This window comes from Burkholderia sp. AU39826 (assembly GCF_020419965.1).
Taxonomy (GTDB): Bacteria; Pseudomonadota; Gammaproteobacteria; order Burkholderiales; family Burkholderiaceae; genus Burkholderia; species Burkholderia semiarida.
In genome coordinates, this window is sequence record NZ_JAIZQG010000012.1 from 1 (window position 1) to 113,626 (window position 113,626).

The 113,626-nt window shown below is 66.9% G+C and carries 101 protein-coding genes, 1 rRNA gene and 1 pseudogene (1 of these 103 cut by a window edge); 37 read left to right on the forward strand and 66 right to left on the reverse strand.

From position 1 onward, the window contains the following. The 8 genes from LGM42_RS20095 to phnS form a co-directional block, all read right to left on the reverse strand. Window positions 1–312 (reverse strand): 16S ribosomal RNA (locus LGM42_RS20095); the annotation flags it as partial. A 509-nt stretch (window positions 313–821) separates the two neighbouring features. Beyond that, window positions 822–1,376 (reverse strand): phosphonate degradation HD-domain oxygenase, encoded by a 555-nt coding sequence (locus tag LGM42_RS20100; RefSeq protein WP_059582157.1) that lies wholly within the window; start codon window positions 1,374–1,376, stop codon window positions 822–824. Between the two features lie 4 nt (window positions 1,377–1,380). Continuing rightward, window positions 1,381–2,835, reverse strand: coding sequence for a phosphonoacetaldehyde dehydrogenase (gene phnY / locus LGM42_RS20105; protein ID WP_226233005.1), 1,455 nt, complete (start codon window positions 2,833–2,835; stop codon window positions 1,381–1,383). Beyond that, complete coding sequence (phnA, locus tag LGM42_RS20110) at window positions 2,832–4,142, reverse strand: phosphonoacetate hydrolase (protein WP_226233006.1); 1,311 nt, start codon at window positions 4,140–4,142, stop codon at window positions 2,832–2,834. The genes phnY and phnA overlap by 4 nt, the downstream gene beginning before the upstream one ends. Next, on the reverse strand, window positions 4,139–4,999 hold the full coding sequence (gene phnV, locus LGM42_RS20115; RefSeq protein WP_226233007.1) for a 2-aminoethylphosphonate ABC transport system, membrane component PhnV: 861 nt from the start codon (window positions 4,997–4,999) through the stop codon (window positions 4,139–4,141). Before phnV ends, phnA begins: the two co-directional genes overlap by 4 nt. Further along, window positions 4,989–5,909 carry a 2-aminoethylphosphonate ABC transporter permease subunit gene (phnU, locus tag LGM42_RS20120; RefSeq protein WP_226233008.1) on the reverse strand — a complete coding sequence of 307 codons (921 nt, stop codon included), beginning with the start codon at window positions 5,907–5,909 and terminating at the stop codon, window positions 4,989–4,991. The genes phnV and phnU overlap by 11 nt, the downstream gene beginning before the upstream one ends. Further along, window positions 5,887–6,990 (reverse strand): 2-aminoethylphosphonate ABC transport system ATP-binding subunit PhnT, encoded by a 1,104-nt coding sequence (gene phnT / locus LGM42_RS20125; protein WP_060968312.1) that lies wholly within the window; start codon window positions 6,988–6,990, stop codon window positions 5,887–5,889. Before phnT ends, phnU begins: the two co-directional genes overlap by 23 nt. A gap of 34 nt (window positions 6,991–7,024) precedes the next feature. Beyond that, window positions 7,025–8,116, reverse strand: a complete 1,092-nt coding sequence (phnS, locus tag LGM42_RS20130) for a 2-aminoethylphosphonate ABC transporter substrate-binding protein (protein WP_226233009.1) — start codon at window positions 8,114–8,116, stop codon at window positions 7,025–7,027. 261 nt (window positions 8,117–8,377) lie between these two features. Here phnS and LGM42_RS20135 point away from each other — a divergent pair, with 261 nt between their 5' ends. Beyond that, on the forward strand, window positions 8,378–9,487 hold the full coding sequence (locus tag LGM42_RS20135) for a 2-aminoethylphosphonate--pyruvate transaminase (RefSeq protein ID WP_226233010.1): 1,110 nt from the start codon (window positions 8,378–8,380) through the stop codon (window positions 9,485–9,487). Between the two features lie 102 nt (window positions 9,488–9,589). Here LGM42_RS20135 and LGM42_RS20140 read toward each other — a convergent pair whose 3' ends face one another. Genes LGM42_RS20140 through aroQ form a run of 3 tightly spaced genes read right to left on the reverse strand, consistent with a single transcriptional unit; the run spans window position 9,590 to window position 12,291 of the window. Then, window positions 9,590–10,933: an MFS transporter gene (locus LGM42_RS20140; protein ID WP_059582138.1), complete on the reverse strand. Its 1,344-nt coding sequence runs from the start codon at window positions 10,931–10,933 to the stop codon at window positions 9,590–9,592. Window positions 10,934–10,969: 36 nt separating this feature from the next. Next, window positions 10,970–11,839, reverse strand: a complete 870-nt coding sequence (locus tag LGM42_RS20145) for a shikimate dehydrogenase (protein WP_226233011.1) — start codon at window positions 11,837–11,839, stop codon at window positions 10,970–10,972. Continuing rightward, entirely contained in the window at window positions 11,836–12,291 is a 456-nt protein-coding gene (gene aroQ, locus LGM42_RS20150; RefSeq protein WP_059641647.1) for a type II 3-dehydroquinate dehydratase, read from the reverse strand. The genes LGM42_RS20145 and aroQ overlap by 4 nt, the downstream gene beginning before the upstream one ends. A gap of 257 nt (window positions 12,292–12,548) precedes the next feature. Between aroQ and LGM42_RS20155 the strand changes: the two genes are divergently transcribed. After that, window positions 12,549–14,441 carry a bifunctional sugar phosphate isomerase/epimerase/4-hydroxyphenylpyruvate dioxygenase family protein gene (locus LGM42_RS20155; protein ID WP_124860296.1) on the forward strand — a complete coding sequence of 631 codons (1,893 nt, stop codon included), beginning with the start codon at window positions 12,549–12,551 and terminating at the stop codon, window positions 14,439–14,441. 190 nt (window positions 14,442–14,631) lie between these two features. Here LGM42_RS20155 and LGM42_RS20160 read toward each other — a convergent pair whose 3' ends face one another. Beyond that, entirely contained in the window at window positions 14,632–15,048 is a 417-nt protein-coding gene (locus tag LGM42_RS20160; protein WP_081083294.1) for a type II toxin-antitoxin system HicB family antitoxin, read from the reverse strand. A gap of 159 nt (window positions 15,049–15,207) precedes the next feature. Then, complete coding sequence (locus LGM42_RS20165) at window positions 15,208–15,366, reverse strand: type II toxin-antitoxin system HicA family toxin (RefSeq protein WP_226233012.1); 159 nt, start codon at window positions 15,364–15,366, stop codon at window positions 15,208–15,210. A 298-nt stretch (window positions 15,367–15,664) separates the two neighbouring features. Here LGM42_RS20165 and LGM42_RS20170 point away from each other — a divergent pair, with 298 nt between their 5' ends. Then, on the forward strand, window positions 15,665–15,928 hold the full coding sequence (locus tag LGM42_RS20170) for a hypothetical protein (protein WP_006489463.1): 264 nt from the start codon (window positions 15,665–15,667) through the stop codon (window positions 15,926–15,928). Window positions 15,929–16,012: 84 nt separating this feature from the next. Here LGM42_RS20170 and LGM42_RS20175 read toward each other — a convergent pair whose 3' ends face one another. After that, on the reverse strand, window positions 16,013–16,807 hold the full coding sequence (locus LGM42_RS20175) for an AraC family transcriptional regulator (RefSeq protein ID WP_059582127.1): 795 nt from the start codon (window positions 16,805–16,807) through the stop codon (window positions 16,013–16,015). A gap of 576 nt (window positions 16,808–17,383) precedes the next feature. Between LGM42_RS20175 and LGM42_RS20180 the strand changes: the two genes are divergently transcribed. Together LGM42_RS20180 and LGM42_RS20185 are read left to right on the forward strand one after the other, a co-directional pair. Beyond that, window positions 17,384–18,562 (forward strand): branched-chain amino acid ABC transporter substrate-binding protein, encoded by a 1,179-nt coding sequence (locus LGM42_RS20180; protein WP_060314605.1) that lies wholly within the window; start codon window positions 17,384–17,386, stop codon window positions 18,560–18,562. 317 nt (window positions 18,563–18,879) lie between these two features. Then, window positions 18,880–20,190, forward strand: coding sequence for an MFS transporter (locus tag LGM42_RS20185; RefSeq protein WP_059582122.1), 1,311 nt, complete (start codon window positions 18,880–18,882; stop codon window positions 20,188–20,190). Between the two features lie 113 nt (window positions 20,191–20,303). Here the strand turns inward: LGM42_RS20185 and LGM42_RS20190 are convergent, their stop codons facing one another. The 4 genes from LGM42_RS20190 to garD all read right to left on the reverse strand — a co-directional run bounded on the left by LGM42_RS20190 (window position 20,304) and on the right by garD (window position 23,586). Next, window positions 20,304–20,741, reverse strand: a complete 438-nt coding sequence (locus tag LGM42_RS20190) for a DoxX family protein (protein ID WP_059582218.1) — start codon at window positions 20,739–20,741, stop codon at window positions 20,304–20,306. Window positions 20,742–20,929: 188 nt separating this feature from the next. Continuing rightward, window positions 20,930–21,385: an RbsD/FucU family protein gene (locus LGM42_RS20195; protein WP_059582119.1), complete on the reverse strand. Its 456-nt coding sequence runs from the start codon at window positions 21,383–21,385 to the stop codon at window positions 20,930–20,932. Window positions 21,386–21,463: 78 nt separating this feature from the next. Beyond that, a complete protein-coding gene (locus LGM42_RS20200; RefSeq protein ID WP_059582116.1) occupies window positions 21,464–21,856 on the reverse strand; it encodes a nuclear transport factor 2 family protein in 393 nt (130 codons plus the stop codon). 176 nt (window positions 21,857–22,032) lie between these two features. Next, window positions 22,033–23,586 (reverse strand): galactarate dehydratase, encoded by a 1,554-nt coding sequence (gene garD / locus LGM42_RS20205; RefSeq protein ID WP_089465815.1) that lies wholly within the window; start codon window positions 23,584–23,586, stop codon window positions 22,033–22,035. Window positions 23,587–23,814: 228 nt separating this feature from the next. Here garD and kdgD point away from each other — a divergent pair, with 228 nt between their 5' ends. Further along, window positions 23,815–24,729 carry a 5-dehydro-4-deoxyglucarate dehydratase gene (gene kdgD, locus LGM42_RS20210; RefSeq protein WP_059582111.1) on the forward strand — a complete coding sequence of 305 codons (915 nt, stop codon included), beginning with the start codon at window positions 23,815–23,817 and terminating at the stop codon, window positions 24,727–24,729. Window positions 24,730–24,845: 116 nt separating this feature from the next. On the opposite strand, the gene LGM42_RS20215 is transcribed toward kdgD, so the two are convergent. Both LGM42_RS20215 and LGM42_RS20220 read right to left on the reverse strand, forming a co-directional pair. Next, complete coding sequence (locus tag LGM42_RS20215; protein WP_226233013.1) at window positions 24,846–25,400, reverse strand: hypothetical protein; 555 nt, start codon at window positions 25,398–25,400, stop codon at window positions 24,846–24,848. Between the two features lie 191 nt (window positions 25,401–25,591). Next, window positions 25,592–27,169 carry an aldehyde dehydrogenase (NADP(+)) gene (locus tag LGM42_RS20220; protein WP_226233014.1) on the reverse strand — a complete coding sequence of 526 codons (1,578 nt, stop codon included), beginning with the start codon at window positions 27,167–27,169 and terminating at the stop codon, window positions 25,592–25,594. A gap of 248 nt (window positions 27,170–27,417) precedes the next feature. Here LGM42_RS20220 and LGM42_RS20225 point away from each other — a divergent pair, with 248 nt between their 5' ends. Continuing rightward, complete coding sequence (locus tag LGM42_RS20225) at window positions 27,418–28,806, forward strand: MFS transporter (RefSeq protein WP_124659162.1); 1,389 nt, start codon at window positions 27,418–27,420, stop codon at window positions 28,804–28,806. 63 nt (window positions 28,807–28,869) lie between these two features. Here the strand turns inward: LGM42_RS20225 and LGM42_RS20230 are convergent, their stop codons facing one another. Together LGM42_RS20230 and LGM42_RS20235 are read right to left on the reverse strand one after the other, a co-directional pair. Further along, window positions 28,870–29,595 carry a site-2 protease family protein gene (locus LGM42_RS20230; RefSeq protein ID WP_226233015.1) on the reverse strand — a complete coding sequence of 242 codons (726 nt, stop codon included), beginning with the start codon at window positions 29,593–29,595 and terminating at the stop codon, window positions 28,870–28,872. Further along, the gene (locus LGM42_RS20235) at window positions 29,592–30,545 is read right to left on the reverse strand and encodes a DUF2167 domain-containing protein (protein WP_226233016.1); all 954 of its coding nucleotides are present in this window, start codon (window positions 30,543–30,545) and stop codon (window positions 29,592–29,594) included. Before LGM42_RS20235 ends, LGM42_RS20230 begins: the two co-directional genes overlap by 4 nt. Before the next feature lie 264 nt (window positions 30,546–30,809). On the opposite strand from LGM42_RS20235, the gene LGM42_RS20240 reads away from it, so the two are divergent. Beyond that, entirely contained in the window at window positions 30,810–31,658 is an 849-nt protein-coding gene (locus LGM42_RS20240) for a helix-turn-helix domain-containing protein (RefSeq protein WP_226233017.1), read from the forward strand. A gap of 531 nt (window positions 31,659–32,189) precedes the next feature. Next, the gene (locus tag LGM42_RS20245; RefSeq protein WP_226233018.1) at window positions 32,190–33,917 is read left to right on the forward strand and encodes a YadA family autotransporter adhesin; all 1,728 of its coding nucleotides are present in this window, start codon (window positions 32,190–32,192) and stop codon (window positions 33,915–33,917) included. 87 nt (window positions 33,918–34,004) lie between these two features. Here the strand turns inward: LGM42_RS20245 and LGM42_RS20250 are convergent, their stop codons facing one another. From LGM42_RS20250 to LGM42_RS20275, 6 genes are read right to left on the reverse strand one after another with little or no spacing between them, the layout of a single operon-like run. Then, complete coding sequence (locus LGM42_RS20250; protein ID WP_226233019.1) at window positions 34,005–35,216, reverse strand: acyl-CoA dehydrogenase family protein; 1,212 nt, start codon at window positions 35,214–35,216, stop codon at window positions 34,005–34,007. Then, window positions 35,213–36,055: a hypothetical protein gene (locus tag LGM42_RS20255; protein WP_060309880.1), complete on the reverse strand. Its 843-nt coding sequence runs from the start codon at window positions 36,053–36,055 to the stop codon at window positions 35,213–35,215. Before LGM42_RS20255 ends, LGM42_RS20250 begins: the two co-directional genes overlap by 4 nt. Before the next feature lie 53 nt (window positions 36,056–36,108). Beyond that, entirely contained in the window at window positions 36,109–36,765 is a 657-nt protein-coding gene (locus tag LGM42_RS20260; RefSeq protein WP_027781522.1) for a methionine ABC transporter permease, read from the reverse strand. After that, window positions 36,758–37,942: a methionine ABC transporter ATP-binding protein gene (locus LGM42_RS20265; protein WP_226233020.1), complete on the reverse strand. Its 1,185-nt coding sequence runs from the start codon at window positions 37,940–37,942 to the stop codon at window positions 36,758–36,760. The genes LGM42_RS20260 and LGM42_RS20265 overlap by 8 nt, the downstream gene beginning before the upstream one ends. A gap of 18 nt (window positions 37,943–37,960) precedes the next feature. Continuing rightward, a complete protein-coding gene (locus LGM42_RS20270) occupies window positions 37,961–39,373 on the reverse strand; it encodes an LLM class flavin-dependent oxidoreductase (protein WP_089465817.1) in 1,413 nt (470 codons plus the stop codon). A 10-nt stretch (window positions 39,374–39,383) separates the two neighbouring features. Beyond that, complete coding sequence (locus tag LGM42_RS20275) at window positions 39,384–40,223, reverse strand: MetQ/NlpA family ABC transporter substrate-binding protein (RefSeq protein ID WP_226233021.1); 840 nt, start codon at window positions 40,221–40,223, stop codon at window positions 39,384–39,386. A gap of 433 nt (window positions 40,224–40,656) precedes the next feature. Here LGM42_RS20275 and LGM42_RS20280 point away from each other — a divergent pair, with 433 nt between their 5' ends. From LGM42_RS20280 to LGM42_RS20300, 5 genes are all read left to right on the forward strand, one after another. Continuing rightward, window positions 40,657–42,021, forward strand: a complete 1,365-nt coding sequence (locus LGM42_RS20280; protein WP_059641609.1) for a 2-hydroxycarboxylate transporter family protein — start codon at window positions 40,657–40,659, stop codon at window positions 42,019–42,021. A 202-nt stretch (window positions 42,022–42,223) separates the two neighbouring features. Then, a complete protein-coding gene (locus LGM42_RS20285; RefSeq protein WP_226233022.1) occupies window positions 42,224–44,119 on the forward strand; it encodes a sensor histidine kinase in 1,896 nt (631 codons plus the stop codon). Continuing rightward, window positions 44,109–45,470 (forward strand): sigma-54-dependent transcriptional regulator, encoded by a 1,362-nt coding sequence (locus LGM42_RS20290; RefSeq protein WP_226233023.1) that lies wholly within the window; start codon window positions 44,109–44,111, stop codon window positions 45,468–45,470. Before LGM42_RS20285 ends, LGM42_RS20290 begins: the two co-directional genes overlap by 11 nt. A 25-nt stretch (window positions 45,471–45,495) precedes the next feature. Beyond that, the gene (locus LGM42_RS20295) at window positions 45,496–45,825 is read left to right on the forward strand and encodes a DUF3579 domain-containing protein (protein ID WP_060309887.1); all 330 of its coding nucleotides are present in this window, start codon (window positions 45,496–45,498) and stop codon (window positions 45,823–45,825) included. A 238-nt stretch (window positions 45,826–46,063) separates the two neighbouring features. Next, on the forward strand, window positions 46,064–46,915 hold the full coding sequence (locus LGM42_RS20300; RefSeq protein ID WP_059582067.1) for an alpha/beta fold hydrolase: 852 nt from the start codon (window positions 46,064–46,066) through the stop codon (window positions 46,913–46,915). 100 nt (window positions 46,916–47,015) lie between these two features. Here LGM42_RS20300 and LGM42_RS20305 read toward each other — a convergent pair whose 3' ends face one another. Then, window positions 47,016–47,456 carry a PACE efflux transporter gene (locus LGM42_RS20305; protein WP_226233024.1) on the reverse strand — a complete coding sequence of 147 codons (441 nt, stop codon included), beginning with the start codon at window positions 47,454–47,456 and terminating at the stop codon, window positions 47,016–47,018. Between the two features lie 101 nt (window positions 47,457–47,557). Between LGM42_RS20305 and LGM42_RS20310 the strand changes: the two genes are divergently transcribed. Further along, window positions 47,558–48,448, forward strand: coding sequence for a LysR family transcriptional regulator (locus LGM42_RS20310; RefSeq protein ID WP_226233025.1), 891 nt, complete (start codon window positions 47,558–47,560; stop codon window positions 48,446–48,448). A 226-nt stretch (window positions 48,449–48,674) separates the two neighbouring features. On the opposite strand, the gene LGM42_RS20315 is transcribed toward LGM42_RS20310, so the two are convergent. From LGM42_RS20315 to LGM42_RS20335, 5 genes are all read right to left on the reverse strand, one after another. Next, entirely contained in the window at window positions 48,675–49,649 is a 975-nt protein-coding gene (locus LGM42_RS20315; RefSeq protein WP_059641588.1) for a LysR family transcriptional regulator, read from the reverse strand. 569 nt (window positions 49,650–50,218) lie between these two features. After that, the gene (gene opcM / locus LGM42_RS20320) at window positions 50,219–51,754 is read right to left on the reverse strand and encodes a multidrug efflux transporter outer membrane subunit OpcM (RefSeq protein WP_226233026.1); all 1,536 of its coding nucleotides are present in this window, start codon (window positions 51,752–51,754) and stop codon (window positions 50,219–50,221) included. Window positions 51,755–51,764: 10 nt separating this feature from the next. After that, window positions 51,765–54,950: a multidrug efflux RND transporter permease subunit CeoB gene (gene ceoB, locus LGM42_RS20325; RefSeq protein ID WP_226233027.1), complete on the reverse strand. Its 3,186-nt coding sequence runs from the start codon at window positions 54,948–54,950 to the stop codon at window positions 51,765–51,767. Window positions 54,951–54,995: 45 nt separating this feature from the next. After that, window positions 54,996–56,213, reverse strand: coding sequence for a multidrug efflux RND transporter periplasmic adaptor subunit CeoA (gene ceoA, locus LGM42_RS20330; protein ID WP_124860272.1), 1,218 nt, complete (start codon window positions 56,211–56,213; stop codon window positions 54,996–54,998). Between the two features lie 31 nt (window positions 56,214–56,244). Then, window positions 56,245–57,105: an alpha/beta hydrolase gene (locus LGM42_RS20335; RefSeq protein WP_060309891.1), complete on the reverse strand. Its 861-nt coding sequence runs from the start codon at window positions 57,103–57,105 to the stop codon at window positions 56,245–56,247. A 173-nt stretch (window positions 57,106–57,278) separates the two neighbouring features. On the opposite strand from LGM42_RS20335, the gene ceoR reads away from it, so the two are divergent. Both ceoR and LGM42_RS20345 read left to right on the forward strand, forming a co-directional pair. Continuing rightward, entirely contained in the window at window positions 57,279–58,283 is a 1,005-nt protein-coding gene (gene ceoR / locus LGM42_RS20340) for a putative multidrug efflux transcriptional regulator CeoR (protein WP_059582046.1), read from the forward strand. A 406-nt stretch (window positions 58,284–58,689) separates the two neighbouring features. Beyond that, a complete protein-coding gene (locus LGM42_RS20345; protein ID WP_060309892.1) occupies window positions 58,690–58,983 on the forward strand; it encodes a DUF4148 domain-containing protein in 294 nt (97 codons plus the stop codon). Between the two features lie 222 nt (window positions 58,984–59,205). On the opposite strand, the gene LGM42_RS20350 is transcribed toward LGM42_RS20345, so the two are convergent. The 4 genes and pseudogenes from LGM42_RS20350 to LGM42_RS20365 form a co-directional block, all read right to left on the reverse strand. Further along, on the reverse strand, window positions 59,206–60,285 hold the full coding sequence (locus LGM42_RS20350; protein ID WP_060968290.1) for a purine-nucleoside phosphorylase: 1,080 nt from the start codon (window positions 60,283–60,285) through the stop codon (window positions 59,206–59,208). A 232-nt stretch (window positions 60,286–60,517) separates the two neighbouring features. Next, window positions 60,518–61,112 (reverse strand): annotated as a pseudogene (locus LGM42_RS20355) (LysE family translocator). A gap of 81 nt (window positions 61,113–61,193) precedes the next feature. After that, window positions 61,194–62,258, reverse strand: coding sequence for a selenide, water dikinase SelD (gene selD / locus LGM42_RS20360; RefSeq protein WP_081059225.1), 1,065 nt, complete (start codon window positions 62,256–62,258; stop codon window positions 61,194–61,196). A gap of 144 nt (window positions 62,259–62,402) precedes the next feature. Continuing rightward, the gene (locus LGM42_RS20365; protein ID WP_226233028.1) at window positions 62,403–63,911 is read right to left on the reverse strand and encodes a PLP-dependent aminotransferase family protein; all 1,509 of its coding nucleotides are present in this window, start codon (window positions 63,909–63,911) and stop codon (window positions 62,403–62,405) included. 126 nt (window positions 63,912–64,037) lie between these two features. Here LGM42_RS20365 and LGM42_RS20370 point away from each other — a divergent pair, with 126 nt between their 5' ends. Beyond that, a complete protein-coding gene (locus LGM42_RS20370; protein WP_059582213.1) occupies window positions 64,038–65,321 on the forward strand; it encodes a 4-aminobutyrate--2-oxoglutarate transaminase in 1,284 nt (427 codons plus the stop codon). Between the two features lie 101 nt (window positions 65,322–65,422). Then, window positions 65,423–66,892 carry an NADP-dependent succinate-semialdehyde dehydrogenase gene (gene gabD, locus LGM42_RS20375; RefSeq protein ID WP_060309896.1) on the forward strand — a complete coding sequence of 490 codons (1,470 nt, stop codon included), beginning with the start codon at window positions 65,423–65,425 and terminating at the stop codon, window positions 66,890–66,892. Window positions 66,893–67,012: 120 nt separating this feature from the next. Here gabD and LGM42_RS20380 read toward each other — a convergent pair whose 3' ends face one another. Together LGM42_RS20380 and LGM42_RS20385 are read right to left on the reverse strand one after the other, a co-directional pair. Then, window positions 67,013–68,557 carry a PAS domain-containing methyl-accepting chemotaxis protein gene (locus LGM42_RS20380; RefSeq protein ID WP_059582210.1) on the reverse strand — a complete coding sequence of 515 codons (1,545 nt, stop codon included), beginning with the start codon at window positions 68,555–68,557 and terminating at the stop codon, window positions 67,013–67,015. A 411-nt stretch (window positions 68,558–68,968) separates the two neighbouring features. Next, a complete protein-coding gene (locus tag LGM42_RS20385; protein ID WP_226233029.1) occupies window positions 68,969–70,513 on the reverse strand; it encodes a PAS domain-containing methyl-accepting chemotaxis protein in 1,545 nt (514 codons plus the stop codon). Window positions 70,514–70,824: 311 nt separating this feature from the next. On the opposite strand from LGM42_RS20385, the gene LGM42_RS20390 reads away from it, so the two are divergent. Both LGM42_RS20390 and LGM42_RS20395 read left to right on the forward strand, forming a co-directional pair. Continuing rightward, the gene (locus LGM42_RS20390) at window positions 70,825–71,043 is read left to right on the forward strand and encodes a hypothetical protein (RefSeq protein ID WP_226233030.1); all 219 of its coding nucleotides are present in this window, start codon (window positions 70,825–70,827) and stop codon (window positions 71,041–71,043) included. Further along, window positions 71,040–71,600, forward strand: coding sequence for a GNAT family N-acetyltransferase (locus LGM42_RS20395; protein WP_226233031.1), 561 nt, complete (start codon window positions 71,040–71,042; stop codon window positions 71,598–71,600). Before LGM42_RS20390 ends, LGM42_RS20395 begins: the two co-directional genes overlap by 4 nt. Window positions 71,601–71,762: 162 nt before the next feature. On the opposite strand, the gene pcaF is transcribed toward LGM42_RS20395, so the two are convergent. Next, window positions 71,763–72,965 carry a 3-oxoadipyl-CoA thiolase gene (gene pcaF / locus LGM42_RS20400; protein WP_060309900.1) on the reverse strand — a complete coding sequence of 401 codons (1,203 nt, stop codon included), beginning with the start codon at window positions 72,963–72,965 and terminating at the stop codon, window positions 71,763–71,765. A gap of 227 nt (window positions 72,966–73,192) precedes the next feature. Here pcaF and LGM42_RS20405 point away from each other — a divergent pair, with 227 nt between their 5' ends. Then, window positions 73,193–73,981, forward strand: coding sequence for an IclR family transcriptional regulator (locus LGM42_RS20405; protein WP_059582012.1), 789 nt, complete (start codon window positions 73,193–73,195; stop codon window positions 73,979–73,981). 140 nt (window positions 73,982–74,121) lie between these two features. Here the strand turns inward: LGM42_RS20405 and LGM42_RS20410 are convergent, their stop codons facing one another. From LGM42_RS20410 to LGM42_RS20455, 10 genes are all read right to left on the reverse strand, one after another. Next, complete coding sequence (locus tag LGM42_RS20410) at window positions 74,122–75,225, reverse strand: PDDEXK nuclease domain-containing protein (protein WP_226233032.1); 1,104 nt, start codon at window positions 75,223–75,225, stop codon at window positions 74,122–74,124. Between the two features lie 342 nt (window positions 75,226–75,567). Beyond that, on the reverse strand, window positions 75,568–76,683 hold the full coding sequence (locus tag LGM42_RS20415; RefSeq protein WP_226233033.1) for a succinylglutamate desuccinylase/aspartoacylase family protein: 1,116 nt from the start codon (window positions 76,681–76,683) through the stop codon (window positions 75,568–75,570). 151 nt (window positions 76,684–76,834) lie between these two features. Continuing rightward, window positions 76,835–78,166, reverse strand: a complete 1,332-nt coding sequence (locus LGM42_RS20420) for an MFS transporter (RefSeq protein ID WP_226233034.1) — start codon at window positions 78,164–78,166, stop codon at window positions 76,835–76,837. 56 nt (window positions 78,167–78,222) lie between these two features. Next, the gene (locus tag LGM42_RS20425) at window positions 78,223–79,413 is read right to left on the reverse strand and encodes a M20 aminoacylase family protein (RefSeq protein ID WP_226233035.1); all 1,191 of its coding nucleotides are present in this window, start codon (window positions 79,411–79,413) and stop codon (window positions 78,223–78,225) included. 277 nt (window positions 79,414–79,690) lie between these two features. Further along, window positions 79,691–80,119: a DUF3331 domain-containing protein gene (locus LGM42_RS20430; RefSeq protein WP_226233036.1), complete on the reverse strand. Its 429-nt coding sequence runs from the start codon at window positions 80,117–80,119 to the stop codon at window positions 79,691–79,693. Further along, the gene (locus LGM42_RS20435; RefSeq protein ID WP_226233037.1) at window positions 80,103–80,357 is read right to left on the reverse strand and encodes a hypothetical protein; all 255 of its coding nucleotides are present in this window, start codon (window positions 80,355–80,357) and stop codon (window positions 80,103–80,105) included. Before LGM42_RS20435 ends, LGM42_RS20430 begins: the two co-directional genes overlap by 17 nt. A gap of 2 nt (window positions 80,358–80,359) precedes the next feature. After that, on the reverse strand, window positions 80,360–80,749 hold the full coding sequence (locus LGM42_RS20440) for a limonene-1,2-epoxide hydrolase family protein (protein WP_226233038.1): 390 nt from the start codon (window positions 80,747–80,749) through the stop codon (window positions 80,360–80,362). A gap of 73 nt (window positions 80,750–80,822) precedes the next feature. After that, entirely contained in the window at window positions 80,823–81,659 is an 837-nt protein-coding gene (locus LGM42_RS20445) for an alpha/beta fold hydrolase (RefSeq protein ID WP_226233039.1), read from the reverse strand. 163 nt (window positions 81,660–81,822) lie between these two features. Next, window positions 81,823–82,905, reverse strand: a complete 1,083-nt coding sequence (locus LGM42_RS20450; RefSeq protein ID WP_226233040.1) for an alkene reductase — start codon at window positions 82,903–82,905, stop codon at window positions 81,823–81,825. A 56-nt stretch (window positions 82,906–82,961) separates the two neighbouring features. Further along, complete coding sequence (locus LGM42_RS20455; RefSeq protein ID WP_226233041.1) at window positions 82,962–83,699, reverse strand: SDR family oxidoreductase; 738 nt, start codon at window positions 83,697–83,699, stop codon at window positions 82,962–82,964. A gap of 109 nt (window positions 83,700–83,808) precedes the next feature. On the opposite strand from LGM42_RS20455, the gene LGM42_RS20460 reads away from it, so the two are divergent. Further along, complete coding sequence (locus LGM42_RS20460) at window positions 83,809–84,729, forward strand: LysR family transcriptional regulator (protein WP_226233042.1); 921 nt, start codon at window positions 83,809–83,811, stop codon at window positions 84,727–84,729. Window positions 84,730–84,994: 265 nt separating this feature from the next. Here LGM42_RS20460 and LGM42_RS20465 read toward each other — a convergent pair whose 3' ends face one another. Next, entirely contained in the window at window positions 84,995–85,903 is a 909-nt protein-coding gene (locus LGM42_RS20465; protein WP_059582208.1) for a LysR family transcriptional regulator, read from the reverse strand. A 121-nt stretch (window positions 85,904–86,024) separates the two neighbouring features. Between LGM42_RS20465 and LGM42_RS20470 the strand changes: the two genes are divergently transcribed. From LGM42_RS20470 to LGM42_RS20480, 3 genes are read left to right on the forward strand one after another with little or no spacing between them, the layout of a single operon-like run. Continuing rightward, window positions 86,025–86,738, forward strand: coding sequence for a type 1 glutamine amidotransferase domain-containing protein (locus tag LGM42_RS20470; protein ID WP_226233089.1), 714 nt, complete (start codon window positions 86,025–86,027; stop codon window positions 86,736–86,738). A gap of 21 nt (window positions 86,739–86,759) precedes the next feature. Further along, window positions 86,760–87,602 carry a type 1 glutamine amidotransferase domain-containing protein gene (locus tag LGM42_RS20475; protein ID WP_226233043.1) on the forward strand — a complete coding sequence of 281 codons (843 nt, stop codon included), beginning with the start codon at window positions 86,760–86,762 and terminating at the stop codon, window positions 87,600–87,602. Window positions 87,603–87,661: 59 nt separating this feature from the next. Continuing rightward, window positions 87,662–88,456: an SDR family NAD(P)-dependent oxidoreductase gene (locus tag LGM42_RS20480; RefSeq protein WP_060317213.1), complete on the forward strand. Its 795-nt coding sequence runs from the start codon at window positions 87,662–87,664 to the stop codon at window positions 88,454–88,456. 277 nt (window positions 88,457–88,733) lie between these two features. Here the strand turns inward: LGM42_RS20480 and LGM42_RS20485 are convergent, their stop codons facing one another. The 10 genes from LGM42_RS20485 to LGM42_RS20530 form a co-directional block, all read right to left on the reverse strand. After that, complete coding sequence (locus tag LGM42_RS20485; protein WP_226233044.1) at window positions 88,734–89,666, reverse strand: amidohydrolase family protein; 933 nt, start codon at window positions 89,664–89,666, stop codon at window positions 88,734–88,736. 2 nt (window positions 89,667–89,668) lie between these two features. After that, a complete protein-coding gene (locus tag LGM42_RS20490; protein WP_226233045.1) occupies window positions 89,669–90,991 on the reverse strand; it encodes an MFS transporter in 1,323 nt (440 codons plus the stop codon). 11 nt (window positions 90,992–91,002) lie between these two features. Continuing rightward, entirely contained in the window at window positions 91,003–92,241 is a 1,239-nt protein-coding gene (locus LGM42_RS20495; protein WP_226233046.1) for an MFS transporter, read from the reverse strand. Then, window positions 92,238–93,518, reverse strand: a complete 1,281-nt coding sequence (locus LGM42_RS20500; protein WP_060317225.1) for an MFS transporter — start codon at window positions 93,516–93,518, stop codon at window positions 92,238–92,240. Before LGM42_RS20500 ends, LGM42_RS20495 begins: the two co-directional genes overlap by 4 nt. Beyond that, entirely contained in the window at window positions 93,518–94,561 is a 1,044-nt protein-coding gene (locus LGM42_RS20505) for an amidohydrolase family protein (protein ID WP_060317228.1), read from the reverse strand. Before LGM42_RS20505 ends, LGM42_RS20500 begins: the two co-directional genes overlap by 1 nt. A gap of 10 nt (window positions 94,562–94,571) precedes the next feature. After that, window positions 94,572–95,723: a porin gene (locus tag LGM42_RS20510; RefSeq protein WP_226233047.1), complete on the reverse strand. Its 1,152-nt coding sequence runs from the start codon at window positions 95,721–95,723 to the stop codon at window positions 94,572–94,574. A gap of 45 nt (window positions 95,724–95,768) precedes the next feature. Then, window positions 95,769–97,148, reverse strand: a complete 1,380-nt coding sequence (locus tag LGM42_RS20515) for an MFS transporter (protein ID WP_226233048.1) — start codon at window positions 97,146–97,148, stop codon at window positions 95,769–95,771. A 91-nt stretch (window positions 97,149–97,239) separates the two neighbouring features. Beyond that, window positions 97,240–98,169, reverse strand: coding sequence for an SMP-30/gluconolactonase/LRE family protein (locus tag LGM42_RS20520; protein WP_060317234.1), 930 nt, complete (start codon window positions 98,167–98,169; stop codon window positions 97,240–97,242). Window positions 98,170–98,190: 21 nt separating this feature from the next. After that, entirely contained in the window at window positions 98,191–99,138 is a 948-nt protein-coding gene (locus LGM42_RS20525; RefSeq protein ID WP_060317237.1) for a hydroxyacid dehydrogenase, read from the reverse strand. Then, window positions 99,138–99,836 (reverse strand): methyltransferase, encoded by a 699-nt coding sequence (locus LGM42_RS20530; protein ID WP_060317240.1) that lies wholly within the window; start codon window positions 99,834–99,836, stop codon window positions 99,138–99,140. The genes LGM42_RS20525 and LGM42_RS20530 overlap by 1 nt, the downstream gene beginning before the upstream one ends. 165 nt (window positions 99,837–100,001) lie before the next feature. Between LGM42_RS20530 and LGM42_RS20535 the strand changes: the two genes are divergently transcribed. Next, entirely contained in the window at window positions 100,002–100,712 is a 711-nt protein-coding gene (locus tag LGM42_RS20535) for an IclR family transcriptional regulator (RefSeq protein ID WP_060317244.1), read from the forward strand. Window positions 100,713–100,947: 235 nt separating this feature from the next. Here LGM42_RS20535 and LGM42_RS20540 read toward each other — a convergent pair whose 3' ends face one another. After that, window positions 100,948–101,823, reverse strand: coding sequence for an SDR family NAD(P)-dependent oxidoreductase (locus tag LGM42_RS20540; RefSeq protein WP_060317247.1), 876 nt, complete (start codon window positions 101,821–101,823; stop codon window positions 100,948–100,950). Between the two features lie 152 nt (window positions 101,824–101,975). Continuing rightward, complete coding sequence (locus LGM42_RS20545) at window positions 101,976–102,554, reverse strand: TetR/AcrR family transcriptional regulator (protein WP_060317249.1); 579 nt, start codon at window positions 102,552–102,554, stop codon at window positions 101,976–101,978. 200 nt (window positions 102,555–102,754) lie between these two features. Here LGM42_RS20545 and zwf point away from each other — a divergent pair, with 200 nt between their 5' ends. After that, the gene (zwf, locus tag LGM42_RS20550; protein WP_226233049.1) at window positions 102,755–104,230 is read left to right on the forward strand and encodes a glucose-6-phosphate dehydrogenase; all 1,476 of its coding nucleotides are present in this window, start codon (window positions 102,755–102,757) and stop codon (window positions 104,228–104,230) included. Between the two features lie 70 nt (window positions 104,231–104,300). Here zwf and LGM42_RS20555 read toward each other — a convergent pair whose 3' ends face one another. Next, a complete protein-coding gene (locus LGM42_RS20555; RefSeq protein ID WP_226233050.1) occupies window positions 104,301–105,242 on the reverse strand; it encodes a LysR family transcriptional regulator in 942 nt (313 codons plus the stop codon). 101 nt (window positions 105,243–105,343) lie between these two features. Between LGM42_RS20555 and LGM42_RS20560 the strand changes: the two genes are divergently transcribed. The 7 genes from LGM42_RS20560 (at window position 105,344) to LGM42_RS20590 (ending at window position 111,646) form a co-directional block, all read left to right on the forward strand. Next, window positions 105,344–106,546, forward strand: a complete 1,203-nt coding sequence (locus LGM42_RS20560; protein WP_226233051.1) for an MFS transporter — start codon at window positions 105,344–105,346, stop codon at window positions 106,544–106,546. A gap of 29 nt (window positions 106,547–106,575) precedes the next feature. Continuing rightward, on the forward strand, window positions 106,576–106,899 hold the full coding sequence (locus LGM42_RS20565; protein ID WP_059641514.1) for a MoaF-related domain-containing protein: 324 nt from the start codon (window positions 106,576–106,578) through the stop codon (window positions 106,897–106,899). Between the two features lie 16 nt (window positions 106,900–106,915). Then, window positions 106,916–107,866: an LLM class oxidoreductase gene (locus tag LGM42_RS20570; RefSeq protein ID WP_226233052.1), complete on the forward strand. Its 951-nt coding sequence runs from the start codon at window positions 106,916–106,918 to the stop codon at window positions 107,864–107,866. Window positions 107,867–108,014: 148 nt separating this feature from the next. Further along, the gene (gene dkgB / locus LGM42_RS20575; RefSeq protein ID WP_059581975.1) at window positions 108,015–108,821 is read left to right on the forward strand and encodes a 2,5-didehydrogluconate reductase DkgB; all 807 of its coding nucleotides are present in this window, start codon (window positions 108,015–108,017) and stop codon (window positions 108,819–108,821) included. Between the two features lie 69 nt (window positions 108,822–108,890). Next, complete coding sequence (locus LGM42_RS20580; RefSeq protein ID WP_059581972.1) at window positions 108,891–110,006, forward strand: alkene reductase; 1,116 nt, start codon at window positions 108,891–108,893, stop codon at window positions 110,004–110,006. A gap of 19 nt (window positions 110,007–110,025) precedes the next feature. Continuing rightward, window positions 110,026–110,988 carry a cyclase family protein gene (locus LGM42_RS20585; RefSeq protein WP_226233053.1) on the forward strand — a complete coding sequence of 321 codons (963 nt, stop codon included), beginning with the start codon at window positions 110,026–110,028 and terminating at the stop codon, window positions 110,986–110,988. Window positions 110,989–111,127: 139 nt separating this feature from the next. After that, window positions 111,128–111,646 (forward strand): DUF3455 domain-containing protein, encoded by a 519-nt coding sequence (locus tag LGM42_RS20590; RefSeq protein ID WP_226233054.1) that lies wholly within the window; start codon window positions 111,128–111,130, stop codon window positions 111,644–111,646. Between the two features lie 122 nt (window positions 111,647–111,768). On the opposite strand, the gene LGM42_RS20595 is transcribed toward LGM42_RS20590, so the two are convergent. Further along, complete coding sequence (locus tag LGM42_RS20595) at window positions 111,769–112,434, reverse strand: O-methyltransferase (protein WP_226233055.1); 666 nt, start codon at window positions 112,432–112,434, stop codon at window positions 111,769–111,771. Between the two features lie 48 nt (window positions 112,435–112,482). On the opposite strand from LGM42_RS20595, the gene LGM42_RS20600 reads away from it, so the two are divergent. Continuing rightward, on the forward strand, window positions 112,483–113,160 hold the full coding sequence (locus tag LGM42_RS20600) for a TetR family transcriptional regulator (protein WP_226233056.1): 678 nt from the start codon (window positions 112,483–112,485) through the stop codon (window positions 113,158–113,160). A 450-nt stretch (window positions 113,161–113,610) separates the two neighbouring features. Beyond that, window positions 113,611–113,626: the beginning of an NCS2 family permease gene (locus tag LGM42_RS20605; protein ID WP_059581961.1), read on the forward strand. The gene runs 1,373 nt beyond the window's last position; only the first 16 of its 1,389 coding nucleotides appear in the window; it begins with the start codon at window positions 113,611–113,613; its stop codon lies off the right edge, out of view.

Below are 113,626 nucleotides of genomic sequence, written 5' to 3' on the forward strand. Positions count from 1 at the left end.
GTGTGGCTGGTCGTCCTCTCAGACCAGCTACTGATCGTCGCCTTGGTAGGCCTTTACCCCACCAACTAGCTAATCAGCCATCGGCCAACCCTATAGCGCGAGGCCCGAAGGTCCCCCGCTTTCATCCATGGATCGTATGCGGTATTAATCCGGCTTTCGCCGGGCTATCCCCCACTACAGGACATGTTCCGATGTATTACTCACCCGTTCGCCACTCGCCACCAGGTGCAAGCACCCGTGCTGCCGTTCGACTTGCATGTGTAAGGCATGCCGCCAGCGTTCAATCTGAGCCAGGATCAAACTCTTCAGTTCAAACCTGTTACTGTTTTCGGTTCCGTAGAACCGGTCGCTCACTCAAAGCTGACAGGAATATGAATCACTTCATAAACCTGACTTACTTTAGTGTGAGACTCTTGATACTTTCGCTATCTGATCCGAGGATCAGCTCGCTTTCATCAAGCGCCCACACTTATCGGCTGTTAATTTTTAAAGAGCGTTTCTGCGAGGAACCTGAGACCCCTCGGCAGCGCTGCGTTTTCAGCAGCAGAGAAGCGAGATTATGAACCGTGTTTCGCAGCTCGTCAACAACTTTCTGAACGACTTCGTTGCGACTGCGGGGCCCATCTTCCTGCGCCGCCGAGGCTCGTTACCACCGAACCCCAACAGCACCGCTTCCCTTCCTCCCGCGCCGCGTTTCCGTTAGCGCGAAAGAGGCGTGATTCTAAGCAGCTCGCGGCATTCGCGCAAGGGATTTCGCAAAAAATTTAAGGGGCCGCACGCTCCCGCGTGCGGCCCCTTAAATATGGAAGCAACCGGCCCCGTCAGAAGGCCGCGCGCATCTGGCGTGCGACGATCTCCATATAGTGATCGAGATCCGGCGTCATCTTGCCTTGCTTCTTCGCCGTATCGTCCCAGCGGCGCAGGCGCAGCGCGTCCTCCGCGTACGGGCGCTGCAGAAACGCCGCCGCCTCGTCGTCGCTGAAAATGCCGCCCTGCAACGCCAGGCTGCGCACCGAGTCCGGCGACAGGCTCTCGAAGTAGCCGGCGTCCGTGCGGCACAGGCAGCGCTTCGCGTCGACGTGCAGCCGGATCGGTTCCAGCACCGCGTCGGAAAACAGCGGCCGCAGGAACGGCAGCACGTAATACTGGTGCAGATCGTCTATCCCGCGCGCGCTCGGCGTCTCGCCCTGGCGATTCAGCAGATGGCCGAGATCGTGCAGGAACGCCGCCGCGACCAGCGCTTCGTCGGCCCCGGACTCCTCCGCGAGCAATCCGCTCTGCAATGCATGTTCGAGCTGCGTGACCGGTTCGCCGCTATAGGCCACATGGCCATGCTCGCGATACAGCGCGTGAATCTCGTCCATCGTCAGCGCCATTCGTTTACTCCCAAGGCAGCGAGAACGTCTTCAGGTTCGTGAAGCTCTTCATCGCCTCCTGGACGCCCTCCTTGTACCCGAGCCCCGAATCCTTGATCCCGCCGAACGGCGACAGTTCGATCCGGTATCCCGGCACTTCCCACACGTTCACCGTGCCGACTTTCAGCTCGTTCACGAACCGCACGACGGCCGCCGTGCTGTCCGTACAGACACCCGACGACAGCCCGAACGCCGTGCCGTTGCTGATCCGGATCGCGTCGTCGATCGTGTCGAACGCGATGACGGGCGACACGGGCCCGAACGTCTCCTCGCGCACGATCGTCATCGACGGATCGACGTTGTCGAGCACGGTCGGCGCGTACAGCGCGCCGCGCCGCACGTTGCCCGTCAGCAGGCGCGCACCCTGCGCCACCGCCTCGTTGACGCGCGCCTCGAACAGCCGCGCCGCCGCTTCGTCGATCACGGTGCCCATTTCGTTCGCGGGATCGAACGGATCGCCGTGTTTCCATGCACGTGTCTTCTCGACGAGCAATTCGGTGAACGCTGGCGCGATCGAGCGCTGCACCAGTATCCGCTTGACGGCCGTACATCGCTGGCCCGAATTCCGGTACGACCCGCACACCGCAAGCGACGCCGCGCGGTCGAGATCGGCATCGGCGAGGACGATCAGCGGATCGTTGCCGCCCAGCTCCAGCACGATGCGCCGGTAGCCGGCCCGCGCGGCAATCGCCTTGCCGATCGCGACGCCGCCCGTGAACGTGATCAGCGACGCACGCGGATGCGTGACGAGCTCGTCCGCGATTTCGGCCGGGTTGCCGGTCAGCACCTGCAGCATCGGCTCCGGCAGCCCGGCTTCGTACAGCAGATCGGCCAGATAGAACGCCGACAGCGGCACCTTCTCCGACGGCTTCACGATCACGCGGTTGTTGGTCGCGATCGCCGGCGCGATCTTGTGCGCGACCTGGTTCATCGGATGATTGAACGGCGTGATCGCGACGATCACGCCGTCGAGCGGCTGGCGCTGCGAGAACACGCGCCGCGCCTTGCCGTGGGGCGTCAGGTCGCACGAAAAACTCTGCGCGTCGTCGCGCAGCGCCTCGACCGCGGCGAACTTCAGCACGTCGGCGACACGGCCGATCTCGTAGCGAGAATCCTGTTTCGACAATCCCGACTCGAGCGTGATCAGGTCGGACGCTTCGTCCGCACGTTCGCGCAGCAGCGCGGCCGCGCGCTCGAGGATCTGCGAACGTTCGTAACGCGTCAGCGCCGGCCGGTACGCCATCGCGTAATCGAACGCGGCGCGCACGTCGTCGACGCTCGCCAGCGGCGCCGTACCGACACGCGTGCCGGTGTACGGATCGGTGACGTCGAACACACGGGCGCGCGGCGCGCGCGTGCCGCACCACCGCAGCGCCTCGGCGAGGAACGCCGGGTGGTCTTGCCGGGGATGAGCCATCATGTCGCGATCCGGTTCAACACGAAATCGAACACGTCGAAGTTGCGCGGGCGGCGGGCAGGGTCGTCCCGCTCGATGCGGCGATTGAACAGCAGCGGTACCTCCTGCTCGGACACGCCGCCATGCGAACGCAACGGCACCGTGAGGCCCGACAGATCGTGTTCGCGCTCGCGCGTGCCGAGCGTCATGTCGCGACGGCCGATCACGACGAGATCGCCGATCCGGTCGGCCGGCAGTTCGAAACGTGCCGCGGCTTCCGCGTTGTCGAGCACGAGCTCGACGCCGTCGAGGCCGCCGACACGCCACATCGCCTCGGCCCGGTCGACGCCCGGCGCCAGGTAGATCGTCGCAAACGAACCGAGCGCGCCGTGATGGACGACGTACGGATCGGTAATCGGCAGGATCACGCGCGCAGCCTGCGTGCCGTACCAGCCGTCGAAAGCGTCCTGCAGATAGATCACGTTCGGCCGCCCCGTCGCCGGATCGTGCTTCGCGTTCATCCCGTGGTCGGCCGTGAGCCCGATCGCCCAGCCGAGCGCGTCGAGCTGCGCGAGATAGCCGTCCATCATCGCGTAGAACGCGTTCGCGCCGGCACTGCCCGGCTCGCATTTGTGCTGCACGTAGTCGGTGGTGGACAGGTACATCAGGTCGACCTGGCGCGTCTGCGCGAGCCGCACGCCGGCCGCGAACACGAATTCGGACAACGCCGCGCTGTATACATCCGGCGACGGCAGGCCGACCCAGTCGAGCACGTCGACGATCCCGTTTTCCGTGAGATTAGCCTGCGCGGCCTTCTCGGCCGAAAAGCAGACGCCGTTCAGTTGCCAGCCGAGCAGCCGGCGCAGCTTGTCCTTCGCGGTCACGACGGCCACCCGCGCGCCGGCGTCGGACGCCGCCGCGAGCAGCGTGCCGGCGCGCAGGTAGGCCGGGTCGTTCATCATGACTTCGGCGCCGCGCCCGCCGTCGGCGGCAGGATCCCAGAAATAGTTGCCGCAGATGCCGTGGACCGACGGCGGCACGCCGCAGACGATCGACAGGTTGTTCGGGTTGGTGAAGGTCGGCACGACGCAATCGGCGCGCCACGCGGTGCCTTCCGCGATCATCCGGGCGATGAACGGCGCGACGCCCGCTTCCACCGCGCGTTCGAGATAGTCGTATTCGCAGCCGTCGACACAGACGACGACGGTCGGCTCGACCGGCAGCCGGTAGCGTCGGCCATTGACGTCGATCGAGCGTCCCGCGAGATTCGCCGACCCATTGCCGGCGGCCAGTTGCTCGCCGAGGCGCCGCAAAGCGAATGCGGCGTTCACGATGCCGCCCGCTTGCCGCGCGGCACGCGCGCGGCGATCAGCAGCAGCGCCGCGAGCGACGCGCCGAGCATCAGCAGCGACAGCGCGGACGCCGGCAGGTAATAGCCGCGCTCCACCTGGCCGATCACGACGATCGGCACGGTCGCGAAGCCGGGCGGATACACGGTCAGCGTCGCACCGAGCTCGCCGAGCGACAGCGCAAAGCCGAGCGCGAGGCTCGCGCGCAGCGCCGGCACGAGTTGCGGCAGCAGCACGCGGCGCAGCACCATCGCGGGCGGCGCACCGAGGCTCGCCGCGGCTTCGCGCAGCACGGTCAGCTCCGGACGCAGCGCGGCGGCCGCGCAGCGATAGCAGAACGGCAGAACCAGCGCGAGCTGCACCAGCACGACGATCGCCGCCGAACTCGACAGGTCGAGCGGCTTCTGGTGATACGCGATCAGCACCGCGAGCCCGAGCACGACGCTCGGCACGCCGTTCGGCACCATCACGAGTGCGTCGACGACCGCGCCGAGGCCGCGCCGGTCGCGCCCTTCGAGCGCGAGCGCCAGCCACAACCCGAGGACCGTGCCAAGCGCCGAGACGCCGAAGCCGATTTCGAGGCTCGTCAGCAGCGCGTCGTATTCCTGCGACCCGAGCCGCTCGAACCAGCGCAGGCTGTAGCCGGCCGGCAGGATCGTGCCCGACCACTGCGTCGACACGCTCGACAGCGCGACGACGATCACCGGCAGCACGAACAGCCAGAAGCACGCGAACGCGGCCAGCGCGAGCGCGGCGCGCGACGCATGCGCGAGCAGCGCGTCGGTCCAGCCGATCCGGTGACGCGGCACGGCCTGCCCGATACGAAATTCAGCGGACATCGTTCCCTCCCGTCGCACGCCGGTTCACCCGGCGATAAACCGCATACAGCGCCAGCGACAGCGACAACATCACGACCGCGCCGGCCGACGCGGTCGGCAGGTCGAGATCGACGGTCGCGCTGCTGTAGATCGAGACCGGCAGCGTGACGAGCCGCGCGCTGCCGAGCACGAGCAGGATGCCGAACTCGTTCAGCGTCAGCAGGAAGCACAGCACGGTGCCGGCGGCGATGCCCGGCCACGCGATCGGCAGCACGACGCGGCGCGCGAGCATCCAGCCGGGCGCGCCGAGGCTGCGCGCGGCTTCGATCAGCCGCAGGTCGAGCGTCGCGAACGACGCGAGCGTCGGCCGCACGACGAACGGCGTGTAGAACACGGTCTGCGCGAGGATCACGCCGCCTATGCCGAACAGGAAGTCCAGCGGCGGATTCTCGAGATGGAACAGACGTTGCAGCGCGATGCCGATCGAGCCTTGCGAGCCGTACAGGAAGATCAGCGTGAACGCGACGAGAAACGACGGAAACGCGACGTACAGCTCAAGGAAGCGCGTGACGAGCGACGCGCCCGGGAACGGCCTGAAGAACAGCAGCGCGGCCAGCAGCACGCCAAGCACCGACGCGGTGCTGGCGCTCGCGAACAGCACGCCCAGCGTCGTCAGCAGCACGTTGCGCGTGTCGGGATTGCCGAAGAAGGTCCGGTACGCGGCAAGACTCAGCCCGTGGTCGCCCGACACGCTCAGCAGCACGAGCCGCACCAGCGGATAGACGACGAGCGGGCCCAGCACGACGATCGCCAGCACAGCCAGGTGCAGGTCGCCGATGCGCCTGCGGCGCCGCGCGGCGGCGGCGTGCGCGGCGGCCGACGCGAGCACGTGCGGCGGCAGGCCGGCTTCAGGGCTCGATAAGGACGACATCGTCTGCCTCGCAATGCAGGGAAACGCGCGCACCGCGCTCGGGAGCCGCACCGCGGCCGCGTTGCATCGTCACGCGCACGGGCTCGTCGGGCGCCGCGTCGATCACGACCGCGATCGACAGGTCCGCGCCCTGCCATTCGACCGACGACACCGTGCCATGCAGGCCACCGGCGGCGGGCGGTATCACGGTCAGGCGCTCGGGGCGCACGCACGCGACCTTGTCGCGCACCTCGTGGCGCGGATCGCCGAGCGGGAAGATCACGTGCGGCGGCAACAGGTTTGCCGGGCCGAGATAGCGCGCGACGTAGCCGTCGCGCGGTGCGTCGTACAACTGCTGCGGCGTGCCGAGCTGCGCGATGCGGCCGTCGCGCATCAGCAGCGCACGGTCGGACAGCACGAGCGCGTCGTCGCGGTCGTGCGTCACGCACACGACGGTCAGGTTCGGCAAGCGCTCGTGCAGCGCCTTCAGCTCGCTGCGCACCGACGCGCGCAGGTTGGCGTCGAGCGCCGACAGCGGCTCGTCGAGCAGCAGCACGTCGGGCTCGATTACGAGCGCGCGCGCCAGCGCGACGCGCTGCTGCATCCCGCCCGACAGTTGCGCGGGCAGGTGGTGGCCCGCATCGCCGAGCTGCACCAGCTTCAGCGCATCGGCGACGCGGCGCGTGACTTCCGACGACGCCATGCCGCGGGCGCGCAGCCCGAATGCGACGTTCTCGAACACCGACAGGTGCGGGAACAGCGCGTAATTCTGGAACAGCAGACCGAGATTGCGCTTGTGCGGCGGCGCATAGGTCAGGTCGCGTCCGGCCACGGTCAGCGTGCCGGTCAGGCCGTCGGCCTTCACGAACCCGGCGATGAAGCGCAGCAGCGTGGTCTTGCCGCAGCCGCTCTTGCCAAGCACGGTCAGAAATTCGCCGGCGCCGATCGACAGCGACAGATCGTCCAGCACCGTGCGTGCGCCGTAGCGCACGCTCAGATGCTCGATCCGCACGCCGCCCGGCGCGCCGGACCGCGGCGTCGCGTGCGGTTCGGCGGCGCCGAATGCGCCGGGATGGGTCAGGGCGGTGTCCACCGGGTTCATCCTCTTGCTCGCTGATACAGGCGGCGTGCGCCGCTCACTTCGGCTTGACGACGTCGAGCGGCTTGCCCGAGCTGCCGATCACGTCCTTCTTCCAGCGCTCGATCCATTCCGGCTTCTTCGCCATCACCTGGGTCCAGTCGACCGGAATCAGCTTCACGCCCGCGATCGCCTTCTTGACCGCTTCGCCGTTCTTGCCGGCCAGCGGCACGTCGATGCGGCCCGGGATGCCGTACATGTCCGGCACCTTCGACTGCACTTCCGTCGACATCAGATAGTCGATCAGCTTCCTGCCGGCATCCTGGTTCGGGCCGCTCTTGATCAGGCCGATGCCGTACGGGAGCTGGAACGTGGTCGGCTGGTCGCCGGCCTTCGCGGCCAGGAAGATCGGCTTGACGGACAGCGCGCCGTGTTCGGCGTCGTCGAGGTCCATCTGCAGATCGCCGTTCGCGACGCTGATCTCGTTACGCGACAGCAGCACGTTCAGGTATCCGGTGCCCTTCGTGTGGAACTTCACGCTCTGCGACAGCTTCGCGAGGTAGTCGAATGCCTTGTCCTCGCCCATCAGCGACGTCGTCAGGATCAGCACGGCCATCCCGTCGCCGGCCGTGGCCGGGTTCGAGTACGCGACCTTGCCGGCGTAGGCCGGCGCGAGCAGGTCGGCGAACGTCTTCGGCTGGTTTTTCACGACGTCCGGATTGATCGCGAACGAGAAGTAGTTGTTCACGAACGTCGCCCACGTGCCGTCCTCGGCCTTCGCGATGGCCGGCACGTTCTTGTAGTTCACGCTCTGGTACGGCTGCAACAGGCCCATCTGGCCGGCCTGCTGGATGAACGGCGGCAACGTGACGATCACGTCGGCCTTCGGGGCGTTCTTCTCGATGTTCGCGCGGTTCACCACCTCGCCGCTGCCCGCCGTCACGATGTTGACCTTCACGCCTTCCTTCTTCTCGAAAGCCGGCAGCACATCGCGATAGAGATTCTCGAGACCGTCCGCCGTGTACAGCACGACCGCGTTTGCCGCATGCGCCGGCAGCGCGGCGCCTTGCAGCAGACCGGCGGCGCAGGCGGCCAGCGCGAGCTTGCGGAACGCGCCGGCGGCGGCGCGCGAGGGTTTCTGCAGTGTCATCTCACTTCTCCGTAGGCGGAACACCAAACGGCCGGGGCACGATCCGGCTCTCCTGTTATCTCCGGGCAGGCCGCCTCGCGGCCCGCCGCGCTACCGCGCTCAGGCTGCGTGTCGCGCGGCAACCGAAGGATCACAGCGTTCGATGACAAAGCCGTGACGAATGCCACAATTTCCAAAAAATGACACATTTTGCCACTATCATGCAAGTCATTCAGAAACGCCATCCGGCGTTTCCTTCGCCCTTTGCTGGAGGTAAAAACCATGCCCGACCCGATCTTGCTGACGCCCGGCCCGCTCACCACGTCCGCCACAACACGCCACGCAATGCAACATGACTGGGGGTCGTGGGACGCCGCTTTCAATCAGATGACAGCCAGCGTCTGCGCCGACCTCGTCGCCATCGCGCGCGGCGGCGACGCGTACGTGTGCGTGCCGATGCAGGGCAGCGGCACGTTCTCGGTCGAAGCGGCACTCGGCACGCTCGTGCCGCGCGACGGTGTCGTGCTGGTGCCCGACAACGGCGCGTATTGCGCGCGCATTCTGAAGATTCTCGGCAGGCTGGGCATCGACGCGATCGCGTTGCCGTTCGGCGAAGACGCGGCCGTCGACGCGGCAGCCGTCGAGGCCGCGTTCGCGCGCGAGCCGCGCATCACGCACGTCGCGCTCGTGCACCTGGAAACGAGCGCCGGGATCCTGAATCCGCTCGATGCGATCGCGGCCGCGTGCCGGCGGCACGGCAAGCGGCTGATCGTCGATGCGATGAGTTCGTTCGGCGCGCTGCCGATCGCGCTGGCTGGCAGCGGCATCGACGCGCTGATCTCGGCCAGCGGCAAATGCCTCGAAGGCGTGCCGGGAATGGGATTCGCGATCGTGCGGCGCGACGCGCTCGACGCGAGCGAAGGCAACTCGCCATCGCTCGCGCTCGATCTCCATGATCAGTACGCGTATCTGCGCAAGACGGGGCAATGGCGCTTCACGCCGCCGACGCACGTGATTGCCGCGCTACGTGCCGCGCTCGACCAGTACCACGCCGAAGGCGGCCAGCCGGCGCGCGGCGCACGCTATGCGGAGAACTGCCGGACGCTGATCGAATCGATGCGCGCGCTCGGCTTCGTGCCGTTCCTCGACGCGAGCGTGCAGGCGCCGGTGATCGTCACGTTTCACGCGCCCGACCATCCGGCCTACGATTTCCGCCGCTTCTACGACGCGGTGCGCGACGCGGGCTTCATCCTGTATCCGGGCAAGCTCACGCGGCTCGAGACGTTCCGCGTGGGCTGCATCGGCGCGATCGACGCGAACGATATCCGGCGCGCGGTCGCCGCCATCGCGGCCGCGGTCGAATCGCTCGGCATCGCGATGCAGCACGCATGAAGTGGGGTGCATGCCGGCCCGCGCGCCGGCGCGCGCACACAAAAAAGCCCGGCGGCCGAATGGCCGCCGGGCGAACGCACCGAGTGTGCGGGGAGTCTGTACTTACAGCTCGATCCGCTTGATGTCGCCGACGACGAAGATGTACGACAGTGCACCGATCAGCGCGATCACGCCGATGAACACGAGCGCGCCGACGAACGAGCCGGTCGACGCGACGATGAAGCCGACGACGAGCGGCGTGATGATGCCGGCAAGGTTCGCCGCGAAGTTGAAGATGCCGCCCGTCACGCCGAGCAGGCCGTCCGGCGCGATGTCCGACACGAGCGTCCAGCCGAGCGCGGCCATCCCTTGCGCGAAGAACGCGACCGACATGATTGCGATCACGGCTTCGTTGCTCTGCACGTAGTTCGCGAGAATGATCGTCGATGCGAGCAGCAGCCCCGCGATGATCGGCAGCTTGCGTGCGAGGTTCGCGGACTTGCCGCGGCGCAGCAGCCAGTCGGAGAAGATGCCGCCGAACATCACGCCGACCGACGCGGCGATGAACGGCATCACCGCGAAGAAGCCGATCTTCAGCCAGCCCATGTGGCGCTCGGTGGCCAGATAGGTCGGGAACCAGGTCAGGAAGAACACGAGCGTCGAATTGCCGGCGAACTGGCCGAGGCAGATGCCCGCGAGCTGGCGCTTCTTCACCAGTTGGCCAACCATCGACCAGCTGAACTTGGCCTGCGCCGGCTTGTCGCCCTTGTCGCCGTTCTTGCGCGCGCCATGAACGAGACCGCCGCCCGCCTCGATATAGGCCAGTTCCGCCGCGTTCGCGCCCGGATGGTTGCGCGGCTCGTGGTAGAACTTCCACCAGACGAAGCCGAACGCAATGCCGACCGCACCCACGACCCAGAACAGCGAGCGCCAGCCGAACGCGCCCATCAGCGCGAACAGCACCGGGCTGAAGAACGCGAGGCCGATGTATTCGCCGACGGTATACGTGCCCGTCGCCATCGCGCGTTCGTTCTGCGGGAACCAAGTCGCGACGACGCGGCTATTGGTCGGGAAGCACGGCGCTTCCGTCACGCCGAGACCGAGGCGGCACGCGAGCAACGTCGCGACGCCCGGCACGAAGCCTTGCAGGAACGTGCACAGCGACCACAGCGTCATCGACCAGTAATAGGTGATCTTGCTGCCGAAGCGGTCGAGGAACAGGCCGCCGGGCACCTGCATCGCCACGTACGTCCACGAAAACGCGGAGAACATGATGCCCATCACGGCCGCATTGATGCCGAGCTCCTTGGTGAGCTGCGGCGCAGCCACGCCCAGCACGGTGCGGTCGAGATAGTTGATCATCGTGCCGATCGCGAGCAGCGCGAGGATCTTGTAGCGCGCCGACGTGCGCCGGACCGTGCCGGCCGCCTGCGCCGACGCGGCGCTCGTGTGGGTGGTGTGCTGCATGGTCGTCTCCTGGTCTCTTTGTGTGTCTGTAAGGGGTCAGCGCGCGACGAGCGACTGAAAGTGACCGAACATCCGCTCGGCGTCGGGCGTGCGCCCGGTGAACAACTCGAACGCGTCGACGGCCTGGTACACGGCCATCCCGCCGCCCGGCAGCGTCGCGCAGCCGGCCGCGCGCGCGGCGTGGATCAGCTCGGTTTCGAGCGGGAAATACACGATGTCGGCCACCCACATGCCCGCGTGCAGCAGGTCGGCCGGCAGCGGCAGGCCCGGATGCTTGGCCATGCCGGTCGGCGTGCAGTGGATCAGGCCGGTCGCGGCGCGCATCGCGGCCGCGAGCGCGCCGCCCGACGGCGCACCGCCCGACACGACCTGCGCGGCGGGGAAGCGCTGCTGCAGCTCGGCCGCCAGCGCGGTGGCGCGCGTGCCGTCGACGTCGAAGATCGTGAGTTCGGTCGCGCCCATCTGCAGCGCCGCGTGGGCGACAGCCGCGCCCGCGCCGCCCGCGCCGAGCTGGACGACGCGTTCGAGCGACGCGCCGGGCAGCCCGCGGCCAAACGATTTCGCGAAGCCCGACCAGTCGGTGTTGTGGCCGATCCGCTTGCCGTCCTTGAACAGCACGGTATTCACCGCGCCGAGCGCGCGCGCGTCGTCCGACAGCGCGTCGAGGTGCTCGATCACGCGCTGCTTGCACGGGTGCGTGATGTTCAGCCCGTTGTAGCCCATCCGCTGCGCGGCATCGAGCAGTTGCGGCAGCGCGTCGACGCTCACGCCGAGCACGTCGAGATCGAGGCGCCGATACACGTAGCCGAAACCCTGGCGGAAGCCTTCTTCCTCGTGCATCGCGGGCGACAGCGAACCGCCGATGCCCTGGCCGATCAGGCCGATCAGAAACGACGGGCGGCTCATCGTGCGGCTTCCTTCGCGAACAGCGTCGCCAGGCGCTGCAGCGCGAACACGTAGCCCTCGGTGCCGCAGCCGCAGATCACGGCTTCGGCGAGCGCCGACACGTACGAATGGTGGCGGAACGCCTCGCGGCGATGGACGTTCGAGATATGCACTTCGATCACCGGCTTCGCGATCGCGGAAAGCGCGTCGGCCAGCGCCACCGACGTATGCGTATAGGCGGCAGGGTTGATCACGATGCCGTGCGTGTCGTGACGCGCGGCATGCAGCCAGTCGATCAGCTGGTGCTCGGCATTCGACTGGCGAAAGTCGATGTCGAGCCCGAGCCCTTCCGCCGCCGTGCGGCAGCGCTGCTCGAGATCCGCGAGCGTTTCCGCGCCGTAGATATGCGGCTCGCGCGTGCCCAGCAGATTCAGGTTCGGGCCGTTCAGTACCAGCACCTTGTGCTTGCTCATCGTGTTTCTGCTCCTGAAACAGGGGCGGACCACGATCGGCGCCGCCCCGAAGACATCGGAATTTGGCGCTAGTGTGCGCCCGGGCGAGCGGGCTGTCTTTTCGGGTTTTCGCTAATTTGTACCATCTAGTTAGTTTGTACAATACACATCACTAGCCTAGTAAATTCGGGATATGGCGCGCGCGCCGAACTCAACGACTGGTCCATTCAGGGTCGGTTCGAGCAGCGCCATACCCCGCTCATCAGCAGGAATCGCCCATGCAGCGCTCGATCGCCACCGTGTCACTGTCCGGCACGCTCGCCGAGAAACTCGCCGCCATCCAGGCCGCGGGCTTCGACGGCGTCGAAATCTTCGAAAACGACCTCGTCTACTTCGACGGATCGCCGGCCGATGTCCGGCGCATGGCCGCCGATCTGGGCCTCGACATCGTGCTGTTCCAGCCGTTTCGCGACTTCGAGGGCGTGAGCGCGGCCCAGCTCGCGCGCAATCTCGACCGCATCAAGCGCAAGTTCGACGTGATGCATGCGCTCGGCACCGACCGCATCCTCGTCTGCAGCAGCGTGGCGGCCGACACGATCGCCGACGACGCGTTGCTCGTCGACCAGCTCGGCGTGCTCGCCGAAGCCGCGCGGCAGGCCGGTGTGGTGGCCGCGTACGAAGCGCTCGCGTGGGGCCGCGTCGTGAAGCGGTACGGCCACGCGTGGAAGCTCGTGAATGCGGTGAACAGCCCGCATCTCGGCCTGGCGCTCGACAGCTTCCACACGCTGTCGCTCGACGATTCGCCGGACGCGATCGCCGACATCCCCGGCGACCGGATCGCCTTCGTGCAGATCGCCGACGCGCCGAAGCTCGTGATGGACGTGATCGAATGGAGCCGCCACTACCGCTCGTTCCCGGGCCAGGGCGACTTCGACCTGGCGCGCTTCACCGCGCGCGTGATCGAGTCGGGCTATACAGGGCCGCTGTCGCTGGAGATCTTCAACGACGGCTTCCGCGCGGCGCCGACCGCGCTCACGGCCGCCGACGGCCATCGCTCGCTGCTCTATCTGGAAGACCTGACGCGCGCGCGGCTCGCCCAGGAGGGCCGCGCGCCGGCCGCCAGCCAGCCGCTGTTCGCACCGCCCGCGCCGCCCGCGCACGTCGGGTTCCAGTTCATCGAATTCGCGGTCGACGCGCAGGCGGCGGCGACCGTCGGCGAATGGCTCGGCCGGATGCGCTTCCGGCTCGCCGGCAGGCATCGCTCGAAGGACGTGACGCTGTTCCAGCACGGCGCCGCATCGATCGTGCTCAATGCCGAGCGCGACTCGTTCGCCGATGCGTTCTTCCAGCAGCACGGGCTGTCGCTGTGCGCGTCGGCGTTTCGCGTCGACGACGCCAAAGTGGCGTTCGAACGCGCGGCCGGCTTCGGCTACGCGCCGTTCTCCGGCCGCGTCGGGCCGAACGAGCGCGTGCTGCCGAGCGTGAAGGCGCCGGACGGCAGCCTCGAATATTTCGTCGACGAAGCGCCGGATGCGCCGACGCTGTATGAATCGGACTTCGTGCTGACCGACATCGACGGCCCGACCGAAGTCGGCCCGCTGACGGGCATCGATCACGTGTGCCTCGCGCTGCCGGCCGACGCGCTCGACACGTGGATCCTGTTCTTCAAGACCGCGTTCGGCTTCGAGGCCGAGCGCAGTTGGCTCGTGCCCGATCCGTACGGGCTGATGCGCAGCCGCGCGGTGCGCAGCGCCGACGGCTCGGTGCGGATCGCGCTGAACGCATCGGTCGACCGTCATACGGCCGTCGCCGAATCGCTCGACCGCTACCACGGCACGGGGCTGAACCACGTCGCGTTCCGCACCGACGACATCGTGAAGACGGTCGCCGCGTTCGCGGCCGACGGCGTCCCGTTCCTGCGCATTCCGGCCAATTACTACGACGACCTCGCCGCGCGCTACGCGCTGCCGGACGAACTGATCGACACGCTGAGCGCGCACCACCTGCTCTACGACCGCGACGAGCACGGCGGCGAATTCCTGCACGCGTATACGGAACTGGTCGACAACCGCTTCTCGCTCGAGATCGTCGAGCGGCGCGGCGGGTACGACGGCTATGGCGCGGCGAATGCGGCCGTGCGGCTCGCCGCGCAGGCGCAGCGCAGGAAATAGGGCGAATCGGGTATCGTGGGCATCGACAGTGGAGGTGGTCCGCGGTTGAAGCAAGGAGGCACGTCCCGCGCGCACCATCGTGGCGAACGAGACGGGCGCGTATCAGCCCGCGCGGCTCACCGCGATCGGCCCGGGGACACTCATAAAAAAGCCCGCATCTCTGCGGGCTTGTAAGATTAACGGCGCATCTTCATGCAGGTTTGGCATGCTCTTCATGTAAGGCCTCCAACGCCGCACGCGCCAGGAAACCACTCCTGGTTTCGTGACGGGATGCCACATACGCGTCAATCTTATGAAGTACAAATCTTGGCAAACTTACGTTAATACGCTCAGGCTTCGAGTCGAGCTGAGATAAGTCAACGCTCACGAAAGCCCACACAGCCCCTGCGTAGTCCGGGTTGCTTGCCAAATTTTCGATGGTCGAGCAATTAAAGGCGACGTCCTCGCCCAGCTCGATTAAGGTCTCGACATGAGAGACGATTGCTTCTTTTGTGTTCCTGATTGCATCATCGATGGTCTCGCCCCAGGAATGAACGCCCGGTATATCCGGAACAATCACTCCGTAGACGGTCCCATCGTCCTTATGGATTGCGATGGGAAATTCCATGTTTGCCATTCCTTTGTTGTCCTGCTTCCGTGGTAGCACTAGCTTCTCTTATGTACCGCTTATTGACATTCGTCTTATGTGAAGCGACCTTGGTTGCATCAATTTTAAAAGTACTGCTTCCTTCCCCTGCATCCTGTTGGGTCGGTAAAAAACCGCCGGTCACTTCAGACCAGCGGTTTTCAGGATGCTCTTTGTTGTCCCCATTGGCAGGTCCTTGTTCGGGTGTGGAACCGTCGCAAGCCCCGGCTTCGTGGGGTGTTTGAAGTGGTGGTGGCTGCCTTTCGTTCTTACCAAAAACCAGCCGTCCTCTTCTAGCATCCGGATAAGCTCTGCTCATGGCTCCTCCGCTGTGCTTGTGTGTAATTATACACACGGACAAGGAGGGCACAAGTATTTTTGTGTAGTTGTGTGTATAGCGACAGGCCGTCGCTTGGGCGGGGTGTTCAAGGCGCGGAAACGCCGGGAGGCGGCCTCTGAGGATGACCGGAGTTACATCCCGTAACCCGTACCGCAGTGCAGCATCGCGCTGGCTGCCCCGATTTTAAGAATCGCTTAAGTCTTCGACGGCACCATCCGCAGCCAGTACCCGATGGTTATCTCGAAAAGGAGGAAAGCGATGAGCGCCGTAGAAGCACCCGCGGGCCGCCCGGCCGCGCCCCCTGCAAAGAAGACGATGCTGCGCCGCCTGCTCAGTCATCATGAAATCGCGACGCTGCTCGTGCTGCTGCACGCACCGATCGGCGCGAACGCCAAACCCGAATTGCCCGCGCTGCAGGAAGCCGGCCTCGTCGAAATGGTCAAGCTCGACCCCGATACGGCCCCGAGCTTCCGCCTGACCGAAGACGGCACGGCCGTCCTGAAAGGGCTCGGCTACCGCTGAGCCGCCGGCTTCAGCCTCTCCCGCTTCCCCGCCTTACCGCCTCACCCGATCCCCGCGACGCGCCGGCCACGCCGGCGATTGGCGTCACCCCGCCCGCTCCTGCAGCATCAACCGGTATTCCGTCGGCGTCACGCCGACCGTCGCCTTGAACTGGCGCGTGAACGCGCTGTGATCCGTGTAGCCGCATAGCGCGGCGACGTCGGTCACCTTGTCGTGCGTGACGAGCAGCGCGGTGGCCGCGTCGAGCCGCGTCTTCAGCAGCACCTGGCGCGGCGTCAGATGGAACACCTTGTGGAAGTAGCGTTCGAGCTGCGCGACCGACATCCCGGCCATCTGCGCGAGTTGCTTCAGGTTCAGTGGCTGCACGTAGTGATCCTGGATGTGCTGGACCACGTCGGCGAGCCGGCTGTACGCCGGGTGCGATCCCTCGTGCGCCTTCAGGTCGCGCGAGATGCCCGCGAGGCCCACCACCCGGCCCGCGGCGTCGCGCAGCGGCTCCTTGCAGGTCAGGCACCAGCCCGGCTGACGGCCCGGATACAGGTGCAGCTCCAGCTGGTCCATCAACTGCTGGCCGGCATTGATCGTCGCCATGTCCTGCTCGAAATAGCTGCGGCCGAAGCGGCGCGGAAACACCTCGTCGGCCGTCTTGCCGAGCAGGTCGCGCTTGTCCTTGTAGCCGCAGCGCATCGCCAGCGTGCGGTTGACGAGCGCGTAGCGGCCGCTCGCATCCTTCACGAAGAACGCGACGTCCGGCAGCGCATCGAACACCGGTTCGAGCAGACGGAAATGCGCGAGCATCGCGCCGAAATCGGCGTTGTCAGGCGGGTCGCGCAACGTGTCGGACAGGCTCATGGGCGGTACGGCAGGCAAGGTCGTCATCCCGGCAACCGCGAAGCGAGTGGCAGATGGCGTCGATTATAGGAGCGCCCCTTCGATCGCGTCGCATCGAACGCGGGGCGGACAAGACGGCGGCCGGCGGCATCGCGCGCCCCGACAGGTTCCATCGGAGGGGCAATGCTGGTTGCGCACGCAACCAACGCGCCCGGCGTGCGGGCCGGCGACCGTTCCGCCTTCGCCGCAGGCGGCGCAGCGCATCGACACGCCGGCGCCACGCACCGGATCCGTCATCCTAAAAATGCCGGCGACCCGCGTCTTGGCGTGTTTGCGCATTCGCCATGACGATTTCGGCATATATCAGGGTAATCGACGATATGCCGATATCGTCGCCGGCCACGCATCGAACGCGCAAGACGCACGTATTTTCGTTACCTAGACTTCGCTTCACGGTCACGAGACGACCTCCCGCCGCTGCCGGAATCGGCATGCACGCCCGCCGCATCCACGGTCGCGCACGCCGATTCCGGCACAGCCTGCGCAGCAGGCGGCACGCCTGCATGGCCTGCGCATCGGCTTGCGGACCGAACCGTCTCGCCCGGTTTACCGGCGCCGGCCCGCATGCCGGCGGCGGCCCAACCACGCCATCAAGGGGAAGTGAAAGTGAAGCTGAAGGTATCGCACGTCGCGCTGGCCGCTGCCTGCGCACTGTCGGGCGCGCACGCCGTCGCCGCCGACGTCGTCAAGATCGGTTTCGCCGCGCCGCTGACCGGCCCGCAGTCGAATTACGGCACGGACATGCAGAAGGGCGTGCAACTCGCGATCGCCGATTTCAACGCGACGCATCCGACGATCGGCGGCAAGCCCGTCACGTTCCAGCTCGACTCGCAGGACGACCAGGCCGACCCGCGCACCGGCACGACCGTCGCGCAGCGGCTGATCGACGGCAACGTCCGCGGGATCATCGGCCACTTCAACTCCGGCACGAGCATTCCCGCGTCCGACCTGTACGATCGCGCGGGGCTGCCGCAGATCTCGATGGCGACGTCGCCGCAATACACGGCGCGCGGCTACAAGACGACCTACCGGCTGCTGACGAGCGACGCGCAGGCCGGCCGCATCGTCGGCACGTACGCGGTGAAGACGCTGCGCTTCAAGCGCATCGCGATCATCGACGACCGCACGGCCTACGGCCAGGGCATCGCCGACGAATTCGCGAAGGCCGTGGAAGCGGCGGGCGGCACGATCGTCAAGCGCGACTTCACGAACGACAAGGCGCTCGATTTCTCGGCGATCCTGACCAACCTGAAGGGCGTGAATCCGGACGCGGTGTTCTACGGCGGCGGCGACGCGCAATCGTCGCCGATGATCCGCAAGATGCGCCAGCTCGGGATGAAGTCGGCGTTCGTGACAGGCGAGATGTCGCGCTCGCCGACGTTCCTGAAGGTCGGCGGCGACGCGGCCGAAGGCGCGATCGTCTACATGGGCGGGCTGCCGAAGGAAAAGATGCCGGGCTTCTCCGGCTACGCGGCACGCTACAAGGCGCGGTTCAACGAAGACGTGATCACGTACTCGCCGTACTCGTACGACGGCACGATCGCGCTGCTCACCGCGATGAAGGACGCGAACTCGACCGATCCGAAGGTGTATACGCCGTATCTCGGCAAGGTGTCGATCAAGGGCGTGTCGGCGCCCAGCATCGCGTACGACGCGAAGGGCGACCTGAAGGATGCGCCGGTGACGATCTACAAGGTCGAGCGCGGCGCGTTCAAGCCGGTCGATACGATCGCCGGCAACTGACCAGCGAGGCCCTGCCCCGCGCGGCGCGCCAGCGGCTCACCGGCCGCCCGCGCCGCGCGCGCTTCGGCTGCATGGTCCGAAGCCGTTCCCGGCGCACGCCCGCGCGCAGGCATTTCGCGCTCCTGTAGAATCCCCCCACCCGCTTTGACGCTTCGTCCGCGCCGCGCCCCATCCTGGTGCGGCGGCACGTGTTTCGCGCCTCACCCGGCACGCGGCACGCGTCGACGACGCAAGCCGCGCCTTGCCAGTCCATGCCGAAAAGCGGGCCCTGGAGACGCAGCACCCACAACTACATTCGAAAACCGATCGTCCTGACCATGCAAGCTTCCGAATTGAGCGGCGTACCTCGCGCCGCCGAACGCGCGCTCACGCGCAGCGACTACAAGACCCTTGGCCTTGCCGCACTCGGCGGCGCCCTCGAGTTCTACGACTTCATCATCTTCGTGTTCTTCGCGCCGGCGATAGGACAACTCTTCTTCCCGCACGACATTCCCGACTGGCTGCGCCAGTTGCAGACGTTCGGCATCTTCGCGGCCGGCTATCTCGCGCGCCCGCTCGGCGGCGTGATCATGGCGCACTTCGGCGACCTGTTCGGCCGCAAGCGGATGTTCACGCTGAGCGTGCTGATGATGTCGGTGCCGACGCTGCTGATGGGCCTGCTGCCGACCTACGACACGATCGGCATCCTCGCGCCGGTGTTGCTGCTGCTGTTCCGCGTGCTGCAGGGCGCGGCGGTGGGCGGCGAAGTGCCGGGCGCGTGGGTGTTCGTGTCCGAGCACGTGCCGTCGCGCCATATCGGCTATGCGTGCGGCACGCTGACCGCGGGCCTCACGGCCGGCATCCTGCTCGGCTCGCTCGTCGCGGCCGGCATCAACAGCCGCTACTCCGCGGCGGAAGTCGGCGCGTTCGCGTGGCGGATCCCGTTCCTGCTCGGCGGCGTGTTCGGGCTGTTCTCCGTGTACCTGCGCCGCTGGCTGCATGAAACGCCGGTGTTCGCCGAGATGAAGGCGAAGAAGGCGCTCGCGGCCGAGATTCCGCTGAAGGCGGTGCTGCGCGACCACGGCCGCGCGGTGATCGTGTCGATGCTGCTCACGTGGATGCTGTCGGCCGCGATCGTCGTCGTGATCCTGATGACGCCCGCGCTGCTGCAAAAGCAGTTCCACCTGTCGCCCGCGACGACGCTGTTCGCGAACAGCGTCGCGACGCTGTGCCTGACGGCCGGCTGCATCACCGCCGGCTCGCTCGCGGGCTGGATCGGCGCGAAGCGCGTGCTCGCCATCGGCGGCATCGGGCTGGCCGCGTGCTATTACCTGCTGTTCGCGCAGGTCGCGGCCGATGCGTCGACGCTGCCGCTCTACTACGGGATCGCGGGCTTCATGGTCGGCACGATCGGCGCGGTGCCGTTCGTGATGGTCAAGAGCTTCCCGGCCGTCGTGCGCTTCTCGGGCATCTCGTTCTCGTACAACGTCGCGTATGCGATCTTCGGCGGCCTCACGCCGGTGATCGTGTCGCTGATGATGAAGTCCAATCCGCTCGCACCGGTCGTGTACGTCGCGGCGATCTGCGTGCTCGGCGCGATCGCGGTGCAATTCTCGAAGGATGCGAAGGACGTGAAGGACGCACGCTGAACGTCGGCGCGCATGCGCCGGCCGGATGAACGAAGGGCCGAATCCCGCGGCGTGCGGGATCCGGCCCTTTTGATTTGCGACGGCGCAGCGGCGACGGCGCAGGCGTGCTCAGTTCAACGCAGCACGCCGTACGACGAACTCGGCCGACGCAGCGCGTCGATGCTCGCGCCGCCGGCGCCGGTGACGAACAGCAGCAGGAAACCGCCCGCGATCGCGACGTTCTTCCAGAAGTGAATCACCATGTCGTGCTGGACGGCGGCGCTCGTCGCGTCCCAGAAATTGTGCCCGACCATCGCGGTCGCGATCGTGTAGACCGCCATCAGCAACGCGAGCGGCCGTACCTTGTAGCCGACGATCAGCAGCAGACCGCCCAGCCCCTCGATCGCGACGACGATCGGCGCGACGACCTGTTGATAAGGCACGTTCATCCCGTGCAGATACGCGACGAAGTCGCTGTAGCCAAGCAGCTTCATGATGCCGCCCCACAAGAACAACGCCGCCAGCGCCAGGCGCGCGAAAAAAATGACGCCGGAATCGACGGTACGCGTCATGCCTTTCTCCTCGTATGCAATTCGGCCGTCCGCGCGGGGCGCGCCCGGGCGGTTCGGCGCCGCGCGGCCCGGCAGGGCGCGCGGCAAATGGGCCAGCATAGAGGGTCTTTTCGCGGTGTCCAAGACCTTGTAGCAAATCTTTACAACGCGGCGACCGCGCCGGCAGCCCGGCGCGCTGAAAAACGCGTTTAGCCCGCGTCGCTCAACAACACGCCTTTCTTGAAGATGAAGCAGCCGTAGCCGCGCGTTTCGCCGGTGACGATCACCGCGTACGCCTGCTGCGCGCGCTCGTAGAACGCGAAACGTTCGACGCCGGCAAGCGGCACCGCGCGCCCTTCCGCGCGGTCGATCTCGGCCTGCACTTCGCGCTGCACGGGCGGCACCGCGGCCGCGTCGCCGACGACTTCCATCCGCCATGCGGGCGTATCGACGAACGTATCGAGCGGCAGCACCGACAGCACGGCGCGCACGACGCGCGCCGAATCGGCGCCGTCGATGCGCAGCGCGCGGCCGACCACCGTGTGCTCCGCGACGGATTCCGCCGGAAAATTCGCATCGCAGATCGCGATTTCGTCACCGTGGCCCATTGCGCGCAGCGTGTGCAGGATGTCGGCGTGCAGCAGCGGGTCGAGATTCTTCAGCATGTCGGTTGTCTCCGGGATCAGGAACGAATCGCATAACGTTACCCGATCCCGGCGGCCGCTGCGCATGTGCCGTTCGCGTCACGCCGCCGCGGCCGGCATTTCGTCGATGAAACCCGTGACCGAAGCGAGGCGGCCCGATGCGTCGACGGTGCCGAAGTCCGAACCCTTCACGATCGCCGCGCCGTCGGGCGACACGAGCGCCCACGAGAACCGCAGGTGCTGGCCGAACGCGTCGACGTCGGTCGTGCGGCGGAAGCGGTACGCGGGGAAGCGTTGCTGCACGGCGGCGATCATCGTGTCGATGCCCGCGTGGCCGTCGCCCGCCATCAGCGGATCGCGATAGGCCGCGTCGCTCGCATACGTCGCGTCGATCAGCGCACGACGGCGTGCGCCGTCGGGTTCGTTCCACGCGGCGAAGTAGCGGTCGATCAGGTCGGCATGCACGGACGATGCGGATTGAGCGGTGTTCATGGCGAGGCTCCTTGTGTCGGTGGACGATATCGCGAACGTTTCGTGTCCGCGTGCCGCCATCGTCGCCGGTCTCGCGCGGGCGGTCGATTACGCAGGAGGTAAGGAAATCGCGCGTGCGCCATCCCGAAAGAAAACGGGCGCCCGAAGGCGCCCGCATCGCGTACCTGCCGCGCGCGTCAGGTCACCGGCGCCGGATTGAACAGCGTCAGCGCATTCGCGAGCTTCCATTGCTCGGCCCACGTGCGGCGCTTGCCGCTCGCGACGTCGAGCATCAGCCGGAACAGTTCCCAGCCCATGTCCTCGATCGTCGCCGTGCCGGTCGCGATCCGCCCCGCATCGAGATCCATCAGGTCGTGCCAGCGGCGCGCGAGATCGCTGCGCGTCGCCACCTTGATCACCGGCACCTGCGCGAGGCCGTACGGCGTGCCGCGGCCGGTCGTGAAGATGTGCAGGTTCATCCCCGCCGCGAGCTGCAGCGTGCCGCAGATGAAGTCGCTCGCGGGCGTCGCCGCATACAGCAGCCCCTTCTGTCGTGCACGATCGCCGGGGCGCACGACGCCGGCGATCGGCGCGCTGCCCGACTTCACGATCGATCCCATCGCCTTCTCGACGATGTTCGACAGGCCGCCCTTCTTGTTGCCCGGCGTCGTGTTCGCGCTGCGGTCGACACGGCCGCGCGCCAGATAGCGGTCGTACCAGTCCATCTCGCGAATGATCTCGCGGGCGACCGTCTCGTTCGCCGCGCGCGACGTGAGCTGCGCGACGCCGTCGCGCACTTCGGTCACTTCCGAGAACATGATCGTCGCGCCCGCGCGCACGAGCAGGTCGGCCGCGAAGCCGACCGCCGGATTCGCGGTGAGCCCCGAGAACGCGTCGCTGCCGCCGCACTGCACGCCGACGACGAGATCCGACGCGGGGCAGGTCTCGCGGCGGCGGCGGTTGAGCCGCTCGAGATGCGATTCGGCCATCTTCATGATCGAGTCGATCATCGAGTTGAAGCCGACGTGCGCGGCGTCCTGCAGGCAGACGACGCCGCCGTTGTCGCTCGCGCCGTCGGCGGCCACCGGAATCGCGCCCGGCGGCAGCAGGCGCTCGGGCTGGAGCTTCTCGCAGCCGAGGCTCACCGTCATCACCTCGCCGCCGAAGTTCGGGTTCAGGCTGATGTTGCGCAGCGTGCGGATCGGGATGTCGGCGTCGGGCGCATCGATCGCGACGCCGCAGCCGTACGTATGCTCGAGCCCAACCACGTCGTCGACGTTCGGGTAGCGCGGCAGCAGTTCGTCCTTGATCCGCTTCACCGCGTGCTCGACGACGCCCGACACGCACTGCACGGTCGTCGTGATCGCGAGGATGTTGCGCGTGCCGACCGAGCCGTCGGCATTGCGGAAACCCTCGAACGTATAGCCGTCGAGCGGCTCGAGCGGCGGCGCGGCGCGCGTGGCGAGCGGCAGGTCGTCGAGCCCCGGCGGCTCGGGCATGCGCATCGTGCGCTCGTTGACCCAGCTGCCGCGCCGCAGGTCGGCCAGTGCATAGCCGATCACCACGTTGTAGCGAATGACCGGGTCGCCGGCTGCGAGGTCGACGAGCGCGACCTTGTGACCCTGCGGCACGCCTTCGCGCAGCGTCAGCCCGTCGGCGAACGTCGCGCCTTCGGGCAAACCGCCGTCGTTGACGACGATCGCGACGTTGTCGTCCGCATGCACGCGGATGTAGAGAGGGGAAGCAGTCATCGGAATTCCTGGAAGCAGTCTGCGATATCGTTAGTCATCATATGACATTCAACCGCATTCCACGATGCTGCGTAAACCCTTATCCGGAAAGACCCTACTCTTTGCCAGTCAGCAAACCGCTTGCGCCGCGCTTTCTTGCGTTGTACGATGACATACAACGACATCGCCACTTCGGCTCGTATGCCGTTCCCGACGAACCAGCACTCGCGCTAGACGGACGACCCAACCATGACTTCACCGCAAGAACTCAAACAGATCATCTCCCACGGCCTGCTGTCGTTTCCGCTGACGGATTTCGACGCCGACGGCAGCTTCCGTCCGTCCACCTATGCCGAGCGCCTGGAATGGCTGGCGCCGTATGGCGCGAGCGCGCTGTTCGCGGCCGGCGGCACCGGCGAATTCTTCTCGCTCACGCAGCGCGAGTACTCGGACGTGATCCGCGTCGCGACGGAAACCTGCAAGGGCAAGGTGCCGATCCTCGCCGGTGCGGGCGGCGCGACGCGCGTCGCGATCGAATATGCGCAGGAAGCCGAGCGCCTCGGCGCGAGCGGCGTGCTGCTGATGCCGCACTACCTGACCGAAGCCAGCCAGGAAGGGATCGCCGAGCACGTCGAGCAGGTCTGCCGCGCGCTGAAGATCGGCGTGGTGGTGTACAACCGCGCGAATTCGAAGCTGAATGCGGACATGCTCGAGCGCCTCGCCGACCGTTGCCCGAACCTGATCGGCTTCAAGGACGGCGTCGGCGAAATCGAGAGCATGGTCACCATCCGCCGCCGCCTCGGCGACCGCTTCGCGTACCTCGGCGGCCTGCCGACGGCCGAAGTCTATGCGGCCGCGTACAAGGCGCTCGGCGTGCCGGTGTACTCGTCGGCGGTGTTCAACTTCATCCCGAAGACGGCGATGGCTTTCTACGAAGCGATCGCGAAGGACGACCACGAAACGGTCGGCCGCCTGATCGACGAGTTCTTCCTGCCGTACCTGAAGATCCGCAATCGCCGCGCAGGCTACGCGGTCAGCATCGTGAAGGCCGGCGCGAAGCTCGTCGGCCACGACGCGGGCCCGGTGCGCGCACCGCTCGTCGACCTGACCGACGAAGAGGCGGCCGAGCTCGACGTGCTGATCAAGAAGATGGGCCCGCAGTAAGCGGGGTTCGCCGGCGGCGCGGGCCCTTCATCGGCACGGCGCGCCGGCTCCCCCGCTGATCCGTATCCGTATCACGCGATGGCCGCGCGGCTCGACGAGCCGGCGCGGCCATTCCATTACATCTGCGCGATCGCGCCGATGATCCGCTGGCGCACGCCGGCGAGCGTGCGCTGCGTCTCGTCGATCCCCTTGCGCGCGGCAACCGGCCGGCCGCGCGCCGGCGACTCGGCGCCCACGATCTGTTCCAGCACGTCGCGGTCGACGACCGCATCGAAGAATCGCCCGACCGTGAACATCGCGTACTGCTTCGCGGTGGCGAGATGCGTGTTGGCCTGCGTGAGCGCGTCGGCGCGCTGCGCGCCGTTCGGCCCCTCGATGCTGCGGCGGTGCTTCAGCGCGAACACCACCGCCTCCATGTCGTACCTGAAACGCTCGACGGCCCTGCCGAAGATCAACGAATGCGGATCGGAGCCCGCGACGGGCCGCCCCTGGTTGATCGTCACGTCGAATTCGCTGCCGCCCAGTTCGCGCTGCAGCGCGAACAGCGCGTCGGCCAGCACGCGCCCTTCGCTGTATTCGCCGATCTGGGTACGGACCGATTTCGCGACGTCGCCGATCGCTTTCCACAACCCGGCCGCGAACAGGTGGTCGCCACGCTTGCTGATATTCATCGGATGGTTCCTCGTTGGTCTTGTGATCTCTCAGGCTCGCCCGCGGGCCGGACGGCCCGGGGCTTCGCTACTGTAGGAGAATTGCCGGCGACAGGAAAGCCACTCCGAAAAAAAGCGGAGACGGCCACCGGCCGCCTCCGCTTTCGTCCATCCGGCAAGCAGCCCGGCGTTCCCGCCGGGCCGCCGCCACGTCACTCGGCCTTGCCGTCCCGCAGCCGCGGAATCGCGAGCGGATTGCCTTCCTGCAGCGCTTCGGGCAGCAGGTCGTCCGGGAAATCCTGATAGCACACGGGCCGCAGGAAACGCTCGATCGCGGTCGCGCCGACCGACGTGACGGCCGGGTTCGACGTCGCGGGGAACGGCCCGCCGTGCACCATCGCGTCGCACACCTCGACGCCGGTCGGGTAGCCGTTGACCAGCAGGCGCCCGGCCTTGCGTTCGAGGATCGGCAGCAGCCGGCGCGCGAGCGGCTTGTCGTCGGCGTCGATTTGCAGCGTGGCCGTCAACTGGCCTTCGAGCGCGTCGAGCACGCGCGCGACTTCGTCGAGATCGCGGCAGCGCACGATCAGCGACGCCGGCCCGAACACTTCGTGGCCGAACGCCGGCTCGCCCAGGAACGCCTGCGCGCCGACTTCGTACAGCGCGCCGCCGGCCTGGCAGTGACTCTGCGCGGCCTCGCCCGCGCCGATTTCGCGCACGCCCGGCAGTTCGGCCAGCTTGCCGCGCCCGTTGCGGTACGCATCGGCGATGCCCGGCGTGAGCATCACGCCGGCCGGCTTCTTCGCGAGCGCCTGCGCGGCGGCCGTCTCGAAGCGGTCGAGATCGGGGCCGTCGATCGCGAGCACGAGGCCCGGATTGGTGCAGAACTGGCCGACGCCGAGCGTCAGCGAATCGACGAAGCCCGTCGCGATCGCGTCGCCGCGCGCGGCCAGCGCGGCCGGGAACAGCACGACGGGGTTGATGCTGCTCATTTCCGCATAGACCGGAATCGGCTGCGGACGCGCGTTCGCGAGCTGCACGAGCGCCATCCCGCCCTGCCGCGAACCGGTGAAACCGACGGCCTGGATCGCCGGATGGCTGACCAGCGCCGCGCCGGTCACGCGGCCGGGGCCGATCAGCAGCGAGAACACGCCGGCCGGCATGCCGGTTTTCTCGACGGCGGCGCGGATCGCGCGGCCGACCAGCTCGGACGTGCCGAGATGCGCTTCATGGGCTTTCACGATCACCGGGCAGCCCGCCGCGAGTGCCGACGCAGTATCGCCACCGGCCACCGAGAACGCGAGCGGGAAGTTGCTCGCGCCGAACACGACGACGGGCCCGAGCGCGACTTTCTGCAGCCGCAGGTCCGACCGCGGCAGCGGCGTACGAGCCGGCTGCGCGGGATCGATCGACGCGGCGAGGAAGCGTCCGTCGCGCACGACGCGCGCGAACAGCCGAAGCTGGCCGACGGTGCGGCCGCGCTCGCCCTGCAGCCGCGCGACGGGCAGCCCCGTTTCGGCGTGCGCGCGCTCGATCAGCGCGTCGCCGAGCGCGACGATTTCATCGGCGATCGCTTCGAGAAACGCCGCGCGGGCCGCGAGCGGCTGCGTGCGGTACGCATCGAACGCGTCGCGTGCGAGCTCGCACGCGCGGTCGACGTCGGCCTGCGTCGCGACGCCGAACGCCGGGGCCTCGATCGGCGCGCCCTTCGTCGGATCGAACGCGTGCAAGGTGCCGGCCGAGCCGACCACCGCTTCGGCGCCGATCAGCATCTCTCCTGTCAGTTGCATGGGGTGTGCTCCGTGGTTCGGGAATAGATAGCGCATTGTAGCGCAACAGATACGATGTCTGCCGACATCATGACATCGTTCGCGCCGCCTGCGAAGGCGCCGACGATACACTCCGCCGGCCTTGTCCGGCCAGCGAATCACGACTTTCCCACATTGTGACGAGGCCTTCAGAGGGAAAACCCGAGGTTTCTGAATTCGGCCATCGTCAATAAACTTTCGGCCATGTCATACGACGACGTACATTTAAAGTGAACAATCAGACCTCCCCTCGCGATCTTCCGCTCGATCTCGCGCGCACCGCGCGCCGGACCGCCGTGCGCTACTGGATCCTCGCGATGCTGTTCGTCGTCACGACGCTCAACTATGCGGACCGCGCGACGCTGTCGATCACCGGCACGCCGATCCGCAAGGCGTTCGGCATCGACCCGGTGACGATGGGCTACATCTTTTCGGCGTTCAGCTGGGCGTACGTGCTCGCGCAACTGCCGAGCGGCTGGCTGCTCGACCGCTTCGGCGCGCGGCGCGTGTATGCGGCGAGCATCTTCCTGTGGTCGGCGTTCACGCTGCTGCAGAGCACGATCGGCCTCGGCGGCAGCGCCGCGTTCGCGGTCGCCGCGCTGTTCGCGATGCGCTTCGCGGTCGGCATCGCGGAGGCCCCCGCGTTTCCGGCGAACGCGAAGGTCGTCGCGAGCTGGTTCCCGACCGCCGAGCGCGGCACCGCGTCGGCGATCTTCAACGCCGCGCAGTACTTCGCGGCCGTGGTGTTCTCGCCGCTGATGGCCTGGCTCACGCATGCGTACGGCTGGCACCAGGTGTACCTGTGGCTCGGCGTGGCCGGCATCGCGCTCGCGTTCCTGTGGCTGCGTGTCGTGAAGGACCCGGCCGACCATCCGGCCGTGAACCGCGCGGAACTCGACCATATCGAGCAGGGCGGCGGGCTCGTGCGGTCGAGCGGCCAGCCCGCCGGCGCGCGCGGCGGCGGCGCTTCCGAAGGCAGCCGCGTGGCGGGCTGGTACTACGTGCGCCAGTTGCTGTCGAACCGGATGCTGATCGGCGTGTACCTCGGCCAGTACTGCGTGAACGTGCTCACGTACTTCTTCCTCACGTGGTTCCCGATCTACCTCGTGCAGGCGCGCGGGATGTCGCTGCTGAAGGCCGGCTTCATGACGTCGCTGCCGGCGATCTGCGGGTTCCTCGGCGGCGTGCTCGGCGGGATGCTGTCGGATGCGCTGATCCGCCGCGGCGTCTCGCTGACGCTGGCGCGCAAGATCCCGATCGTCGGCGGGATGGCGCTGTCGATGGCGATCATCGGCTGCAACTACGTCGACAGCGAAGCGCTGGTGATCACGCTGATGGCCGTGTCGTTCTTCGGGAAGGGGATCGGCTCGCTCGGCTGGGCCGTCGTCGCGGATACCGCGCCGAAGGAAGCGATCGGCCTGTCGGGCAGCCTGTTCAACATGTTCGGCAACACGGCGGGCATCGTCGCGCCGATCGCGATCGGCTATCTCGTCGGCGCGAGCGGCTCGTTCAACGGCGCACTCGTGTTCGTCGGGCTGAACGCGCTCGTCACCGTGTTCAGCTATCTCGTGATCGTGAAGGACATCAAGCGCGTCGAACTGCGTCATCGCGACGCGTGAGGCTCGACCTCGGGAAAGAGGCGGCCGCGTAACAGCGGCCGCCGTTTTTGCATCGGATCGACGTCAGGTCGACGCGTGCACGGCACGCAGCATGTCGTGCACGCCGGACGTCATCAGCGCGAGGAATGCGACCAGGCCGACGTAGCAGAGCGCGTAGGTCGTCTTCGTCTCGATCGACGTCGCGTAGTACGCGCGGTTCTCCGGCGCGTCGGGATCGTAGCGCCACGCACGCTTCAACTGAGGCAGCGCGAGGATCGCCATCACGATCAGCAGCGGGCTCGGCCGATACGCGAACAGCGCGATCAACACCGGTACGCCCGCGAACCAGATGCGCGGCGACAGCACCGCGGTGATCCTCCCGCCGTCGAACGGCGACAGCGGAATCATGTTGAACAGATTGAGGAAGAAACCCGTGTACGACAGCGCGAGCAGCAGGTTGCTGTCGGTGTGGCGCGCGGCCGCGTAGCAGGCCAGCGCGCCGAGCGTGCCGACGAACGGCCCGGCAAGGCCGACGTACGCTTCCGTTTCCGCGTCGTGCGGCATCGCCTTCAACTCGATCCACGCGCCGACGAACGGGATGAAGGTCGGCAGCCCGACGTCGAGCCCGCGCCGCTGCGCGGCGACGTAGTGGCCGGCTTCGTGCACCAGCAGCAACGCGACGAAACCGGCCGCGAAGCGCCAGCCGTAGAACAGCGCATAGACCGCGATCGACGCGAGCATCGTGCCGGCCGATACGAGCACCTTGCCGAGCTTCAGCCCGCCGAAGATCAGCAGCAGCAGCTTCGTCATTCCTTGCGCTCCGTGGCGGCCGCGTCGGATGCGTCGGCGACGGCCGGCACCGCGGCCGCCTTCGGCTTGCGCCCGAAGAAACGCTTGAGCGCCGCGCCGCCGGCCAGCAGCGCGACCGCGCCGATCTTGAAGAACTTCACCGCGAACGCGCCGATCAGCGCGAGCAGCCCGAGCTTCTTCGCGCCGACGCCGACGATCAGCGCCGCGAGCCCGTACTCGGCGACGTGGTCGGTCGACTGGTTGAAGTCGGCGTAACGCTTGCCGTCGTTGAAGCGGATGTTCGACAGCAGCGCGTCGGCCGATGCCTTGTACTTCGGCAGGTCGGCGAGCGTCGACGCCATCGTCAGCGACAGGTAGCCGTCGCGGCCGAGCACGAGCGTCCGGTAGTTCACGCCGTCGGTCCCCGCATTCGGCGCCGCGCCCTTGTCGCGGATGATCGCGGACCACACGAGCCGGTGCGTGGCCGCGTCGTACGCGGGCGCCTTCGCCCAGCCGACCACCTCGGTTTCGGGCAGGCCGCGCGCCTTGCGCGCCGGGTTGTTTTCCTCGGTGCCGGCCTGCAGGCTTTTCAGCAGCTCGTCGGGCTTCCAGTCCTTCGCGTCGTCGTCGCGGATGTAGCCGCTCGGCTCGAACGACACGACCGAGATCCAGTCGGCGTCCGGATCGTCGGGCAGCACGAGGCCGACCAGCTTCGATTCGTCGATCGCGTTGCCCATCGAGCGCAGGTAGCGGCCGGCTTCGGCGGCCGGCACGAACGACTCGCCGGCCTTCAGCTTCAGCACGGCTTCGTGTTTCACGTCGATGTCGGTCGGCCCCTTCACGACCGCTTCGTTGGCGGCCGCGGCGGCGGCCCTCATTTCGACCTGCGCGGCTTCGGTCTGCGCGTGGCCGCTGGTCGCGGCGAGGGCGAGCGTCGCCACGCAGGCGAGCCGGACGGCAAGTTTTTTCATTGTTGGATTCCCCTGGAATGCCTTGTTGTCGATGTGCGCGGCGTCCGGCCCTGGCATCGTGGCCGCGGGTCCGGCGCCGCCTCTCAGGTGGCACGGGGGCTATGGTAACGCAGCGGCGCGACGCGCCAGGGAGCGAAATGCGGGGCGGGAGGGAGGCCACGGTGACAGCCGGCGGAATCGACTCAAGCGGCGAAGCACGCCGGCCTGGAATGCTTACCTGCCGGGTAATGCCCGACGCGCGCAGGATTGCCTATCATCTCCACCATGAACTCGACCGCCGCCCTCCATTCGCTTCCCCCGTCCGCCGGCCGCGTATCCGGCATCGGCCCGCTGCTGCGCACGTGGCGTCAACGCAGGCGCTTGAGCCAGATGGCGCTCGCGCTGGAGGCGGACGTATCCGCGCGACACCTGAGCTTCGTCGAATCGGGCCGCACGCAGCCGAGCCGCGAGATGGTGCTGCACCTCGCGGAGCGCCTCGACGTGCCGCTGCGCGAACGCAATGCGCTGCTCGTCGCGGCCGGCTATGCACCGCTGTTTCGCGAGCGGCCGTTCTCCGATCCGCAGCTCGATGCCGCGCGCCACGCGGTCGAAGCCGTGCTGCGCGGCCACGAGCCCTACCCCGCGCTTGCGGTGGATCGCCACTGGACGCTGCTCGCCGCGAACCGGATGCTCGGCGCGCTGGTCGCGCAGGCCGATCCGGCGCTGTTGCAGCCGCCCGTCAACGTGCTGCGACTGAGCCTGCATCCGGACGGTCTCGCGTCGCAGATCGTCAACTGGCACGAATGGCGCGCGCATATCCTGCATCGGCTGCAGCGGCAGATCGACGCAAGCGGCGACCGCACGCTGCATGCGCTGCGCGACGAGCTCGCCGCGTATCCGGCGCCGGCCGGCCAGCCCGACGATTCGCACGCACGCACCGATTTCGCGGATATCGCCGTGCCGCTGCGGCTACGCACGGCGAACGGCGAGCTGACGTTCTTCAGTACGACGACGGTGTTCGGCACGCCGGTCGACGTGACGCTGTCGGAACTCGCGATCGAGGCGTTCTTTCCGGCGAACCCGGAAACGGTGGACGCGATGCGGGCGCTGGCGGACGCGTTGCCGGCGCAGTGACGCGCCGACAACGCAGCGCGTCGCACGGATCCCGTCTTCATGTGGACCACCGGCAAGCGCAGGCCGGTGCCGCCGCCGGCGCGAGCACATGCATCAGGCAGCGTCGCCGCCTCCTCTTCCTCGCCAGCGAGCACGTGATCGTCGGCAACCCGGCTGCTCGGCGCCGGTTATCGCTCACTGCCTCATCACACCCCCACTCGACGAATGTCTGCCGAAGCATAGCGTTCAGCCGCCGCGGCAAACATGCGCGCGACTCGAATCCATCAAAATGCGTCGTCGCGATTCGGACTTCGGACTCGCGAAGTTTTGACACAGCCGTGACGGAAACAAGCAAGTCGCCGTAATCCGCGCCCGGCTCCCGTCGCGTCGAGACCGACGAAGGTTAAATTTCGTTAGTAGACCTTTCATTTTTACAGATCGAAAAATCGATATCCGTCACGAAAGAGACACGAACGAATCGATGCAACCGGGATGGCGGGCGGGGACCATGCAAGCCACAACACGATTTTTACATCGAGCTCAGGAAAACAAATGAACACGCATCATCAAGGGTTGGGAAATTCCGTACAACGCGCACCGCGCACATCGAAGGTCGCGCTTGCCGTCACGGTCAGCGCAGCCGTGGCCGCATTTGCCGCTTCCGCGCCCGCGCGAGCCGACTATGTGCAAAACGGCACTTCGACCGAAACGTCCGCGGGCTGCGTCGGCAACATCGCCATTTCGGGCAGCAGCACGTATCCGGCCGCGGCAACCGGCTGCGACAACATCGCGATCGGCACGGCGGCCGTCGCGAATTCGGGCTCGTCGACCGGCGCCTATAGCGAGACCGTCGCGATCGGCCGCATGGCGGCCGCGACCGGTACGTTCGCGACGGCCGTCGGCGGAAACGCCGTGGCGACCGGCGACCAGGCGACGGCGATCGGAACGGCTTCGAGCGCAGTCGGCACTCAGGCAACGGCGGTCGGCAACGGCGCCATCGCGAACGGCGCCACGGCGTCCGCCTTCGGTCAGGGCTCATTCGCCGTCGACCAGTCGACAGCGGTCGGGCAAGGCGCGAGCGCCACCGCGACGTTCTCGACGGCCGTGGGCAAGGGCAGCATTGCCGCAGGCGGTACGGCTCTCGGCTTCCAGGCCAATGCCGGCGCGGCCGATGCGGTCGCGCTCGGTGTCGACAGCTCGGCATCCGCGACCGGCAGCGTCGCCATTGCCCGTGCGACGGCCTCCGCCGTGAACGCGGTCGCCATCGGCGAAGGAGCGAACGCCGCCGACGCGAACTCCGTCGCGCTGGGCGCGAACGCGACCACGCGCGCCTATACGACCGTCAACAGCGTGGCGCTCAACGGCGTGACCTACAGCGGCTTCGCGGGCACGCCGGTCGGTGTGGTCAGCGTCGGCAGCGCGGGTGCCGAGCGTCAGATCGTCAACGTCGCGGCTGGCGCCATCAGCGCGACCAGCACCGATGCGGTGAACGGCTCGCAGCTCTTCTCGATCGCCAATCAGGTGTCGACGCTGACGGCGGACCTGGCCAATCTCACGACGACCGTCGGCAAGATCTCGTCGAGCGTCCCGGGCGGCACGGTGACGAACCCGACCGACACCGCGATCGGCACGAATACGTCGGTCACCGCGACGAACGGCACCGCGGTCGGCAACGGCTCGAACGTCTCGGGCGACAACGGTACGGCTGTCGGCGTCAACGCCACGGTCACCGCAACGAACGGAACGGCCATTGGCACGAATTCGAAAGTCACGGCGGCGAACGGAACGGCGATCGGCACGGGCTCGAACGTGTCCGGCACGGATTCGACCGCGATCGGCACGAACAGCCGGGCCACCGCGAACAACGCCGTGGCGCTGGGCGCGAATTCGGTTGCCGATCGGGACAACACGGTGTCGATCGGCTCGCCCGGGGCCGAGCGCCAGTTGACCAACGTGGCGGACGGCACCGCACCGACGGACGGCGTGAACGTGCGCCAGTTGAACGGTGCGATCAACTCCGTGCGCGAGGAAATGTCGAAGTACCGCAAGGACGCGAATGCGGGCACGGCCAGCGCGATCGCGATGGCGAACCTGCCGCAAGCCGTGCTGCCGGGCGAGAAGGTCGTCGCGCTCGGCGGCGGCACGTACGGCGGTCAAAGCGCGATGGCGGTCGGCTTGTCCGTCGCGACGGCGAAATGGCTCGTCAAGGGCTCGGTCACGACGGCGGTGTCGGGGCACGGCTCGTTCGGCGCGGGGGCGGGCGTCGGCTACCGCTGGTAATCGGCTTGCGACAACGACGCGTCAGGGCGCTGCCCCTGACGCCCGACGGCCCGCCATCGGCGCCACGGCGCAGAGGGCGGGCCGCCTTCACGTATAGAGCGACGCCTGCGGCAATTCCGCGGTCAGCGCGAACCGGCCCACATCGCGCAGCCGGTAGTCGAGCGGATCGTGCAGCGTGTGGGTGCGCGCGTTCCGCCAGAAGCGGTCGAGGCCCAGCGACGCGGCCGTCGCGCGCGCGCCGCATGCGTCGAACAGCGCCTCGCCGTTGTCGAGCGCCGCGCGCTGCGCGACGATCTTCGCTTCGGATACCGCGAGCGCGACTTCGGCGCGTTCGTCGGTTGTCAGCGCATCCTGCCGCGCCCATGCGTGCTGCAACGCGACGGCCGCGCGATCGGCCAGCGCCGCCGCGGCGATCGCACGCACACGCATGTCGCCGAAGCGCTGCAGCGTGTACGGATCGTCTTCGGCCCGCTCGACGTCCGAATGAACCCACGGGCGGCCATGCTGCCGCACGTAGTCGCGCGCCTCGGCCAGCGCGCCTTCCGCCAGGCCGACGAACAGGTTCGTCAGCACGAGCTGCGACACGAGCGTGCGCAATGTCGCGCGCGGCGTCGGCGGCGCTTCCGAGCGATGCAGCACTTCGTCCGCCGCGAGCGTCACGCCGTCGAAGCGCACGCTGCCGCTGTCGGTCTGGCGCTGGCCGACCGGATCCCAGTCGTCGTTGACCGTGATTCCGGCCCGATCGGTCGGCACCACGCCGAACACGGTGCGGCCGACGGCCGGATCGTGCGCGGACACCGTCATCCGCTGCGAGCCGCGCGTGCCGGAACAGAAGCCCTTCACGCCGTCGAGCCGGTAGCCGCCGTCGGGCGTCGCCGTGGCCACGAGCCGCGTGTCGAGCGGATTGACCGCGTTGCCCCACCACCAGCGCCCGTCCACCGTGCCGCGCAGGTAGCGCTCGCGCTGCGCGGCGTTGCCCCATACGTCGACGCTCACCACCTGCAGGCACTGAAAGCCGACGAGATGCGCGAGCGCGCTGTCGACCCGCGCGACCTGCCGGATCACGTCGTAGATCGCCGGCCACGCCGCTTCCTGCCCGCCGAACGCGCGCGGCACCGCGAGCGTCAGCAGGCCCGCGTCGGCGAGCCACTGCTTCTCCCGCGCGGCATGACCGCCCGCGCGGTCGCGCTCGGCGGCGCTCACGCGCAGCGCGTCGATCGCGCGGGCCAGCGCAGCGCGGTCGACGGCCGGTGTATCGGTATCCGGCGCCAGCGTCGCCGGGCCGCGTGGATCGTTCATGCGACAGCTTCCTGTTCAACGGTTTCGCCCGACAGCGGTACGAGCGCGCCGAGCCGGCGGCCGGTCAGCCGCGACAGGATCTCGCGCCGCCAGTCGTCGTAGATCGCACGATATTCCGCGATATCCGCGCCGAATACCAGTGCGGTATGCGCGTACTCGTCATGCAGATAGCCGTCGAGCCGCGCCTGGGTTTCCTCGTCGGCCGCGATCACGCGATCGATCAGCGCGTCGCGCTCGGCGGGCGCAAGCGCGTGCAGCGTGTCGAACCACCACTGGACGATCTGCACGCGATGCCATTCCTCGTCCGGCCGGATCCGGTTCTCGCCGTGCTCGCGCATCGCGCTGTCGCCGATACGCCCCGTCTTGCGCTGGATCCACAGCTTCGCGAGGATGTGCAGCTCGTAATGCCATTCGAACGCGAGAAAGCCCGCGACGTCGCGCACCGCGATGTCGCCGATGCGCGCCCAGTGCGCGGCGACGAGCCGGTCGACTTCCGGCAGCGGATCGCGCCCGGTGAGTTCGGTTACGCGCTCGCGGCCGATCACCGCGTGCGCGCCGTCGTCGCCGAGCTGGCGCGACAAAATCAGCTGGAAATGCGGATCGTCGCGGAACAGCGTGTCGATCGCCTTCGCGACGACCTGCACGATGAAGAGATCGTGCGACGCCATCTTCGTGTAGTAATCGGCGACGGCGGCCAGTTCGTCGTCGTTGCGCGGCTCGCGCGGCGGCGTCGCGAGTTTGTCGGGGAAGTCCGGACGATGGCGTCGCGCCACCTCCAGAAACAGCGCTTCCTCGAATTGTCCGTTCCATTCGCGCGGCGCGCCGATGGGCAAGGTCATAGGTTTTTTCTCTCAGGATCAGGAATGAAACGAGCAGACGCTCGTGGCGTCGCTCAGGTACGCCGGGTCACGCGTCGGACCAGGCGGTCGCCCGTGATTTGCACGGCCGAGACGAGCGCGATCAGGATCACGATCACGGTCGCCATGACGGTGGTGTCGAAACGTTGATAGCCATAGCGGATCGCGAGATCGCCGAGGCCGCCCGCGCCGACGGCGCCCGCCATCGCGGTCGAGCCGATCAGCGCGACGACGGTGATCGTGAAGCCGCCGAGCATGCCCGGCAGCGCCTCCGGCAGCAGCACGTGCCATACGATGTGGCGGCGCTTCGCGCCCATCGCGAGCGCGGCCTCGATCAGCCCCCGATCGACTTCGCGCAGGCTCACTTCGGCGATTCGCGCGAAGAACGGGATCGCGGCGATCGACAGCGGCACGACGGCCGCCCACACGCCGATCGTCGTGCCGATCAGCACGCGCGTGAACGGCAGCAGCGCGACCAGCAGGATGATGAACGGGGTCGAGCGGAACACGTTGACGAGCGCGCCGAGCACCGCGTTCACGCCGCGCCGCGCGTAGATGCCGCCGGGCGCGGTGGTCACGAGGATCACCGCGAGCGGGATGCCGATCAGCGCCGCGATCGCGGCCGACGCGGCGACCATCGACAGCGTGTCGCGGATCGCGTCGAGCAGTTCGGGCCACCAGAGCTCAAACATAGCCGAGCACCTCCGCATGATTCGCATGACGGCGCGCGCGCTCGAGCAGCGCGGCGACCGCCGCGCCGTGCGCCACCGACGCGCCGGCGTCATCCGCACGCGGCGTCGCGGCGATCACGAGCCGCCCCTGCGCGTGCCCCTGGATGCTTTCGATGCCGCCGTGCAGGAACCGCACGGAGCCGCCGAGCGCCGCCGCGAGCGCGCCGACGTCCGGCTCGCCGCCGCTCTCGCCCGTATAGCGGACGTCCAGCACGATCCGGGCGCCGTCGGGCAGCGCGGATTGTTCGGGCAGCGGCCGCACGCGCGCGGCCAGTTCGGCCGGCAAGTCGTGCTGCAGCGTGCTCAGCAGCGCGCGCGTCGCGCCGTGGCGAGGATCGCCGAACACGCGCCACACGGGCCCCGTTTCGACGACTTCGCCCTGTTCGATCACCGCGACCGTGTCGCACACCGCGCGGATCACTTCCATCTCGTGCGTGATCAGCACGATCGTCAGACCGAGGCGGCGGTTGATGTCGGCGAGCAGCGCGAGGATCGATTGCGTGGTTTCCGGATCGAGCGCCGACGTCGCTTCGTCGCACAGCAGCACCTCCGGATCGTGCACGAGCGCCCGCGCGATGCCGACGCGCTGCTTCTGCCCTCCCGACAGGCTCGCCGGATACGCGTCGCGCTTCGCGGCGAGCCCGACGAGATCGAGCAGCGCGTCGACCTTGCGCGCGCGCTCGGCCTTCGGCACGCCGGCGATCTTCAGCGGCAGCGCGACGTTCTCGAACACCGTCTTCGCGGACAGCAGGTTGAAATGCTGGAACACCATGCCGGTGCGGCGCCGCAACGCGACGAGGCCGTCCTCGTCGAGCGCGCCGACGTCGACGCCCTGCACGCGCACGCGGCCCGAGCTCGGCCGTTCGAGGCCGTTCAGGAGCCGCAGCAGCGTCGACTTGCCGGCGCCGCTGCGGCCGATGATCCCGAACACCTCGCCGCGCCGCACATCGAGCGTCACGTCGCGCAGCGCGGCCGCCTGGCCGCGCGGCGTCGCGAATACCTTGCCGACCTGCTCCAGCGACACGGCCGCGCCGTCTGCCGGCGTCACGGCTTCGTCATGCGCTGCCGCACCGCCGCCTGCCCCGGCCCGCACGGCCGACGCCTCGATGAAACCCAGCGTATCGAACAATTGCGTCATCGCTTCGCTCCGTCACGTTCAGGCATGCGCGGGATGCGCGGGTTCGGCCACGGCCGCCGGCCGATGCCGCGCGCCGGTGTGCCAGGCGGGCAGGCGCGGGCCCGCGCCGAACAGCTTCTCGCGCAGCGTCGGCGCGGGATCGTAGTCTTCCTTGTAGACGCCGCGGTTCTGCAGCTCGGGCACGACCCAGTCGACGAAATCCTCGAACGACTCGGGCATCACGGTGCGCGTCAGGTTGAAGCCGTCGATGCCGGTCTCGTCGATCCACGACTGCAGCTCGTCCGCGACCTGCGACGGCGAACCGACGATCGGCGCGTAGCGGCCGCCGAGCGACATCTGTTCGAGCATCCGGCGCACGGTCCACGTGCCGGTCGTGCTCTTGCGCGAGATCGCGTCGACGGCCGACTGGATCGAATCGGTCTTCACGTACGAGATCGGCTCGTCGAGGCCGTACTTCGCGAAGTCGATGCCGGTCGAGCTCGCGAAATGCGCGAGGCCGGCTTCCGGGCTCGCGTAGCGCCGGTATTCGTCGAACTTTTCGCGGGCAAGCAGTTCGGTCTCGGCCGTCACGACGCTCACGCCGGCAAAGATCCTGATCGACGCCGGGTCGCGCCCCTGCCGTGCGGCGGCCGCGCGAATGTCGAGCGCCGCCGCGCGCGCCGCGGCCTTGCTCTGCCCGTTCACGAACACGCATTCCGCGTGACGGCCCGCGAACTCGACGCCGCGCGCGGACGAGCCGGCCTGGTACAGCACCGGCGTGCGCTGCAGCGACGGTTCGCTCAGATGAATCGCATCGATCGAATAGAACGGCCCGTCGTGCGTCACGCGCCGCACCTTGCCCGGCTGCGCGAACACGCGCGCCTGCGCGTCGCGGATCACCGCGTCGTCGTCCCAGCTCTGTTCCCACAGCTTGTAGACGACGTCCATGTAGTCGTCGGCGCGCTCGTAGCGGTCGTCGTGGCCGATCTGCTGCGCGAGGCCCATCCCGCGCGCGGCACTGTCGAGGTAGCCGGTGACGATGTTCCAGCCCACGCGCCCTTTCGTCAGATGATCGAGTGTCGACATGCGGCGCGCGAACAGGTACGGCGGCTCATAGGTCAGGTTCGCGGTCACGCCGAAGCCGAGATGCCGCGTGACCTGCGCCATCGCCGGCACGAGCAGCAGCGGATCGTTGACGGGCACCTGCACCGACTCGCGCAGCGCGGCGTCCGGCCCGCCGCCGAACACGTCGTACACGCCGACGATGTCCGCGAGAAAGATTCCGTCGAACTTGCCGCGCTCCAGCGTCCTCGCGAGATCGGCCCAGTAGTCGAGATCGGTGTAGTGCGCGGAGCGGTCGCGCGGATGCGTCCACAGCCCGTGGTTGATGTGCCCGACGCAGTTCATGTTGAACGCGTTGAGCAGGATCTTCTTGCGGTTCGCCGTCGTCATGCCGCCTCCGTCACCACGCGATCGCGTACAGCGAGCCGAACGCGTTGTCGAGCGCCTTGCGCACCGCCGGCGAGTGCTGATAGATCGAGATGAACTTGCGGATGCGCGCGTCGTTGGCGCTCTCGGGCCGCACGACCCACTGGATCGCGAAGTTCTTGTTCTCGGTGCCGTCGAACAGCAGCGCGCTGTTCGGGTCGGTCGTGCCGGCGAGCTTGATGAAGCTCGGGTAGCCCTGCGCGAGATCGACGTCGTCGAGCGAACGCGCGAGCTGCGACGCTTCGAGCGGAATGATCTTCAGGTGCTTCGGGTTGGCGACGATGTCGTGCGTCGTCGCGCGGTAGTCGGCGCCCGGCTTCAGCGTGATCAGCCCCGCGCGCTGCAGCAGCAACAGCCCGCGCCCGCCGTTGACCGGATCGTTCGCGATCGCGACGCGCGCGCCGTCCTTCAGCTCGGCGAAGCTTTTCACCTTCTTCGAATAGAGGCCGATCTTCATGATCGTGCCGGGTGCGATCGAGATGAAGTTGTAGCCGCCCTGCTTCTTCGCGTTCTCGAGAAACGGGATGTGCTGGAAGTAGTTGACGTCGATGTCCTTGTTCGCGAGCGCCGCGTTCGGCGTATTCCAGTCGGTGAATTCGACGATCTTCACGTCGAGGCCCTGCTCTTTTGCCTCCTTCGCGGCGATCTTCAGCGCCTCGATCTGCGGACTGGTCGAGATGCCGACCTTCAGCGGCGCGGTGTCGGCGCGCGCGCCGTTCAGCAGCACGACGCCGAGCAGCGCGGCCGTCAGCAGGCGGGCCAGGCTGGCCACGCGGCCGGCGGAAAAGCGGGCGGAAAACACGGGATGCAGCATGGGAACGACTCTCCTGTCCAAAGACGGTATCGACGGATGAGCGACGCCGCGGCGAACGCGCGGGCGTTCTCCGGACGGTCGTCGTCGCATCGGAAAAAGATCAGCCGATGATAGAGAGCGGCGGTTGGGCGGTCTACGAAGCGATTGTGCGAAGAAAATCGCGCGCGGCGATATGGCGGGCGGCGGCCCGGGCGGCTGGCGTGGCCGGCCGCCCGGGCCGCCGCCAGGCCGAAATCTCGGCCTGAGCGCCGCGCCGATTCCGAAATCTCGGCCAGCCTACCGGGAACCCCTTTCCGCAGACGAAACAAATCCCTTATGAATCAATGCCTTAAAAATATTCCGGCAGGCCGGAATACTGGCACGGGGGTTGCGTAATAGACGGCACACGATGCCGCGAAGCGATGCAGGCATTCCAAACATCAGGAGACACGTCTTGCAGACCTCTATCCACACCCCGTCCCATCCGGAACCGATTGCCGCCGCCGGTCCCGCCACGCGTGAACGCTTCTGGCCGGAAGGCTGGTGGAAGCTGATGGAAATCCGCATCGGCATCATTCCGCTGCCGATCTACGTGATCCTGTTCGGGCTGATCGTCGGCTTCGCGGTGACGGGCAAGGTGCCCGGCGAGATCTCGATGGCGATCGCGGTGCTCGCGTTCTTCGGCTTCACCTGCGCCGAACTCGGCAAGCGCCTGCCGCTGCTGCGCAACATCGGCGCGGCCGCGATCTTCGCGACCTTCGTGCCGTCGGCGCTCACGTACTACCACGTGCTGCCGAAGCCGGTGCTGAACCTCACGGTCGAATTCACGAAGTCGACCAACTTCCTGTACCTGTTCATCGCGTCGATCATCGTCGGCAGCATCCTGAGCATGGATCGCCGCGTGCTGATCCAGGGCTTCGTGAAGATCTTCGTTCCGCTCGCCGTCGGGTCGGTCGCCGCGGCGATCGTCGGCACGGCCGTCGGCACCGCGCTCGGCCTCGGCGCGCGCCACACGCTGCTGTACATCGTCGTGCCGATCATGGCGGGCGGCGTCGGCGAAGGCGCGATTCCGCTGTCGATCGGCTATTCGGAACTGATGCACCTGCCGCAAGGCGAGATGTTCGCGATGGTGCTCCCGTCGGTGATGCTCGGCAGCCTGACCGCGATCATCCTGTCGGGCGCGCTCGACATGCTCGGCAAGCGCCTGCCGCATCTCACCGGCAATGGCCGCCTGCAGGTCGGCGAAAGCGGCGACATGACGCCGGAGAACGAGGAGATCCGCGGCCACGTCGACGTCACGCACATCGCGGGCGCCGGCATCACCGCGATCACGCTGTATCTCGTCGGCCTGATGGCGCACAAGCTGTTCGGCCTGCCCGCGCCGGTCGCGATGCTGTTCCTCGCGGTGCTGGTGAAGCTCGCGCGCGCGGTGTCGCCGCCGCTGCAGGAAGGCGCGTTCGTCGTCTACAAGTTCTTCTCGACCGCCGTCACGTATCCGCTGCTGTTCGCGATCGGCGTCGCGATGACGCCGTGGGACAAGCTGACCGCCGCGTTCACGATCGTCAACGTGGTCACGATCGTGTCGACCGTCGCGACGCTGATGGGCACCGGTTTCGTGGTCGGCCGCCTGCTGAAGATGTACCCTATCGACACCGCAATCGTGAACGCCTGCCACAGCGGGCAAGGCGGCACCGGCGACGTCGCGATCCTGACCGCCGCGAACCGGATGCAGCTGATGCCGTTCGCGCAGATCGCCACCCGCATCGGCGGCGCGATCGTCGTCACGGTCACGCTGATCCTGGTCGCGCACTTCGGATAACGCGCGGTCGCGCGCACCGTCGCGCCGGCTGCTTCGCACGCGCCGCCGCCGGCCCTGCCGGCGCGCGGCGCGTGTCGTTCGGGGAGGGCCGCTAGCGGAGGGCCGGTTGCGGACGGCCGGTTGCGGACGGCCGGTTGCGGACGGCCGGTTGCGGAGGGCCGGTTGCGGAGGGCCGGTGGCGGACGGCCGGTAACGGGCTTCGATGAGGGCGAACGTGCAGAAGAGCTTCAAGGGAATCCCGTGGTGGGGCTGGGCTTCGGCCGCGGTGCTGTACGTCGGCGTGGCCGGCGCGGCCGTCGATTTCGCGTGGGAACGCGCGATCGACGCGCTCGAGGAGGCCGGCGCGCACCGGCTCGATCTGTATGCGTCGAGCCTGAAAAGCGAGCTCGGCCGCTTCGAGATCCTGCCCGGCCTGGTCGCGCGGCAGGACGGCGTGCGGGCAATGCTGAAAGCCGCGCCGAACGATGCGCCCGAACTCGTGCATGCGGTGAACACCTACCTCGAAGCCGTGAACCGCGACGCGGGCAGCGGCGCGGTCGACGTGATCGATCTGCAAGGCGACGTGATCGCCGCGAGCAACTGGAACGAGACGATCAGTTTCGTCGGCACCAACGTGTCGTACCGGCCGTATTTCAAGGACGCGCTCGCGCGCGGCAGCGGCCGCTTCTTCGGCATCGGCACCAACACCGGCGTGCCGGGCGTCTACTTCGCGAGCGCGGTGCGCAGCGACGGCGCGCCGATCGGCGTCGCCGCCGTGAAGATCAGCGTCGACCCGCTCGAATCGGCGTGGCGTGCGCCGGGCGTCGCCGCGATGGTCGTCGACAGCAACGGCGTGGTCGTGATCTCGACCGAGCCCGCGTGGAAATTCACCGCGCTGCGCCCGATCACCGCGCAGCAGCAGCGCGACATCCAGGCGTCGCGCCAGTACGCGGGCCGCACCGTCGACGCACTGCCCTATCGCCGCATCGGCGACCACGGCTCGGCCGCGTGGTTCGGCACCTTCCCCGATCCGCGCCACGCCGGCCGCACCACGCGCTATCTCGTGATGTCGCGCCCCGCGCCGCAGGCCGGCGATTCGCTGATGGTGCTGCTCGACATCGCGGGCGCGCGGCGCCAGCAGCAAACGGCGTTCGTGTTCGTCACCGGCGCGTTCCTGATCGTCGCGCTGCTGGTCGGCTATGCGATCCAGCGGCGCCGGGCGATCCTCGCGCGGCTGAGCGCGCAGGACGCGCTGCGCCGCGCGAACGACCGGCTCGAGCTGACCGTCGCGCAGCGCACGGCCGCGCTGACGGCCGCGAACGAGCGGATGCAGCGCGAGATCGACGAGCGCGAGCGCACCGAACAGCGGTTGCGTGCGTCGCAGCAGGAAGTCGTGCACGCGGGCAAGCTCGCGGTGCTCGGGCAGATGGCCGCGGGCCTCACGCACGAACTGAACCAGCCGCTCGTCGCGATCCGCACGCTGTGCGACAACGCGCGCACGTTCTTCGAACGCGGCCAGCCGGCGCCGGCGCTCGCGAATCTCGAACGGGTCGGCAAGCTGGTCGACGGCATGGCCGTGCTTACCGGCGAGCTGAAGACCTTCGCGCGCAAGCCCGACGTCGAGCGCGTCGCGGTGTCGCTGAACGAGGCCGTCGCGCATGCGCGGCTCATCTACGACGCGCGCATTCGCGACGAAGGCGTGCGGCTCGACGTCAACATCGCGCCCGGCACGACCGTCTCGGCCGAATCGAGCCAGTTGCAGCAGGTGATCGTGAACCTGCTTGGCAACGCGCTCGACGCGGTGCACGACGCACCGGTGCGTCGCATCGTCATCGAGGCGGCCGAAGTGGACGATGCGGATGGCGCCGGCCGCGTGCGTTTCACGGTGGCCGACAGCGGCGCCGGCATCGCGCCCGACGTGCTGCCGCACCTGTTCGAGCCGTTCGTCACGACCAAGCCGCGCGGCCAGGGCCTCGGGCTCGGCCTCGCGATCACGTCGCGCATCGTCGAGGCGTTCGGCGCGCGGATCGCCGCGACGAACCGCGACGAAGGCGGCGCGCAGTTCACCATCGAATTCGCGGCGGCGACGCCGCAACAGAGGACAGAGCATGGAAGATGAGATTCGGGTGCTGGTCGTCGAGGACGATGAAAACGTCCGGATCGGCGTCGAGCAGGCTGTCGCGCTCGCCGGGTTCCCGGTCGACGCGTTCGCGTCGGCCGCCGACGCGCTCGCGCACGTCGCGCCCGGTGCGCCGGTGGTGATCGTGTCGGACGTGCGGATGCCGGGCATCGACGGACTGCAGTTGCTCGACCGCGTGATGGCCATCGATGCGCAGATTCCGGTCGTGCTGATCAGCGGCCACGCGGACATCTCGACGGCCGTCGGCGCGATGCAGGTCGGCGCGTACGACTTCATCGAGAAGCCGTTTTCGTCGGACGTGATCGCCGGGCGCGTCGCGCGCGCGGTCGAGAAGCGCCGGCTCACGCTCGAAGTGCAGGGGCTGCGCGCGGCGCTGAACAACTGGCAGGGCATCGAGGCGTTCGTGCTCGGCAAGTCGCCCGCGATGGCTGACGTGCGCAAGAAGATCCTGCGCCTCGCCGATACGTCGGTGTCGGTGCTGATCACGGGCGAGACGGGCACCGGCAAGGAGTTGATCGCGCGCAGCCTGCACGACTTCGGCAGCCGGCGCGACGCCCATTTCGTCGCGCTGAACTGCGGCGGCCTGCCCGAGCAGGTGTTCGAGAGCGAGCTGTTCGGCCACGAGGCCGGTGCGTTCACCGGCGCGATCAAGAAGCGCATCGGCAAGATCGAATGGGCGGATGGCGGCACGCTGTTCCTCGACGAGATCGAGACGATGCCGATCGCACTGCAGATCAAGATGCTGCGCGTGCTGCAGGAGCGCGTGGTCGAGCGGCTCGGCGCGAACGACCTGATTCCGGTCGACTGCCGCGTGGTGGCCGCGTCGAAGGCCGATCTCGCCGAACTCGCGGCCGACGGGCGTTTTCGCGCGGACTTGCTGTATCGCCTCAACGTCGCGCAGATCGAGCTGCCGCCGCTGCGCGAGCGGCGCGAGGACGTGCCGCTGCTGTTCGAGCACTTCGTGCTCGCGGCCGCGCGGCGCTTTGGGCAGCCGGCGCCGGTGGTTACCGCCGCGCAGGTGTCCGAACTGATGACGCACGCGTGGCCCGGCAACGTGCGCGAGCTGCAGAACGTGGCCGACCGCTTCGTGCTCGGGCTCACCGGCAACAGCCTGCTGTCGTCCGGCGAGGCGCCGGCCGTGGGCAGCACGCTCGCGGAACAGCTCGCGTATTTCGAGCGGATGCTGATCGAGGACATGCTGCGGCGTCACCACGGCAACGTCGCGGACGCGAGCGAGGCGCTCGGCATGCCGAAGAAGACGCTCTATCACAAGCTGCGCCACCTGCGAATTCCCGCGCGCGGCGACGCGGCGGCCGACGGCGGCGAATGACGCGCACGAGGACACGTACTCCGGCATGGATCGCATCGACATCACCGAACACGGCCGCGTCAATGGCCACTTGATCCGCGGCGTCACGCGCGCGCGGAAAACCTTCCGCCCGAGCGACTGGCCCGAGCGCCTGGCGGGCGTCATCACGCTGTTCGTCGGCGAACGGCGGCCCGGCTATCCGTGCGCGCTGTCGCGGCTCGCGATGCCCGTCGTCGACGGCGGCGTCAAATGCCTGTTCGTGTCGGACGAATTGCGCGCCGTGTGCGCCGATGCGTTCGAGTTCGCGATGCGGTTTGCCGCCGACAACGATCTGCCCGTCGAGCTTCAGACCGCGCCCGCATTGACGGTGCGCTGACGCACCACCCTTCCTTTCTCGACGCAAAGGCGCGTGCGCGCAGGCTGCCGCACGCCCTTTCGGCGCTGCAATCAATCATCAGATGATTGAAGGCTTGGACGCATGACCACGCTCCGACAAGGGTTTCCAGCGCAGCCATCAATAAAATTGATCGTCACGATGAAAATTATGCGTTTTCCTTGCAGGTCGCCGTGATGCATAGTTGCGTCGTGTTGACGCACCTTTGAGTCTTTCAGCCATGAACATGCGAATCGAGCCGTCCGTGCTCGCGAACCCCGACCTGCAATTTGCGACGCTTTCGTCAGGCATCAGCCTGCCGTATGTCGAGCGGGGCGGCGGTGCGCCGATGGTGTTCGTGCATGGCTCGCTGTGCGACTACCGCTACTGGGATCCGCAACTGGCGGCGCTATCGGCCCACTACCGCTGCATCGCGCCGAGCCTGAGCCACTACTGGCCGGCCGTCGAAGCGGGCATCCAGGACGAGTTCAGCTGGCAGAACCACGTCGACGAGCTCGCCGAATTCATCGACGCGCTCGATCTCGGCCCCGTGCATCTGGTCGGCCATTCGCGCGGCGGCAGCGTCGCGTTCAACGTCGCGCGCCAGCATCCGCACCTCGTCGAATCACTGACGCTCGCCGATCCGGGCGGCCCGCTCCAGCAGCCGGGCGTGCGCGAAGCCGCGCTGCCGGCCGCCGCGATCGCGCTGCGCACGAAGGCCGTGAACCTGATCGAGCAGGGCGAAGTCGAAGCCGGCCTCGAGATGTTCGTCGATTCGGTAAGCCTGCCCGGCGCATGGAAGAAGAGCACGTCGCGCTTTCGCACGATGGCGATCGACAACGCAAGCACGCTGCCGAAGCAGTTGCGCGACCCGCTGCCCGCGTATTCGCAGCACACGGCTGGCGACATCGCATGCCGCACGCTGCTGATCGACGGCCAGCGCAGCCCGAAGATGTTCCGCCACAACGTCGACACGCTGTCGCAGTGGATCGGCCATGCGCAACGGCAGACCGTCGCCGGCGCATCGCACGGGATGAACGCCGCGAGCCCTGCGGTGTTCAACCGTTACGTGCACGAGTTCGTCGCCGCGTAATGCCGCGGGCGGCGTGCGCGCCGCCTGTCTTCCTCTCTCTTGCAGCAGCGAAACGGCGCGGGTGTCCGCGTCGTTTCGCATCCCTCTGCATCCGTCTACATTACGCCGCCGGCGCCGCCTTGCGCGTCACCGCATCCGGCAACCCGAACACGCTGTCGAACGCCCAGTTGTACGCGAACGTGAAGATCGGGAAGAACACGATCAGCACTGCGTCATACAGGAACGCATGCCATAACGACACGTCGAGCCACCACGCGATCAGCGGAATCAGGAACGTCACGAGCGCGACCTGGAACCCGATCGCATGCACGACACGCCGCCCGACGGTGCGCGTCGTTTCCGCGCGCCGCCGCTCCCATGCCTCGAAGCCGAGGTTGTACAGAAAATTGACGGTGACGCCCGTCGTCGAGATCATCACGCCGAGCAGCCCGCTCGTCGCCGCGCTCGCGCCGCTCAGCATGCCGAGCACCGACGACGCGACGAGGATGCCGAGCACCTCGAACATCACGACGTAGACTATGCGTCTCTTCCATCCTTGCATGACCGACCACCTTCGTTTCGAACCAGGTGGCGAGACTACAGCGGGCACTTCGTCCGCAAAAGTCAGGTCGTTTCAATTTTTCTGACAGGAGCCGGCGGACCATGCTGACCAGCGATCACATCGACATGCTGCTGACCGTCATCGACAAAGGCTCGTTCTCGGCGGCCGCGCGTGCGCTCGGCCGCACGCCGTCGGCGGTCAGCATGGCGATCGCGAACCTCGAGGCCGAGCTCGACCTCGTGCTGTTCGACCGCGGCTCGCGCGAGCCGACGCCGACCGCCGCGATGGCCGCGCTGCTGCCCGACGCGCGCGCGATCGCCGAACGGCTGCATGCGCTGCGTGCGCATGCGCAGCACTTGTCGGAAGGCGTCGAGGATTCGCTGCGGCTCGGGCTCGCCGCCGAAATTGACGGCGCGCCGATTGCGCGCGCGCTGACGGCCGTCGCGGTGAAATATCCGGCGCTCGCGGTCAGCGTCGTCACGGCGCCGCAGGACGCGATCGTCGACGCGCTGCATCGTGGCGCCGTCGATCTTTGCGTCGCGTACGGCGGGCTCGATCTGCATCCGCAGGAACAGATTCACGCGCTGTGGACCGAGACGCTGATCGCGGTCGCCGCGCCCGGCCATCCGGCGATTGCCGAAGCCGCGCATCCGGAGGCGATCGAGCGATTGTCCGGGTTCCGGCAGATCGTGATCGCCGATCCGGAGCGGCCGCTCACCGACGTGCGGCCGCTGATCGGCAACCGCACGTGGAAGGTGACCGACATGGCGACCGCGATCGCGCTCGTGAAGGCCGGTCATGGCTGGGCGAATTTGCCGGAGTCGGTCATCGGCCGGTATGTGGCCGACGGCGAACTCGCGTCGCTCGTGTTCGCGAACATTCGCAACGGGCTGCCGTTGCCTGTGTATTTGCGGCGGCCGAAACATATGGGGCTCGGCAAGGCGTCAAGCGAGCTGGTGCGGGCGCTGCGGGCCGAACGCGCGGAGATGTGAGCGCCGCCGCACCCGTCGGAAGGTGCCGAGTGAGATTGACCGTTAGTTGCGGCACGCGGTGCGGTAAAAAGGTTCTTCGGAAATTTCCGTGGACGTCGCCTTCCGACCCGCTGCAGCCATCGGATGCCCCGGCAACTCGACGGCAAGGTTCAGTGTCAGGCTGACCCTCCAATGTCCAACTGCATGCACCGGCGAAGGTCCTCAGACAGTAGCACTGACGGGCCCGTTACTCCGCGCTTGGGTAACGGACTGCGCAAGCGGGCGCCCCGGGCTGCCCTTTACTCTCTTGACGCGGCGTCAGGAGCCGTTCAAGCAGATCGGGGCTGTCTAGTTGCGCAATCCACCAGTTCAAAGCGTTCCCTACCTTGTCCTCGCGCCAAGCGAGGTAGCCATTCGTGAACTCGCGCACACCCACAATGCGACGCGCGACCAGCCTGCCTTCGTGTATCGGTTCTTTCGCCACGAAATCGGGCAGCATCCCGACAGCGATACCTTCGCACAGTGCTTGCAGTTTGGCTGCGAGCGTCGGCACGATGATCAGCGGCTGTCCGTCACGGGTGGCCACGGATTGCGGTTGCAGTTCGCGAGAAGTGTCACTGATGACAACACCTCGATATCTTGCGATCGTTTCGCTCTCCAACGGCTCGGGCATGCGAGCGAGTGGATGGTCCGGTGCCACGACAAAAACGTGCCGGAGGGTTCCGATTGGCCGGGCCGCGATGTTGGCCGCATGCGGCGGCTCGCCGAACGCCCCGATCGCGAGATCGGCACGCCGCGTAACCAGGGCATCCCACACGCCGCCAAGCACCTCGGTGGAAAGACTTAGCTGGGTATTCATCTCCAGGCCGTAGAAGGCATGGACATACGGCCATAAGGACTGGATTGGCAAGATTGCATCGACGCATAGTCGAAGCTCCGATTCCCAACTGTCTCGAATGCCTTTTGCTTTGGCCTCCAGGTGTCGAGCCGCGTCCAAAAGACGACGCCCATCTTCCACAACAGCACGACCCGCTTCCGTGAGTCTCGCCCGTCTGCCGCCGCGATCGAACAGCTCGACCTCCAGGTCACTTTCCAGCTTTTGCACAAGGTAAGTGAGCGTCGACGGAACTCTATGCAGCAACTCGGCCGCCTCGGCGAATGTACCGGTCCGGTCAATTGCATCCAACACTTCGAGAATTTCGAATGACAGCTTGGTCGTCATACAGCAGATACTTCTATTGTTCACAGGATTCACCGCGACGGCCGAGCGGCTTTGCCGCAGCAACGCATCCATGCGGTTGCCCAACCTTTCGGGACTCGCTCGGATGCTGATCGGATGGACAAAGGCGATTCGTCCCTGAACCGGATACATCTGCCGGATGCTCTCGTTGACGAAGCCTCCGGCCACGCAATGGTCATTGCGGCAAGAGTCTAAGGGACACGCTGCTGTTTGTCTGCTCGTGGCGTGACGCACAGTTAGCGCATGATTCTGCTCGCGTCAATTTAGTTTCGCGCGAACGAAAGGAGACGCATCGTGCCCGCATCTTCGAGCGTCAGCCGGCGCGAAGGTCAACAGACGTGGCATATGACGCGTTTGCTAGATGCGGCGTTCGGCATGGCGACGACAACGGCCATTCAGCTTGCCGCGGCGAGTGTCCCTTCCTGGCCGATCGCCGACGTTCCTCCACGGAAATTTGGATGACCCATAAAAAACCCGGTCCGCGTTGCCACGGACCGGGGTTCGTCGATCAGCCACTTGCTTGAGCAGCACGCCCGTCAAGGGCCGCAGCGTCAGCGCCCAGCCACTTCCGCCTTGCCGGCCCCTGCATCGCCGATCGCCGTCGGTGCCGCGCCCCACCCGCCGCCGAGCGCACGAATGAGATTGACGGTCGACACCGCCTGCGCCCCCGTCAACTGGTTCGCCTGCAACTGCGACTGCAACACCGACCGCTCGCTGTCGATCACGTCGAGATACGCGACCTCCCCTTCCTGATACTGCGTCCGCGACAGCGTCGCCGCACGGCGCGAAGCATTGACGGCCGCATTCTGCGCGCGAATCTGGTCGTCGAGCAGGCGCAGATCGGCGAGATTGTCCTCGACCTCGCGGAACGCGACGAGCACCTGCTGCCGGTAGTTCGCGACCTGTTCGTCGTACTGCGCGCGCGCCTGCTGCACGCCCGCCGCACGGCGCCCGCCGTCGAACAGCGGCAGCGTCAGCACGGTGCCGGCGAACGGCCCGAGCAGGAACGTGCGGCTCGACCACAGGAACAGGTTGCCGAGCGTCGATGCTTCATACCCGAACGACCCGGTGATGTCGAGCTTCGGGAAGTACGCCGACTTCGCCAGCCCGATCCGCGCATTCGCGGCCGCCATCGCGCGCTCGGCCGCCGCCACGTCCGGGCGGCGTTCGAGCAGCGCGGACGGCAGGCCCGGTGGAATCTTCACCGCGACCGGCACGATCGGCGTTTCCTTGAACGCGAAATCGGCCGGCGCCTTGCCGAGCAGAATGGCCAGCGCATGCTCGGACGCCGCGCGCCGGCGCGCGACGCCGACCGCATCGGCCTGCGCGCTGGCCAGCTCGTTCTTCGCGCGCGACACGTCGAGCTCGCTGATGTCGCCTTCGTTGAAGCGGCGCTGCACGAGCTTCAGCGCCTGCTCGCGCAGCTCGACCGTGCGGCGGTACAGGTCCTGATCCGAATCGAGCTGGCGCAGTTCGAAGTAGTTCTGCGCGACGTCGGCCTGCAGCGCGAGCTGCACCGAGCGGAACAGCGCCTCGCTCTGCGCCTGGTCGGCACGTGACGCCTCGACGTTGCGGCCGACGCGGCCGAACAGATCGGCTTCGTACGACACCGTGCCCTGCGCGCGCCACAGCGTCGCGTTGGTCGGGCCCGTACCTTGCGGCTGGAACTGCGACGCCGACGACAGCCCCTCACGCGTCGGCCCGAACCCGGCGCCGACCTGCGGGAACCATTGCGAGCGCGCCGAACGCGTCGCCGCACGCGCTTCCTCGACTCGCGCCGCCGCGGCCTTCAGGTTCTGGTTCGCGGCGAGCGCCTGCGCCTCGAGCGAATCGAGCACCGGGTCGCCGAACACCTTCCACCATTCGCCGCGATGTTCGCCATCCGACGGCTCGGCCGTCTTCCACGTGCCGGCCTGCTCGCCGGCGGCGAGGGTCGGCGCTTCCTTGAACGCGGCGGGCGCCGCCGCGTCCGGACGCTTGTAGTCGGGGCCCACCGCGCACGCGGCGAGCAGCGTCGCGAGCAGGGTGCTCGCGGCCGCCACCTTCGCGAAGCGCATCAGGCCGTTCGTGTTGTGCAAGTTATTCATTTTCTGGTCCTCAAGCATCGGGCGCCGGCACGCCGTACCCCGCCGAATCCTTGCCGGCGACGTGGATCTTGCCGCCCGCGAGCGTACGCAGCACGACGTAGAACACCGGCGTCAGCATCAGCCCGAACAGCGTCACGCCGAGCATCCCGAAGAACACCGCGACGCCCATCGCATGGCGCATTTCCGAACCGGCGCCGGTCGACGTAACGAGCGGCACCACACCCATGATGAAGGCGATCGACGTCATCAGGATCGGGCGCAGCCGCAGCCGGCTCGCCTCGATCGCGGCCTCGAGCGGCGTCCTGCCGTCGTGTTCGAGCTCGCGCGCGAATTCGACGATCAGGATCGCGTTCTTCGCCGACAGCCCCACCAGCACCATCAGGCCGATCTGCGTGAAGATGTTGTTGTCGCCCTGCGTGAGCCACACGCCCGTCAGCGCCGACAGAATGCTCATCGGCACGATCAGGATCACCGCGAGCGGCAGCGTCAGGCTTTCATACAGCGCGGCGAGCACGAGGAACACGAGCAGCACGCTGATCGGGAACACCCACATCGCCGAATCGCCCGCAAGAATCTGCTGGTACGTGAGGTCGGTCCACTCGAACCGCACGCCGCGCGGCAGCGTCTCGTGCGCGATGCGCTCGACCGCGGCCTGCGCCTGGCCCGACGAGAAGCCCGGCGCCGGGCCGCCGTTGATGTCGGCCGCCGTGTAGCCGTTGTAACGCACGACCATTTCCGGGCCGAAGGTCGGCGTCACCGTCACGAGCGACGACAGCGGCACCATTTCGCCCTTGTCGTTGCGCGTCTTCAACTGCAGGATGTCGTCCGCGCGCTGGCGGAACGGCGCATCGGCCTGCACGCGCACCTGGTACACGCGCCCGAAGCGGTTGAAGTCGTTCACGTACAGCGAACCGAGATACACCTGCATCGTGTTGAACACGTCGGTCACCGGCACGCCGAGCTGCTTCGCCTTCACGCGGTCGAGATCGACGTTGAGCTGCGGCACGTTGATCTGGTAGCTTGTGAACAGCGGGCCGAGTTCAGGCGCCTGCTGCGCGCGCTTGATGAAGTCGTTGGTCGCATCCGACAGCTTCGCGTAGCCCACCGCGCCGCGATCCTCGATCTGCATCTTGAACCCGCCGAGCGTGCCGAGGCCGAGCACCGGCGGCGGCGGGAACACCGCGACGAACGAATCCTTCATCGCGCCGTATTTCTGGTTCAGCGCACCCGCGATCGCACCGGCCGACAGCGCCTTGCCGTGCCGTTCCGAGAACGGCTTGAGCGTGACGAACACGATGCCCGCGCTCGAACTGTTCGTGAAGCCGTTCACCGACAGCCCCGGGAACGCGACCGCGCTCTCGACGCCCGGCTGCTTCAGCGCGATCGCCCCCATGTCGCGGATCACCTTCTCGGTGCGGTCGAGCGATGCACCGTTCGGCAACTGCGCGAACGCGATCAGGTATTCCTTGTCCTGCGCGGGCACGAAGCCGCCCGGCACGACCTTCGACACGAGCACGGTCGCGCCCACCAGCACGAGGTACACGCCGAGCATCAGCGTCTTGCGCGACAGCACGCCGCGCACGCCGCGGCCGTAGTTCTCCGCGCCGCGATGGAACACCTTGTTGAAGCGGCGGAAGAAGCCGCCGAGCACGCGGTTCATCACGCGCGTGAGCCAGTCTTCCTTGTCGCCGTGCCCCTTCAGCAAGATCGCGGACAGCGCCGGCGACAGCGTCAGCGAGTTGAACGCCGAGATCACCGTCGAGATCGCGATGGTCATCGCGAACTGCTTGTAGAACTGGCCGGTCAGGCCCGACATGAACGCGAGCGGCACGAACACGGCGACGAGCGTCAGCGCGATCGCGATGATCGGCCCGCTCACTTCCTGCATCGCCTTGTAGGTCGCCTGCCGCGCGTTCATCCCGCCCTCGATGTTGCGCTCGACGTTCTCGACGACGACGATCGCGTCGTCGACCACGATCCCGATCGCGAGCACCATCCCGAACAGCGACAACGCGTTGATCGAATACCCGAACGCCAGCAGCAGCGAGAACGTGCCGATGATCGACACCGGCACCGCGATCAGCGGAATCAGCGACGCGCGCCAGGTCTGCAGGAATACGATCACGACGATCACGACCAGCGCGATCGCTTCGAGCAGCGTGTGCACGACGGCCTTGATCGACGAACGCACGAACTGCGTCGGGTCATAGACGATCTTGTAGTCGACGCCGGCCGGCATGTCCTGCTTCAGCTCGGCCATCGTCTTGCGCACCTCGTCCGAGATCTGCAGCGAGTTCGCGCCCGGCGACTGGTTGATCGCCATCGCGACGGCCGGCTTGTTGTCGAGCAGCGAGCGCAGCCCGTATTCGGACGCGTCGAGCTGGATTCGCGCGATGTCGCGCAGGTGCGTGACGCCGCCGTCCGGCGTCGTCTTCACGACGATGTCGCCGAACTCGTCTTCCGTCTGCAGACGGCCGCGCGCGTTCACCGACAGTTGCAGCGGCGTGCCGGGCAGCGACGGCGACGCGCCGATCACGCCGGCCGCGACCTGCACGTTCTGCTCGCGGATCGCCTGCACGACGTCCTCGGCCGACAGCCCGCGCTGCGCGACCTTCTGCGGATCGAGCCACACGCGCATCGCGTAGTCGCCCGAACCCCACAGCTGCACCTGACCGACGCCCTGGATCCGCGACAGGCGATCCTTCACGTTGATCAGCGCGTAGTTGCGCAGGTAGGTCATGTCGTAGCGGTTGTCCGGCGAGATCAGGTGGACCACCATCGTCAGCGTCGGCGAGCTCTTCACCGTGGTGATGCCGAGCCGCTGCACGTCTTCCGGCAAGCGCGGCAGCGCCTGGTTCACGCGGTTCTGCACGAGCTGCGTGGCCTTGTCCGGATCGGTGCCGAGCTTGAACGTGACGGTGATCGTCATGTTGCCGTCGCTGTTCGCCTGCGACTGCATGTAGAGCATGTCCTCGACGCCGTTGATCTGCTCTTCAAGCGGCGACGCGACCGTCTCGGCGATCACCTTCGGGTTCGCGCCCGGGTACTGCGCCTTCACGATCACGGAAGGCGGCACGACCTCCGGATATTCCGAAATCGGCAGCAGGAACATCGCGATCACCCCGCCGAGCAGGATGATCACCGATAGGACTCCTGCAAAGATCGGCCGGTCGATAAAGAATTTGGAAATGTTCATGGGTTGCTCTGTCTGGTTGAACGCGGATGCGAAGCGGCGTGCCGCTTACGAATCCGCCTTCGCCGGTGCGGCCGGCTTCGCGGTACCCGCGAGCGGCGCGGACGGCTCGTCGCCGCCCGTCATCGGGACCATGTGCGGCTTCACCTGCTCGCCGGGGCGCACGCGCTGCGTGCCGTTCACGATCACGCGATCGCCGGCCGCGAGCCCGCTCACGATCACGCGCCGGTTGCCGTGCTGCATTCCCGGTTGCACTTCGCGGTACGACACGCGGCCTTGCTGATCGACGACGAACACGAACTTCTTGTCCTGATCGGTGTTGATCGCGGCATCGTCGACGAGCAGCGCCTCGTGCGGCGCGCTGCCGCCCACCTTCACGCGCGCGTAGAGGCCCGGGACGAGCGTGCCGTCCGCGTTGTCGAAGCGTGCGCGCACGCGGATCGTGCCCGACGACGTGTCGAGCCGGTTGTCGACCGAGTCGATCTCGCCGCTGCGCGAGTAGCCGGTCTCGTTCGCGAGGCCGAGCTCGACCGGCACCTTGCGGCCGTTGCGCGCGCCGTTGATGTATTGCAGGTAGGTCTGCTCGTCCGCGTCGAACGACGCGTAGATCGGCGACACCGACACCAGCGTCGTCAGCGGCGCGGCCGACGCACCGGCCGACACGACGTTGCCGAGCGTGATTTCCGCACGCGACACGCGGCCCGATACCGGCGCCGTGATGCGCGTGTAGCCGAGGTTGATGCGCGCCGTTTCCAGCGCGGCTTCGGCGGCCTTCAGGTTCGCGTTCGCTTCGCGCGCCGCGTTCTGCTTCTCGTCGTAGTCGCGCTTCGCGATCGCGTTGTCGCCGATCAGCCGCTGCGCGCGCTGCCAGTCGGTCTGCGCGTAGCCGTTGCGCGCCTGCGCGGCCGCAAGCTGCGCGGCGGCGCGATCGACTTCCGCCTGGTACGGGCGCGGGTCGATCACGAACAGCACGTCGCCCTTTTTCACGAGCGCGCCGTCCTTGAAATTCACCGCGACGATCGTGCCCGACACCTGCGGGCGCACGTCGACTTTCTCGACCGCCTCGAGGCGGCCCGAATAGCTTTGCCAGTCGGTGACGGTCTGCGGCACGACGGTCGCGACGTCGACTTCGGGCAGCGGCGCCGCCGCTTTCTCGGGCGCGTTCGCGTTCACGCGCATCGCGCCGAACGTGCCGAGGCCGACGACGGCGAGCGTGACGATCGCCGCGGTCGCGATTCGTGAACGGGTGGTGCGTAGGATGGCCATGTGGATCTCCGGTAAGCGTGGATTGGTCTGGTTATTCGGAACGGTTCGGCTGGCGCGCCTGGAAACGGCACTGGAAGAAGCGCACGGCTTCCTCGAACGCGGCTTCGTGCGTGGCGAGCGCGGCGTGCGTGATGTCCGGGTAGCGGATCACCTGCGTGAGCACGCCCGACGAAATCAGGCAGCCCGCATATTTCTCCGCCTCGACGTGCAGCACGTCGTTCTGCGCGGTGACGACGAGCGTCGGCGGCAGCCCCGCGAGGCGCACCGATTCGATCGGCGCCGCGTACGGGTGCATGCGCTGCGCCGCCTGCGGCAGGTATGCGCGATAGCAGGCCGCGCATTCGCGCGCGGTGATGTCGGACGCGAGGCGCTCGGCGTCGCCGATGCGCGTCATGCTCGGGTCGAGCATCGGCCCGAACAGCGCCTGCGCGGCGATCGACACCTCGCCGCGGTCGCGGGCGATGAAGGCGAGGCAGTTCGCGAGCTGGCCGCCCGCATCGTGCCCCGCGACCCCGATCTTCTTCGGATTGCCGCCGAACGCGCGGGCGCGCGTCGCGGCCCACACGGCGGCGCGATACGCATCCTCCGGCGCGGCCGGAAAAGGAAAGGCCGGCGCGAGCGAATAGTCGACCGACACTACGAGAGCTGGTAAGCGTTCTGCTAAAAAACGCGCGGCGAAATCCGCGTCTTCGAGCGAACCGCGAACGAAGCCGCCGCCGTGGAAATAAAGCACTACTGGCAACCCGGTCTTGTCCGGACGACGGTAGAGGCGCAGCACGATGTCCTGTGCGTAGCCGGGAATTTCGATTTCGGCAACCGTCAGCGCCCCGCCCGCTGTGGCTTGCGCGGGCAGCGCGGCTTTCAGGAATTTGCTGAATTCAGAAGCGTCCATGACGATGCGGCATCCATTTCGAGATGGAACGAATTCTGAGTCCGGCAGACATTGGGATAAATGCCTATAATCCGGCAACACAATTCAACGCCCCCGAACAATCCGAGGCTGCGTTTACCCATGAGGTAGCGCAGCCTTGTTGTTCGCGGGCTCATTAGATTGCGGAGGTTGTGATGGACCGGCTTCAGGCCATGCAGGTGTTTACTCGCGTCGTCGATACAAGCAGCTTCACCAAGGCAGCAGAAACGCTCGGCCTGCCGCGAGCGTCCGTCACGACGATCATCCAGAATCTCGAAGCCTTCCTCGGCGTGCGGCTGATGCACCGGACCACGCGCCGGCTGTCGCTCACGCCGGACGGCGCCGCGTACTACGAACGGTGCGTGCGGATCCTCGCGGACGTCGAGGAAACCGAAGCGAGCTTCCAGGCCAACAACCGGAAGCCGCACGGAAAGTTGCGTATCGACATGCCGGGCTCGATCGGTCGGCTGCTCGTGATTCCGTCGCTGTGCGAATTTCATACGCGCTATCCGGACATCGACCTGCAGCTCGGCCTGTCCGACCGGCCGGTCGACCTGCTGCAGGAAGGCGTCGACTGCGTGATCCGCGTCGGTGCGCTGCAGGATTCGTCGCTCGTCGCACGCCGCGTCGGCCTGTTCGAGTGCGTGACCGTCGCGTCGCCCGACTATCTCGAGCGCAACGGCGAGCCGCAGACGATCGACGATCTGAGCCAGCACAAGGCCGTCAACTACTTCTCGAGCCGCACCGGCCGCACGATCGACTGGACCTTCCTGATCGACGGCAAGGAAGTCGAGATGAAGATGGAGGGCATCGTGTCGGTAAACGACGCGGATGCGTACGTGACCTGCGGTATCGAGGGCTTCGGGCTGATCCAGCCGCCGCTCTTCATGGTGCTGCCGCACCTGCGCGAGGGCCGGCTCAAGGAAGTGCTACCCGGCGTCAAGCCGCTGCCGATGCCGATTTCGGTCGTGTATCCGCACAGCCGCCATCTGTCGCCGAAGGTGCGCGTGTTCGTCGACTGGGTGGCCGAAGTGTTCGACCGCTGCCCGCTGCTGAGCGGCAAGGGCAGCCTCGACGCGACATGCAGCAAGCGCACGTTCGAGGAAGCCGAACGCGCGCCGGCGCTCGATACGCCGGTCATCAACGAGTGGGTCGCGTAATCGTCTGAACCACGCGTGCGGGCCGCGGCGCCCGCACGTCGTCCCGCCTGCGCGCCGCCTGGGCACCCTCTCCAAGCGCGGCGCCCCGATCCTTCCCGAATCCGCAGTAAGCCTTTGCGCAACCCGCGGCAATCGGCCGTGTGCGTCGTCGCGCGCCCTCGCCGCAGCCCCTGCGACGCCGGCGCCACGGGGCTGCGGGCCGTTTCCGCATTCCCCCACCGCACGTACGGATTCCGATTGTTCCAGTCTCGCGACAATTCAATTCGTGCGAGCCGCATTTATCGCGACGGAACGGACACCTAGAGTAAACCCTGTCGCGCACCTCGTTGCGCATCGAACAGATCCCGCCTGGCGGGACCGGAGTAAGCGCCCAGGCGCCCGCTCCGACATCTTCAGGAGTGACGCCATGAACCACCGCCATCTTCTTTCGGCCCTTGCTCTCACGCTTGCCGTGTCCGCACCGGCCTTCGCCGATTCGGGTACGCCGCACGCCGGCGACTACGGCAACACGTCGTGGTATTCGCAGCACAACGGCCCGCGCACGCGCGCCGAAGTGAGCGCCGAGGTCGTGCAGGCACGCAAGGACGGCACGCTCGCGTACCTGCGCAAGGCAACGTCGTACCCGCAAGGGCTCGAGCTCGCACAAGGCGCCTATCGCCCGATGCCGGAAAGCAACCAGCTCGCCGGCGGGGGCCGGTAACCGCGCGAGGCCGCGCAGCGGGTTGCCCCGCGCGCGGTGTCTCGAACCACCTCGTCGACGACTCGCTGAGTCAGTGAGTTGCAGGAGCACATGATGAACGATCAACTTCCTTCGCCGCTCGATCACTGGGACGACACCACGCCGGTGTGGACGCCGTTCCGCTCCGGGTCGCAATCGCATTGACGCTCGCGGCGACGTGTCGCCGATACCGTCCTGCGGCGATCAACGGCGCGGCACTCCATCACGCCATTCGCCCCAGTGCGTGACGATGTCCTGCACGAGCGGATTGCCCGCACGGTACAGGTTTTCGGTCGCCGGCGCGAAGCCGCCCTGGTCCGCGTAGTTCAGCAGGTTGTCCGCGCTCGTCTGTCCCGCGTACGGCCGGTCGAAATCGGACCCCGTGCGCAGCACGGCGACGCGCGACAGGTCGACCCGCTTCACGCTCGCCGCGCGCTTGAGCGCTTCGTACGTTGCGTTGTCTTCCTGCGCGGTCATGCAGTAGGTGCCCTTGCCGTCCGTGAGGATCTTGGTCCACTGGCGTGCGCGCTCGCCGATCAGCGTGCCCGAGAACCACGTATTGCCCGATGACGTATCGCACTGGATCACCGTCGGCGGCCGGTTGGCCGGCGCGTACGTGAACTTCGCGCGCGCGGCCTGCGCCTGTGCGCTGTCCGCGAGCACGACGTTGCGCGACAGCGCGTATGCGGCGTCGGTCAACTGCGGGTTGAGCTGGAATACTTCGGTGCGATAGTCGAGCGGCGGCTTGTCGTTCGGGCTCTTCGTGTTGATGCCGAGAAAACCGGTGTTCCACCCGGCCGGAATCTCGCGCGCATCGAGCTCCCACTGCAGGCTGAAATCGACGAGGTATTTCGACCACGCGGCCGAGCCGACCGTGCCTTGCGCGGGATCGACGCCTGCGATGCCCGAGATCAGGAAGTACGTGCGGCGCAGATCGAAGCGCTGCGAGAACGTGAGCGCCATGATCGTCGCCGACGCGTTCGCATAGCCCATGCCGGTCGTGACCACGCACACGTCCTGCTTGTTGCAGTGGACGGCCGGATAGTCGGGCGACAGGCCCGGCACGGCGATGTCGCGCCACGGGCCGAGCCGGTCGAGCCACGCCTGGCCTTCCGGACCGAACATCGTGATGATCATGACCTTGACCGGGCGGCCCTGTGCACCGGTCTCGGCGAATGCGGCGTTGCCCGCATTGTTGCCCTGGTTGTCCTGCGCGATCGACGGCGCGGTCGCGCAGGCCGCGAGCGAGAATGCAGCGGCTGAAAGGATGGAGCGAGTCAGCATCGGCGTTCCTTGTTTCAGTGATGTTGGATGAGAACGGCTGTCGGAGACTGCGCGAGGGAGTATAGAACGGGCGTGCGCGATGCGGAACCCGACTACGAAACGGCGGGCCGTGTTTCGTGCGAACGGATGCGTGTTGCGCGACGGGAAATTGCCCACTCGTCGCGGCCTTGCAAACATCAGGAATGCTATCTGGTTTTGCCGCCAACCGCGACCTCGGCCGCTTCTCGCCGCGCTACACGCGCAACAGCCCCGCGACGCCATATCCAAGCACGACGAGTGCGGCGACCACATGGCTCGCGGCGAGCCATCCCGGCGACTTCACGAAGCGCCCGATCGCGCTGCCGCCGAACGCGAACACGAGCTGCCCGGCGAGACTGCCCGCGAACACGCACGCCACGCCGAGCAGCCAGTGCCGGTGCGCACCGGCGGCAGCGGTCGCATAGCCGTAGAACAGCAGGATGGTCAGCGGATTCGCGAGCGTGACGAAGAACATCGACATGAACGGGCGATCGGCCGGCGGCGTCGGTACGCTGCCGTCGAGCGTGCGGCGCCGGTCATGCAGCGCCTGCCACAGCATCCGCGCGCCCATCGCGAGCAGCACGAACGCACCGACCATGCGGAACACCGACAGATACGACGCCAGCGTGCCCGCGAGCAGCGCGCCGATCGTGAACGCGACGACCGCATAGCAGCCGTCGGCAGCGGCCACCCCCGAGCGCCGCGCGCACGCCGGTCGCCGTACCGGCGCGCATGCCGTAGTGCGCGATCATCAGTGCGACGGGCCCGACCGACAGCGCGATCGTCAGCCCGAACAGGAAGTCGTTCATCGGTCGTCGATGGCATCGACACCGTCGATGGAAAGCGTCGATTCCGGCGAAGTCGAAACGATGCGGCGTGTGAATCCGGCGTCAGGCGACGTCGACGCGTGCGGGCCCGTCCACCATCTCGCCGATCACCGCCGCGCGGTCGAAACCGTCGGCACGGAAGCACGCGAGCACGTCGTCGACCGCTTCCGGCGCGCATGCGACCAGCAGCCCGCCCGACGTCTGCGGATCGGTCAGTAGCGCCTGCGCGACGGGCGGCAGCGCGTCGGCGAGCCGCACATCGGTGCCGTACGCGGCCCAGTTGCGGCCCGACGCACCGGTGAACACGCCGTCGGCGACGAACGTCTCGACGCCCGCGAGCCACGGCAGCGACGCATAGTGCACGCGCGCGGTGAGCCGCGCGCCGCGCGCCAGTTCGAGCGTATGGCCGAGCAGCCCGAAGCCCGTGACGTCGGTCAGCGCATGCACGCCCGACAGCGCGGCGAGTTCGGCGCCCGGCCGGTTCAGCTTGGTGGTGGTCGCAACCATCTGCGCGTAACCGTCGGCATCGAGCTGGTTCTTCTTCAGCGCGGCCGACAGCACGCCGACGCCGAGCGGCTTGCCGAGCACGAGCACGTCGCCCGCGCGCGCGGCCGCATTGCGCTTCACGCGCGACGGATGCACGACGCCGATCGCCGCGAGCCCGTAGATCGGCTCGACCGAATCGATCGAATGGCCGCCCGCGACCGGAATGCCGGCCTCCGCGCATACCGATTCGCCGCCGCGCAGCACGGCCGCGATCGTTTCGTGCGGCAGCACGTTGATCGGCATGCCGACCAGCGCGAGCGCGAGAATCGGCTTGCCGCCCATCGCATAAACGTCGGACAGCGCGTTGGTGGCCGCGATGCGGCCGAAGTCGAACGGATCGTCGACGATCGGCATGAAGAAATCGGTGGTCGCGACGATCGCCTGCTCGTCGTTGAGCCGGTAGACGGCCGCGTCGTCGGACGTCTCGGTGCCGACCAGCAGATCGGGGAACAGCGCGGGCGGCGTCGCGCGCTTGAGCAGTTCGGACAGCACGCCCGGCGCGATCTTGCAGCCGCAGCCGCCGCCGTGCGACAGGCTCGTGAGGCGCGGAACGGCGGGCGGGGCTTGGGTGGCTTCGGTCATCGTCGGCATCCGGTGAATAACAACGTTCTATTATCGGCAATTCCGCGCGAGCGCGCGCGGTACGCTCGCCGCGTTGCGGAGCGTATTGCGCTTCGATCGGTCTTTGGCGGAATCGCAACGAGTCGATATTGCCGTGCTCACGCGTCAAGCCAGCGCCACGGCCCCGCCGAGCGCCCGCTCGTCGATCGCCTCGGCCAGCGTCGCGAACGCCGTCCCGATCTCGTCTTCCGGCACGCACGCATAGCCGAGCAACAACCCCGACGCGGCGCGCGAACGATCCGCGTAATACCCGGACAGCGGCCGCACGACGATGTTGCGTTCGAGCGCGGCCTGCGCGACCGCGCGATCGTCGACGCCCGCCGGCAATTGCGTGACGAGGTGCAGCCCCGCGTCGCTGCCCAGCGCGTGCAACGTATCGCCGTAGCGCCGCGCGACCGCGTCGAGCAGCACCTCGCGGCGTTGCCCGTACAGCGTGCGCATCTTGCGGATATGCGACACGAAATGCCCTTCCGCGATGAATTCGGCGAGCACTGCCTGCTGCAGCAGCTGGCCTTCGCGATACAGCTCCGCGCTCGCGGTCGCGAAGCTTTCCGCGAGCGGCTCCGGCGCGACCAGATAGCCGACCCGCAGCCCCGGGAACAGCGTCTTGCCGAAACTGCCGACGTAGATCACCTGCCCGGCCGTGTCGAGGCCCTGCAGCGACGCGAGCGGCCGGCTGCCGTAGCGGAATTCGCTGTCGTAGTCGTCCTCGATGATCCAGCAGCCGTGCTGGCGCGCGTATTCGAGCAGCATCCGCCGCCGCGCGAGGCTCATCACCATCCCGAGCGGATACTGGTGCGACGGCGTGACGAGCATCAGCTTCGGCGGCTCGGCAAGATCGGCGGCCGACGGCGCGATGCCTTCGTCGTCGACCGGGATCGGTCGCGTGGTCAGCCCCGACACGTTCAGCACGCTGCGCACGCCCCAGTAGCACGGATCCTCGGTCCAGATCGCGTCGCCCGGATCGGTCAGCAGCCGCACCGCGAGGTCGATCGACTGGTGGATGCCGGTCGTGATCACGATCTGCTCGGGCGTGCAGCGCACCGAGCGCGACGTGCGCAGGTAGTCGGCCAGCGCCTCGCGCAGCAGCGCGAGCCCGCCGCCGGGTGCGTAGGTCAGCAGGTCCGGGCGCGGGCGCCGCCAGTACTTGTTGTGCAGCCGCGTCCAGACACGCGCCGGAAATCGCGACACATCGGGCACGCCCGGCATGAACGCGCCGCCCTGGCGCTTCGACACGCCGGCGCCCTCGACGAGCCGCGTGCCGCGCGTAGACAGCCGCCGCGTGGACGAAGGCACGACCGCCGGCCCGCCAGCCGGATCGGCCGGCGCGCCGACGATCTCGTCGGGCGCGCTGTCGGCGACGAACGTGCCGCGGCCCGTCGCCGAGTTCACGTAGCCTTCGAGCGCAAGCTGTTCGTAAACCTGCGTGACCGTGTTGCGCGCGATCCCGAGCTCGGCGGCCAGCAGCCGCGACGACGGCACGCGCGTGCCGGCCGGCAGTTCGCGCGACAGGATCGCCTGTTGCAGCAGCCGGTGAAGCTGCCGGTAGATCGGCTGTTCGCCGCCGCGCACGAGGCGCTGCGCCAGCCAGTCCGACAACACGCTCGCGCGCATGATTGGCTCCTGAATATTTATTGAAATGGCTCTGATTGCCAGAGCCAAATGTGATTATAGTCGCCTCCATGGGTCGCCAAGGCGGCCGATTTTCTACTCACCGGGAAGAACATCAAGGAGATGACCGTGAAGAATGCCGATCTGCAGGCCCGCAAGAACGCCGCCACCCCGCGCGGCGTCGGCGTGATGTGCGATTTCTACGCAGCCCGCGCCGAGAACGCGGAGCTGTGGGATGTCGAAGGCCGCCGCTTCATCGATTTCGCCGCCGGCATCGCGGTGCTGAACACGGGCCACCGCCACCCGAAGATCGTCAAGGCGATCGCGGATCAGTTGAACAACTTCACGCACACCGCTTACCAGATCGTCCCGTACGCGTCGTACGTCGAGCTGGCGGAGAAGATCAACGCACGCGCGCCGGGCGACTTCCCGAAGAAGACCGCGTTCTTCACGACTGGCGCCGAAGCCGTCGAGAACGCGATCAAGATCGCGCGTGCGGCGACCGGCCGTCCGGGCGTGATCGCATTCTCGGGCGGCTTCCACGGCCGCACGATGATGGGCATGGCGCTGACCGGCAAGGTCGCGCCGTACAAGCTGAACTTCGGCCCGTTCCCGGGCGACGTGTTCCACGCGCCGTACCCGAACGCCGTGCACGGCGTGACGACCGCCGACTCGATCAAGGCGATCGAGATGCTGTTCAAGGCCGACATCGATCCGAAGCGTGTCGCCGCGATCATCTTCGAACCGGTCCAGGGCGAAGGCGGCTTCAACCCGGCGCCGGCCGAATTCGTGCGCGCGCTGCGCAAGATCTGTAACGAACACGGCATCCTGCTGATCGCCGATGAAGTGCAGACGGGCTTCGCACGCACCGGCAAGCTGTTCGCGATGCAGCACTACGACGTGCTGGCCGATCTGATCACGATGGCGAAGAGCCTCGCCGGCGGCATGCCGCTGTCGGGCGTCGTCGGCCGTGCGGACGTGATGGACGCAGCGGCGCCCGGCGGCCTCGGCGGCACGTACGCGGGCAACCCGCTGGCCGTCGCATCGGCGCACGCGGTGCTCGAAATCATCGACGAAGAGAAGCTGTGCGAGCGCGCGACGCAGCTCGGCGACGTGCTGAAGGCGAAGCTGAATGCGCTGCAGGCCGACGTGCCGCAGATCGCCGACGTGCGCGGCCCGGGCGCGATGATCGCGGTCGAATTCCTGAAGCCGGGTTCGGGCGAGCCGGATGCCGAATTCACGAAGCGCGTGCAGACGCGTGCGCTCGAGCGCGGCCTGCTGCTGCTCGTGTGCGGCGTGTACTCGAACGTCGTGCGCTTCCTGTTCCCGCTGACGATCCCGCAAGCCGTGTTCGACGAAGCGCTCGCGATCCTCGAGGAAGTGCTGAAGGAAACGGTCGGCGTGCCGGCCTGAGTGCCCGTCCACGTCAACTGAATGCGCCGCCGCCGTCGTGAAGACGGCGGCGGCCGTTTTCATCGGTCCTTATCCGTCCTTTTTCGAAGCAGGCGATTCACATGAGCACCGTTCAGGAAACCCTGGCACTGAAAGATCCGTCGCTGTTCCGCCAGCAGGCGTACATCAATGGCGAATGGCAACACGCGGCGACCGGCGAGTCGTTCGACGTCCGCAATCCGGCGACGGGGGGCCTGCTCGGCACCGTGCCGGCGATGGGCACGGCCGAGACGCGTCACGCGATCGAGGCCGCGAACGCCGCATGGCCGGCGTGGCGCAAGAAGACCGCGAAGGAACGCGCGACGATCCTGCGCAAGTGGCACGACCTGATGATGGAAAACGCCGACGACCTCGCGCTGATCCTGACGACCGAGCAAGGCAAGTCGCTGGCCGAAGCGAAGGGCGAGATCGGCTACGCGGCGTCGTTCCTCGAGTGGTTCGCGGAAGAAGGCAAGCGCGTGTACGGCGACACGATCCCGACGCCGGCGAGCGACAAGCGCATCGTCGTGACGAAGGAAGCGATCGGCGTGTGCGCGGCGATCACGCCGTGGAACTTCCCGGCGGCGATGATCACGCGCAAGGTCGGCCCGGCGCTCGCCGCGGGCTGCCCGATCGTCGTGAAGCCGGCTGAAGCGACGCCGTTCTCCGCGCTCGCGATGGCCGTGCTGGCCGAACGCGCGGGCGTGCCGGCCGGCGTGTTCAGCGTCGTCACGGGCGATCCGAAGGCGATCGGCGGCGAGCTGACGTCGAACCCGATCGTGCGCAAGCTGTCGTTCACCGGCTCGACGCCGGTCGGCCGCCTGCTGATGTCGCAATGCGCGGCGACGGTCAAGAAGGTGTCGCTGGAACTCGGCGGCAACGCGCCGTTCATCGTGTTCGACGACGCCGATCTCGATGCGGCCGTGCAGGGCGCGATCGCGTCGAAGTACCGCAACAGCGGCCAGACGTGCGTGTGCACGAACCGCTTCTACGTACACGAAGCCGTGTACGACCAGTTCGCGCAGAAACTCGCGGCGGCCGTCGGCCAGCTGAAGGTCGGCCGCGGCACGGAGCCGGGCGTCACGCAGGGCCCGCTGATCAACGAAGCCGCCGTGCTGAAGGTCGAGGCGCACATCGAGGACGCGCTCGCGAAGGGCGCGACTGTCGTGACGGGCGGCAAGCGTCACGCGCTCGGCCACGGCTTCTTCGAGCCGACCGTGCTGACGGGCGTCACGCCGGCGATGAAGGTCGCGAAGGAAGAGACGTTCGGGCCGCTCGCGCCGCTGTTCAAGTTCGGCAGCGACGACGAGGTGATCCGTCTCGCGAACGACACCGAGTTCGGCCTCGCCGCCTACTTCTACAGCCGCGACATCGGCCGCGTGTGGAAGGTGGCCGAGGCGCTCGAATACGGGATGGTCGGCGTGAACACGGGCCTGATCTCGAACGAAGTCGCGCCGTTCGGCGGCGTCAAGCAATCGGGCCTCGGCCGCGAAGGCTCGCACTACGGCATCGACGACTACGTCGTGATCAAGTACCTCTGCCTCGCCGTCTGACGGTTCGGGGCCTGCCGCTTTCGGCGCCAGGCCCTCGCCGCCCGGCCGGAACCGGGCGGCCCGACGCGGGCCGGTACCCCTCTCCGTCGCGCCCGCGTCACCCTTCCTGTCGTTCCGCGATCAGCGGAATACGTTCACCGCCTCCACCAAACGCGTCGCCTGCTGCTTCAGGCTTTCCGACGCCGCCGTGCTCTGTTCGACGAGCGCCGCGTTCTGCTGCGTGATGTTGTCCAGGTGCACGACCGCCTGGTCGACCTGCGCGACGCCCGTGCTCTGCTCGGCCGTCGACGAACTGATCTCCGCGATCAGATCCGACACGCGCTTCACCTGCGTGACGATGTCCTCCATCGTCTTGCCCGCGCCGTCGACGATCCGCGCGCCCGATTCGACACGCTCGACGCTCGCACCGATCAGCGTCTTGATCTCCTTCGCCGCGTTCGCGCTGCGCTGCGCGAGCGCCCGTACTTCGCCCGCCACCACCGCGAAGCCGCGCCCCTGATCGCCCGCCCGTGCGGCCTCGACGGCTGCGTTCAGCGCGAGAATGTTGGTCTGGAACGCGATTCCGTCGATCACGCCAATGATGTCCGCGATCTTGCGCGAGCTCGCGGTGATGTCGTTCATCGTCGCGACGACTTCGCTCACCGCCTGCCCGCCGCGCCCGGCCGCCTCGCTCGCGGAAACCGACAACTGATTCGCCTGCAGCGCCGTCTCCGCATTGCTCGACACGGTGGCCGTCATCTCGGCCATCGACGCGGCCGTCTGCTGCACGCTCGTCGACGCCTGCTCGGTACGTGCGCTCAGGTCGTTGTTGCCCTGCGCGATCTCGTTGCTCGCGCGCTGCACGTTCAGCACCTGCTCGCTGACGTCGTCGACGAGCCAGCGGAACATCAGCCCGAGCTGATTGATCGTGCGCAGCGTCATGCCGATCTCGTCGACACGGTTCATTCGCACGCCGCTGCGGCTTTCGCCGGTCGCCACGCGCAACGCCTCGTCGCGCAGTTCCCGCAGCGGCCGCACGATCTGTGCGTCGAGCCACAGCCCGGCCGCCGCCGTCACGCCGACCGCCGCACCGGCAAATGCCGCGAGCGCCCCGCCGGTCAACCCGCCCGCCCAGCCGGCGCCGATGACGGCCGGCGCCAGCACGCACAGCGTCGATACCAGCCGGGCTCGCACCGACATCGTCTGGAACAGCGACGCCACACGCAGTGCGCCCGTGCGGACGATCAATCCCTTGTGGAACCGGCGGCTGCCGGCCTTGCCTTCGCGGAAATCGCGATACAGCGCCTCGGCGGCCGCGATCTCGTCGCGCGTCGCCTTCGTGCGCACCGACATGTAGCCCTTCGGCTGCCCGTTGCGCATCACCGGAATCGCGTTCGCGCGCACCCAGTAGTGATCGCCGTTCTTGCGGCGGTTCTTCACGAGCGCGGTCCACGGCTCGCCGCCCTGGAGCGTCGCCCACATGTCGGCGAACGCCTCTTTCGGCATGTCCGGATGCCGCACCACGTTGTGCGGCTGACCTTCGATCTCCTCGGGAGAAAAGCCGCTGACCTGAATGAATGCCGCGTTCGCGTACGTGACGTAGCTGTCGGCATCGGTCGTCGACATCAGCGTCGCGTCGTCGGCAAATTCGAATTCGCGTTGCGTGACGGGCTGGTTGTTGCGCATGGTGTGGAGCTCCGGGTGGCGGATCTTGCGTCCGCTCGTCGATTGATTCGAGACCCCGCGCATGACGATCGAGTCGCATGCGTGTAAGTCGACTCCTGCGCTTTCGGCAAATTCGGCGAAAACATTATGCCGAATCCGGATAAATATGCATTAAACAGGCATCATCGTGTTTTTGCCGAACAATATGTTCATGGATAAACGAATTGCCTTGTCGGGCAAGGGTTTGCCGGCGATTCGTCTGATCATTCGACCTCGTGCATCCGGCCTGATTCAACGTGCGCCGGTAAAATCGGAAATACGAATATTTCTCGTTTTCCGCCATTCGATTCAATCCAAAAATCCGAATGAACGCTGTGCGCGACACGCCGGATTCATCGATCGAACCCGCACGTCGCGCACGCTTTTACGCCGTCACCTGAACACGTTCACCGCATCCACGAGCCGCGTCGCCTGCTGCTTCAGGCTCTCCGACGCCGCCGTGCTCTGCTCGACCAACGCCGCGTTCTGCTGCGTGATGTTGTCCAGATGCACGACCGCCTGGTCGACCTGCGCGACGCCCGTGCTCTGCTCGGCCGTCGACGAACTGATCTCCGCGATCAGATCCGACACGCGCTTCACCTGCGTGACGATGTCCTCCATCGTCTTGCCCGCGCCGTCGACGATCCGCGCGCCCGATTCAACGCGCTCGACGCTCGCGCCGATCAGCGTCTTGATCTCCTTCGCCGCGTTCGCGCTGCGCTGCGCGAGCGCGCGCACCTCGCCCGCCACCACCGCGAAGCCGCGCCCCTGTTCGCCTGCGCGTGCGGCCTCGACCGCCGCGTTCAGCGCGAGAATGTTGGTCTGGAACGCGATGCCGTCGATCACGCCGATGATGTCCGCGATCTTGCGCGAGCTGGCCGTGATGTCGTTCATCGTCGCGACGACTTCGCTCACCGCCTGCCCGCCGCGCCCGGCCGCCTCGCTCGCGGAAACCGACAACTGATTCGCCTGCAGCGCCGTCTCCGCGTTGCTCGACACGGTGGCCGTCATCTCGGCCATCGACGCGGCCGTCTGCTGCACGCTCGTCGACGCCTGCTCGGTACGCGAGCTCAGGTCGCTGTTGCCCTGCGCGATCTCGTTGCTCGCGCGCTGGACGTTGTGCACCTGCTCGCTGACGTCGTCGACGAGCCAGCGAAACATCAGCCCGAGCTGGTTGATCGTGCGCAGCGTCATGCCGATCTCGTCGACACGGTTCATTCGCACGCCGCGCCGGCTTTCACCGGTCGCGACGTTCAGCGCCTGCTCGTGCAGCCGCTTCAGCGGTTGCACGATCTGCGCGTCGAGCCACCAGCCGGCCGCGGCCGCCACGCCGGCCGTCACGACGGCGAACGCCGCGAGCCCGCCGCCGGTCAATCCGCCCGCCCAGCCGGCGCCGACGACCGTCGGCGCCAGCACGCACAGTGCCGAATGAACGCGCGCACGCACCGACATCGTCTGCGCCAGCGACGCGACACGCAGCAGCCCGGTGCGGATCACGAGCCCCTTGTGGAACCGGCGCCGGCCGGCCTTGCCTTCACGAAACGCGCGATACAGCGCGTCCGCGGCTTCGCGCTCGTCGTGCGGCGCCTTCGTGCGCACCGACATGTAGCCGTGCGGCGCGCCGTCGCGCATCACCGGAATCGCGTTCGCGCGCACCCAGTAGTGGTCGCCGTTCTTGCGGCGGTTCTTCACGAGCGCAGTCCACGGCTCGCCGGCCTGAAGCGTCGCCCACATGTCGGCGAACGCCTCCTTCGGCATGTCCGGGTGACGCACCACGTTGTGCGGCTGGCCGACGAGTTCCTCGTTCGAGAAACCGCTTACCTGCGCGAACGTCGTGTTCGCGTAAGTGATGATGCTATCGGCATCGGTCGTCGACATCAGCGTGACGTCGTCGGGAAAATCGAATTCCTGTTGGGTAACGGGCTGGTTGTTGCGCATGCAAGGCTCCGAAAGGCGGATCTGTCGTCCGCGCCGCGCTGAATTCGCGCTCAGTAGCCGAAAAACGGTTGTTCGCTTTACGACACTCTCGTCCTTACTGTCGGCAATTCACCGGAAAACCTTAATCCCGATGCGCATAAAATAGCCAATTGGGCGATTGCCATGATTTCGATCAAATAATCCGGCGATAATCGCCACGCTCGTTTATTTGTCTGTCTCGGAGCGCCGTACGGTTTGACAATGCGCGCGTCCGTTGCAAATGGCGAAACGATCGGCCTATCCTGCTCCATTCCACCTGAATTCGAATTCTGATGAAAAAGGCATTGCATGAAGTGAATCGGCTGTCCTCGAATACGACGACGGTCGAGCATGACAGCCATACCGGCGATCAGGCCGCGTTTCTCCGCAACGGCGACGCCGCGCGGTTTCCGCAAGAACACGAACCGGACAGCCACCGGATGCTGCCGCCCGAAGGCATGCCGCGCCTGCCGGTGATGTACGCAATCGCCGCGCACCGGGTGGCCGCATGACGCGCCGCACTACCGCCGAACGCGACGCGCTGTCGGCCCGCCCGCTTGCGCGCGACGACGTGCCGCTCGTGTGGACCATCGACCGGCGCGAAATCATCGAACACTTGTACGTGCTGCGCGGCGGCGCGCTGCATCTCGTGCCCGAGTTCTACGACGTGGCCGGCTGGCCCGACGGCGAAGCCGACCACTACACGCCGATCCTGCTCGACTGCCACGACCGCGGCGGCTGGTTTCTCGGCAGCTTCGACGGCGCGCGGCTCGTCGCGGCGGCGATCGTCGACAGCCGGCCGCTCGGCCCGCAACGCGACATGCTTCAGTTGAAGTTCCTGCACGTGAGCCACGACTGGCGCGGTTGCGGGCTCGGCGAACAGCTCTACCGCGCGGCCCGCGCGCAGGCGCGCGCGATGGGCGCCAAGCGCCTGTACGTGTCGGCCACGCCGTCGCGGCGCACGATCGATTTCTATCTGCGGCTCGGCTTCACGGTCAGCACGGCGCCCGATCCCGAGCTTTACGCGCTCGAGCCCGAGGACATTCACCTGGAAGGGCCGACGGCCTGACGGCCCGGTACGCGGATAGCGGCGCGTCTGCCGCGACTGTCGCAGGCCGATTAACGCGCAAGCGACGACGGGCGGCACGAGACAACTCGTGCCGCCCGTCATGGCGGAAACAGCGCGTCGGTGGAGCGGCGCGTATGCGGCCGCTTCACCGCATCGCGCCGGTCAGACGCGTTCGATCGCGATCGCGATGCCCTGGCCGACGCCGATGCACATCGTGCACAGCGCGAAGCGGCCGTTCGTGCGATGCAGCTGGTACATCGCGGTCGTCACGAGGCGCGCGCCCGACGCGCCGAGCGGATGGCCGAGCGCGATCGCGCCGCCGTTCGGGTTCACGCGCGGATCGTCGTCGGCGACGCCGAGCATGCGCAGCACCGCGAGGCCCTGCGACGCGAACGCTTCGTTCAGTTCGATCACGTCGAACTGGTCGATCGTCATCCCGAGCCGCGCGAGCAGCTTCTGCGTGGCCGGCGCGGGGCCGATGCCCATCACGCGCGGCGCGACGCCGGCAGTCGCGATCCCCAGCACGCGGGCGCGCGGCGTCAGGCCGAAGCGCTTCGCGGTTGCCTCGTTCGCCAGCAGCAGCGCGGCGGCGCCGTCGTTGACGCCCGATGCGTTGCCGGCCGTGACCGAGCCGTCCGGGCGCACGACGCCCTTCAGCTTCGCGAGCGCTTCGAGCGACGTTTCGCGCGGATGCTCGTCGCGCGACACGACCACCGGATCGCCCTTCTTCTGCGCAATCGTGACCGACACGATTTCTTCGGCCAGCGTGCCGTCCTGCTGCGCGCGTGCCGCCTTCTGCTGGCTGCGCAGCGCGAACAGGTCCTGATCCGCGCGGCTGACGTTGTAGTCGACCGCGACGTTCTCGGCGGTTTCCGGCATCGAATCGACACCGTGCAGCTGTTTCATCAACGGATTGACGAAGCGCCAGCCGATCGTCGTGTCGTGGATGTCGGCCTGCCGCGCGAACGCGCTCGCGGCCTTGCCCATCACGAACGGCGCGCGCGTCATGCTCTCGACGCCGCCCGCGACCATCAGCGCGGCTTCGCCCGACTTGATCGCACGCGCGGCCACGCCGACCGCATCCATCCCCGAACCGCACAGGCGGTTGATCGTCGAACCCGGCACGCCCTGCGGCAGGCCCGCGAGCAGCAGCGACATGCGCGCGACGTTGCGGTTGTCCTCGCCGGCCTGGTTCGCGCAGCCGTAGATCACGTCGTCGATCGCCGTCCAGTCGACGTCGCGATTGCGCTCGACGAGCGCCTTGAGCGGCACCGCGCCCAGATCGTCGGCGCGCACGCCCGACAGTGCACCGCCGTAACGCCCGATCGGCGTACGGATCGCATCACACAGAAAAGCTTCGGTCATCAGTGTCTCCGGTCCCGTGAAAGGCTGGGAAATGAACAGGGCGCGCCCCTTGCATTGCCCGCCGGGATGCGCTTAAATGTTCTATATACGAACATAAGATCGTGTATCGAACGTTCAACGCATCATAGGGAGTGCGGGGATGCCCTGTCAAGCGCGCGGCGCGCCGGGCGGTTGGCGTGTCGGGCCCCATGCGCTATCTTCTCGGCTGCACGACATTCCAGGCCCTCATGACAACCGACGATATTCAGACGAAACCCGGCGATTCCTATGTACAGTCGTTCGCGCGCGGCCTCGCGGTGATCCGCGCGTTCGACGCGGCGCGCCCGGAGCAGACGCTCACCGAGGTCGCGTCGGCCACCGGCCTCACGCGCGCGGGCGCGCGCCGGATCCTGCTCACGCTGCAGACGCTCGGCTACGTCGAGGCCGACGGCCGGCTGTTCCGGCTCACGCCGAAGATCCTCGAGCTCGGCTTCGCGTACCTGACGTCGATGCCGTTCTGGAATCTCGCCGATCCGGTGATGGAGCAACTGTCGGAACAGATCCACGAAAGCTGTTCGGCCGCGGTGCTCGACCGCACCGAGATCGTCTACGTGCTGCGCGTGCCGACCCGCAAGATCATGACGATCAACCTGTCGATCGGCAGCCGGCTGCCCGCGTACTGCACGTCGATGGGTCGCGTGCTGCTGTCCGCGCTCGACGACGCGGCGCTCGACGAAACGCTCGCGCAGAGCGGCATCCGCGCGCACACGCCGCGCACGATCACCGACATCGGCGAACTGAAGGCGACGATCGCGCAGGTGCGCCAGCAGGGCTGGGCCGTGGTCGATCAGGAACTCGAGGTGGGGCTGATGTCGCTGTCCGCGCCGATCCGCAACCGGCGCGGGCAGATCATCGCCGCGATGAACATCAGCGGCAACGCGCAGCGGCATACCGCGAAGCAGATGGTGAAGGAGTTTCTCGGCCCGCTGCAGCAGGCCGCGCAGACGGTATCGGAACTAGTGGCGCGGCGGGGGTGAGCGCGGGCCGTCACGCTCGCGTCGGTGGCGTGACACTTCCGGCCGGTATCGCCTTCAACACCGCGCCGATAAAGACGTCGGTCCAATAAGAAGCGCCTGCCTCCGTCAGGCGGACACGGCCGCACGCACCGGCACGCGCGTTATCTCCGCGGCGGCCTGACGCGAGATTCCAGCAGGCGCCGCGTGTTCTCCAACTCTCGTTGCAGCAACTCGGCGTCCGGCAGCATGGTTCGATAGTTTGCCGCCATGACCTTGGTTGGCAAGCCCTCCAGCGCATACCGGGCAAGCGCGTGGCCCTTGTCGGCACAGAGAATCAGACCGACGGGCGGGTTCTCGTCGGGAAGCGTCCAGTGCGCCTTGGCGTAGTTGCAATACAAGTGCATCTGGCCCACATCCGCATGGGTCAGGCCGCCGAGTTTCAAGTCGACGATGACAAGACAGCGCAGCCGGCGATGGAAGAACAGCAAGTCCACGCGATACCAGGTCTGGTCGATACGCAGCCGGCGCTGCCGCCCAACAAAGGCAAACCCGTCGCCGAGCTCGATCAGGAGATCTTCCAGTCTCTCGATCAGGGCCGCTTCAAGGTCGGACTCCGAATACTCGTCCTTCAGATTCAGAAACTCCAGCACATACGGGTCTTTGATCGCATCGTCGGGTGTGATGTCGTCCGCCGGCTTGCGTGCGTTGCCCTTGACCAGCATCGACGCCTTGTCCCTGGACAGCGCCGTGCGTTCGTAGAACTGGCTGCCGATCTGTCTGTCGAGTTGCCGCACGCTCCATCCGCCACGCAGCGCTTCCGCCTCGTAGAACCGGCGCGCCTGGTCGTCCTTGACCGACAGCAGCCGCACGTAGGCCGACCACGGTAGCGTGAACAACTGCGCCAGTTCGTCGAGCCTTCTCGGCTGTACCTGTGCCGGGGAAGAATCGCCAGACACTGTCTGGCGAATTGGCCAAGTCAGAAAGAACGACCGCATCTGCTGCAAGTTCTGACGACTGAACCCACGACCGAACCGTTCGGTGAGATCGTTCGCCAGCCGCTCGATCAACTGCTCGCCGTATCCTGCACGCCGCCGCCCTTGTTGTTCGGCCTCGACGATGCGGCGACCAATTTCCCAATAGCTCGCCGTCATCAGCGCATTAACCTTGCGGGCGGCCGCATGGCGGGCGGCCTCGAGCAATTCGACAATGCTGCCATGGACGCCGGCATAGCCGGCCGGCACGACAGCTCTTTTTGCAGTTGTCATGGAAAGCGTCCCGTTGAGGTAACGTTCGGTCTATCCGACACAAACGAAATCGCGGTCCGCGCGTAGAGCACCGCATTGCCCGCATGCAGAGCACCATGCTTGTTCGCATCGACACCGTGCCCGTCGCGCGGTCGAGCGCCGTGATGAAGCGTCAGTAAGAACTGCAACGCGCGCATAAAAAAACGGGCGACACAGGCCGCCCGCGAAAACTCCAATCGCTCTGCAACATCCTTCTTGCAAAACACGGAGCGAACTCCGCGTCGCTCAATTTACGGGCGCGCGCACGTCCGATCAATTTGACTGGAACGAAATTGCGCTCCGAATCCGTCGGACACGGCGTCGTCACGCCCCCAGCAGCATCCCCTTTCGCACCGGCACCGTGCCCGTCACGCGCCCGAGCGGCGCCCCGGCCGTCACGAAGCGGATCGCGCGCCGCATGTAGAACACGCCGTCGGTCGCGCTCGAGATCGTCGTGACCGCATCCGTCAGCGGATCGACGATGTCGAACAGCGGATCGCCGGCGCGGATCATCGCGCCGATTGGCGCACGGTGCACGAGAATCCCGCTCGCCGGCGCGTAAAACTGCTCGCTGCCCGCGAGCGGCGTGGCCGGCGTGGCCAGCGGCGGCAGCGGCGCGCGTTCGCCGCGCACCGCGCCGCACCAGACGAGATAGTCGACGAGCGCGCCGGCGTCGCGGCGCGCGTAGTCGTACGTCACGTCGCGCTGGCCGCGACACTCGACCGTCACGGCCACGGTACCCGACGCCATCGGCGTGCCGGACGGCAAATGCGCGCGCAACCGTGACCACAGCAGGTGATGCGCGTCGTCGAACGCATTCCCGCCCGAATCCTCCGCGAGCAGCGACACCTCCGCGCCGAGATAACGCGCGAGCGGCTCGACGTCCGGCCACGCGGTGTCGCTCGTGTACACGTGCATCACCGCTTCGAGCGAGCAATGCAGGTCGATCACGACGTCGGCGTCGTGCGACAGCGTCAGCAGCGCAAGCTGCAGCGCATCGAATTCGGTGCGCGGCGCGATTTCATCGAGCGCCGCGCCGACGCATTCGCGCACGATCGCCCGATTGCGCACGCCGTCGTCGCCCAGCCGGTCGCGCGCACGTGCGGCGATCTCCGCGAGCGGCAGGAAGCCGCGATTGAAGTTGCGGCCGCTCGCGAGATCGAACCGGCCGATGAACTGCCCGAGCAGATGATGATTGAGGCCGACCGGGTTGGCCACCGGCACGAGCACGATTTCGGCCGCGAGCCGGCCTTCGGCGTCGAGTTGCGCGAGGCGCTGCTTGAGCATGACCGCGGCAAGCATCGCGGGCGTCTCGTCCGCGTGCAGCGCAGCCTGCAGGTAGATCTTGCGGCCGCAGTCGGCCGGCCCGAAATGAAAGCTCGTCAGCGTGCGCTGCGTGCCGATCGACGGCGACAGGAGCGGCGTGGTGCGAATCTGCATCGATGATCCTGAACCGATGAAAAGGGGAATCGGGGAAACGAGCCAGCGCGGCGCTCAGTCGCCGTACGGGTTGAAATCGAAATGCTGCCGCGCGATCCAGCGGTGCGCGGGCGGTAGGCGCGCATGGCCGCGCCGCCACCCGCATCGCGCGTCAGTCCAGCGATTCGCGCGCCGTCTCGCGCAGCATCGCGACCGCGATCAGCGACAGCACCACGCATGCGGCCACGTAGCCGGCCGGCGCGAGCTTGCTGCCGGTCGTCTTCACGAGCCACGTCGCGACCAGTTGCGCGGTGCCGCCGAAGATCGTCACCGCGAGCGCATACGCGATCGAGATGCCCGTCGCGCGCACGTGGCGCGGCAGCGACTCGCACATCAGCGCCATTTCCGACGCCGAGCCGAGCGAATAGAACAACAGCATCAGCGCGGTCAGCGGCAGGATCACCGACAGCGTCGGATGATGGTTCATCAGCCAGAACGCCGGGAACAGCAGCGCGACCAGCACGCCGCGGCCGACGAAGATCGGCAGGCGCCGACTGCCGAGCTTGTCCGACAGCCAGCCGAACAGCGGGCACGTGACCAGCATCACGCAGCCCGACGCGACGCCGACGAACATCGACAGCTTCATCGGCAGACCGAGCGTATGAATCGCGTAGGTCGGCATGTAGAAGGTCAGGATGTAGGTCGACACCGTGCCGCCCATTACCGTGAGCATCAGCAGCACCACCGTGCGCGTGTGCTTCGAGAACAGTTCGTGCAGCACGCCGCGCTCGATGCCGTGATGACGGTCGCCGGGCGCGTCGTCCGCGAGCCGGCGACGCAAGAACATCCCGACCGGCGCGATCAGCACGCCGACGAGGAACGGCAGCCGCCAGCCCCAGCTTTCCAGCGCATCCTTCGTCATCGTGTTCGACAGCAGCGCCGCGAACCCGGAGCCCATCAGCGCGGCACCGCCCTGCGTCGCGAGCTGCCAGCTCGCGCGGAACCCGCGGCGCGACGTGCCGCCCTGTTCGAGCAGCGTCGACGTCGCCGCGCCAAATTCGCCGCCCTGCGAGAAGCCCTGCAACAGCCGCGCGAACACGACGAGCAGCGGTGCGGCCACGCCCACTTGCGCATGGGTCGGCGCGATCGCGATCAGGCCGGTGCCGAGCGCCATCAGCATGATCGTCAGGTTCAGCGCGGCCTTGCGCCCCTTGCGGTCCGCGTAGACGCCGAGCACGACGCTGCCGAGCGGCCGCGTGAAGAAGCCGGCGGCGAAGGTCGCGACCGACAGCAGCAGCGACGTGGTCGGGTCGCTCGACGGGAAGAACAGCTTGCCGATCAGCACCGCGAAGAAGCCGTACACGGTGAAGTCGAAGAATTCCAGCCAGTTGCCGATCACGGCCGCGGCGATCGCGCCGCGTCGCGTGACGGCAGGCGCGCCGCGCGCATCGCCTTCGACGGCGCCCGTCGACGCGGGGTGCAGCGCGAGATGGTCTTTCTGCATCGCTATCCTCTCCTGTCAAAGCAGCCGGAAGCGCCGGCCGCACGCCGCCGCCGCGATCACTGCCCGAGGTAACGCTCGACGAGGCGCGTCCAGAACGCCGCGCCGATCGGCAGGTTGCGATCGTTGAAGTCGTATTTCGGGTTGTGCACCATGCAGCCGTCCTCGCCTTCGCCGTTGCCGAGCCGCACGAACGAGCCCGGCCGCTGCTGCAGCATGAACGCGAAATCCTCGCTGCCCATCAGCAGGTCGGTCTGCTCGACCACGTGCGCATCGCCGACGAGTTCGCGTGCGACTTGAGCCGCGAAGTCGGTTTCGGCATCCGAATTAACGACGACCGGATAGCCTTCGATGTATTCGACGTTCGCGGTCGCGCCGTAACTCGCGGCCTGCGTTTCGGCCAGCTCGGTGATGCGGCGCTTGAGCAGCGCGCGCACTTCCGGGCTGAACGAACGCACGCTGAGTTCGAGGCGCGCGCCGTTCGGAATCACGTTGTTCGCGGTGCCCGCGTGCATCGAGCCGACCGTGACGACCGCCGGCTGCGACGGGTCGACGTTGCGCGCGACGATCGTCTGCAGCGCCATCACGATGCTCGCCGCGACGACGACCGGATCAACCGTCAGGTGCGGCCGCGCCGCATGGCCGCCGACGCCTTCGATCGTGATGATCGCCTTGTCGCCCGCCGACATGAACGGGCCGCGCCGCGTGAGAAACACGCCCGGCGCCGCGCCCGGATGGTTGTGCATGCCGAACACGGCGTCGCACGGGAAGCGCTCGAACAGGCCGTCGTCGATCATCTTCTTCGCGCCGCTGTCGACGCCGTGCTCCTCCGCCGGCTGGAAATACAGGTGTACGGTGCCGGAGAACTTGCGCGTCTTCGCGAGATGCTGCGCGGCGCCGAGCAGCATCGTCGTATGGCCGTCGTGGCCGCATGCGTGCATCTTGCCGTGCGTGCCACTCGCATACGGCAGGCCGGTCGCCTCGACGATCGGCAGCGCATCCATGTCCGCGCGAATGCCGATGCTGCGCGCGCCGTCGCCCACGCGCAGCGTGCCGACGACGCCCGTCTTGCCGACGCCGCGCGTCACCTGCCAGCCCCATTGCTCGAGCTTGTCCGCGACGAGCGCGGCCGTGTCGTGCTCTTCGTATGCGAGTTCCGGATGGTGATGGATGTGGTGACGGATCTCGCGCAGCCCGCCGGCGGCGGGCATCAGATCCTCGACTTCGGTGAATCGGGTATCGGTGGTCATCAAGGGGCTCCTGCCGTTCGTCTGCGCACGCCGGGCGAGGCGTGCGGGAAAGCGAGCCACTATATCGAGCCGATATCGGTTCAATAAGATGCGGAATTTTTCACCGTGATAACGTTTTTTAATCAGGGTTAACGCGGCCTGACGGGTCACAACCGTGGTTTTCGGTCAGATACGGGTACGACTTTCGTTTAGATCCGGCTATGGCTGCCTCAGGCATCACTGAAACGCCCGTAACCGAAATCCCGTCGGGACGAAGCTTGCCCAAGTCTCGTAGACATCAACGATTCTCTTCCGCTTCGTGGAGCGCCGACGCAAGGATCATCGCGTCGGCATTGAGCGGCCTTGGGCGGCCACGGGGCTGATAGACGGCGTCACCGGGCAGGACCGGCCGGCCGCTGATCGCACACACCGCGCTGGTGCGAGCGCGGGTTGCATGCCACGCCTGATCGCCATACGAACAATGCGTCGAATCGTGCCATGCCATCGTTACCGCTGTCGCGCTCACGCGGTCGACGAACCTCACCGAGACGGTCCGCCGCTCCGCGGCGGTCATCCGCAGGCGCAACCGACGTTCCGTCCGGCGTGCACACAACGACTCGCTCGAAGACGCGAACGATCGCGCATCGTCGCTTCGGCACAATTGGAGAAGCAGACCCAGCGTCTGCTTCCATGGATCCACCGCCATCACGTCAGTCGCGGAATTCATCGTTATCCTCGTTGCGTCGGTACGTTGACTTGTTTTTCTCCCGGCGCGCGCCGCACAAGGCGCGCGATTCGAGCAGCAGCAGCCGTGCACGCACGATGCGCCTACGCATCAGATATTCATGAGGCCGCGAGCCGTAGAACAAAAATGAAACTGTCACCGTTCGCGAGGTAAAGATGTCGTCTCGACGCTCGGCGCCGGCGGTAAGCAGCCATCTTTGTAGCTCGCCAATGCGGTGCAAGACTACTTGTTGATTGCGCTCAACTGCCGATCGAAGTCCGCAGGATCAAAGTAGTCTCGCCAAACCGTGATTCGATCATCGACGATGGTGAGGGTGCCCATCACGGGAAGCGTGATTTTTCCTCCTGATTCGTGTTGGAAGACGTCGATCCGCTCATTGAGGACAACGCTTCCCGCTGCGGCGATATGGGTCACCGTCCAGTCGACCTTGAACGTCGTGCCGACACCGAAATCACTGTGGAATTTGCGAACATTGTCCCGTCCGACGATGTCAGGGAAAGGCACGTTATCGTAGAGGACGTCATCAGAGAGCATCGACAGCGCGTCGTCGATGCGGTTCTCGGTCCAGAGCGAAAAGAATCGAAGCGCCACAGCCAAAACATCGGTAGTCATCTCGGCTCCGCAGAATGGGGGAACGCAGGCGCGGTACATGGAGCACAAACAGGTGCGCCACGTACCGCCAGTCTTAGCCTTGAACGAATGCCAGCAGTTCTGCGTTCAAAACACCGGCGTTGACGGTCAACATTCCGTGGGAGAAGCCCGGCAACGTTTTCAGCTTGCCGTTCTTCAACAGTTTGATTGCCTTGAGCGCCGCGTCCTTGTACGGGACGATCTGGTCATCCTCGCCGTGAAGGACCAGCGTCGGCACGCCGATCAACTGGAGATCTTCGGTCTGGTCCGTTTCCGAAAACGCCTTGATACCCTCGTAGTGGGCTTGCGCGCTACCCATCATTGCCTGGCGCCACCAGTTCTGAATCACGCCCTGATGAACCGTCGCGTCCGGACGGTTGAACCCGTAGAACGGGCCCGCGGGCACGTCTACGAAGAATTGCGCGCGATTTGCAGCGAGCCCCTTGCGTAGCCCGTCGAAGACATCCAGTGGCAGGCCTTCGGGATTCGACGGCGTCTTCAGCATCAGCGGCGTCACGGCGCTCACAAGAATTGCCTTGGCGACACGCCCCGTCGGCTCGCCATGCCTTGCAACATAGCGTGCAACTTCGCCCCCGCCGGTGGAATGGCCGATATGCACGGCATTCCTGAGGTCCAACGTCTCGACGAGAGCAAACGCGTCCGCCGCGTAATGATCCATGTCGTGACCTTCAGCGACCTGCGACGAGCGCCCGTGTCCGCGCCGGTCGTGAGCAATGACGCGATACCCGTTCGACAGGAAGAAGAGCATTTGGGCATCCCAGTCATCCGCGGAGAGCGGCCAGCCGTGATGGAACACGATCGGCTGAGCCTCCCTGGGCCCCCAGTCTTTGTAGAAAATGTCTACGCCGTCCCGCGTTGTAATGAATGACATGATCGTGTTCCTTTCGTACGGTTGCAGGGAAGTAACGGTTGCTGCGGAAGTCGTCGTCGCGGCCAACGCGATCACGAGTGGTTGTCGCCGGAATGCGGGCGGCAGGCGAAAAGAACGTCCGCTGGTGTCGTCCGATCTCGAGCCTGCTTCAGGAGCGGCAGGGTTACGTCGACGGCGCGAACGGGTAATCGATGTAGCCCTGCGCGTCTTGCGTGAACCATGTCGTCGGATCGTCCGACGCGAGAGGAATCGCTTCGGCCAGCCGCCGCGGGAAGTCCGGATTGGAGATGAACGGGCGCCCGAACGCAACGGCGTCGCCAACGCCTGCATCGAGTTCCGCCTGAGCTCGAGTGGCGTCGAAATCCGAGTTGAGCACCAGCGGCCCTTTGAAAGCCGGACGAATTTTCGCAGCGAGCGGATCGAGGTAGCCGACGCCGAAACTGCCGTTCAGTGGGGGCTCGCGCAGTTCCAGGAACCCGATCCCTACTGCGGATAGCGCTTCGGCGGCCGCGACAAACAACGGCAATGGATCGCCGTCACGCACGCCCTGGGTTTCGCCGTTCGGAGACAGGCGAACGCTGGTACGGCCGGGACCGACTACATCCGCGACGGCCCGGGTCGCCTCGATGAGAAGCCGGAGCCGATTCGAGATCGATCCGCCATACGCGTCGCCGCGGAAGTTGGCACTGTCTCGCAGGAATTGATCGATCAGGTAACCGTTCGACGCATGCAACTGTACGCCGTCGAAGCCGGCCTGCAGCGCATGACGTGCAGCGGCGGCGAACTGCTCGATAATCGCGGGCATTTCGTTGGTCTCGAGTGCGCGCGCCTGCGTGTAGGGTTGCTTGCCCGAGTACGTATGCGCATGGCCTGGCGCCGTAGTCTCGGACGCGGAGACAGGCGATGCACCGTCCAGAAAGCTCGGATGCACGACTCGCCCCATATGCCAAAGCTGAGCAATGATGCGACCGCCCGCTTTGTGCACGGCGTCGGTTACTTTGCACCAGCCGGCGATTTGCGCGGTTGTCCACAGGCCGGTGGCGTAAGGCCACCCCAGGCCCTGCCGGGAGATACCGATCGCCTCCGAGATGATGAGCCCCGCAGATGCTCGCTGACTGTAGTAGTCCGCCATCATCGCGGTCGGTACGTGTTCGCGCGTTCCCCGCGCACGCGTCATCGGTGCCATGAGGATACGGTTGGGCGCTTCAATCGCACCGAGTCGAACAGGATCAAACAGCGTAGGCACCCCAACCTCCTTCCGATTTTTGCCAGCGTGGAACGACCGACGACCCTTTAGTCGGCTCAGACAAGGCGGGCGCCGCCGTCGACATGAATCGTCTCGCCGTTCATTGATCCATTGCTCATGAGGAACACCACGGCGGCGCCCACTTCTTCAGCGGTTGCCAAACGATGCAGTGGCAATTTGTCTTTCAATGCGTTGACGTACGCGTCACGACCCTCGCCGAGCGTGCGCGCCAGCAACGGCGTGTCGGTGGTGCCGGGAGAAACGGTGTTGACACGGCGAGGCGCAAGTTCCAGAACCAGCCCCCTGGCGAGCGCCTCCATCGCGGCCGACGCGGATGCAAGAATGGCGGTGCCATAGGCGTTGGGCCGGTCGGCCAACACGCCGGAAATGAAGGTGATGGAGGCATCGGCGGCCAGGCGATCACCCAACGTTCGCAAGGTATGGATGGCTGCCCAAACGCGCTCGTCGAACGCCCGTCGTAGATAGTCGACATCCGCCTCCAGCACCTTGCCGGCCACGAAGGTTCCCGCGAGGAGAACGAGATGGTCGACGTGAGCAATGTCGGCGAGCGCCGAGACGATGGTTTCCGGCTTGGTCACGTCGGCGCTGCGCCAACCCGCAAATCCATTTTCGGTGGCGACCTGTTCGGCCCCCTTCGAGTCGAACCCGACAACCGTGACGCTCGCACCCGCGGCCTTGGCCTGTTTGGCCGCCGCAAGGCCGATTCCGGACGTGCCGCCGAAGATGAGGACGGACTTGCTCTTGAGTGAATGGGAATCGAAATCAGCGTTCATGAAGTGGGCCCTGTCAGCCGGCGCAACTCAAAACGGCGCCGTGCAGAGCACTCTATACTTCACACACGACATTGAAAATTAGCGCTCGATTCGCTTCTATATTTCCGCCATGGAACAAATCAGCCTGGACCGCCTCACCGGTCTTATCGCATTCAGCCGCGCGGCATCGTTAGGAAGCTATTCGGCCGCGGCGCGCGCACTTGGCGTAACGCCTTCCGCGATAAGCAAAAGTATCCAGCGTCTGGAGCGCCACTTCGAGATCAAACTGTTCAACCGCACGACACGGTCATTGACGCTGACTCAGGAGGGGCGCGACTTGCATGAACGCACGCTGCGCCTGCTGTCGGAAATGGAAGCGATCGAACAGGTTGCTGCCTCGGCACGATCCGAGCCTGCGGGCATCCTGAAAGTGACCGCGCCGCTCCCAATCGGTGTTCATCTGATCGCGCCTGCCCTACCCGCATTTCGCAAGCGCTTTCCCAAGCTGTCGATCGACCTGCGCTTGGGTGATCATCTCGTCGACCTCGTCAGTGAAGGTTTCGACGTGGCTGTTCGCGTTGGGGATCTCGTGGGCTCTCGTCTGGTCTCGCGAGCGCTTTCGCCTCACTACATCGGAGCCTATGCGTCTCCTGACTACCTCGCCAGACGCGGTATTCCCAGACATCCTGACGACCTCGTGGATCATGATTGCGTGAACTTTCGCTTTCAAAGCTCGGGACAAGTTCTTCGCTGGACTTTTGCCACGGACGAAGGGTCGCTCAGCCTCACGCCGAATGCGGGTATCGTTGTCGATACCAGCGACGCAGTGGCTGCCGTCATGGCGGCCGGCGGAGGCGTGGGCATTTCACCGACGTATGTCGCTGCATCGTACGTTCGGCGCGGGGAACTCGTGCCGGTCCTCAGCGAGTTCGTCGAACCGCGCTCCACTATCACTGCCCTTTGGCCGGAGAGCCGTCGCAGTAACCCGAACGTCAAAGTATTCTTGGCATACCTGAAAAAGGTTTTCGCTTCGTATGCGGCAGATCAATGACGAGCAGCCCGCGGTTTTCGGAATACGAGCGGAGCGGCCGAAGGTAAGCTGCGCCGAGGTGGCGTCACCTCGCAACGCTCGTCTTCGTTCAGCACGAGTTCCGCCTTCGGCCGTCCAGTCGCCATGTTGACGTCCCACGTTCCGTTGACGTCAACATACAGCGTCAACACGGACCAGTTACCGACGGAACGGGACGCTGGCATTGGACGACCGTGGCGCCGGCCCTTCCACCGCGTGCCACAGCGCAGAACGTATCGCAATCGCTTCAAGCCTCGCCCGTCGACGCAACCAACATGTCGATCAAGGTGCGGGACGCGGCCGACAGGCGGCGATGCGGTGCGTAGACGACCGAAAACGGCCGTGTGCGCCCGCGCAGATGGGGCAATACCTCGACGAGATTTCCGGCCCGGATCCGATCCTGGACGATGAAGTCATAGGTCTGGCAGATACCGGCGCCACTCTGCGCCATCGACACGACACCGAGCACGTCGTCGGACACCGCGACGTTCGAAGCCGGCAGCCAATCGATGTCGCGATCGCCGTCACGGAATACCCAGGGCGCGATACGGCCGCTGCTGGGCAGCATGAACGGCAAACAAAGATGGTGCTCCAGGTCGGCCACGTTTCCGGGCGTGCCGGCGTGGGCGACGTACTCGGGCGACGCGACAAGGCACAGCGCCGCATCCTCGAGCTTGCGCGCGACCAGACCGCTGTCCGGCAATTCGCCCAGACGGATCGCCAGGTCGAAACCTTCGGCCACGAGATCCACGTTCCGGTTCGCGATGTTCAACTCCACGCGAACGTGCGGGTGTTCCCGCGTGAAGCGTCGAAGCAGCGGCGGCAGACGATAGTGCCCGTACGTCGTCGGTACGCTCAGCCGGACATGGCCGGTCAACGTACCGCCGTGCCCCTGAATGGCCCGCTCGGCGTCATCGATCAGCAAAAACGCCGCGCGCGATTGCTCCAGATAGAGCCTGCCGTGCTCCGTCAGGCTCAACCGCCGCGTGGAACGACGCAGCAACTGCGTGCCCAGCCGGGCCTCCAGACGTGTGATGGCCCGGCTCAACACGGAAGGCGTGCTCCCCAATGCGACCGCACCGGCAGTCATCGAGCCTTTTTCGACCACCGTCACGAACGCTTCCACGTCACCGAGATGGTCGAATTTACGCGCCATCTTGTCCTCCAAAGAACAAAAGCTTTACTTCTGCGCCAGTTTATCTTCATCGATGAGCCAAATAAAGTGCGTGCGTCGTGACTGCATCGTCGAGTCACCCGTTGAAACCCAGGAGCACAGCATGAATGGCGAACATCGCGACCGGCAGCATCTGCAGGTTCTATTCGTACTCACGAGCCACGCGAAGAAAGGCTCAACCGGCGAGCCGACCGGTTTCTATCTCGGCGAAGTGACGCATCCGCTGGCTGAACTGGACGCGGCCGGCATTCCCGTCGAATTCGCATCGATTCAGGGCGGCGAACCGCCGGTCGACGGGCTCGACCTGACCGATGAAATCAATGCGCGCTATTGGAACGACCGTGATTTCCGCGACGCGCTCCGCCACACGCAGCGGCTGGGCGACGTCGATGCGTCGAAGTATGCCGCTGTCTTCTTTGCCGGCGGCCACGGCGCGATGTGGGACTTTCCGGGCAATCCCGACGTGCAGAAAGTGACCCGCGACATCCATGACGCGGGTGGCGTGGTCGGCGCGGTGTGTCATGGGCCGGCCGCACTGGTCGACGTGAAGCTCGGCGACGGTACATATCTCGTCGCCGGTAAGAATCTGAGCGCCTTCACGGACGAGGAAGAACGGGAGGTCCAGCTCGATCGCGTCGTCCCGTTCCTGCTCGCGAGCACCTTGAAGCAGCGCGGCGCACTTCACCATCCCGTGCCGAACTGGACCGCCAAGGTCGTCGTCGACGGACGGCTCGTGACTGGCCAGAACCCGCAGTCGGCCGCCGGCGTGGGCGCCGCGATGCGTCATCTGTTGCTCGCCCGTTCACGACAAGCTTGAACCTTCCCGATGGAGAAAACGATGTATTCGATGCGCAAGCTCGCCGTTGCGGCAATGCTCGGCATTGCCGCGTGCGGCGCTCATGCGGCCAACGTGCTCGTGGTGTTGTCGGATTCCGATCACCTCGACCTGAAGGATGACAAGGTCTTCGCGACGGGCTTCTACCTGAACGAGCTGATGCAGCCCGTGAAGGCGCTGCTCAATGCCGGCCATCAGGTGACCTTCGCCACGCCGGAGGGCAAGGCGCCGACGCTGGACGTCACGTCGGCCGACAAGATGTACTTCAACGGCGACGAGAACGCGATGCGCGACTATCGGGCCTTACTGGACCGGCTACAAATCACGTCGCGCACGCATTCTCCGGTGATCAGCCTGTCGCGGGTGGAGCAGATCGGTTACGCGCACTTCGATGCCGTCTACGTTCCCGGCGGCCATGCGCCGATGCAGGACCTGTCGACCAGTGCCGCCGTGGGCAGATTGCTGGCCGACTTTCACGCGCGCGGCAAGACCACGGCGCTCGTTTGCCACGGCCCGATTGCGCTGCTGTCGACGTTGCCGGATGCGCCGGGCTTTGCACGAAAGCTCGCGGCGGGAAACGCAGGCGACGGCGACACGAAATGGATCTACGCCGGCTACCGGATGACGGTGATCAGCAACGCGGAAGAAGAGCAAGCCAAAGGGTTGCTCGGCGGCGGCGCGATGAAGTTCTATCCGCAGACTGCATTGCAGCGCGCGGGTGGAATCTACAGCAGCAACGCGGTGCCGTTTACCGCGCACATGGTCACCGACCGTGAATTGATCACCGGACAGAATCCGGCGTCGGCGCTGGACGTCGCCGGCGAAATGCTGAAGCGGCTCAAGTAGTCATGCCGTGCAATCGACCGGCAATGCCGGTTACTCGATGAGTAAAGGAGAAGCAAACCGTGGATCTGCAACTTGAAGGAAAAACTGCGATCGTCACCGGCGCCACTGCCGGCATCGGCATGGCGATCGCGCGAACGTTGGCCGCGGAAGGCGTCGCGGTCACGATCACGGGGCGGCAACGAGACAAGCTCGATGCCGCCGTCGCGGAGCTCTGCGCTGCCGCGCCGCGCGGCAGCGTACGCGGCGTCGTCGCCGACGTGAGCGGCGACCGAGGCGTCGCGGAGCTGATCGAGGCACAACCGGACACGGACATTCTCGTGAACAATCTCGGCTACTACGAAGCCAAGCCGTTCGCGGAGATCACCGATGACGACTGGCTGCGAATGATCGACGTTAACGTGATGTCGGGTGTCAGGCTGTCGCGTCATTACTTTCCGCGCATGCTCGCGAAGAACTGGGGGCGAGTGATTTTCATGTCCAGTGAAGTCGGCGCCTTCACGCCGCCGGACATGGTGCACTACGGTGTCAGCAAATCGGCTCAACTCGCGGTTTCGCGCGGAATGGCCGAACTGACGAAGGGAACCAGCGTGACCGTCAACAGCGTACTGCCGTCCGCCACGCGATCCGAAGGCATCGTCGCATATCTTCGGCAAACCGCACCACGGCCCGATATGACCGATGCGGAAATCGAATCGCACTTCTTCGACACGTATCGTCCGAGCTCGCTGATTGCCCGCATGATCGAGGCCGACGAGATTGCCGCGATGGTGGCGTTGCTCGCCAGTCCTCTGGGTGCGGCATCCAATGGCGCCGCGGTGCGCGTCGAGGGCGGCACCTACCGGTCGATTCTCTGAGATGGCACGCGAAGTGCATCGACGCCAGGCGATACCATCGAAGAACAGGCCGATCGGATAAGCGATACGCGGTTTTGGGTTGCCGTCTTTTTCGATGGCGAGCGAAGTCGCCGTCGCAACCCGTACCAGATCGTCGAAGCGGGTATCAGGTCGAATGAGCCTTGCGTTATGAGCACGACCGCGCGGGCGCTTGCGCCAGCCGCCTTCAAACGTATCCCCCGATTGCGGGGGACATCGTTTTGTTGGCGGCGTCAAGTTTCGCGACATCCTCCCCGCGCTATGCAAATCCGTACAACTTCGCGGGATTGGTGACGAATATCCGTTGCTGCCAGTCCGCACGCCCGATCCAGCCCGCGATCACGTCCAGCATGCTTGCATCGTCGGGCTTGTCCGTCTTCTGCGTGGGGTGCGGCCAGTCGGTGCCCCAGAGCATGCGCTCCGGCGCCATGTCGATCAGCGCCTTCGCGACCGGCGCGACGTCGTCGTAAGCAGGCGCCCCCGTCTTGCTGTCGACGTACGGCCCCGACAACGTGATCCACGTATGGCCCTTTTCAACGAGGCGCTGCGCGGTACGAAACGCGGCCGACGACAGCCCGCCGGGCTGCGGCACATGCGCGATATGGTCGATGACGAGCGGACAAGGCAGCGCCGCAAGATGACGCTCGAGCTCCGGCAGCCGCGCGCCCTGAACCACCAGCTCGATATGCCATCCGAGGTTCGCGATACGGGCGGCGAGCGGCGCCAGCATGTCGAGCGTCGTCGCGCCCGGATAGCTCAGGTTGAACCGGATCGCACGGATACCACCGCGATCGAGCATCCGAAGTTCGTCGTCGCTCACGGTGCCGTCGACGACGGCCACGCCGCGTGCGTCGTCGCCGAACTGCGCGATCGCCGCCAGCGTGCAGCGATTGTCCGTGCCGTACGTCGACGGCGTCACGACCACGTTGCGCTTCACGCCGATGCGCGTCTGCACGCGCCGGTATTGCGCGACGGTCGCATTCGGCGGTCGCAGCGTCGTGCCCGGCGCAACCGGGAACCGGTCGTCGTAGATGTGCATGTGACAGTCGATCGTCCCTTCGGGCAGTTGGAACGCCGGCTGCTCGATGCCGCTCGACCACGTCTCGTCAGCAGCAGCCAGCCTCGGCAATACGGCCGAAGCCAGCGTCGCGCCGGCGATCCTGAGGAATCCGCGTCTCGCGATGCGCGCCATGATCAGATGGTCCCCGTCTTGCCGACCAGCTTGCCGGACGCATGATTGCGCGTGAGCAGCAGCAGCGTCGCGACGCTCACGAGCGTGAGGATCGCGAGCGGCATCAACGCGAGCGCGTAGCTGCCCGTCGCCGCCTTCACCCACCCGTACACGTTCACCATCAGCCCGCCGCCGAGCAGGTTCGCGATCGCATTGACCGTCGCGAGCCCGGCCGCCACGGTGCTGTTGGACAGCATGTCGGTCGCGAGCGCCCAGAACGGGCCCTTGAACGAATACGCGCCGACCAGCACCGCGCAGAGCATGCAGACCGTCGGCAGCAGCGATCCGCTCAGCGACGTCGCGAACAGGCCCACGCCGATCAGCAGCATCGGCACGACGGTGTGCCAGCGGCGTTCGCCGACACGGTCCGAGCGCCGGCCCCAGTACACCATCAGGACGGAAGCCACCGCGTACGGCACCGAATTCAGCAGGCCCGTCTCCATGACGGTCAAGCCGAACGACTTGAGCAGTTGCGGCTGCCACACGGACAGCGTGCTGCCTGCCGCGGAAGCACACGTGTCGACGAGCGCGAGGCACAGCACGTAGCGGTTGCGGAACAGCTGCGTGAGCGGCAGCGACGGCACCTTCTTGCGCGTCTTGTGGCCGGCAGCCAGCGCGGTCGTGAGCCAGGCGCGCTCGTCGTCGTCGAGCCACCTCGCGTCGTCCGGCTTGTTCGTCAGCACGAACAGGCACGCGATGCCGAGCAGCACGGTCGGAATGCCTTCGAGGATGAACAGCCAGTGCCATCCGCGCAGGCCCCAGACGCCATCCATCTGCAACAGCAGCGCGGAGATCGGCGAGCCGATGAAGCTCGCGGCCGGAATCGCGACCATGAACGTCGCGACGATCCGCGCACGATACTGCGCGGGAATCCAGTACGACAGATAAAGCAGCACGCCCGGGAAGAAGCCGGCCTCGGCCGCACCCAGCAGGAAACGCAGCACGTAGAACATCGTCGCGTTGTGCACGAGCGCGGTCGCCGCCGACACGATGCCCCACGTGATCATGATCCGCGCGATCCAGATCCGCGCGCCGTATTTCTGCAGCGCGAGGTTGCTCGGCACTTCGCAAAAGAAGTACGAAATGAAGAACAGGCTGCTGCCGAAACCGAAGACCTGCGCCGACATCCCGAGGTCATGATTCATCTGCAGCGACGCCATCCCCACGTTGCCGCGATCGATGAAGGCAAGCAGGTAGCAGATCATCAAAAAGGGAATGAGTCGCCAGACGACCTTGCGTATGGTCCGGCGCTCGATCGCGGACGCGTCCATGAAACCGGTTTGCATGTTGTCTCCGTTTATTGTGCGCCTACGCGCGTATTGGTGAACCGTTGCCACGCGACGACCGCAACGACGCCGCATGCGAGCACGGCAGCCATCGCGGCGAAGGTGTGTCGCACGCCGAGCGCCTCGGACGCGCTGCCGACGAGCAGGTAACCGAACGGCATCGTGCCGTTGTAGGCCATGCCGTACATCCCGACGAGCCCGCCACGCACGTGCTCCGGACACTGGCGCTGAATGGTCGCGTTCGTCGACGTGGCCGCGAACGTGAGGCTGAAGCCGAGTGCATAGAACGCGGGGATCGATCCGGCCGCGTCGGTCGTCGCGGCCAGCACGGCCAGCGCGCCGACCGCCGTCCACGGCGCATACGCGATGAACCGGTGCGACGCGCGCGGCCCGAGCGCCGACGACAGCAGCACCGCCGCGCTCAACGAGCCGGCGCCGGCACAGGCGAAGAACACGCCGGTAAAGCGCGCCGCATCGTGAAAGCCTTGGTCCGCGAGCAGCGGCACGAGCGTCTGGTAGCTGCCGGCGAACAGGCCGATGCACGCGAGAATCGGCAGATAGCGGGCCGAAAACGCATCGGACAGCACATAGCCGACCGCATCGCGCAGGCCGCTTTCCGCGCGGGACGGGCGGTCCACCGACCCGGCCCTGATCGACCGCACGCACGCCGCCATGAAGCACAGCGCGAGTGCATAGATCGCAAACGACGTCCGGGGCCCGAGCGTCGGATAGACGAATCCGGCGATGGTCGGGCCGACCATGCGCCCGACGTTGTAGACCATCGTGTTCATCGCGACCGCGTTGGACGTGTGCGTCGCATCCTGCAGACTCGTCAGCAGCAGCACCTGCCGCGCCGGCGTTTCCACCGCGCTCGACACGCCGATCGCGAGCGCATGCGCGAGGATCAGCTTCACGCCGAGCAGGCCGAGCAGCGACCACGTGAAGAGGCTGCCCGTCAGCAGCAGCGACGCCGTCAGCACGCCTAGCGTCACGCGGCGCGCGTTGGCCGAGCCGATGCGGGAGCCCGCCACCGGCGCGACGATCAGCTGCGGCCCGTACAGCAGGAAGTTGAGCAGCGCGAGGATCGCCGCCGAGCCCGACAGGTGATAGATCAGCAGATTCAGCGTGACGTTCTGCGTCCAGCTGCCGAGCACCGATGCGACCTGCCCGCTCAGATAGCGCCGCAGCGATGCCTCCGACAGCGCGGGAAACAGTCTGCTCACCCACCCCGCTTGCGTTGCCACGTTCATGACAGCGCCTTCCCGCGCGTTTCCGGCGCGAACAGCACGACCGCGGCCGCGGCGACGAATGCGACGATCGTCGTCGCGAGCCCGAGCACGAACCCGCCCGACGTCGACGCCAGCGAACCGATGACCAACGGCGCGATGAAACCGCCGAGCCGGCCGCCGTTGTACGCGAGACCCATGAAGAAGCCGCGCGATGCCGTGTTGCCGATGATCTCCGCGAGGAACGGGCCGGCGCCCGCGAAGATGCCGTTCACGCTGAAGCCGGTCAGGAAGATCGCGGTCATCAGCAGCAACGGATTCGCCGACACGATGTACACGCCGACGGCCATCGCACCGACCAGCAGGTAGGCCAGGAACATCGGACGCCGGCCGATCCGGTCGACCCATGCCGAGAACAGCAGGAACCCGGTGATCGCACCGAACTGCAGCGCCAGCACGAACTTCAGGCTATGCACGAAGTCGAGGTGCTTCACCATGACGAGGAACGTCGGCGTCCACGTGAATACGCCCCAGTACAGGTACTGCAGAAAGAAGATGAAGCAGAACGCGATGAACAGGCCGCGCACGTTCAGCTTCTCGTGACCGGCCGCGTCGGACTTGCGGGCCTGCGACTTCGCGTGCCGGCGTTCGAGCCAGATCGGTGATTCCGGCGTCTTGCGCGCGACCCAGAACAGGATGAAGAACGGCGATGCACCGATCAGGAACAGCAGACGCCAGCTGTCGCCGCCCAATCCGCCATGCACGGCGCCGACGATGCCCGAGATCGCGATCGCGAGAATCGCGCCGATCGGCAAGCCCATCTGCATCAGCGCACCGCCCTTGCCGCGCCGGCTCGGGTGCCAGGTCTCCGCGATGAGCGCCGCGCCGGCGGTCCAGGTTCCGCCCATGCCGAGCGCGCCGAAAAAGCGCAACGCGGCGAACGCGTGCGCGTCGGGCGCGAACGCGATCAGGCCGGAAAACAGCGAGTAGATGCCGACGCAGAGCAGCGCAGTGCGCACGCGCCCGATCCGGTCCGACACGAAGCCGAACAGAATGCCGCCGACGATCTGTCCGGCCGCCGTGACGCTCGTGAAGATGCCGAGCTGCGCCTTGCTCAGTCCGAACTGCAGCGCGAGCGTCGGCAGCAGCAGCGACAGCAGGAACGAGTCGTAGCTCTCGAACGTCCAGCCGAGCCCCGCGAGCGACAGCGAACGCCACTCGATACCGGTCACGCGCGTGAACCCTTTCTCCGCGGCTGCGGATGCCATTTCCTGCGTCGCCACGGTTGCACTCGTCTTCATCAGTTGTCTCCGGGAATCGCTATGCGATACGTCGATGCGGCCGTCCGGCTGAACAGCGCGGCCTTTTCATCGGCTGACATCGCCGACGCGAGTCGTTTGAAGGCGTTCCACAGCACGCGATAGCCGAACATCCCCTTGTCGACGGGGAAGTTGCTTTCGAACATGCAGCGATTGACGCCAAAGCATTCGACGCAGGTGTCGAAGTACGGCTGCCATGCCGCGGCCAGTTCCTGCGACGACGGCGGCAGCGCGCGCGCGGCGAAGTCGAAACCGAACACGGTCATGCCCGCGCCGCCGAGCTTCATGCGCGTGTTCGGCAGCGCGGCGAGGCGCGCGAGTTGCCGTTTCCAGTGCGCATGAACTTCCGCGCGCCGACCAGCATGCGGGCCCACGCCGAGCGGACCGCCGAAATGGTCGATGACGACGGTGACGTCCTCGCATGCGCGCGCGAGTTCGTACAGGTCGTCGAGCTGCGTGTGATAGACCCACGCGTCCAGCGACAGCCCGTAGCGGCCAAGCGTCGTCACGCCCTGTCGGAAAGCCGGATCCGACATCCGGTCGCGCGGCGGCATCACCGGGCTGGATCGCACGTCGGGGCTCGCATGCCACGCGAGCGGATTGCGGATCCCGCGCAGCCTCCCTCCGGACACCTGCAGCATCGTGTCGAGCACCGCATCGAGTTCCGCGCCGAGCGACAGATCGGCGCCACCGACGATGGCCTCGCAGCACCGCGCGGGACCGTATGCGCCGCTGTCGAACATCGCGGCGATGCCGCTCGCGAATTCCACTTCGCCCACCGGCCTGAATGCGTCCGGCCCGCTTGCACGCAACATCGATCGGCACTGCACGTAGACCGTCGACACGACCCGATGCCCGCTGCGCACGTCGGCACCGAACTCGTCCGCGAGATAGCGACCGGTCTGTCGGTCCCACAGGTGGTGATGGGCGTCGACGATGGCAAGCTCGGGTTCGAGTACCGGCTCGTCGCGCAAGGCGAGCCACTCAGGCCGGATGGGAAGGTGGGGCGCATGAACGGTCTGCATCGCGCTCGCCTCAGAACTTCTGGCGCATGCCGATCACCACGCCCGTCTGGTTGTGATCGGGCGCGACCGTGCCATAGCCGTTCACGCCGAGCGCGGAGCCGCCCTTGTTGCGCGCGAAACCGGCCGTCGCATAGATATCGGTACGCTTCGACAGCAGATAATCCGCACAGAGCACGGCGAGCCACGGATCGGCACGGGTCGAATGCACGTCCTGGTAATAGGCCGTTGCCGTGACCACGAACGCCGGCGACACCGTGTATTGCGCGCCGGCCCAGTACAGGTTCGCGGCGCTCGCTTCGGAACCGTTCGCGATACGGATCGGGTTCGCAGGGAGGAACGCGTTCGACGCATGAAGATAGCGATAACCGGCGAACCCCTTCACCGGTCCGATCGCATACGACGCGGCGGCCGTCGCGCGACGCTCGGTGCCGGTGTTGGTCGCGACGGTGTTGCTGTTGCGCTGCTCGTACGACACGCTCGCGGCGAGCGGTCCTTGCGAGAAAGTCAGCGCCCCGCTGAAGAAGCGGCCGGTGAGTTGCGCGCCCGGCACCTCGGCGCCATACCCGGTGTCGTAGCGGGTGCTATACATGGCCTGCGCCGTCAGCGGACCGAACACGCCGGTGTACTTCGCTGAATTGTCGATACGCGCGGCCGCCGCGTAGTCGAGCGACAGCAACGAATACCGTGACGACGCACCCATCGGGTCGAAGGCCACGGCCTGTTCATAGAAGAGCGAGTTCTGGCGGCCGAACGTCAGCTGCTGACCTCGGTACGACAGCCCGACCCACGCCTGCCGGCCGAAAATCCGCGACGTCGTGGCGGCATTCGAGCCGAGGCCTTTCGTCGACTGCGCGGTCGTGCCGTCATTGATGTTGAAGCCGTCTTCCAGCTGGAAAATGGCCTTCATGCCGCCACCGAGATCCTCGACGCCCTTCAGTCCCCAGCGCGATCCGGACAGATTGCCCGACGCTTCGCGCGTCTGCGCGCCGCCGGTACTCGTATTGTTGATGTGCTCGATACCGACGTCGGCAATGCCGTACAGCGTGACGCTGCTTTCTGCATGCGCGGCGCCGCACCACGAGGTCGCGCTCGCGACGGTGAGGGCGCCGAGCACGAAGCGGGAGGTCGGGCGGGTATTCCGGCTGGCCTGATTCGACAACATGAAGTCTCCAAACTTGTTTTATGGGTGGGGCCGACGAAGAAAAATTCACGGCTCGCGGGCGACAGGCGCTTCGCCGGCGCCCGAGCCCGGATCGCCGAGCCACGCGATGGTCAACGCGCCGAGCAGCAGCACGCCCGACACGGCGATGAGCGGCGCGGTGAAGCCGCCGGAAAATTGCTTGAGCGCGCCGATCAGCGACGGCCCGACGAAGCCGCCGAGATTGCCGACCGACACGATCAGCGCCAGTCCGCCCGCGGCGGCCCGGCCGGTGAGGAATCCCGACGGGATGGCCCAGTAGGTCGCCTGGAACGCGAGGATCCCGCTCACCGTAGCGCACAGTGCGATCAGCTTGAAAACCGGCGCATGAATGAAGGCGCTCGCACACAACGCCACGGCGGCGATTGCCAGTGCACCGGCGACATACGGAATGCGGTTGGCAGCGCGATTGGCGAGACGCGCCCACCAGAGCATCACACCGGCGCCGATCGCATACGGAATGGCCGTCAGCCAGCCGACCACCGCGTGTTCGACGCCGAACTGCTTGATGATCTGCGGCATCCACAAGCCGACGCCGAGCGAGCCGACGATCCCGCAAAAGTTGACGAACGCGAGCACGAACACGCGCCAGTTCGTCATCGCGTCGCGCAGTTTGCTGCCGTGCTTCGCGCCGATGTCGCGCTGCTCGAACGCGAGGCGCTTCGCGAGCGACGCCTTCTCTTCGTCACTGAGCCACGCGGCTTTCTCGGGACGGTCGGCCAGCACGAACAGGCACGCGATGCCGAGTATCACGGCCGGGACGCCTTCGATCAGCAACAGCCACTGCCAGCTGCGCAGCCCGTGCAGGCCGCCGAGTTCGAGCAGCGCACCGGAAATCGGCGAACCGATCATGTTCGCGACGGGGATGCCGACGAGGAATGCGGCCGTCACCTTCGCGCGCCACTTGCCGGGAAACCAGTGCGTGAAATACAGATAGATGCCGGGCGTGAACCCCGCCTCGGCGAGCCCGAGCAGAAAACGCGCCGCCGCAAAGCTCTTCGGTCCGACGACGAACGCCGTCGCCATCGAGAACAGGCCCCACGTGATCATGATTCTCGCGATCCACACGCGCGCACCGACCTTCTGCATGATCAGGTTGCTCGGAATCTCGAACAGGAAATAGCCGATGAAGAACAGGCCGGCACCGACACCGAACTGCTCGGCCGTGAGACCGAGATCCTTGTTCATCGTGAGCGCGGCAAAACCGACGTTGGTCCTGTCGAGATAGCTGATCACGTAGCAGACGAAGATGAACGGCAGAATGCGCCGGAACGCCTTCGCGAGCGTGCGCTCGCTGGCCGCGTAATCGTCGCCGGCCAGACGCTCCGCGAATGGCGCGTCGGCGCGCGGTGCGTCGGCGTCGGCATGCAGCGCGTGCGAAACGGTCATGCTTGTCTCCTTCGTCGCGCGGCTGGCGGCGCGATCTTTCGGCATGCGGGCGGGAAGCCGACGAGCGGCTTCCCGGCTCGGCTCGTGGGTCTCAGTCCTGCTTCGCTGCCTGTTTCGGCAGCGGGCCGGCAATGCTCATGTCCGCTTTCAGGATGGAACCGGACGTCGATTCGGTGATGAAGAGCGTCTTCATGTCCGGGCCGCCGAAGCACACGCTCGTGAGCGACGCGCCTTTCGTCCCGGTCAGGATCTCGACGGGCTCCGCGCAGTGGTTGAGCACCCACACGCGGCCGAGCCCCGGATTCGCGACGAACAGGCGGCCGTCGAGATCGACGGTGAGGCCGTCGGGGCCGCTCGGTCCGTAGGACGTGAAGAACGGGCTGACCTTGGTGACCGATCCGTCGGCCTGCAGCGGCATGCGCCACACGGCATTGCCGCGCGTCATCGCGACGAACAGCACCTTCTCGTCGCGCGACAGGACGAGCCCGTTCGGGCTCGGGCAGGTGCCGAGCAGCATGTCGAGCTTGCCGTCTGGCGACAGCCGATACACGCGGCCCGTCGGATCGTGCAGCCCGGTCTGCCCTTGATCGGTGAAATAGATGTTGCCGGCCGAGTCGAACGTCAGGTCATTCACGCCCTTGAAGCGCTCGGTGTTGCGGCGCTCGAGATACGGGCGCACTTCACCGCGCTCGATATCGAGCAGCATCAGACCGTTCCGGTAGTCGGTGATGATCAGGTGCGATGCGTCGAAGCGCTTCATCCCGTTGGGCTCGCCGTCGTATTCGACGACGAGATCCCAGTCGCCCGACGGCGAAATGCGGAAGATGCGCCCGTGTGGAATGTCGGTCACGAACAGATAGCCGTCCGGATCCCAGACCGGCCCTTCGAGAAAGGAATCCGTGACCATGCCGCCGCGATTCGCGCGCGCCCATTCCGTGCGGACGTCCGGCTTGCGGAACTTTTCCGGCATGCGCGTGAACACTTCGGCTTCGCGCACGTCGGGACTCGTCAGATAAAACATGCGTACCTCGATGTTCGGGGTTCAAGCCGCGCTGTGCGCGCGTTCGTCCAGCACCGCGAGAACGTTGGCGGCCGCGCCCTTGCCCATGTTCACGTACGCGGCATCGCTCACGCCGCCGATATGCGGAGACAGAATCACGTTGGGGATCTGCTGGAACGGATGCGGCACCGTCATCGGCTCGACGTCGAAACTGTCGAGCCCGGCCGCGCGCAAGTGGCCGCTCGCCAGCGCGTCGGCAAGCGCGGCTTCGTCGATCAAGCCGCCGCGCGCGGTATTGACGACAATCGCCCCGCGCTTGAAACGCGCGAGCGTGTCGCGGTCGAGCATCCGGCGGTTGTCGGCCGTCAACGGACAATGCAGCGACACGACGTCCGATTCCGCGTACAGCCTGTCGAGCGGTACGAGCTTCACACCGGCCGGCGCTTCCTTCGCGAACGGATCGAACGCGAGCACCTTCATGCCGAACGCCGCGCCGATCGCGGCCACGCGCCGGCCGATCGCGCCGAGTCCGACGAGGCCGAGCGTGCGCCCGTCGAGTTCGACGGACTTGTGCGTCGACTTGTCCCAATGACCTTCGCGCATGCGGATATCGAGCTGCGGAACCGACTTCGCGCATGCGAGCATCAGCGCCCAGGTGTGCTCGGCGACGGCGGCCGCATTCGCGCCGACCGCGGCGCGCACCGCGATGCCGCGTGCGGCGGCAGCGTCCTGATCGATCACGTCGATGCCGCTGCCGTGCTTCGAGATCACCTGCAGGTTTTCGGCCGCGTCCATGATGCGGGCGTTGACCTTGCCGTACCGGACGATGATCGCGACCGGCTTGTGCTGGGTGCAGAGCGCCACGATGTCGTCTTCGGTCGGTTGCTTGCCGGCGAACACGACGTCGAACTGCGCAAGCATCTCGAGCGCTTGCGGCGCCAGGTCGGCAGCGGTCACGAGGACTACGGGCTTGTGCGAAGCGGTCTGCATCACAGTGCCTCGCCTTCGGCCAGCATGCCGGCTGCGCGCAGTTCCTTCTCGATCCAGCCCGGACGAAGGTCGCCCTTGTGGATGGCCGCGATACGCGCGGTTTCGAAGTCGAGCTTTTTCTGCGCCAGATCGACGAGACGCGCGACGTCGGCGCGCGCAATGACGACGACGCCGTCGGCGTCGCCGACCACCAGGTCGCCCGGATTCACCGTCGTGCCGCCCAGCGAGATCGGCGCATTCACGCGCCCGGCGATGCTTTTGGTCGGGCCGCACGGATTGAGGCCGGCCGCGAAGATCGGGTAGTCGCCGTTGGCCAGTTCGTGCGCGTCGCGCACCGCGCCGTCGATGACGATGCCGGCGATGCCGCTCGCCTTCGCCTGCGCCGCCATGATTTCGCCGAGCAGCGCGCACGAGATGTCGCCCTTGCCGTCGACCACGACGACGTCGCCCGGCTTCGCAACGGCGAGCGCCGCATGGATCGCCAGGTTGTCGCCCGCGCGGACTTCGACCGTGACCGCCGGGCCGGCGACCTTCATCTTCGGCGACAACGGCCGCACGCGGCCATGCACCGTGCCGCGGCGGCCCGCGACGTCGGCCAGGATCGCGGCCTGGTAGTGCGCGGCCGCCTGAACGAGTTCAGGCGAGACGCGTTCGATGTCGCGATTGATCGAAGAAGTGCTGGCGGATGTCTTGCTCATGATTCGACCTCGGGTTGTGCGTTGTACTCTGTACAACGCTGGTGTACGTAGTGAAATCACTATAGCCAGAGGACGCGCGTCATGGCACTGGCGTTTACCCTTTTACGTGGTAAACCGGCGTTTTACTCTGTACAATTCCAAGTGAATGACGACGGGAGAGAATGAATGGGAAACGATGGGGTCGTTGCCGTGGAAAAGGCACTTTCGCTGCTGGACTGCTTCAAGCCCGGCGCCGAATCGCAATCGCTCGCGATGCTGTCGCAGGCATCCGGCATGCACAAGACGACGGTCTATCGGCTCATGAATTCGCTGGAGCGAATGGGCTATGTCGTGCGCGCGCAATCCGGCAACTATTCGCTCGGACATCGCGTGCTGTACCTCGGCAAGCTGTACGAGCAGTCCTTCCACCTGTCCACGGTGGTCGAACCGGCGCTGCATGCGCTGGCCGCGCTGACGAAAGAAAGCGCATCGTACTACGTGCACGACAGCGGGCAGCGGCTCTGCCTGTTTCGGGTCGAACCGTCCGAAGGCCTGCGTGAAACGCGGCTCGCGGGGACGATGCTGCCGCTCGACGACACGGCCATCAGCCAGGTGATCCGTTTCTGGGGGCTCGGCGAACCGATCTATGACAAGCCGCCCGCACTGCCCCTCTTCACCGCCGGTGCGCGCGATGTGCACACGGCAGCGTTCGCGGTGCCGATCTTCGGCGCCGGCGACAAGTTCATGGCGGCGCTGACGCTTTCCGGTCCTGCATCCCGCCTCAGCGTCGCGCACGAGTCGGGCGAGCTGGATCGACCGCAACTGGATGCGGCCGCCGATCTCTCCCGGAAGCTGGGGGCGAGTGTCGCGCTCTGCGAGAACGTCTACGGCACCTGATCGCCGCTTCGACACAGGCAGGGCTCAGGTCGACGAGCCGTTCGTCGCCTGACTGCGCACACGCTCGCACGACGCCATGCTCGCGCGCTGCGGCATGACGAATGCATCGCCGCACCGACGCGACGGCCCGTCCGACCGGCTCCGCTGAGGAAACCGGTCGCGACGGCAGTCGACTCGGCTCGCGCCAGCGACGCGGTCGAGGCGCTCGACGCGCCGCCCGCGACGACGCCCCCCCTTACTCGACCGCCTTCAACGCCTCCAGCCCATCCGGCAGCTTCGCGTCCGGAAACTGCGTGGACAGCGTGGCGTCCCGCCACCGCGCGGCCTCTTCCGCGCGCTGCCGCTCCGCCTGCTCGCAGACGAACAGTGCATCGCCGCCGAGCAGCAGGCGCAGCGGCACGTCGTCGCGGCGCGACAGGTCGACGATCAGCGCCGCGATCCGGGCGGGATCGCCGATCTCGTGGCCGCCATACGCGCCGAGCAGGTCGAGGATCTTCCCGACCGACGGTTGATAGTCGGGCAGCAGATCGTCGATGTCGCGCTTCGCCTGCGCGGCCCAGTCGGTGCGCATGCCGCCCGGTTCGAGCGTGCACACGCGCACGCCGAATGGCGCGGCTTCCTTCGCGAGCACGTCGCTGAATCCGCCGACCGCCCACTTCGCGGCCTGATATGCGGACAGTCCGGGCGTCGCCGTACGCCCGCCGACCGACGACACCTGGAAGATGTGCCCCGCGCGCTGCGCACGCATCGTCGGCAGCACCGCGCGCGTGAGGTTGACCACGCCGAACAGGTTCGTTTCGATCTGGTCGCGGAAGGCTTCGGCGCTCATCTGCTCGAACGGCGCCGTGTGGCCGTAGCCCGCGTTGTTCACCAGCACGTCGATACGGCCGAACGCCGCGCGCGCCGCCGCGACGGCTTGCGCGGCCGCCGCTTCGTCGGTGACGTCGAGTTCGACCGGCAGCAGCCGGTCGCCATACCGTTCGGCCAGATCGGCCAGTCGCGCGGGATCGCGCGCGCCGGCCACCAGCCGGTCCCCCGCTGCCAGCACCGCTTCCGAAATGGCGCGCCCGAGGCCGCGTGCGGCCCCCGTTACCAACCAGACTTTCGACATTTTCCACTCCTTGATCGTGATGAAACCATCAAAATGAATGATTACTCACTCATTAATATGGGCGACGCGTCGATCGTTCGTGACCTGCGCCGTCCTGCCTGCCCCACCCCGCCGTCGCCGCGGCACATACCGCCACGACGCCATTCCTCGACTCACACCGCGTGCAACACCGCCCACAACGCGCGAAACCCGGCTTCCCGGTATGCATCGGCGCGCGCCGGATCGCGGGCGATCGACTCCATCGCCGTTTCCGCGATCGACGTAAACAACGCCGAGCAGAACGCATGCGCTTCGTCGCGGCTCAACGCGCCCGACGCGGCGACCTGTTCGCGCAGCAGCGCGCCGATCCCGCCGAAGCCTTCCGAGCCCGCGGCCCGATGCGCATCGTCGATGCGCCCGCTCACGCCCAACTGCCGCAGCGCGCGCCGGCCGTCCGGATTCGCGACGCCCCACGACACATAGCCGTTCCACGCATGCCGCACCGCCTGCTCGGCCGGCGCATGATCGGGAAACCCGGTCATCATCGCTTCGCGCATGTCGGCCTTCAGGCTCACGTACAGCGAGTTCAACAACGCATCCTTGGTCTCGAAGTACGTGAACACCGTGCCTTCCGCCACGCCGGCAAGCCGTGCGATGCGCGCGGTGGTCGCGCTCGCGCCGTCCTCGGCGAGCGCGCGCGCGGCCGCCGCGAGGATGGCTTCGTGCTTGTCGGGACTGCGCGGTCGGGCCACGGTCGATTCCTTTAATGAGTGAGTGCTCAATCATAATCGACCCATCATCGAAAATGCAAGCCCCGTTACATCGCGCGAACACAGACGCAAACCATCAAAACGGTGCACTATTAGCGTTTTGCCGTACCGGCGCCGGCCAACCGGCGCCCGATGCCCTCGACGTTCGTTTCACGTTCACCGTTTCAAACCGCGAACCTCCCATGACGAATCAGCCTTCCCAGACCGCGGCCGACCGGCCCGTCGACATGATCATTTTCGGCGGCGGCGGCGACCTGGCCGCCCGCAAGCTGTTGCCCGCGCTGTACATGGCGCACCTGCACTGCAATCTTCCGCCCGAGACGCGCATTATCGCCGTCGGCCGCCGCGACTGGGGCATCGACGGCTATCGCAAGTTCATGGACGAGCAGTCGCGCCCGTTCATCGACGCGAAGGCGTTCGACGCCGACGCGTGGGCCCGCTTCCTCGACCTGTTCAAGTACGTGCTGATCGACGTGAACGCGCCGGACGACTATCAGCGGCTCGCGGAAGCGGCGCGCGGCGAGGCCGTGCGCGTGTTCTACCTGTCGACGTCGCCGGAACTGTTCACGACGATCTGCGACTACCTGTCGGCCGCGCACCTCGTCGACGCGCATTCGCGCGTCGTCCTCGAAAAGCCGCTCGGCCACGATCTCGCTTCCGCGAAGGCGATCAACGACGCGGTCGGCAAGCACTTCGAGGAATCGCAGATCTACCGGATCGACCACTATCTCGGCAAGGAAACCGTGCAGAACCTGATGGTGCTGCGCTTCGGCAACCCGATCTTCGGGCCGCTGTGGCAGGCGCCGAACATCCGCAGCGTGCAGATCACGGTCGCGGAGACGGTCGGCGTCGGCAGCCGCGCGGGCTTCTACGACCATACCGGCGCGCTGCGCGACATGGTGCAGAACCACCTGCTGCAGCTGCTGTGCATCGTCGCGATGGAGCCGCCCGTGTCGCTCGACCCGGACGCGGTGCGCGACGAGAAGCTGAAGGTGCTGCGCTCCCTGCGACCGATGTCGCTGTCGGACGTCGCGCGCGACACGGTGCGCGGCCAGTACACGGCCGGCGCGGTCGACGGCCAGCCGGTCAAGGGCTATCTCGAGGAAGACAACGTGCCGGCGGACAGCCGCGCGGAAACCTTCGTCGCGCTGCGCGCGCACATCAACAACTGGCGCTGGGCGAACGTGCCGTTCTTCCTGCGCACCGGCAAGCGGCTGCAGCGCCGCCAGTCGGAAATCGTGATCGAGTTCGCGGACATGCCGTTCTCGATCATCCCGACCGGCCCGCGCAATTACGGGAACCGCCTCGTGATCCAGCTCCAGCCGGAAGAGTCGATCCAGTTGCAGATGCTCGCGAAGGAACCGGGCAGCGGCATGAACATGGTGCCGGTGAGCCTGAATCTCGACCTGCAGCAGGCGATTCCGGAACGGCGCGCGGAAGCGTACGAACGGCTGCTGATCGACGTGATCCGCGGCCGCCTCACGCATTTCATGCGCCGCGACGAGCTCGAAGCCGCGTGGTCGTGGGTCGAGCCGATCCTCGACGGCTGGAAGCAGCTCGGCGACCGGCCGCGCCTGTACACGGCCGGCACGTTCGGGCCCGCGGCCTCGTCGGCGCTGCTCGCGCGCGACGGGATGTCGTGGGCCGAAGAGGCGTAATCGCAGCACGACGGCGTGCCGACGCGCGGCACGCCGGCTCCCGAAGGGCAGCGCCGCCTGCCCTGCGTCGCTACTGCGGCTCCATCCACGCGGCCTTGCGCCGCGCCCGCCCGTCACCGCCGCTGCCGCCGCCCAGCACCTCGATCAGATAGTCGACGAACGACGCGATCCGCGACGAGATCGCGGTATTGCGGTAGTACACCGCGTGAATCGGCTGCTGGACGTCGAGCGTCTGGCGCGCGAGCACCTGCACCAGCCGCCCCGCATCGCGATCCTGCGCGGTCACGAAATCGGACAGGCAGACGACGCCCGTGCCCTCCAGCGCAAGCTGCCGCAGCGTTTCGCCGCTCGACGAATACACGTCCGGCTCGATGCGGTACGCTTCGCCGTCCGCGCCGAGGATCGGCCATACGTTCAACGATTCGGGCTGCGTGAAGCCGAGCAGCGTGTGCCTGTCGAGATCCTCGACCTTGCGCGGCTGGCCGTGCGCTTCGATATACGCGGGGCTCGCGAGGATGCGCAGCCGGCTGTTGCCGATGCGCCGGCTGTGCAGCGTCGAATCCTTCAGCCGGCCGATCCGGACCGCGACGTCGGTGCGCCGCTCCAGCAGATCGGTGATGCCCTCGTTGCTGTTCAGTTCCAGCTCGACCTTCGGGAAGCGCTCGCGGTAGCCGCGCACGAGCGGCACGATCACGTGCAGCATGAACGGCGTCGCGGCGTCGACGCGCAGGCGCCCGGACGGCATCTCGCGCCGCGCGAGCATCTGCTCCTCCGCGTTCTCGACCGATTCGATGATCGCGCGCGCGTTCTGCAGGAACGCGCGCCCTTCCTCGGTCAGTTCGAGCCGGCGCGTGGTCCGGCGCAGCAGCGTGGTCTTCAGCTTTTCCTCGAGCCGCGCGAGCGTGCGGCTCGTCGCCGACACGGTGAGATCGAGCTGCTGGGCGGCCGCCGTGATCGAACCGGTATCGACCACGGCGGTAAAGGCCTGGAGTTCGTCGAGGGTGGTCTTCATTGTTGAGTTGAAATCAAAACAATTTGGTTTATAGACGAGTTTTTCAGCAAAAGTAAAGCCGGCACACTGCGATCCATTCCTACTGAAACCCGGATCCCGTCATGCCACTCGCGTTGCTTGCGCTGACCATCAGCGCCTTTGCCATCGGCACCACCGAATTCGTGATCGTCGGGCTGATCCCGACGATCGGCGCCGACCTCGGCGTCAGCCTGCCGTCCGCCGGCCTGCTCGTCAGCCTGTACGCGCTGGCCGTCGCCATCGGCGCGCCGCTGCTCACCGCGCTCACCGGCCGCGTGCCGCGCAAGGCGCTGCTCGCCGGGCTGATGGCGCTCTTCACCGTCGGCAACCTCGTCGCGTGGCAGGCGCCGGGCTACGAATCGCTGATCGTCGCACGCGTGCTCACCGGCCTCGCGCACGGCGTGTTCTTCTCGGTCGGCTCGATCATCGCGACCACGCTCGTGCCGAAGGAGAAGGCCGCCAGCGCGATCGCGACGATGTTCAGCGGCATGACCGTCGCGTTCGTCGCCGGCATTCCGCTCGGCACCTTCATCGGCCAGCACTTCGGCTGGCGCGCGACGTTCCTGATCGTCGCGCTGTTCGGCCTCGTCGCATTCGTCGGCGCAGTCGCCTTCGTGCCGCGCGCGCTGCCGCAGACGCCGCCGGCCCCCCTCGCCCGCCAGTTGCGCGTGCTGGCCCAGCCGCGCTTGCTGCTCGTCTATGCGATGACGGCGGTCGGTTACGGCGGCTCGCTGATCGCGTTCACGTACATGGCGCCGCTGCTCGAACGGATCGCCGGCTTCACGCCGTCGCAGGTCAGCCTCGTGCTGGTCGGCTACGGCGTATCGGTCGCGGTCGGCAACGTGTGGGGCGGCAAGCTCGCGGACGCCGTCGGCCCCGTGAAGGCGCTCAAGCGGATCTTCCTGCTGCTCGCGATCGTGCTGCTCGCGCTGACCTTCACGATCCACGTGAAATGGCTCGCGGTGCTGACGATGCTCGCGTGGGGCGCCGTGGCGTTCGGCAACGTGCCGGGGCTGCAGGTGTACGTCGTCAAGCAGGCGCGCCACTTCGCGCCGGACGCCGCCGACGTCGCATCGGGCTTCAACATCGCCGCCTTCAACCTCGGCGTGGCCGGCGGCTCGTCGCTCGGCGGCCTGATCGTCGCGAACGTCGGCCTCGGCCACACCCCGTGGATCGCCGCCGTCGTCACGCTCGGCGCGTTTGCACTCACCGCGTTGAGCGGCCGTCTCGACCGCCGCCACGGGTTGCCGGAACGCACGGCCGAACCCGTCGAACTCGCGCATTGAACGTCACTTTTTTGCAGGAGCAACCCAGCATGAACGCATCGACCCAACGTCCGCCGTTCGCCGGCAAGACATTCGAAGTCCGCTACGACGGCCTCACCGCGCTCAACGCGTACGACGAGGACGGCCTTCATATGCGCTACGAGATCACCGAAGGCCCGTATGCGGGCGCGAAAGGTGAAGTCGAATACACGTGGCAGCGCGTGGCCGGCGAGACCTACGCGATCTCGTGGCAGGAAGCCGATCGCGCCACCGTCGTGCATGTCGACGACTTCGCCGCCGGCACGTCGCGCTCGTTCTTCACCGCGGCGTCGCTCGACTTCTACCGGCTCGACGGCAGCCTGCGCGCGGTCTGAACGGAGCAACCCGATCATGTCCCCCTCTCTCGACAAGCTCGCCGCCGGCGGCTTCAGCATCGGCGTCGAACTGCCGCTCGACAACGACTGGACCGCGTCCGGCAACGCGAAACGCCGGCATGACGGCCGCCACCCCGGCGTGCCCGACCTGGAAATCCACGCGGAGCTCGCGCAACTGGCCGACACGCTCGGCTTTCGCGCGCTCTGGGTGCGCGACGTGCCGCTGTACGACCCGTCGTTCGGCGACGCCGCGCAGGTGTTCGAAACGTTCTCGTATCTCGGCTACCTCGCCGGCATCACGCGCGACATCCTGCTCGGCACGGCCGCCGTCGTGCTGCCGCTGCGCGAACCGCTGCTGACGCTGAAATCGGCCGCGACGATCCAGGAACTGAGCCGCGGGCGCCTGCTGCTCGGCGTCGCGAGCGGCGACCGGCCGGTCGAATATCCGCTGTTCGGCCGCGACTTCGCGTCGCGCGGCGCGAACTTCCGCGACCAGATCGCGTTGCTGCGCGACGGCGCACGCGGGCATCTGCCGCCCGGCCTGGAAGTGCTGCCGGCCGCGCGCTCGCCGGTGCCGCTGCTCGTCGCCGGCCTCGCTCAGCAGACGCCCGCGTGGATCGGCGAGCACATGGACGGCTGCCTCGCGTATCCGGGCACGCCGGCCGACCACGCGCAGCGCGCCGCGAACTGGCGTGCGGTGGCCGGCGACAAGCCGTACGTGAGCTTCATCCACCTCGACCTCGCGGAAGATCCGCACGAACCGCTGCAGCGGCACCGCTTCGGCGCGCGCGCGGGACGCATCGCGCTGACGGAAGAACTCGCGGCGATGCGCGACGCGGGCGTGCGGCACATCGGCCTGCATTTCCGCCGCAACCGGCGGCCGCTCGACGAGACGATGGCCGAGATCGCATCGGACGTGCTGCCGGCGTTCCATTCGATCACGGATCCGCAGGCGCGCGTCGCATAAGGCCGCCACGGCCCGCACGCGCCCGCGACACGCCCGATATTTGATTTGAAGTCAAATATTTTTGACCTCTAAAGGCGTTTATTTCATCAGTCTCAAGCGCCAGAATGATTCGCATACCGCAACCGTTCCCCTCTTCCAGGAGCACACGATGAGCAAGATTCCGGCCTTCGGCCTCGGTACGTTCCGCCTGCAAGGCCAGGTCGTCGTCGACTCGGTCCGCAACGGCCTCGAAGTCGGCTACCGCGCGATCGACACCGCGCAGATCTACGGCAACGAAGCCGAAGTCGGCGAAGCGATCGCCGCGTCGGGCGTGCGCCGCGACGACCTGTTCCTCACGACGAAGATCTGGGTCGACAACTACGCGCCGGACAAGCTGGCGGCCAGCCTCGAGGAAAGCCTGCGCAAGCTGCGCACCGACTATGTCGACCTGACGCTGATCCACTGGCCGGCCCCCGGCAACGGCGTGTCGATCGACGCGTTCATGACCGCGCTGGCGGACGCGAAGGCGAAGGGCCTCACGCGCCAGATCGGCATCTCGAACTTCAACATCGCGCTGACGAAGGAAGCGATCGCGGCCGTCGGCAAGGACGCGATCGCGACGAACCAGATCGAACTGAGCCCGTACCTGCAGAACCGCAAGCTGGTCGAGTTCCTGAACGCCGAAGGCATTCACGTGACGTCGTACATGACGCTCGCGTACGGCAAGGTGCTCGGCGATCCGGTGATCGGCGCGATCGCGCAGCGTCACGACGCGACGCCGGCGCAAGTCGCGCTCGCATGGGCGCTGCAGCTCGGCTACTCGGTGATTCCGTCGTCCACCAAGCGCGAGAACCTCGCGAGCAACCTGCTCGCGCAGACGCTGCGCCTGACCGACGAAGACATGGCGCAGATCGCCGCGCTCGAGCGCAACGGCCGCGAAGTCGACCCGGCCGGCCTCGCGCCGCAGTGGGACTGAGCGCGCCGCACCTTCATCCGACATGACCCGTCCGCAGCCCGCCGGCCGCGGCACCGACAGGAATTCACCATGACCCAGGACCCGCTTTTCCAACCGCTGCGACTCGGCGCGCTGACGCTGCCGAACCGCATCGTGATGCCGCCGATGACGCGTTCGCGCGCGAGCCAGCCCGGCGACGAAGCCAACGAACTGATGGCCGCGTACTACGCGCAGCGCGCGAGTGCGGGCCTGATCGTCAGCGAAGGCACCTATATCGCGCCGCTCGGCAAGGGCTACGCGTGGACGCCCGGCATTCACACGCCGTCGCAGGTCGCCGGCTGGCGCAAGGTGACGGACGCCGTGCATGCCGCGCACGGCCGCATCTTCGCGCAGCTGTGGCACGTCGGCCGGCTGAGCCACACGAGCCTGCTCGGCGGCGCGCAACCCGTGTCGTCGTCGCCGCTCCAGGCGAAGGGCGTAAACGTGTTCATCGCCGGCGAAGACGGCAGCACGCCGGGCTTCGTGCAGGCCTCCGAGCCGCGCGCGCTGTCGGTCGACGAGATCCGCGAGATCGTCGGTCAATATCGGACCGCCGCCCGCCATGCGATCGAGGCCGGCTTCGACGGCGTCGAGCTGCATGGCGCGAACGGCTACCTCGTGAACCAGTTCATCGACTCGAACGCGAACACGCGCACCGATCAGTACGGCGGCTCGCTCGAGAACCGGCTGCGCTTCCTGCGCGAAGTCACGCAGGCGCTGATCGAAGGGACCGGCGACGCGTCGCGCGTCGGCATCCGCCTCGCGCCGCTGACCACGCTGAACGGCTGCGTCGACGACGACCCGGAAACGACCTATCTCGCCGCCGCGAAGCTGCTCGGCGAACTCGGCGTCGGCTACCTGCACATCGCGGAAGCCGACTGGGACGACGCGCCGCTGATGCCGGTCGCCTTCAAGCAGCAATTGCGCGCCGCGTTCCCGGGCGTGCTGATCTATGCCGGCGCGTACACCGCCGAGCGCGCACGCGAAGCGATCGCCGCCGGCTGGGCCGACCTCGTCGCATTCGGCCGCCCGTTCGTCGCGAACCCCGACCTGCCCGAACGGCTGCGCACCGGCGCCGCGCTCGCGCCGCACGATCGCAACACGCTGTTCGGCGGCGGCGCCCACGGCCTGACCGACTACCCGACGCTCGCGCAAGCCGCGGCGTAACGCGCGACAGGAGCCCCGAATGAAAGCAACGCTCGCCCGGCTCGCGCTCGCCGCGATCCTGCCGTTCGCGGCCGCGCACGCTGCCCACGCCGCCACGTCGGCCGCGGCGGCCGACTGGTATCCGTCCGTCTATGGCGCCGATGACGAAATCGGCGCGGCCAACCTGCTGACGCCCGACGTCGTCAAGCAGGCGGTCGGCCTCGTGAAGGCCGGCAAGACCTATCCGCTGGCCGTGCCGGTGGACAAGCACCTGCCGGCGTTCCGCCATCGCAGCTTCCGGCTGTACAACGTGCAGGTCGGCCAGCAGGCCGGCGAGAGCCTCGGCCCGAACAAGTTCACGTTCAACGACGAACTCGTCAACGCGTGGACCGGCGTCGGCACGCAGCTCAACGGCATCGGCCACATCGGCATCGACAACGTGTACTACAACGGCAACCGGGCGGCCGATTTCGTGACCGTCGACGGCGTGAAGAAGCTCGGCGTCGAGAAGGTGCCGCCGATCGTCACGCGCGGCGTCGTGCTCGACATGACCGCCCGCTACGGCAAGCCGATCGTGCCGGGCGGCACCGAATTCACGGTCGCCGACATCCAGGCCGTGCTGAAGCAGCAGGGGCTGACGCTGCGCAAGGGCGACGTCGTGCTGTTCAACACCGGCTGGCTCGAGCTGATCGGCAAGGACGACAAGCAGTTCCTCGACGTCGAGCCCGGCATCGGCATGGAAGCGGCGAAGTGGCTGGCCGATCAGGGAATCGTCGCGTTCGGCGGCGACACGTGGGCGTCGGAGGTCTATCCGAATCCGCACACGCGGGACGAATTCCCGGTCAACCAGTACATGCTCGCGAAGCGCGGCATCTACAACCTGGAGTTGATCGACAGCCGCGCGCTGGTGCGCGACAAGGCATGGGAATTCCTGTTCGTGCTCGGCCAGCCGCTGTACGTCGGCTCGACGCAGGTCAACATCAACCCGGTCGCGATCCGCTGATCGCGGGTCCGCTCCTTCGGCAATCGCGGCGACTATCGCCGCGATTGTCATTTCCGCATTGCAGCCTGTGCGATCGGCGTCTAACGTTGACGGGATCGACGTCGTACGACCGTCACCCGACCTGAAAGGACGCCCCGTCATGCCAAACCGATCCCCGACACGCGACATGCTGCTGGCCCTTGCGGCCGGTCTTTCCCTGGCGGCTTTTACCGCGCCCGCACACGCCGACGAGGCTGCCGGCCTCGCGCCGTCGGCGCCGGCCACGCCGGTGCTGGCGACCACCGCGACCGGCGTGCAGATCTATTCGTGCGAATACGATGCCGACCACCGGCTCGCGTGGGCCTTCAAGCGCCCGGAGGCGACGTTGTTCGATGAAAACGGCACGCTCGTCGTGCGGCACGGCGCGGGGCCGTCGTGGGAAGCGCTCGATGGCAGCCGTATTACCGGCAAGAAGCTCGCGGAAATGCCGAGCGCAAGCGCGGCCAGCATTCCGCAACTGCTGCTCGCGGCGACGCCGGCCGCAACCGGCACGCTCGCCGGCGTGCGCTTCGTGCAGCGGCTCGACACGGCGGGCGGCACGCCGCCGGCCGCGACGTGCACGACCGAGCATGCGGTCGGCCGCTTCCCGTACTTCGCGCGCTACGTGTTCCTGAAGTGACGCGCAAGGCGGCGCAAGCAACCGGCATCATCCCGTCGCCTTTCGCTGCGCTTCCATTTAATCAGGGTTCCTATATTTGATACGGGGAAGCGTGAAATCGTCCACGCCCTCGTTCCGCCTGGTCAGCGTGTCCGCATCGACAATTCGACGTCGCCGCCGAACGGCACCGACAGATAGCCGTTTTCCGGCGCGCGCACGTAGGCAAGATAGTCGGGGCTGTATTCCGCGTTGTCGGCCACGACGAATGCCCCCGCCCTGAGCCGTGGCTCGACCCGCGCGAGAATCTCCGGATACAGCGCCTTCGCCCCGTCGAGCAACAACAGGTCGACCGAATCCGGCAGATCGGCGGCCAGCGTGTGGAGCGCATCGCCTTCGCGAATCTCCACGAGATCGGCCAGTCCGGCTGCCGCCAGGTTGGCCTGCGCGCGTACGACCTTCGACGGCTCGAATTCGCTCGTGATCAGCCGCCCACCGCCGTTGTCGCGCAGCGCGGCCGCCAGATGCAGCGTCGAAATGCCGAACGACGTGCCGAATTCGACGATTGCCTTGGCATTGCCGCTGCGCGCGAGCATGTACAGCAGCATGCCCGTCTCGCGCGACACGGGAAGCGGGTAATCCTTCAGGCGCGCATACAGATCGGCGTAGTCGGTCTTGCTGCGCATCAGCCGCGCCTGCTCGTCGCGCGACACGTTGGCGAAGGCCGGGCTCGTCGCGGGCGACGACGCGTCGGCTTCGTCGAACAGGCGCGCCAGCAGCGAAGCCAGCGGGTCGAGCATCAGGGTGGTCATGCGAATCTCCGGTATCGGGTTGAGTGCGTCGTTGCACCCGACTAGAATATGACGAATCATTCAGGTTTTACTATTCGCATTGGCAAACCGCTCATGACCCACCGCCGAAACGCCCCGATCGCCACGCGCAAGCTGCCTCGGCAGGCGCGCTCGACCCGTCTCGTCGAGGACGTCCTGCAGGCGGCTATTCAGGTTTTGGCGAGCGAGGGCGCGCAGCGCTTCACGATGGCGCGCGTCGCGGAGCGGGCCGGCGTGAGCGTCGGCTCGCTGTACCAGTACTTCCCGAACAAGGCGTCCGTGCTGTTCCGGCTCCAGCACGACGAGTGGCGGCAAACGCACGACATGCTGTGCGGGATCCTGCAGGACACTCGGAAGACGCCGCCCGAGCGCGTGCGCGCCGCCGTCCACGCGTTCATCCGTTCGGAATGCGACGAGGCGCCGATGCGGATCGCTCTCGACGACGCCGCCCCGCTCTATCGCGACGCCCCCGAGGCGCAGGCAGTGAAGGCCGAGGGCAACCGGGTGTTCACCGCGTTCATGCGCGAAGCGCTGCCCGACGTGCCCGACGCCACGCATGCGCTCGCGTGCGAACTGATCCTGACGACGCTCACGACGGGCGGCAAGGCGTTCTCCGAAACCGCGCGCACCTCGGCGGAAATCGACGCGTACTCGGACGCGATGGCCGACATGTTCTGCGCGTATCTCGCCCATCTCGCGCGCAGTTGAGGCCCGCGCCGGGACGGAGACCGCGCATGCGCGCTGGCCTTCCGGGCCGCGCTGAAAGTCATTCGTAATACCCAACGCCCCGCCCGCCGCCCCCGCATTCAAATAGTCGCCTTAACGGATTCGAACTAGGCGTATACACGCGTGTCGGCGCGGCGGAGCCCCGTCGCACGCCGATATAAGCGCTGCGACATGCGCTGCATGCTCGTCCCCCGATGGGACGTGATGGGCGGCTCGCCTAACCTTCGCTACGGCAAGGCACACGCGACGGGGTCGACCACGGCACGCGTCGTCCGACGCGACACCCTCGCGATCGTTTCGATTCGAGCGTAACGACACGCATCGCGCGTCGTTCGTCCCCACGACGTTGCCGAACAATCCCAACCAGATACGAGACACCCTGACGACGGTTCGCAACGGGCCGTTTCAGCATGCTGATAAAGGAGCAAGCTCATGAGTGATACCCCGG

Bases quoted from the DNA above. Each gene is read 5' to 3' on its own strand.
- LGM42_RS20495 (WP_226233046.1), bottom strand. From the start codon at position 92,241: ATGAACGTGGCAACGCAAGCGGGGTGGGTGAGCAGACTGTTTCCCGCG.
- LGM42_RS20260 (WP_027781522.1), bottom strand. From the start codon at position 36,765: ATGTTTGAGCTCTGGTGGCCCGAACTGCTCGACGCGATCCGCGACACG.
- LGM42_RS20520 (WP_060317234.1), bottom strand. From the start codon at position 98,169: ATGTTTTATCTGACGAGTCCCGACGTGCGCGAAGCCGAAGTGTTCACG.
- opcM (WP_226233026.1), bottom strand. From the start codon at position 51,754: ATGAATAACTTGCACAACACGAACGGCCTGATGCGCTTCGCGAAGGTG.
- garD (WP_089465815.1), bottom strand. From the start codon at position 23,586: ATGACTGCTTCCCCTCTCTACATCCGCGTGCATGCGGACGACAACGTC.
- LGM42_RS20515 (WP_226233048.1), bottom strand. From the start codon at position 97,148: ATGACCGTTTCGCACGCGCTGCATGCCGACGCCGACGCACCGCGCGCC.
- LGM42_RS20315 (WP_059641588.1), bottom strand. From the start codon at position 49,649: ATGACGACCAAGCTGTCATTCGAAATTCTCGAAGTGTTGGATGCAATT.
- LGM42_RS20570 (WP_226233052.1), top strand. From the start codon at position 106,916: ATGTCCCCCTCTCTCGACAAGCTCGCCGCCGGCGGCTTCAGCATCGGC.
- LGM42_RS20475 (WP_226233043.1), top strand. From the start codon at position 86,760: ATGTATTCGATGCGCAAGCTCGCCGTTGCGGCAATGCTCGGCATTGCC.
- LGM42_RS20190 (WP_059582218.1), bottom strand. From the start codon at position 20,741: ATGACGCGTACCGTCGATTCCGGCGTCATTTTTTTCGCGCGCCTGGCG.
- LGM42_RS20425 (WP_226233035.1), bottom strand. From the start codon at position 79,413: ATGACCACCGATACCCGATTCACCGAAGTCGAGGATCTGATGCCCGCC.
- LGM42_RS20465 (WP_059582208.1), bottom strand. From the start codon at position 85,903: ATGGCGCGTAAATTCGACCATCTCGGTGACGTGGAAGCGTTCGTGACG.
- LGM42_RS20585 (WP_226233053.1), top strand. From the start codon at position 110,026: ATGAAAGCAACGCTCGCCCGGCTCGCGCTCGCCGCGATCCTGCCGTTC.
- LGM42_RS20560 (WP_226233051.1), top strand. From the start codon at position 105,344: ATGCCACTCGCGTTGCTTGCGCTGACCATCAGCGCCTTTGCCATCGGC.
- LGM42_RS20155 (WP_124860296.1), top strand. From the start codon at position 12,549: ATGCAGCGCTCGATCGCCACCGTGTCACTGTCCGGCACGCTCGCCGAG.
- LGM42_RS20420 (WP_226233034.1), bottom strand. From the start codon at position 78,166: ATGCAGAAAGACCATCTCGCGCTGCACCCCGCGTCGACGGGCGCCGTC.
- LGM42_RS20380 (WP_059582210.1), bottom strand. From the start codon at position 68,557: ATGCGCAACAACCAGCCCGTCACGCAACGCGAATTCGAATTTGCCGAC.
- LGM42_RS20255 (WP_060309880.1), bottom strand. From the start codon at position 36,055: ATGACCTTGCCCATCGGCGCGCCGCGCGAATGGAACGGACAATTCGAG.
- gabD (WP_060309896.1), top strand. From the start codon at position 65,423: ATGAGCACCGTTCAGGAAACCCTGGCACTGAAAGATCCGTCGCTGTTC.
- pcaF (WP_060309900.1), bottom strand. From the start codon at position 72,965: ATGACCGAAGCTTTTCTGTGTGATGCGATCCGTACGCCGATCGGGCGT.
- aroQ (WP_059641647.1), bottom strand. From the start codon at position 12,291: ATGAGCAAGCACAAGGTGCTGGTACTGAACGGCCCGAACCTGAATCTG.
- LGM42_RS20455 (WP_226233041.1), bottom strand. From the start codon at position 83,699: ATGAACGCTGATTTCGATTCCCATTCACTCAAGAGCAAGTCCGTCCTC.
- phnS (WP_226233009.1), bottom strand. From the start codon at position 8,116: ATGACACTGCAGAAACCCTCGCGCGCCGCCGCCGGCGCGTTCCGCAAG.
- LGM42_RS20500 (WP_060317225.1), bottom strand. From the start codon at position 93,518: ATGAAGACGAGTGCAACCGTGGCGACGCAGGAAATGGCATCCGCAGCC.
- LGM42_RS20235 (WP_226233016.1), bottom strand. From the start codon at position 30,545: ATGAAAAAACTTGCCGTCCGGCTCGCCTGCGTGGCGACGCTCGCCCTC.
- kdgD (WP_059582111.1), top strand. From the start codon at position 23,815: ATGACTTCACCGCAAGAACTCAAACAGATCATCTCCCACGGCCTGCTG.
- LGM42_RS20135 (WP_226233010.1), top strand. From the start codon at position 8,378: ATGCCCGACCCGATCTTGCTGACGCCCGGCCCGCTCACCACGTCCGCC.
- LGM42_RS20165 (WP_226233012.1), bottom strand. From the start codon at position 15,366: ATGCTAGAAGAGGACGGCTGGTTTTTGGTAAGAACGAAAGGCAGCCAC.
- LGM42_RS20305 (WP_226233024.1), bottom strand. From the start codon at position 47,456: ATGCAAGGATGGAAGAGACGCATAGTCTACGTCGTGATGTTCGAGGTG.
- LGM42_RS20490 (WP_226233045.1), bottom strand. From the start codon at position 90,991: ATGCAAACCGGTTTCATGGACGCGTCCGCGATCGAGCGCCGGACCATA.
- LGM42_RS20145 (WP_226233011.1), bottom strand. From the start codon at position 11,839: ATGAGCCGCCCGTCGTTTCTGATCGGCCTGATCGGCCAGGGCATCGGC.
- LGM42_RS20185 (WP_059582122.1), top strand. From the start codon at position 18,880: ATGCAAGCTTCCGAATTGAGCGGCGTACCTCGCGCCGCCGAACGCGCG.
- ceoB (WP_226233027.1), bottom strand. From the start codon at position 54,950: ATGAACATTTCCAAATTCTTTATCGACCGGCCGATCTTTGCAGGAGTC.
- LGM42_RS20415 (WP_226233033.1), bottom strand. From the start codon at position 76,683: ATGCAGATTCGCACCACGCCGCTCCTGTCGCCGTCGATCGGCACGCAG.
- LGM42_RS20395 (WP_226233031.1), top strand. From the start codon at position 71,040: ATGACGCGCCGCACTACCGCCGAACGCGACGCGCTGTCGGCCCGCCCG.
- LGM42_RS20460 (WP_226233042.1), top strand. From the start codon at position 83,809: ATGGAACAAATCAGCCTGGACCGCCTCACCGGTCTTATCGCATTCAGC.
- LGM42_RS20530 (WP_060317240.1), bottom strand. From the start codon at position 99,836: ATGAGCAAGACATCCGCCAGCACTTCTTCGATCAATCGCGACATCGAA.
- LGM42_RS20270 (WP_089465817.1), bottom strand. From the start codon at position 39,373: ATGACGACGGCGAACCGCAAGAAGATCCTGCTCAACGCGTTCAACATG.
- LGM42_RS20220 (WP_226233014.1), bottom strand. From the start codon at position 27,169: ATGCAACTGACAGGAGAGATGCTGATCGGCGCCGAAGCGGTGGTCGGC.
- LGM42_RS20240 (WP_226233017.1), top strand. From the start codon at position 30,810: ATGAACTCGACCGCCGCCCTCCATTCGCTTCCCCCGTCCGCCGGCCGC.
- LGM42_RS20565 (WP_059641514.1), top strand. From the start codon at position 106,576: ATGAACGCATCGACCCAACGTCCGCCGTTCGCCGGCAAGACATTCGAA.
- phnT (WP_060968312.1), bottom strand. From the start codon at position 6,990: ATGAACCCGGTGGACACCGCCCTGACCCATCCCGGCGCATTCGGCGCC.
- LGM42_RS20580 (WP_059581972.1), top strand. From the start codon at position 108,891: ATGACCCAGGACCCGCTTTTCCAACCGCTGCGACTCGGCGCGCTGACG.
- ceoR (WP_059582046.1), top strand. From the start codon at position 57,279: ATGGACCGGCTTCAGGCCATGCAGGTGTTTACTCGCGTCGTCGATACA.
- LGM42_RS20385 (WP_226233029.1), bottom strand. From the start codon at position 70,513: ATGCGCAACAACCAGCCCGTTACCCAACAGGAATTCGATTTTCCCGAC.
- LGM42_RS20230 (WP_226233015.1), bottom strand. From the start codon at position 29,595: ATGACGAAGCTGCTGCTGCTGATCTTCGGCGGGCTGAAGCTCGGCAAG.
- LGM42_RS20555 (WP_226233050.1), bottom strand. From the start codon at position 105,242: ATGAAGACCACCCTCGACGAACTCCAGGCCTTTACCGCCGTGGTCGAT.
- LGM42_RS20525 (WP_060317237.1), bottom strand. From the start codon at position 99,138: ATGCAGACCGCTTCGCACAAGCCCGTAGTCCTCGTGACCGCTGCCGAC.
- LGM42_RS20445 (WP_226233039.1), bottom strand. From the start codon at position 81,659: ATGTCATTCATTACAACGCGGGACGGCGTAGACATTTTCTACAAAGAC.
- LGM42_RS20180 (WP_060314605.1), top strand. From the start codon at position 17,384: ATGCCGGCGGCGGCCCAACCACGCCATCAAGGGGAAGTGAAAGTGAAG.
- LGM42_RS20350 (WP_060968290.1), bottom strand. From the start codon at position 60,285: ATGCTGACTCGCTCCATCCTTTCAGCCGCTGCATTCTCGCTCGCGGCC.
- LGM42_RS20430 (WP_226233036.1), bottom strand. From the start codon at position 80,119: ATGAATTCCGCGACTGACGTGATGGCGGTGGATCCATGGAAGCAGACG.
- LGM42_RS20390 (WP_226233030.1), top strand. From the start codon at position 70,825: ATGAAAAAGGCATTGCATGAAGTGAATCGGCTGTCCTCGAATACGACG.
- LGM42_RS20170 (WP_006489463.1), top strand. From the start codon at position 15,665: ATGAGCGCCGTAGAAGCACCCGCGGGCCGCCCGGCCGCGCCCCCTGCA.
- LGM42_RS20160 (WP_081083294.1), bottom strand. From the start codon at position 15,048: ATGGAATTTCCCATCGCAATCCATAAGGACGATGGGACCGTCTACGGA.
- LGM42_RS20310 (WP_226233025.1), top strand. From the start codon at position 47,558: ATGCTGACCAGCGATCACATCGACATGCTGCTGACCGTCATCGACAAA.
- LGM42_RS20345 (WP_060309892.1), top strand. From the start codon at position 58,690: ATGAACCACCGCCATCTTCTTTCGGCCCTTGCTCTCACGCTTGCCGTG.
- LGM42_RS20365 (WP_226233028.1), bottom strand. From the start codon at position 63,911: ATGCGCGCGAGCGTGTTGTCGGACTGGCTGGCGCAGCGCCTCGTGCGC.
- zwf (WP_226233049.1), top strand. From the start codon at position 102,755: ATGACGAATCAGCCTTCCCAGACCGCGGCCGACCGGCCCGTCGACATG.
- phnV (WP_226233007.1), bottom strand. From the start codon at position 4,999: ATGTCCGCTGAATTTCGTATCGGGCAGGCCGTGCCGCGTCACCGGATC.
- LGM42_RS20250 (WP_226233019.1), bottom strand. From the start codon at position 35,216: ATGAACGATCCACGCGGCCCGGCGACGCTGGCGCCGGATACCGATACA.
- LGM42_RS20505 (WP_060317228.1), bottom strand. From the start codon at position 94,561: ATGCAGACCGTTCATGCGCCCCACCTTCCCATCCGGCCTGAGTGGCTC.
- LGM42_RS20510 (WP_226233047.1), bottom strand. From the start codon at position 95,723: ATGTTGTCGAATCAGGCCAGCCGGAATACCCGCCCGACCTCCCGCTTC.
- LGM42_RS20175 (WP_059582127.1), bottom strand. From the start codon at position 16,807: ATGACGACCTTGCCTGCCGTACCGCCCATGAGCCTGTCCGACACGTTG.
- LGM42_RS20265 (WP_226233020.1), bottom strand. From the start codon at position 37,942: ATGACGCAATTGTTCGATACGCTGGGTTTCATCGAGGCGTCGGCCGTG.
- LGM42_RS20285 (WP_226233022.1), top strand. From the start codon at position 42,224: ATGAGGGCGAACGTGCAGAAGAGCTTCAAGGGAATCCCGTGGTGGGGC.
- LGM42_RS20215 (WP_226233013.1), bottom strand. From the start codon at position 25,400: ATGAATATCAGCAAGCGTGGCGACCACCTGTTCGCGGCCGGGTTGTGG.
- LGM42_RS20595 (WP_226233055.1), bottom strand. From the start codon at position 112,434: ATGACCACCCTGATGCTCGACCCGCTGGCTTCGCTGCTGGCGCGCCTG.
- LGM42_RS20140 (WP_059582138.1), bottom strand. From the start codon at position 10,933: ATGCAGCACACCACCCACACGAGCGCCGCGTCGGCGCAGGCGGCCGGC.
- LGM42_RS20195 (WP_059582119.1), bottom strand. From the start codon at position 21,385: ATGCTGAAGAATCTCGACCCGCTGCTGCACGCCGACATCCTGCACACG.
- LGM42_RS20540 (WP_060317247.1), bottom strand. From the start codon at position 101,823: ATGTCGAAAGTCTGGTTGGTAACGGGGGCCGCACGCGGCCTCGGGCGC.
- LGM42_RS20600 (WP_226233056.1), top strand. From the start codon at position 112,483: ATGACGAATCATTCAGGTTTTACTATTCGCATTGGCAAACCGCTCATG.
- LGM42_RS20440 (WP_226233038.1), bottom strand. From the start codon at position 80,749: ATGACTACCGATGTTTTGGCTGTGGCGCTTCGATTCTTTTCGCTCTGG.
- LGM42_RS20295 (WP_060309887.1), top strand. From the start codon at position 45,496: ATGGATCGCATCGACATCACCGAACACGGCCGCGTCAATGGCCACTTG.
- LGM42_RS20485 (WP_226233044.1), bottom strand. From the start codon at position 89,666: ATGGCGCGCATCGCGAGACGCGGATTCCTCAGGATCGCCGGCGCGACG.
- phnY (WP_226233005.1), bottom strand. From the start codon at position 2,835: ATGATGGCTCATCCCCGGCAAGACCACCCGGCGTTCCTCGCCGAGGCG.
- selD (WP_081059225.1), bottom strand. From the start codon at position 62,258: ATGACCGAAGCCACCCAAGCCCCGCCCGCCGTTCCGCGCCTCACGAGC.
- LGM42_RS20100 (WP_059582157.1), bottom strand. From the start codon at position 1,376: ATGGCGCTGACGATGGACGAGATTCACGCGCTGTATCGCGAGCATGGC.
- LGM42_RS20535 (WP_060317244.1), top strand. From the start codon at position 100,002: ATGGGAAACGATGGGGTCGTTGCCGTGGAAAAGGCACTTTCGCTGCTG.
- LGM42_RS20405 (WP_059582012.1), top strand. From the start codon at position 73,193: ATGACAACCGACGATATTCAGACGAAACCCGGCGATTCCTATGTACAG.
- LGM42_RS20470 (WP_226233089.1), top strand. From the start codon at position 86,025: ATGAATGGCGAACATCGCGACCGGCAGCATCTGCAGGTTCTATTCGTA.
- LGM42_RS20275 (WP_226233021.1), bottom strand. From the start codon at position 40,223: ATGCTGCATCCCGTGTTTTCCGCCCGCTTTTCCGCCGGCCGCGTGGCC.
- ceoA (WP_124860272.1), bottom strand. From the start codon at position 56,213: ATGGCCATCCTACGCACCACCCGTTCACGAATCGCGACCGCGGCGATC.
- LGM42_RS20410 (WP_226233032.1), bottom strand. From the start codon at position 75,225: ATGACAACTGCAAAAAGAGCTGTCGTGCCGGCCGGCTATGCCGGCGTC.
- LGM42_RS20245 (WP_226233018.1), top strand. From the start codon at position 32,190: ATGAACACGCATCATCAAGGGTTGGGAAATTCCGTACAACGCGCACCG.
- LGM42_RS20590 (WP_226233054.1), top strand. From the start codon at position 111,128: ATGCCAAACCGATCCCCGACACGCGACATGCTGCTGGCCCTTGCGGCC.
- dkgB (WP_059581975.1), top strand. From the start codon at position 108,015: ATGAGCAAGATTCCGGCCTTCGGCCTCGGTACGTTCCGCCTGCAAGGC.
- LGM42_RS20300 (WP_059582067.1), top strand. From the start codon at position 46,064: ATGAACATGCGAATCGAGCCGTCCGTGCTCGCGAACCCCGACCTGCAA.
- LGM42_RS20200 (WP_059582116.1), bottom strand. From the start codon at position 21,856: ATGAACACCGCTCAATCCGCATCGTCCGTGCATGCCGACCTGATCGAC.
- phnU (WP_226233008.1), bottom strand. From the start codon at position 5,909: ATGTCGTCCTTATCGAGCCCTGAAGCCGGCCTGCCGCCGCACGTGCTC.
- LGM42_RS20290 (WP_226233023.1), top strand. From the start codon at position 44,109: ATGGAAGATGAGATTCGGGTGCTGGTCGTCGAGGACGATGAAAACGTC.
- LGM42_RS20335 (WP_060309891.1), bottom strand. From the start codon at position 57,105: ATGGACGCTTCTGAATTCAGCAAATTCCTGAAAGCCGCGCTGCCCGCG.